A 111386-nucleotide genomic window follows, 5' to 3' on the forward strand; every position below is an offset into this window, starting at 1 on the left:
TCCAGGCGCTCCGGTGCGTGGCGTTGCAGGTAGCCGAAGGTCACTGCATCCACCGAGGTCAGCTCGACCTCACCCGCGGCCACCATCGCCAGGCTGCGCAGGTGGCCGCCGCTGATGTGCACCTCGGCGAAGAACGCCGAGTCTCGCCCCAGCGGCGCCAGCGCATGGCGCAGCAGGTTCATGCCGCTGTTGGAGTCGTGGTCGTTGAGCGCCAGGCGGGTATTGCGGAAGTCGCCGAGGCGCTGGCGCGCCTGTCCTTCGGCGGCGACGAACAGGCTGCAATGCTCGCCGGGAGCACAATCGGGCAAGTCGTAGCTGGGCACCGCGAGCACCGCCACCTGGCCGCGCAACTGGGTCATCAGCGGATAGCCGCAGGTCTGCGCGAACAACAGGTTAGGCTGTCGCCACTGCACCGCCAGATCGGTGGCGGCCGACGCGTAACGGCGCACGCCCAGGCGCCGGCAGACCTCGCCGATGAAGGTTGCGCCGGCCTGCCTGACGCAGTCCGGCTCGACATACATGTCCAGCGCCGCCACCACCGGGGTATCGATCATGCTCTCGTCCGCCTGCCTTCAATGCTCGGGATGCACCGGCGCATCCACTGGCCGCCAACCGTGGCGCCGCCATAGACGACCATAGCCGGGCAGGTGGAAATCGCCACTGCGTCGCCGGTAGGCACGGCGGCTTGCGCTATACACGCGCGGCAGCAGGTACCAGGGCAGGCCCGGCAGATCGTGGTGGACCAGATGCAAGTTGTTGTTGAGGAACAGCAGCCGCCACGGCCACCCCGCCTCGACCAGCACGCTGCGCTGCGCCGGCTCGCGGGCCGGACGGTGCTCGTAGAAAGAGCGCAGCATGCTCAGGCCGAGGGCCGGATAGGCCACCGCCGGCACATACAGCCAGGGCGGGATGCCCGCCCAGCGCCAAAGCCCGGCCAGCAACCCGCCCAGCAGCACGGCATGCAGGCCCCACAGGCGCCAGGCGGCGCCCTCTCCCCGGCGCAACCGCGAACCCTCCAGGCGCGCCATCGCCGCCAGGGCCAGCAGCGGGCCGAGGGTGGCGCGACCGAGCAGGGTCTTGTCCAGGCAGAGCCAGCGCCGCCGCCAGGAGCCCAGGCGCGGCCATTCGGACAGACTGACGTAGCGACTCTCGGGGTCCAGCCCCGGGTAGGTCAGTTGCTCGTCGAGGTGGTGCCGCAAGTGGCTGTCACGGTACAGCGGATAGGGATACCAGACGGCCAGTGGCAGGTAGCCGAGCATGGCGTTGAACCTCGGCCAGCGGGTCGGGTGGCCATGGATCAGCTCATGCTGCAACGACATGTAGAGGGAGGCGAACGGCACCAGTCCCGCCAGCACCGGCCAACCCCAGCGCTCATACTGGCTGGCGAGCAGTGCCCAACCGCCGTACAGGCAGGCGATCAGCAGCCAGGTCGGCCATTCGCTGCGCGCCTGGAAGGTATCCTGGAGCCGCCGCACCAGGGTGCGCTGACGCCCGCTCAGGTAGTGCGCCATGAAGGCTGGCGAGGCTTACTTCAGGGAGGTATCGAGGCGCGCGGCGACTTCGGCCGGCACCCAGTGGCTCCAGATTTCGCGATGCTGGCGAAGAAACTGCGCACGCACCTCGCCGACCTCGCGATGATTCTGCGCCATGTCGGCGAGCAGCTCGTTGAATAGCGGCAAGGGGATCTCGACCTTGCGGAACAGCTCGACCAACGCCGGCGCCTTGTCATGGAAATCGCGGGAAACGCCAATGGTGATCTTCGCCGGCAACGAGCGGGAACCGATGGGGTCGGGGTTCTTCGGATCGGACAGGGTGGCCCAGGCCTTCTCGCTGAACGGCGGCTCTTCCAGTTGCACCAGCTTGAAACGGCCCATCAACGGAGTCGGCGACCAATAGTAGAAAAGCACCGGCTCGCCGCGCCGGAAGGCCGCACTGATCGCCGCATCCAGCGCCGGGCCGGTGCCGGTGCGGAAGTTCGTGTAGCTGTCCTGCAACCTGTAGGCCTTGAGCTTCTGGCTGTTGACGATCTCGCAGGTCCAGCCGGTCGGGCAGTTGTAGAAACGCCCCTTGGCGGGCTCCTCGGGATCGCGGAATAGCGCCTTGTAGCGCGGCAGGTCGGCGACCGACCTCAACTCCGGCGCCTTCGCCTCGATGCCTCGTTGCGGGTCGCCCTTGACCAGGTACTCCGGCACCCACCAGCCCTCGGTGGCGCCCTTCACCGTCTCGCCGACGGAGAACACCTCGCCCGCCTCCTCCGCCGCGCGCCACACCGGGCTACGCCCGGCCCATTGCTCCCCGGTGACCTGGATATCGTTCTGGCGCAGGGCGTTTTCCATGGTCACGGTATTGCCCGGCAGCGCGTCGGTCTCGCAGCCGTAGCCTTTTTCCAGTACGTAGCGCAACAGGTCGGTGGTGAACATGCCGCTTTCCCAGTTCAGCCCGGCGAACACCACTTTGCCCGGGTACGGGCATTCCGCCGCGACGGCGGTCTGGCTGGCGAGGCTGGCGCCCAGGGCGAGGACGGCGAGGATCTGGCGAAGCGGGGGCATGCGGGTCTCCCGGTTGGAGTCGGACGGCATGCGGAACTATATAGGCATTAAAAATATTGGATTAATAACGTTTGATTCTTTGGATAGACAAAAGCGCCTACCCTTTCGGTGTAGACGCTTTTTCCTGGCGGCGCCGGCGAATCACAGCGAATCGAGTTCCACCGCACAGACCCACGCCGGCTCGTGGGCCGTCAGGCGCCAATGCTGCAAGCCCTGCAGCCCCTCGGCGCACAGGCAGTCGTGGGCAGCCAGTTGCCCGCGAGGTTGCCCTTGCAAGGAAATCGCTACCCCGTCCTGCTGGGCGAACAGCAGCAGCGTGCTCGCCGTGCCGTGCCAGTCCAGCTCGCCCTCGACCCGCAGCCATTGCAGGCGCGCGCGATGGCGCCGGGGCGCATAGATCAGGTTGAAGTCGCGGATAGCTCCATCGAGCAGGGTGCAGTGCACCTCGCTGTCGCCGGAAAAGGCGAAGGCCTGCCGGGCGCGTAGCGGCGCGGATTCCGCGCCATCCACCCGCAGGCGCATGCCGCCGCCCTCCAGCACGCTGATGATCCGCTGGTAACCGGCGAAGCGGGAGAAGCCGCCGGACTCGCCGACATCGGCGATCGACAGGCGCCAGCCGAAGCCGTCCAGGCCGTCGCCGCCGTCGCGGGCGATCTCCTCGGTGGAGCCGGCGCCGTTCTTCCACGGCATTCTCGGGTAGTCGACGGCACGCAGGATGCGGAGTTCGCTCATGAGCTGAAACGTCCTTCCAGACGGTGGCGGGAACCCGGGTGCAGCAGCCGCGCGGCGGTCACCGCGACACGCCCGGACCATGTGCGGCGGCGGATCAGCAGGCACGGCTCGCCGCGTTCGATCTGCAACAGCTTGCACTCGGCCGGCTCGGCGAGGATCGCCTCGACCACATGCTCGCCCTCGGTGAGCGGCGCCACCTGGGTCAGGTAGGCATAGGGCGTTTGCCGGGTGAAATCCTGCTTGAGGTAGTCCGGCGCCACCGCGGCGTTCACGTAGCGGTCCTCGATCTGCACCGGGATATCGTTCTCGTAGTGCACGATCAGCGAGTGGAACACCCGCTGGCCTTCGCGCACGTCCAGTGCCAGGGCGCGCTCGGGGCCGGCGACCTCCTCGCCGAGGGTGATCACCTGGCAACGATGGCGATGCCCGCGGGCCGCGATCTCGTCGGCGATGTTGTGCACCTCGAACAGCGCCGACTGGCCCTTGGGCTCGGCGACGAAGGTTCCTACCCCCTGCATGCGCACCAGCAGGCCGTCGCTGGTCAGTTCGCGCAGGGCGCGATTGATGGTCATGCGACTGAAGCCGAGCTGGCTGACCAGTTCGCTCTCGGACGGCACCCGGTGGTGCGGCGGCCAGGCGCCCGACTGGATCTGGCTGACGATCATCTGCTTGACCCGCGCGTAGAGCGGCGCCGGTACCTCGCCGAGTTGCGAGGCCAGCGGGGAACGATCAGAGGAAGAGGACGTCACGGAGAGACTCCTTGTCGAGGCGTCGATGAAGTGAGTTTACGCACCGCTTAATCGTCTGTATATGTATATACAAATAAAACAGACTGCGTGTGAGCTGATTATGTCCGCAATTTTCGCTGAACGTGCGTTGCTGCCGGAAGGCTGGGCGCGAAATGTCCGTTTCGAGATTTCCGCGGACGGAGTCCTCGCCGGGATTCGTCCCGACGCCAACGCCGACGGCGCCGAACGCCTCGGCGGCGCCGTGCTGCCGGGGATGCCCAACCTCCATTCGCACGCGTTCCAGCGCGCCATGGCCGGGCTCGCCGAAGTCGCCGGCAATCCCAACGACAGTTTCTGGACCTGGCGCGAGCTGATGTACCGGATGGTCGCTCGACTGTCGCCGGAACAGATCGAGGTCATCGCCCGCCAGCTCTACATCGAGATGCTCAAGGCCGGCTACACCGCGGTGGCGGAATTCCACTACGTCCATCACGACCTCGACGGCCGCTCCTACGCCGACCCCGCCGAACTTTCCCTGCGCATCTCCCGCGCCGCCAGCGCCGCAGGTATCGGCCTGACCCTGCTGCCCGTGCTTTACAGTCACGCAGGCTTCGGCGGCCAGCCGGCCAGCGAGGGCCAGCGGCGCTTCATCAATGGCAGCGAGGCTTACCTGGAACTGCTCCAGCGCCTGCGCGCGCCGCTGGAGGCGGCAGGCCACTCCCTGGGCCTGTGCTTCCACTCCCTGCGCGCGGTGACTCCGCAGCAGATCGCCACGGTCCTCGCCGCCGGCCACGACGACCTGCCGGTCCACATCCATATCGCCGAACAGCAGAAGGAAGTCGACGACTGCCAGGCCTGGAGCGGACGCCGGCCGTTGCAATGGCTGTACGAGAACGTCGCGGTCGACCAGCGCTGGTGCCTGGTCCATGCGACCCACGCCGACCCCGCCGAGGTGGCGGCGATGGCGCGTAGCGGCGCGGTGGCCGGCCTGTGCCTGAGCACCGAGGCCAACCTCGGCGACGGCATCTTCCCGGCGACGGACTTCCTCGCCCAGGGCGGGCGCCTGGGCATCGGCTCGGACAGCCACGTCTCGCTCAGCGTGGTCGAGGAACTCCGCTGGCTGGAATACGGCCAGCGCCTGCGTGACCGGAAACGCAACCGGCTGTACCGCGACGACCAGCCGATGATCGGCCGCACGCTCTACGACGCTGCTCTGGCTGGCGGCGCCCAGGCCCTTGGGCAGCCGATCGGTAGTCTCGCCGTGGGCCGTCGCGCCGACCTGCTGGTGCTCGACGGCAGCGACCCCTACCTGGCCAGCGCCGAGGGCGACGCCCTGCTCAACCGCTGGCTGTTCGCCGGCGGCGACCGCCAGGTGCGCGACGTGATGGTGGCCGGCAGATGGGTGGTGCGCGACGGCCGGCATGCAGGGGAAGAGCGCAGCGCACGGGCATTCGTCCAGGTGCTGGGGGAACTGCTCGACTGACCCTGCACAGCGGCGGATAACCGCGTTGCGCTTGCTTATCCGCCCCACTCGTTCGAGCCGTCGGGCGCTAAACGCCGATACTTCCCACGCCAGCCGCCAGGCGTGAACGGCGCTGGAAAGAAAAAACGCCCCGGCGGGGCGTTCCTTCACTGGCTCCGCTTCAACTGGCCGTCGGGTACCCGCCAGATCAGCTCGTCCACCGCGTAACCGCGGCTGCGCGCTTCTTCCAGCAGACGTTCGCGGGTCTGCTGCGAAACCTGCGGGGTACGCGACAGCAGCCACAGGTATTCACGGTTCGGATTGCCCACCAGCGCGGTACGGTAGTCGTCGTCCACCGCCAGCACCCAATAGTCGCCGCGCGCCACGTTGGGGAAGAGATTGGCGAACCAGTTGTCGAAGCGCACCCACAACTTGTCGGTGCGACCCGGCTGCTGGGCGACCGCCCGCCCCTCCACCTGCTCCCAGTCGCCATCCAGGGTCAGGCAGCGATTGATCACCTGGATGCTCTGGTCTTCCTGCAAGCGGTAATGCGCCTCCGATTGCGCGCAGTTGCGCTGGAAGAACATCGGCAAGCGCGCCAGTTCGTACCAGGTGCCCTGGTAGCGCTGGAGGTCGACCTGCTCGGTGGCCGGCGGATTCTTCGGCGAGCCCGCGCAACCGACCAGCAGCAAGCCCAGCCACAGGGTGCAGAGCACCCGGATCGGCAGACCGATCACTTGAGCCCCTGGCCGGAGAAGAGCAGCGCCTTGTCGGCCGCGTACTGCACGCTGATGAAAGCCTTCTCGTCGCCCCAGGTGCAACTGGACATGCCCAGCGCGCCGGAGCACTCGGTGGGCTTGCCGAGGATCGCCTCGACCTCGGCCTTGCTCATGCCGGCCTTGAGCTTGGAATAGTTTTCCTGGTTGATCTTGCTGCAGGCGGCCAGGACGACGCAGAAAGCGACCACGGCCAGGGTACGGAACGACGCCATGAGGAACTCCTTGTTCGGGGGAAGCGCTGCCCTACAGCTTGGCACACGCGGGGGAAATCCGGAGCCTTGGAGTCAGAAACGCGAACCGGGTTCCCTGAGGAACGCCGTCTCCTCCTCGCTGGAGGGGCGGCCGAGAATGGCGTTGCGATGGGGAAAGCGACCGAAGCGGGCGACTACCGCATGATGCCGCTCGGCATAGTCGTAGAAATCGTCGAAGGGCTTGCGCACGCTGCCACCGACCTGATCGCGCAGGTCGCGGAAGCAGGCTACCGCCCGCTCCTGGCTGGGCAGGTCCTCGGCGTGCTCCAGGACCAGGTAGGCGAACACCCGGCGCACCGGCGGCAACTGGCGGTCGAAGCCTTTTTCCAGGCCCTCGCGCACCACCCGTTGCGCCCGGGCGTCGCCGGCGTAGGCGCGCGGCGTGTCGCGGTAGATCATCCGCGGCAACTGGTCGAGCAACAGGATCAGCGCCAGCCAGCCATCGGCCTCGGCCGTCCACTCCTGCAAGCCGCCGTCCAGCGCCTGGTTCACCAGGTCGCCGAAACGGCCGCCGGCATCGGCGTCCTGGCAGACGTTCTTGCCGAACCACAGGCCGTTGCGCTGGGCAACCACCTCGGCGGCATCGCTGGAGGTGCCGAACCACCAGTCGAGCAAGGTCTCCCAGGGCGCGCTCATCGGCCTACTCCGCGTGGTAGCCGGTGATGCGCTCGACTTCCTGCTTCGAGCCGAGGAACACCGCGACACGCTGGTGCAGGTTCTCCGGCTTGATGTCGAGGATGCGCTGGGTGCCGTTGGTGGCGGCGCCGCCGGCCTGCTCGATGATGAACGACATCGGGTTGGCTTCGTACATCAGGCGCAGCTTGCCGGGCTTCTCCGGCTCGCGGGCGTCGCGCGGGTACATGAAGACGCCGCCACGGGTCAGGATGCGGTGGACGTCGGCGACCATCGAGGCGATCCAGCGCATGTTGTAGTTCTTGCCCAGCGGGCCTTCCTTGCCGGCCAGCAGTTCTTCCACGTAGCGTTTCACCGGCGCTTCCCAGTGGCGCTGGTTGGACATGTTGATGGCGAACTCGGCGGTGCTTTCCGGCACGCTGATGTTGTCGTGGGTGAGGACGAAGCTGCCCAGCTCGCGATCCAGGGTGAAGCCCTTGACGCCATTGCCGAGGGTCAGCATCAGCATGGTCTGCGGGCCGTAGATGGCGTAGCCGGCGGCGACCTGGGTGGTGCCCGGCTGGAGGAAGGCTTCCTCGCGCAGGGTATCGTTCTGGTTCAGGTACTCGTTGGGGCAGCGCAGCACCGAGAAGATGGTGCCGACCGAGACGTTGACGTCGATGTTGCTGGAGCCGTCCAGCGGGTCGAAGACCAACAGGTAGGCGCCTTTCGGATAGCGCCCCGGAATCTGGTAGGGGTGGTCCATCTCCTCGGAGGCCATGCCGGCCAGGTTGCCGGCCCATTCGTTGGCTTCCAGCAGGATCTCGTTGGACATCACGTCCAGCTTCTTCTGCACCTCGCCCTGCACGTTCTCGGTGCCCATGCTGCCGAGCACGCCGCCCAGCGCGCCCTTGGACACCGCATGGCTGATTTCCTTGCAGGCACGCGCCACGACCTCGATGAGGAAGCGCAGGTCGGCCGGGGTGTTGTGGCTGCGGGTCTGCTCGATCAGATAGCGGCTCAGGGTAACGCGGGACATGGATGGCTCCGGAGAGAGGAAAAAACCCGCGCAGTTTAACGCGGAATTGGCGGTCACGCTTGACTCCGCGCAACCGCCGGTTGGAGATCGGCGGCGGCGGCGCGGTTCATTTCCGCGACGCGCAACCGATCGACGGTCGTCAGCCGCGCCCCATCTCGCCGTTCAGGCTGGCCTGGACGATTTCCACCCAGTAGCCGTCGGGATCGCTGATGAAGGCCACGTTCTTCATGCCTCGGTCCAACGGCTTGACGAAGTTCACCCCGAGCGTTTCGAAACGCTCGCAAGCCGCCACCAGGTCGGGCACCGAGAAACAGATATGGCCGAACCCGCGCGGGTCCTGGTTGCCGTTGTGGTACTGGCTGTCGTCGCTCTCGCTGCCCCAGTTGTGGGTCAGCTCGAGGACCGACTGGCGCCCGAAGGTATATCGCTGGCGCTCGTCGACCGCATCAGGCACTTCTTCGCCACGGGTCATGGCGAGGAAATACAGGGAGAAGCGGCCTTCCTCGAAATCCAGGCGACGCAGCAGGCGCATGCCGAGCACCCGCGAGTAGAAGTCGAGCGAGCGCTTCGGATCCTTGACCCGCAACATGGTGTGGTTGAACACGTATTCCTGGGTGATGGCGTCCGGCTCCATGCAGATGCCGGGCTGTACTTCGGTGTTGAAACTCATCGGGCGATTCCCTCGAACGAAACGGATCGGCAGTGTATGGCGGTCGACCGGGCGGCGAGTAACAGCGGGGTACTACTCTCTTGATGCCGGCGCGCGCCGTTCGTTCCGTCGGCGAGAAACGCGACCGGCGCCGCCCGGGCGCCGGTCGCCGCTACCTCAGAAGTCCAGGCTCAGCGCCAGGCTGACGCTCTGCTGGGTATCGTCCTCGCCCTTGCGCCAGTTGTAGCCGCCGCGCAGCGACAGCTCCGGTGCCAGCTTCTGGCTGAAGCCGAGGGAGACGCGGTTGAGGTGGTCCTGCGGGGTGTAGCCTTCGAGGGTGAAGCGATTGCCCGGCAGGCTGTTGAGGGACATGGTCAGGTCCTGGGTGTCGTCCTCGTACTCGCGTTCGTGGGCGTACTCGGCGAACAGCTGGGTATCGCTGCCGAACGCGTACTTGCCTTGCAGGCCGGCGCCCAGGCGCTTCGAGCTGCGCTTCTGGTCGTCGTAGTCGAGCGCGCTGGCGCTGGCGCCCTTCTCGGAATAGCCGTCGACCTCGACCCGTGCATAGTCGGCGCTGACGAACGGCGACAGGTGCCAGGGACTGTCGGCCTGCTGGGCGATGTCGTAGCCCAGGCGCGCGCTGAACGCCCACAGGTGGCCGTTGGTGTCGCCTTTCTCGCTGCGCTCGCCGCCGCCCAGGGCGAACTTGCGCTTCAGGTCGTCGTAGTCGAGGTAGCCGCCGGTCAACGCCGCGTCGGCCCACCAGCGGTTTTCCTGGTACTGCACGAAGGCGCTGGCCATGTAGCTGTTCATCCGGTAGTCGGAATCCTTGGCGCCGGCTTCCAGCTTCTGCCGGTAGAAACCGGCGGCGACCCCGGCGCGCCAGGCCTCGTCGATGCGGTAGCTGCCGCCAAGGGTCAGGTTGTAGCCATTGCCGTCGCCGCTGGCGGCGCTGTCCTGGGAGTCGAAGTCCAGGCGCTGGCCACCGCCGCCGACGAAGCCGCGCCACTGGCCGACGTTCTGCCAGTTCTCCCAGTCCGCCTGCCACTGGCTGCGCAGTTCGTCCTGGTAGGCACGCAGGGTGCCGTGGGCCATTTCCGGCAGCAGGGTCAACTCCCAGGGCGCCGACAGCAGCGAATAGGTGTAGTCGGCGATCAGGCGCTGGCCGGTGATGGTCGGGTGCACGCTGTCATTGAACAGCAGTTTGCTCGGGTCGGGCGTGCTGCCGTTGATCCCGTAGGTCGGGTTCATGGTGCAGCCGTTGCCGCTGAAACAGGTGCCGATCAGGTTCTGGTCGGCGGCCAGGCCGAAGGAAGCCGGGTTGGCCATGCCTTCCTTGAGCAGCAGCGGGATGTTCAACGGAATGACGTTGACGCCGGCCTGGCTCAACTGGGCGGTCAGCTCGGCGTTGAACGTGCCGCTGAGTTGGCTGGCGAAAGGCTGCAAGGGACCACCGAAGGTAGCCGGGGTCAGGCCCAGGTCGGGCAACAGCCAGACCACGATGTAGCGCGCGCCGGCCTGCTGCAGGGCCTGCACGCTATCCACCAGGCGACCGGCGGCCTGTTGTGCCTGGAGGTCGTTGAGGATGCGCCCCTGGAGGAAGTCGTTGCCGCCGCCGGTGATGTAGTACAACGCGTTCGGATCGGCACCCAGGCCCTGGCGGGCACGGTCCACCAGGTAGCCATCGCGGCTGCGCAGGAGGGTATTGTCGCGCTCGATCAGCGAGCCGTTGGCCGCGGTGATCGAGTCGTAGATCTGGTCGGTCCGGTAGCCGCCCACCGCCCAGTTGTTACCGTCGGCGATGCCCTGCTGGGCGTTGACCGGCGAGGTCGAGGCAGCCAGGTCGCCCGGGGCGATGCCGAGCTGATTGCCGAGCAGCATGGGCGCGGTCGGTCCGAAGATCTCGCCGCTGCCGTTCTGGTAGGTCGGGCCGACCCGGTTGGTGAAACGCGAGGTGCTTCCGGCGGGGCCGGCAGGATCGGGGAACTGCCCGGCATCGCTGAGGCTGTCGCCGAACACCACCAGCGTCGAATAGGGCGAAGGAGCAGCCTGCGGGGCGGTGGACAGCGAAGCCAGCAGGCAGGCCGCTACCAGTGGCTTGAGCGCCATTCTGATCATTCTCTTACTCCATGATTTGTTTTTATTGTCGGGCCGCCGCGTCGTCGGCATGCGCCCCGGGGCCCGTCGTAAAGCCTCCTCAGCCGAACAGCATAGCGCGGAACCGGCTCATGGCTTGTTCGGCGAGGAACGCAGCAGGCTCATTGCCATTATTACCAGCAGAGCGACCCCCAGCAGAAGTACCGCCCACAGGCCGATCTTCTTCCAGTCGCTACCCGGTGCCGGCGCCGCGACCGCCATGGCCACCTCCAGCGGTTCGCCCAGGCTGGCGCTACCCAGGGTGGCGCGCTTGCTCTCGGTATAGCCGGGAATCAGTACGCCGAGCGGCAGCGCCGCCGACTGCGCGCCGGGCTTGCCGAACGCCAGCCGGTACGGCGGGCTGCCGCGCACCAGGAACACCAGTTCGCTGGCCGGCAGGCCGACACTCAGGGACGGGACCTCCGGGCCCAGGCCGGTACCTCGTTGGTCCACCTGCAGACGCAGCTCGCGCACCGCCCAGCCCGGCAGTTCCAGCTCGTTCTGCTGTACGTTGCGGCCGTCGATCGGCAGCCGGTAGAGGACCCCGCGTGCCAGGCTGCTCCAGGCGGCCTCCCGGCGCGGCGAAGCGTTCTCCGTACGATCACGGCCGGACAGTTCCACCGGGACGATGGTGTGGGTCAGCGCCTGCTCCAGGGACACCCGCACCCGCTGCAACGGCAACGCCAGCGGCAACTGCCAGCGGTACTCGCCGTCCCCCGCCTGGCGCCCGGCCAGCGGCTCGGACCAGATCATCGGCGCCGGCTCGGTGCTCCGCGTGCTGCCTTGCAGGCGGGCGCCATGGAGGTCTGCCGCGGTTGCCCCGGCCGGCCAGGCCAGACGCAGGTAGCGGGCCTGGCGGCCGGGAAGCTTGACCTCGCTGACGTCGATGCGTTCGCCGTTGAAGGTCAAGCGGGCGATCTGTCCGTCACCCCAGGCCTGCCAATGCTCGAGGTCGTCGCTGGCTTCCACGGAGAAGCGCTGGAAGCCCTCCTCCGGGCTGCTCCAGTCCAGCCGCAGGCGCTCCAGGGGAAACGTCACCGCGCTCGCGTCGATCAGCCAGCCGCGCAAAGTCTCGGCAGCCGGCCCGGCGTTTTCCGGCAGCACCTCGACTATGGTGCCGCTGGTGTTGCGCTGCACCCGCAGGTTCGGTTGCGTCGCGTCGGCGGCGGACGTGCCTCGCAACGGGAACAGCCGCACCTCGGCCTCATGCGGCGTGCTGGCCTGGCGCTCGCTGCCGGCCACCAGGGCGTAGGGCAAGGCCTCGCCTTCGGCATCGAAGACCCGCAGGTCGCGCAGGTCGGCATGGGCAGCCGACAACTGCACGCTCATCGGGATGCTCAGGCGATACCAGGGACCTTCGCCCTGCAGCGACAGCGCCACCTGGCGGCTGAAACCTTCGGCAGACTCCTTCGCCGACAGCGGCAGGGACAGGCAGGCGCCCAGCAGGAGCAGGCCGGCGGTTCTGAACGAAAAGGAGCGCGTCATGGCTGCTCGGCCTCCGATGCGACCTCGGCGCGACGCGGAGGCAAGGGTGAGAAGTAGCCGACGACCAGCAACAGGACGCCGACCCCGATGAAGGAGATGATTCGCTCCAGGCTGCCACTGTTGCCCAGCTCGACGAAGAACAGCTTGACCACCACGACGCCGACCAGCGCCGCGCCGACCATCCACAGGTCGCGCCGGCCGAGACGGGTACCGGCGATGGTCAGGCCCAGCGCACAGAGCGTCCAGACCAGCGACAGCCCCGCCTGCACCAGCATCGACGCGGCCAGCGCCTCGGCCTGGAACGGTACGCCGGCCAGGTGGTGCGCGGCGCGGCACACCGCCAGGGTCAGCAGGGCGAACAGCGAGGCGCCGGCCAACGCCTGGCGCCCCAGGCGCGCGCTGGCATTGCCATCGACGAGCGAGGCCAGGCTGGCGTCGCTCCAGCGGTAGAGGGCGAACAGCACGATCAGCAGCCCCAGTTCCAGCGGGTTGGCCAGCGGCAGGTAAGGCAGCGGCTCGGCAGCGCCGTCGCTGAGCAGGTTGGCGCTCCAGAACCAGCCGAGCAGCAACAGCGCCACCGGCGCAGCGGCGAGCAGCCGATACTCCCGCGGGAAGTCGCGCAGCGGCCAGGGCAGGCTCCGCCCGCCAGCCACCAGCAGCAGGTAGGCGCTCGGGACCAACGCCCAGCCCAGCCAACGCCAGGCGTTGTACTGTTCGGCGAGCAGGGCGAACAGGTAGCGCAGCTCCAGCGCCAGCACCCCTAGCAACAGCCAGCAACCGAGCACATGGGCAACGCTCAGGGCCTTCGCCGGCAGCAACGGGGCAAGGCGTCGCAGCGACAGCAGGTGCGTGGCGAACAGCAGCGGCCAGGCCAGCCAGCCGAATTCGCCGAACGGCTGGTAATCGAAACGCCAGGCACTGGCCAGGGCCAACAGCGCCACCGGGACCAGCGCCAGGCACAGCAGGGCCAGTTCGCGCCAGCGCTCGCGCAGCGCCAGCAGCATCCACGACGCCACTGTCGCCGCGGCCACCAGCAGCAACGCATGCTCGCGCAGGCCATAAGGCACGAAGCGGACGGTTTCGCACAGCGCGGTCAGCGCCCACCAGCCGGCTCCCCAGAGCAGCAGCAAGTGCGACAGCTCGGCCAGGCCGAGGGTACCGATACCCAGCGCCCGCTCGCGCTCGCCGGCGCGGCGCAGCCGCCAGGCGCCGACCAGCGCCGCCAGGGCCAGCACTGCCGGCGTCCAGAACCCGGAATGGGCCAGGGGCCGCAGGCCTTCGCCGCTCAGCGAGCCGAACAGCGACGGCCCGGCGAGGAGGAACGCCAGGCCGCCCACTACCTGCAAGGCGAGGCCGAAGTAGAAGCTCAGGCGCTGGCGCAGCACCAGGCTCAGCCAGATGATCAGCAGCCCGCTACCGGCCCATACCGCGCTGGCGCTGCGCCAAGGCAGGACGAACAGCACTGCCAGGTTGACGAACGCCAGACCGGCCAGCAGCACCAGGCTCAAGCCCATGAGCAGCCGACTGTCGTCCTTCACCAGCGGGTCGCGCGCCGCCAGCAGCATGCCGCCGATCAGCGCCAGGCCAATCAGCGAGGCGGTCATCAAGCCACGCCAGCCCGAGTCGAATACCCCACCCTGGCCATCGCCGCCCTGCAAATGCAGGAGGAACAGCGCACCGCCCAGCAGTTGCACGGCGAAGGCGCAGAACAGGAAGGTACGCGAGCCCAGGCGCAAGCCGGCGAACAAGCTCGCCAGGCCGGCCACGGCCCAGGCGATGGCGGTGCCGTCGACGGCCAGGCAGAGCGGTGCGACCAGGTAGAGGAAGGCCAGGCCGGCGGCCGCCAGCAACGGCCGGCAGGCGGGCTCCCAGTCGGCCAGCGCTTTCGCCGGCGCGCGACGCAGCTGCCAGAAGCTGAACAGCGCCGCTGCACCGAGCATCAGCGCGCCCAGTGGCGAACCCTCCAGCAACGTCGTCTCACCCGGGCGCACGCCATTCAGGTAGGCCAACGCCGCACCGCCCTGCAACAGCAGGGCGAAGAGCCGCGCCAGGCGGCGTTGCTGGTGCAGGCCGAGCCAGTAGATGCCGGCGCCCTCGACGGCCCAGGCGGCCGAGGTCCAGCGCGCGTCCAGGCCGAGCGGAATGGCCAGGGTGCCGAAGACCACCCCCAGCGCCAGGCAGATTTCCACCAGCAGGCTGGTGCGTCCGGCCGAAGCATGGCCGCGCAGCACCCGCGCCAGGACCATGTAGAAGAGCCCCAGGGCCAGGGCGCTGAAGGCCATGCCGAAGTCGATGTGGCCGATCACCGCGCATTGCAGGCCGAACCCCACCAGTGGCGGGCCGAACAGCACGGTGGCGTCGATGTAGTCGGCCTGTCGCGCCGACCAGCGCAGCAGTTCGCCGCGCTCGGCAGGCGCCTGCGCGGCCTCCAGCAGCTTGCGGCGGGCGAAGAGCAGGCCGATCCCGACGTACATCAGGAAGAACAGGGCCAGGAACGGCTCGGTGCTGGCGAACAGCTCCGGTGTATAGGAGCGCAGTCCCCAGGCGAAGCCGATGCCGAAGGTGCCGACGAAGCCGACCAGGTTGAGCGGCCGCCAGGCGCGGAACCAGGCGATGGCGAAGATGCCGGCGTTGAGCAGGGCGAAGTAGCTGAACAGCGCTACATGGTTGCCGCTGCCGGTGGAGGTCAGGATCGGCGCGGCGAAGCCGCCGAGCGCCGCCACCACCGCCAGGCCCATGGCGTTCTGCAGCACGGCGAGGATCGCCGAGCAGATCGTCACCACCACCAGCAGGGCCAGCGCCGCGCCGGGAGAGATCAGCGGATGCAGGCGCATGGCGGCGAAGATGGTCAGGTACAGCACCGCGATACCGGTGCCTTGCAGGATCAGGCCGTAGGCGGCGCGCCGCTCGCGCAGCCACCAGCCGACGCCGAGCAGCGCCATCGCTGCCAGCGCCACCCCGGCGTAGCGGTACTCCACCGGCACCGCCACCCGTTCCGAGGCATAGCGCAGGAGGAAGGCCAGGCCGATGAACAGCAGCACCACGCCGATGCGCAATACCGTGTTGCCGCCGAACAGCCAGCCCTTGGCCGCGGCGAAGCCACGCTCGACCAGCGAGGGTTCGCGTGGAGACGCTGGAGGGGCGGCACGGCGCGGCGCTGGCTGGGCGTCAGGCTGGAACGCCGGCTGACGCTCGATGGGCTGGACGGGCTCGGGGGGACGAGGCGGAGGCGGCGCAGCCTCGACGGCCGGCAGCTCGATGTCCCAGTCCAGCGGCGGGGCAACCTCGGCGGGAGGAGCGGGAGGCGTGTCTGCGAGCGGCTGGTCGATACCGGCGGCCGGCTCGGGAACGCTTTCGGGAAGGTCCTGCGCCTGGCGCTCCACGCGCAGCAAGCGCTGGTGGATGACCTCGGTGCCGCGCTCGAAGCGTTCGGCGAATTCGCTCATCTGCTTGCGCAGGCGCTCGTTCTGTTGCGCCAGGTTCTGCAGCGAGACGGCCTGTCCCAGCGCCAGGCCGGAAAGGCCGCCGAGGAGGGCGCCGACCAGCGATTCCCCGGCGAAGCCGCCGAGGATCAGGCCCACCAGCATGAAAATCCATTGCATGCGTCGAATCCTTGATCAAGAGGTACCACGATCCACTGATACCTGCCCTGGCCATCCTGCCAGAGCGGAACCCGCCCCGGGAGTATACAGCCCGCATCCCAGAGATTCGACGCATTCCGACGCCCGCCCCGTGGCGAGCTACCTCTTCCTGGCGATGAACTGGACCACGCAGGCCGCGCCGGTGTGGAAACGGCCCTCGACCACCTCGCGCTCGATTTCCCGCGCCAGCAGCACTTCGCACTCCGGCAGCTCAGCCTCCAGCGCCGCACGGCTCACCAGCATGTCGACGTCTGCCGGGCCGCCGGTGCCGCGGCCGAGCTGTTCCGGCCGATAGGCCTCCAGCAGGAAGAGACCGCCCGGTCGCAGCGAACGCTCCAGCAGGCGGTTGAGTCTGCCGCGCACGCGACTGGGCAGGTGCGCGAAGATCGACACCACCGCGCCGAACGCCGCTGCCGGCGGTTCGTAGTCCGCCAGGTCGACCACCAGGGTGTCGATCGACACGCCTTTCGCCTCGGCCAGCCGGCGCGCCTTGGCCAGGCCGACGGCGGAGCCGTCCACGCCAAGCACCTCCAGCCCCAGCGAAGCGAGGAACACCGCGTTGCGCCCCTCGCCCTCGGCGACGCTCAGCACCGGCCCGGCCAGCCGCTGCGCATGCTCCTTCAGGAAAGCGTTGGGTTCGGTTCCGTAGACATACTCTTCGGCGGCATAGCGTTCGTCCCACATGAGGTTCACCTCGTCTGTATTTCATCACGGCCCAGGTGCCGAAACGCTAGTCTTCCACTTCAAGTCGACTTGAGGTCAAGGGCATGCGGCAACTGGACATAGGCGAGGTCGCGCGACGATCCGGGGTACCGGCCTCGACCCTGCGCTACTACGAGGAAAAGGGACTGATCGCCTCCAGCGGCCGGCACGGCCTGCGCCGGCTGTTCGATGCAGGCGTGCTGGAGCGGCTGGCGCTGATCGGGCTGGGCCGCGCCGCCGGGTTGTCGCTGGACGAGATTGCCGGCATGGGCGCAGCCGACGGCGCGCTGCGGATCGACCGCGCGGCGCTGGCGGCCAAGGCCGACGAACTGGACCGGACGATCCGCCGCCTCGCCGCCATGCGCGACGGCCTGCGGCATGCCGCGGCCTGTCCGGCGCGCGAGCACATGGACTGCCCGACGTTCCGCCGCTTGCTGCGGGCCGCTGCCGCGGGGGCCATCAAGCCACGCCGGAAAGCGCCCGGCGCATAGCAAAACGGCCGGTAGGCCGGGCACCCCTGCCCTGCCTGCCGGCCGCGAGGCACGCCGTTGCGGCGCGCCGGTACGGCAACGGTTTAGACCTTGCTGCGCTCGTAGCGCTTGCGGTCGTTCTCGTTGAGCATCTTCTTGCGCAGGCGGATCGACTTCGGCGTCACTTCCACCAGCTCGTCGTCGGCGATGAACTCCAGCGCCTGCTCGAGGGTGAAGCGGATCGGCGGAACCAGGGCGATGACTTCGTCCTTGCCGGAAGCGCGCATGTTGTCGAGCTTCTTGCCCTTGGTCGGGTTGATCACCAGGTCGTTGTCACGGCTGTTGATGCCGGCCAACTGGCCTTCGTAGATTTCGTCGCCCGGGCCGAGGAACAGCTTGCCGCGGCTCTGCAGGGTCTCCAGCGAGTAGGTCAGCGCGGTGCCGGTGGCCATGGAGACCAGTACGCCGTTCTGGCGGTTGCTGACTTCGCCGGCCTTGATCGGACCGTAGTGGCTGAAGGTCGAGGTCAGGATGCCGGTGCCCGAGGTCAGGGTCAGGAAGTTGTTGCGGAAGCCGATCAGGCCGCGCGCCGGAATGGTGTACTCCAGGCGCACGCGGCCCTTGCCGTCGGGAATCATGTTGCTCAGGTCGCCCTTGCGCAGGCCCATCTGCTCCATCACCGAGCCCTGGTGCTGCTCCTCGATGTCGATGGTGACGTTCTCGTAGGGCTCCTGCTTCTCGCCGTCCTTCTCGATGATCACCACTTCCGGGCGGCCCACGGCCAGCTCGAAGCCTTCGCGGCGCATGGTCTCGATCAGTACCGACAGGTGCAGTTCGCCACGGCCGGAAACCTTGAACTTCTCCGGGCTGTCGCCCGGCTCGACGCGCAGCGCCACGTTATGCAGCAGTTCCTTCTCCAGGCGCTCCTTGATGTTGCGGCTGGTGACGAACTTGCCTTCGCGGCCGGCGAACGGCGAATCGTTGACCTGGAAGGTCATGCTCACGGTCGGCTGGTCGACGGTCAGCGGCGGCAGCGCCTCGACGTTCTGCGGGTCGCACAGGGTATCGGAGATGAACAGCTCCTCCATGCCGCTGACGCAGACGATGTCGCCGGCTTCCGCCTCGGCCACCTCGACGCGCTGCAGGCCGTGGTGGCCCATGATCTTCAGGATGCGGCCGTTGCGCTTGCTGCCGTCGTCGCTGATGGCCACCACCGGGGTGTTGGACTTGACCTTGCCGCGGGTGATGCGGCCGATACCGATCACGCCGAGGAAGCTGTTGTAGTCCAGCTGCGAGATCTGCATCTGGAACGGACCCTCAGTGTCCACCACCGGGGCCGGGACGTGGTCGATGATCGCCTGGAACAGCGCGTCCATGTTGTCGTCCATCTTCTCGTGGTCGAGGCCGGCGATGCCGTTCAGGGCGCTGGCGTAGACGATCGGGAAGTCGAGTTGCTCGTCGGTGGCGCCGAGGTTGTCGAACAGGTCGAAGATCTGGTCGATGACCCAGTCCGGACGCGCGCCCGGGCGGTCGATCTTGTTCACCACCACGATCGGACGCAGGCCGGCCTTGAAGGCCTTCTGGGTCACGAAGCGGGTCTGCGGCATGGGGCCGTCCTGGGCGTCGACCACCAGCAGCACGGAGTCGACCATCGACATCACGCGCTCCACCTCGCCGCCGAAGTCGGCGTGACCGGGGGTGTCGACGATGTTGATGTTGTAGCCGTTCCACTTAATCGCGGTGTTCTTCGCCAGGATGGTGATGCCACGCTCTTTTTCCTGGTCGTTGGAGTCCATCACCCGCTCGCTTTCCGCTTCTTTGCGGTCGAGGGTGCCGGACAGCTTCAGCAGCTTGTCCACCAGGGTGGTCTTGCCATGGTCGACGTGGGCGATGATGGCGATGTTGCGCAGATTTTCGATCACAAGTCTTGTCTCGTTTAACGCCCGAAGCGCGGCTTCGCGGCGGTGGTGGGGTCGGACAGGGCGGCGCCCGACACGACAGGCTTCTTCAATTAAGGGGCGGGCAGCAGGCGGACGCTGCCCCGGTCCGGCCGGCACGCCGAAGGGCGGGCATCGGCCTAGGCGGCGGACGTGTCGGGAGGACGGTGGCGGATGCTGCCGCCGAACAAGCCCGGCTGCTTAAGCCGGACGATAAACACGCACATTGGTGTGCCCCTCGTTGAGCAGGTGATGGGCATGCAGGCGGCTCATCACCCCTTTGTCGCAATACAGGAGGTACTGGCGGTTGGCGTCCAGTTCCTTGAAGCGGCTGTTGATCGCGTAGAACGGCAGCGCCTGGACTTCGACGCCTTCCAGGGCCAGGGGTTCGTCTTCCTGGGCATCAGGATGGCGGATATCGATGACAATCTGACCGGGCAGCACCTCGCCGACCTCTTCCACCTGCAGGTCCTGGCCGAGTTCGTCGATCACCCGGTCGACGGTGCGCTGGGTGGCGCGCTCCAGGGCGCGCTCGAGCACCGCCATGTCGAATTTCGACTCTTCGTGCTCGACGCGGTAGGGCTTGGCCTGGGTGGTCGGGTTCACCGAGATCACCCCGCAGTATTCCGGCATGTGCCGGGCGAACTCGGCGGTGCCGATCTGCCGGGCGGTGTCGATGATGTCCTGCTTGTGGCTGACGATCAGCGGGCGCAGCACCAGGGTGTCGGTAACCCGGTCGATCACCGAGAGGTTCGGCAGGGTCTGGCTGGACACCTGGGAGATCGCCTCGCCGGTCACCAGCGCGTCCAGCTCCAGGCGCTCGGCCACGCGGCTGGCGGCGCGCAGCATCATGCGCTTGAGGGTCACGCCCATATAGCTGTCGTCGACCTTGGTGAGGATCTCGCCGACCACTTCCTCGAACGGCACGCTGACGAACAGCACGCGCTGCGAGCGGCCGTACTTCTCCCACAGGTAGTGGGCGACTTCCATCACCCCCAGTTCGTGGGCGCGCCCGCCGAGGTTGAAGAACACGAAGTGGCTGATCATCCCGCGGCGCATCATCTGGTAGGCCGCCACGGTCGAGTCGAAGCCGCCGGACATCAGCACCAGCACCTGTTCCAGCGCGCCCAGCGGATAGCCGCCCAGGCCCGGATGCTGGCGATGGATGACGAACAGGCGGTCGAGGCGGATTTCCATCCGCACCTCGACTTCCGGCTGCTTCAGGTCGATCCCGGCAGCCCCGCATTCGCGGCGCAGGCCGCTGCCGACGTAACGCTCCACCTCCATCGAGGTGAACGCGTGCTTGCCGGCGCGCTTGCAGCGCACGGCGAAGGTCTTGCCGGCCAACTGGTCGCCGAAATGCGCCTTGCACTTGGCGAGGATGTCGTCGAAATCGCCCAGCGGATACTCGTGGACCTCGAGGAAATGACCGATGCCCGGGGTGCAGGTCAGGCGCTCGATCATCTCGCGCCTGGCCTTGGCGTCGACCACGGCGGTCTCTACCTCCAGGTTGTCCCACTCGCCCTCGACCTTCAGCTCCGGGTCCAGGTCGCGCAGCACCGCGCGGATGTTCTTCGCCAACTGCCGGATGAAGCGCTTGCGCACCGGCCGGCTCTTGATGGTGATTTCCTGGAAGGTCTTGACGATGAGTTTCATGCGAGGGACGCGAACGCGCGGGGCGACGGAAAAAAAGGGGCGGAATTATATCTGAAATTGCTCACGTATTGAGCAGAAATATGCACAGTTATTTTTGCTGCACCAAAATGGAATGATGCACCAACATGGAGCACCATAACGGTGCACCCGAAGGCCGCCCAGCTACCCTGAAGAAGACCTGGCCCCGCCAAACATGGGGCCCTGCCCGATTCCGGGCACTGGCACGCAACTTGCTCACTTGTGAGGCAGGTTGCCCTGGCGGTGTATTCCGGCCGGCATCACCCGATACTGGGGCACAGAAAAAGCTCCCAGCTCTAATCCCTCCTGGAGGACAGCATGTCGTACAAGTCGCACCAACTGATCAAAGACCATGACGTGAAGTGGGTAGACCTGCGCTTCACCGATACCAAGGGCAAGCAGCAACACGTCACCATGCCGGCTCGCGACGCGCTGGACGATGAGTTCTTCGAAGCCGGCAAGATGTTCGACGGCTCCTCCATCGCCGGCTGGAAAGGCATCGAAGCCTCCGACATGATCCTGATGCCGGACGACAGCACCGCCGTCCTCGATCCGTTCACCGAAGAGCCGACCCTGATCCTGGTCTGCGACATCATCGAGCCGAGCACCATGCAAGGCTACGAGCGCGACCCGCGCAACATCGCCAAGCGCGCCGAGGAGTACCTGAAGTCCACCGGCATCGGCGACACCGTGTTCGTCGGCCCGGAGCCGGAGTTCTTCATCTTCGACGAAGTGAAGTTCAAGTCCGACATCTCCGGCTCGATGTTCAAGATCTTCTCCGAGCAGGCTTCCTGGAACACCGACGCCGACATCGAGTCCGGCAACAAGGGCCATCGCCCGGGCGTGAAGGGCGGCTACTTCCCGGTACCGCCGGTCGACCACGACCATGAAATCCGCACCGCCATGTGCAACGCCCTGGAAGAAATGGGCCTGGTGGTCGAAGTCCACCACCACGAAGTGGCAACCGCCGGCCAGAACGAGATCGGCGTGAAGTTCAACACCCTGGTCGCCAAGGCCGACGAAGTGCAGACCCTGAAGTACTGCGTGCACAACGTCGCCGACGCCTACGGCAAGACCGTGACCTTCATGCCGAAGCCGCTGTACGGCGACAACGGTTCGGGCATGCACGTGCACATGTCGATCTCCAAGGACGGCAAGAACACCTTCGCCGGCGAAGGCTATGCCGGCCTGTCCGAGACCGCCCTGTACTTCATCGGCGGCATCATCAAGCACGGCAAGGCCCTGAACGGCTTCACCAACCCCTCGACCAACTCCTACAAGCGCCTGGTCCCGGGCTTCGAAGCTCCGGTGATGCTGGCCTACTCGGCGCGCAACCGTTCCGCCTCGATCCGTATCCCCTACGTATCCAGCCCGAAGGCCCGCCGTATCGAAGCGCGCTTCCCGGACCCGGCAGCCAACCCCTACCTGGCCTTCGCCGCGCTGCTGATGGCCGGCCTGGACGGCATCCAGAACAAGATCCACCCCGGCGATGCCGCCGACAAGAACCTGTACGACCTGCCGCCGGAAGAGGCGAAGGAAATCCCGCAGGTTTGCGGCAGCCTGAAAGAGGCGCTGGAAGAGCTCGACAAGGGCCGCGCGTTCCTGACCAAGGGCGGCGTGTTCACCGACGAGTTCATCGATGCCTACATCGAGCTGAAGAGCGAAGAAGAGATCAAGGTGCGCACCTTCGTGCACCCGCTGGAATACGACCTGTACTACAGCGTCTGATCCACCCTTTCCTATAACAACGAGTCACCCTCTTGAGGCCTCCTTCGGGAGGCCTTTTTTATGGGCCGGCCCATGGAGAAACGCAAAGTTCGCCGCGCCGTTCGGTTAGACTTGCCGCGCTCCCCGCCCCAAGGATAAGGACCGTCCATGCGTCACTCTCTCTGGCTCCTGCTTGCCGCCATCCTCAGCCTGCCCGCCCAGGCCGGCACCGAATGCCGCGATATCCACGACCGCGACCTGCGGCGCATGTGCAACGCACTGGAACGCGGCGACAGCGGGGATTGCGGCGACATCGACAGCCGCGACCTGCGGCGTTACTGCGGCGCGCTGCTGGCGCCGGGACAGCGCTACGACTGCGACGACATCCGCGACGGCGACACGCGCCGCCAGTGCCGCGCCATCGTCCGCGGCGACCGCAAGCGCTGCGACGACATCGACAGCCGCGACATGCGCCGCCAGTGCCGGGCCGTGGTATCGCGTGCGCCGTGGCAGTGCGACGGCATCGACGACCGCGACATGCGCCGCATCTGCCGGGTCATCCTGTCGCGCTAGATGCCGCCGTCCGCCGGCGTGCCCTGCTCGTCCGGTTCCGCGGATTTCGCCTTGGGCGCCCGGCTCAACTGTACGTTGAGACGCGGCATGGACAGTTCGAGGCCGGCCTGGTCGAGGCGCCGACGCAGGCGCAGGTTGAACGCCCGCTGGACCTCCCACTGCTTGATCGGCGCGGTCTTGAAGCGGAAGCGCAGGATCGCCTGGCCGTTGTCGAAACTCTCCACGCCCTGCAATTCCATCGGCGACCACAGGTTGCGGTAGACCGCCGGGTCGCTGCGCAGCTCCATCGCGACCTCGCGCACCAGCGCCACCGCGTCGTCGATCGGCATGCTCGCCGGCACCGGCCAGCGGAACATCGCGTAGCCGAACTGGCGCGAGTAGTTCTTGATGCTCTTGATCTCGCTGAACGGGATGGTATGCACCACGCCGTCCAGGTCGCGCAGGCGCACGGTACGGATAGTCAGGCCCTCGACCGTGCCAAGGTGGCCGCCGACGTCGACGTAGTCGTCGATCGACAGCGAGTCCTCGATGATGATGAACAGGCCGGTGATCAGGTCCGCCACCAGCGACTGCGCACCGAAGCCGATGGCCAGGCCGATCACGCCGGCACCGGCCAGCAGCGGGGTGACGTTCATGCCCATGTTGGCCAGGGCGACGATCAGGGCGATCACCGCGATGGTGGCGAACAGCACGTTGCGGATCAGCGGCAGCATGGTCAGCGCGCGGGTGTTCGGCCGGCTCTTGCCGCCCAGGCCGAGGCTGTGCTGGATCGCGGTATCGGTGAGGATCCAGATCAGCCAGGCGACCAGCAGGGTGGTGCCGAAGCTGACTACCTTCATGCTGATCTGCTCGCCCTCGCCTTCCGCATAGCGAATCAGCGACATGCCCCAGACGCGCAAGGCGACCTCGATGAAGAACAGCACCACGAAGATGTGCAGCAGGGTGTAGCCGAAGCTCTGCAACTGCTCGATGTACGGCGCGCTGCGGCGCGGGCCGGCGCCGACCCGACTGGAACGGCGGCGGATCAGCCCGATCACGGTCATCGCCACCACCGCCAGCACCGCGCAGACCAGCGCCCGGCGCAACGCCGAACTGCTGTCGCCGGCGGAAACGAAGGTGGCGAACAGGGAAATCCCCACCAGCACCAGCACCGGCACGAACCACAGCGAGCCGACCAGTTGCACCAGGTCGTGCAGGCTACGGCGCTTGAGGCGGCGCTCCAGCGGCTGGTTGCGGATCAGGTGGGCGATCGGCCGGCGGAAACGCATCACGAACAAGGCGGTGAACAGCGCGGCGCTGGCGTTGGCCAGGGTACTCAGGCAGATCGAGGTGTGCTCGCCGAGGCCGGCGATCAGCCGCGGATCGTGGGCGACCTCGCCCAGCGCGGCGAGGCTGCCGATCAGCCACAACGGGCGGAACGCCTGGCGCCGCAGGATATCCAGGGCGCGCTGGCGGTGCGGGCCGCTGAGCAGCGAGAGGGAAATCACGCACAGCGCGGAGAACAGCGTGCCGCAGACCAGCACATAGGCCATGACCATCGCCAGGGTCTTGCTCAGGGAGTCCGGCAGCACCACCGACAGGTACAGGGTGATGAGGAAGGCCACCAGCCAGGGGCCCAGCTTGCGCAGGGAGAACAGCAGCAGGTCGCGGGTCTTCGGATGCTGCGGCAACTCCGCCGACAGGCCGAAGCGCTCGCGCATGCGCCGGCTGAGCCAGAGCAGCGCGCTGGCCAGGCAGGCCCAGAGGAGGATCACCACCGAAAAATCGAAGACCATCGCCGGCAGGTCGCGCCAGCTTGGAAAGCGCTCCTCGAGTTCGGCACGCGCCAGCTGGAACTGGTTGCCCCATAACGCGACCGGGCTGTTCGCGCCCTGGAACTGCTTCTCCAGGCTGGTCAGGGTATCGCCGATCAGCCCCAGCACCCCACCCTCGCTTTCCTTGCCTTTCTTGGTCACGTCGCGCAGCTGTTTCAGCTTTTTCAGCAGGTCGGCGCGCTGCCTGTCGTTCTCCAGGGTCTGGATGACCTGGTTCAGCGATTGTTCCAACTGCGCATCGCTGACCTTCTCGCCACCGGAGGAACTCCCCGCCAACGGGTTCGGCAGCGCCGCGGCGCCCGGCGGCGAGTAGAACAGAGCGGCGCAGAGGCACAGCAGCAGGGCCGCCAGGACGCGGGAGCGAAGGGTGAAGCGGGCGATGATCGGCACGAGAAAGGCAGTCCCCAAGGTGAGAAACCGAAACAGCCGCATCATACAAGCCGGACACCCGCCGTTTCGAACGGGGCCGCCGGCCGGCGGCGCAAGCACAGACACTCTGGCGCAACGAGGGTTCGCCCCGCCAGTGCCGGCTGAGACGAACGCAGCCGCGCGGCGGGGCACAGCGACCGCCAACGTGCCCCAGCGCACACCTTCGAATACCCGCATGCCGCACAATGCACGGCTTGCCAGCGCGCCGATGCGGTGCAACGCTTGGCAGGTTCACCCGGAGACCGTCCATGCGCCTGATCACCAGCTGCCTGCTCCTGGCCGCCGCCCTGCCGGCCATGGCGCAGATCTACCAATACACCGACGCCAACGGCAACAAGGTATTCACCAACCAGCCGCCAGACGGGGTGCAGGCGCAGACCGTCGAACTGCAGCCGACCAATACCGTAGGAATCGACACGCCGGAAAAGTCCTCCGCGGGCAATGCCCCGGCCGCCGATAGCGAGGCCGCCGCCTACGAGATCCTTGCCCTCAGCGACCTCCCCACGGAAGAGGCGCTGCGCGCCAACAACGGCACCTTCAACGTCAGCGTCAGCATCCGCCCGGCCCTGCACAGCGGCCACCAGTTGCAACTGGTGCTGGACGGCAAACCCTACGGCACGCCCAGCAGCGGCACCCGCTTCACCCTGCACGAGATCGACCGCGGCGACCACAGCCTCGCGGTACAGGTACTCAACGGCGAACGGGTGCTGCAATCCAGCCCGCCGGTGACCTTCACCGTGCAGCGCGTGCACCTCGGGAAGAAGCGATGATCCCGCGCATTCTCGGCGCCCTCCTGCTGTGCCTGGCCTGCGCCGCGCAAGCGGGGGTCTACACCTACATCGACGCCGAGGGCAACCGCGTCTACACCGACCAGCCGCCCAGCGGGCGCAAGGCCCAACGCGTCGAACTGGCGCCGGGCAACAGCGTGGCGCCGCCGGGCATACGCTATCGTCCGCCCGCCGCGCCGCTGGAGGTGAAGCCGCCGGCCTACCAGCTACTGCGCATCCTCTTCCCCGAACCGGACGCAACCCTGCGCGCCAACAGCGGCGACGTCATCGTCACCGTCACCAGCGAGCCGGCGCTGCTGCCCGGCCATCGCTATCGCCTGCTGCTCGACGGCAAGCCTGCCGGAGTGCCGGGACGCAGCCCGGTGTTCCCGTTGAAGAACCTCGATCGCGGCACCCACCAGGTCGCAGTGGAAATCATCGATGGCGACGGCATGACCGTCGAAAGCACCCCGAGCCAGCCCTTCCACCTGCATCGAGTGAGCATCGCCGGGCAACCCCTGCCGGAGGTCGATACGCCGCTGGTCAGCGCGATAGAGCCAAGCGAGCGCTAGCCGAACTTCCCCTGCCCACTCCACGGTGGGCGGGATTTTCCGGTTTATTTCCCGATTCTCCTGGCGAAAACGCCGCCGGCCACGCCAACGCACCAGATTGGTGCGATTACCCGCACCACTTTCTATACTGTCCCCATTTCGGGTCACCGCTCGTCGCCGAAAACCTTCCCGGCGCACCTCTAGCCAGCGCCTCGGCAGAAAAAACGCGCCTTTTCGGCGCCTGGTTTGCTTTTTGCATTTTCCTGCCCAACCTTGGAACAGCTGCCCGCCATGCCGACCGATACCCTGCACCGACTGCTGCTCGACAACCTGACCACCGCGGTGATCCTGCTCAACGGCGAATTGCGCCTGGAGTACATGAACCCGGCGGCGGAGATGCTCCTGGCCGTGAGCGGCCAGCGCAGCCACGGGCAATTCATCAGCGAGCTGTTCACCGAATCGCCGGAAGCCTTGAACTCGCTGCGCCAGGCGGTGGAACAGGCGCATCCGTTCACCAAGCGCGAAGCGACCCTGACCTCGATCACCGGCGTCAGCATCACGGTCGACTATGCGGTGACGCCCATCCTCAACCGCAACGAGACGCTGCTGCTGCTCGAGGTCCATCCGCGCGACCGGCTGATGCGGATCACCCGCGAAGAAGCGCAGTTGTCCAAGCAGGAGACCACCAAACTGCTGGTGCGCGGGCTCGCCCACGAGATCAAGAACCCGCTCGGCGGCATCCGCGGCGCAGCGCAACTGCTGTCTCGCGAGTTGCCGGAAGAGTCGCTGAAGGACTACACCAACGTCATCATCGAAGAAGCCGACCGGTTGCGGAACCTGGTGGACCGCATGCTCGGCTCGAACAAACTGCCGAACCTGGCGCCGACCAACATCCATGAAGTGCTGGAGCGGGTCAGCAGCCTGGTGGAAGCGGAGAGCCAGGGCAGCATCACCCTGGTCCGCGACTACGACCCGAGCATCCCCGACCTGCTGCTCGACCGCGAGCAAATGATCCAGGCCGTGCTCAACATGGTACGCAACGCCATGCAGGCGATCGCCGGGCAGAACGACCTGCGCCTCGGTCGCATCACCCTGCGCAGCCGTACCCTGCGCCAGTTCACCATCGGCCACACGCGTCACCGCCTGGTGTGCAAGGTGGAGATCATCGACAACGGCCCGGGCATTCCGGCCGAGCTCCAGGAAACCATCTTCTACCCCATGGTCAGCGGCCGTCCGGACGGTACCGGACTCGGCCTGGCCATCGCCCAGAACATCATCAGCCAGCACCAGGGGCTGATTGAATGCGAGAGCCACCCCGGCCATACCGTGTTCAGTCTGTTCCTGCCCCTGGAACAAGGAGTGCATTGACCATGAGCCGATCAGAGACCGTCTGGATCGTCGACGACGACCGCTCCATCCGCTGGGTACTGGAAAAAGCCCTGCAACAGGAAGGCATGACCACGGTGAGCTTCGACAGCGCCGACAGCGTGATCGGCCGCCTCGGCCGGCAGCAGCCGGACGTGATCATCTCCGATATCCGCATGCCCGGCGCCAGCGGCCTCGACCTGCTGGCGCAGATCCGCGAACTGCATCCGCGCCTGCCGGTGATCATCATGACCGCGCATTCCGACCTCGACAGCGCGGTGGCCTCCTACCAGGGCGGCGCCTTCGAATACCTGCCCAAGCCGTTCGACGTCGACGAGGCGGTCTCCCTGGTCAAGCGCGCCAACCAGCACGCCCAGGAGCAGCAGGGCCTGGAGCTGCCGGCGAACCAGGCGCGCACGCCGGAGATCATCGGCGAGGCGCCGGCGATGCAGGAGGTATTCCGCGCCATCGGCCGCCTCAGCCATTCCAACATCACCGTGCTGATCAACGGCGAATCGGGTACCGGCAAGGAGCTGGTCGCCCATGCCCTGCATCGCCACAGCCCGCGCGCAGCCTCGCCATTCATCGCGCTGAACATGGCGGCGATCCCCAAGGACCTGATGGAATCCGAGCTGTTCGGCCATGAGAAGGGCGCCTTCACCGGGGCCGCCGCCCAGCGCCGCGGACGCTTCGAGCAAGCCGATGGCGGCACCCTGTTCCTCGACGAGATCGGCGACATGCCGGCCGACACCCAGACCCGCCTGCTGCGCGTCCTGGCCGACGGCGAGTTCTACCGGGTCGGCGGGCACACGCCGGTGAAGGTCGACGTGCGGATCATCGCCGCCACCCACCAGAACCTGGAAAGCCTGGTGCGCGACGGCAAGTTCCGCGAGGACCTGTTCCATCGCCTGAACGTGATCCGCATCCACATCCCGCGGCTGGCCGACCGCCGCGAGGACATCCCGGCGCTGGCCCGGCACTTCCTCAGCCGCGCCGCCCAGGAGCTGGCGGTGGAACCCAAGCTGCTGAAGGCGGAAACCGAGGAGTACCTGAAGAACCTCGGCTGGCCGGGCAACGTCCGCCAACTGGAGAACACCTGTCGCTGGATCACCGTGATGGCCTCCGGCCGCGAGGTGCACATCGACGACCTGCCGCCGGAGCTGCTGACCCAGCCGCAGGACAGCGCGCCGGCGGCGAACTGGGAACAGGCCCTTCGCCAGTGGGCCGACCAGGCGCTGGGCCGCGGCCAGTCGAACCTGCTGGACAGCGCCGTGCCGGCCTTCGAACGGATCATGATAGAAACCGCCCTCAAGCACACCGCCGGCCGCCGCCGCGATGCCGCCGTGCTGCTCGGCTGGGGCCGCAATACCCTGACCCGCAAGATCAAGGAGCTGGGGATGAACGTCGATGGAGCCGACGACGAAGGCGACGACTGAAGCGCCACTGCTCCCATGAGCGACCCAACGGGGCCTTCGGGCCCCGTTTTTCATGGTCCGTCGCGCGCCCCTGCCAAGCGAGACGCCGCCCCGGCCTCGGCAGGGCGCCCGCCCGGCACCACCGGTCAAATCGTAGCGTAGGGCGAATAACCGCATCGCGGTTATCCGCCGATTGTGCAGGGCCGCGGCGGATAACGCCTATGGCGTTATTCGCCCTACCGTCCGCAGCACAGCCCCAACCTCGGCGAGCGCCCGCCCGGCACCGTCGATCAAACCGTGGCGTAGGGCGAATAACCGCATCGCGGTTATCCGCCGGTTCGGCAGGGCTGCGGCCCTTGCCCGGATTTTGGGCAGCGTGCACCAGCAGGCGACAAATCGGCATCAATCGCTGGCGGAAAAGCCCGCTCCGTCATTTTTCCGCAATCGACTTCCCACAAACCCCTGGGATGCCGCCAAGCCCTTGATCCACGGGCTTCCAGAGGCATTCATCACCAGCTCGCCCACAGACTTATCCACAATCCTTCAGGAAAGCGAGCGCGCCGCCAGCGCGCTCATGAGAATTGGCACAGCCCCTGCATTGGAGCAGATAACGAAGATTTCGGGGGCCTCGGTACAGGCAGGCTGGGGAATCCCCTCTTTTACACCCGGCGGCAGACGCAGCATCCGCGCGCAACCGCCACACCCGTTTCGGGGACCTCGGTACAGGCAGGCTGAGAACTCCCCTCTTTTATGCCCGGCGGTAGCGCAGTGATCCGCGCCTCCGCCCTCCCGTTTGGGGACCTCGGTACAGGCAGGCTGAGAATTCCCCCTTTTATTCCCGGCCGTCGCGCTCCTGCAGTTCGACGACCAGGCGCCAGCCCTCGCCATCCTCCGACCACTGCCAGCGCCCCTGCAAGGGGCGGGTCGAGACCAGGCTCAACAGCAGCGCCTTTCCCTCCTCGCGGACGCGCCAGCGCAACGGCTGGCCCAGCCATCGCCCGTCTCCCTGCTGCGCCGCGCCCCGGGCGACGATGCGCAACGTCAGGGCACCCTCCACCCGTGCCGCCGTAACCGCAGCCTGACGATCGAAGCGCAGGACCAGGCCCTGCTCGCTCTCCCCGACCGCCAGCAGTTGCGGCGCAGACGTCGGCAGCGAAGCGGGACCGAACAACCTGCCGAGCATCAGCCCGAACAACAACCCGGCAAGCACCAGCGCACCCCAGACTTTCCAGCGCTGGCGCCGCAGATCGTCGATGGCGGAGGTAGAATGCCGCCCGTTATCTGCTCCGGAGCCCTGCATGTTCCACGTCATCCTGTTTCAACCGGAGATACCTCCGAATACCGGCAACATTATCAGGCTCTGCGCCAACGCCGGATGCAGTCTGCACCTGATCGAGCCGCTCGGTTTCGAACTGGACGACAAGCGCTTGCGCCGTGCCGGCCTCGACTACCACGAATACGCCAGCGTACGCCGCTACCCGGATCTGCAGAGCTGCCTCGAGGCCCTCGGCCAGCCACGCCTGTTCGCCTTCACCACCAAGGGGTCGCGGGCCTTCCACGAAGTGGCCTACCAGCGCGACGATGCCTTCCTCTTCGGCCCGGAAAGCCGCGGACTGCCGGAGGACGTGCGCAACGCCCTGCCAACCGATCGGCGCCTGCGCCTGCCGATGCGCGAAGGCTGCCGTAGCCTGAACCTGTCCAACACGGTGGCGGTGACCGTCTACGAAGCCTGGCGCCAGCTCGGCTTCGCCATGGACTGAGCCGGCCGGCAGGCATGAAAAAGCCCGCGCAAGGCGGGCTTCTTCGCAAGCGCTGGGCTTACTGGACCGACGGCGTCGGGATCTCGCCGGAGGCCTGCATGCGGGCGATTTCCTGGGCGTAGAGGGCGTCGAAGTTCACCGGCGACAGCATCAGCGCCGGGAACGAACCGCGTACCACCAGGTTGTCCAGGGCTTCGCGAGCGTACGGGAAGAGGATGTTCGGGCAGAACGCGCCAAGGGTATGGCTCATGCTCGACGGATCGAGGTTCTTGATCAGGAAGATGCCGGCCTGCTGCACTTCGGCGATGAAGGCAGTGGTGTCCTCGCCGTTCTTCACGGTCACCGATACGGTCAGGACCACTTCGTAGAAGTCGCCGTCCAGCTGCTTCTGGCGAGTGTTCAGGTCCAGGCTGATGGACGGGTTCCATTCCTGGCGGAAGATTTCCGGTGACTTCGGCGACTCGAACGACAGGTCGCGCAGGTAGATGCGCTGCAGGGAGAACTGGGGTTGCTGCTCGTCGGCAGCGCCGTTGGTAGCTTGCTCGGTCATTTTCGGGCCTTCCCTTGGGTCAATTCATGAATGGTTTCAGGCAGACAGCAGCGCGTCCAGCTTGCCGGCGCGCTCCAGTGCATGAAGGTCGTCGCAGCCGCCGACATGGGTCTCGCCGATCCAGATCTGCGGCACGGTGGTCGATCCCGCCTTGTGTGCCAGCTCGGCGCGCAGTTCGGGCTTGCCGTCGCAGGCGATCTCCTGGAAGTCCACGCCCTTGCGTTGCAGCAACTGCTTGGCGCGGATGCAGTACGGACACCAGGCGGTGGTGTAGATCACGACGGGCGGCATGTCACTTCACCAGCGGCAGGTTGTCGCCGCGCCAGCTGCCGATCCCGCCGGACAGCTTGGCGGCGTTGAAGCCGGCCTTCTTCAGGACGCCGCCCCAGGTACCGGAGTGCTGGCCCATGGCGTCGACCAGGATGACGGTCTTGCCCTTGTACTTTTCCAGTTCGGTCATGCGGCTGTTCAGCTTGTCGGCCGGGATGTTCAGCGCGTCGACGATGTGCCCGCTGGCGAACTCCTTGGCCGGACGGATATCCAGGACCACCGCCTGGTCGGCATTGACCAGCGCGGTCAGCTCGCGGGTCGACAGGCTCTTGCCACCCTTGCGCAGCTCGTGCAGCAACAGCAGGACCAGCAGGACCAGCAGCGCCGCGACCAGCAGGTAGTGGTTGGTGGCGAACTCGATCAGACGGGAAACGAATTGCATGGTGACGGATATCCAGGGCGTAAAAATGCCGGCCAGTATACAGACCGCGCCGGCCAGGGGGGAACCCGCCGGGCGGCGCCCCGCTCGGCTCCAGGAAATGGCGTCGCGGGAAACTTCACGGTTAGAATGCCGGTCCTTTTCTGTGAAGCTGGCCAGTTCCGGCCCGGGCACGGTTCGGGCGGGACAGAGGGAGCGAGGATAGCGGCATTCGGTTGCGGATCGGCGTCATCGGTTTAATCAATCAGCCTCTTCCTACGTCTTGAACGACAATGTTCCCACTAAATTTGGTCAGTTTCTGAACCCCGCGGAAATAGAGCCGGACATATGACTGCCACGCCCAAACCCCTGGTCCTGATCATCCTGGACGGCTTCGGCCACAGCGAAAGCCCTGACTACAACGCCATCTACGCCGCGAAGAAGCCGGTCTGGGATCGCCTCCTGGCAACCCAGCCGCACGGCCTGATCTCAGGCTCCGGCATGGACGTCGGCCTGCCCGACGGCCAGATGGGCAATTCCGAGGTCGGCCACATGAACCTCGGCGCAGGCCGCGTGGTGTACCAGGACTTCACCCGCGTCACCAAGGCCATCCGCGACGGCGAATTCTTCGAAAACCCGGTGATCGCCGGCGCGGTCGACAAGGCCGTCGCCGCCGACAAGGCGGTGCACATCCTCGGCCTGCTCTCCCCGGGCGGCGTACACAGCCATGAAGACCACCTGGTGGCGATGGCGCAGATGGCCGCCAGGCGCGGCGCCGGCAAGATCTACCTGCATGCCTTCCTGGATGGCCGCGATACCCCGCCGAAAAGCGCGCAGCCGTCGCTGGAGCGTCTCGACGCCACCTTCGCCGGGCTCGGCAAGGGCCGCATCGCCTCGATCATCGGCCGCTATTTCGCGATGGACCGCGACAACCGCTGGGACCGCGTCCAGGCCGCCTATGAACTGATCGTCGACGGCAAGGCCGAGTTCACCGCCGACTCCTCGGTGGCAGCCCTCGAGGCCGCCTACGCCCGCGGCGAGAGCGACGAATTCGTCAAGGCCACCGCGGTGGTCCCGGCCGGCGCCGAAGCGGTGCGGGTCGAGGATGGCGACGCGGTGATCTTCATGAACTTCCGCGCCGACCGCGCCCGCGAGCTGAGCCGCGCCTTCGTCGAGCCGGCATTCAATGAGTTCCCCCGCGAACGAGCCCCGCAGCTGGCAGGTTTCGTCATGCTGACCCAGTACGCGGCGAGCATCCCGGCGCCCTGCGCCTTCCCGCCGGAGCCGCTGACCAACGTCCTCGGCGAGTACCTGGCCAAGCATGGCAAGACCCAGCTGCGCATCGCCGAGACCGAGAAGTACGCCCATGTGACCTTCTTCTTCTCCGGCGGCCGCGAGGAACCCTACGAGGGCGAGGAGCGCATCCTGATCCCCTCGCCGAAGGTCGCCACCTACGACCTGCAACCCGAGATGAGCGCGCCGGAAGTCACCGACCGTATCGTCGAGGCCATCGAGCAACAGCGCTACGACGTGATCGTGGTCAACTACGCCAACGGCGACATGGTCGGCCACACCGGGGTGTTCGAGGCCGCGGTCAAGGCCGTGGAGTGCCTGGACACCTGCATGGGCCGTATCGTCGAGGCGCTGGACAAGGTCGGCGGCGAAGCCCTGATCACCGCCGACCACGGCAATGTCGAGCAGATGGAAGACGAGTCCACCGGCCAGGCGCACACCGCGCACACCTGCGAACCGGTGCCCTTCGTCTACGTCGGCAAGCGCAAGCTGAGCATCCGCGAAGGCGGCGTGCTGGCCGACGTGGCGCCGACCATGCTGACCCTCATGGGGCTGGAGCAGCCGGCGGAAATGACCGGTCGCAGCATCGTCACCCTCGGCTGATCCGCGAACGACGAACTCCCGCGCAGGGCGGATAACCGCGTCGCGGTTATCCGCCGCTTCTGCAGGCCATCGACGGATAACGCCTGCGACGTTATCCGCCGTAGCGGGCCGGGCGCCGCGCCCTGTTTCCTCGACGCCACCTTCCCCGCTTTAACGCTGCCGATCGGCCGACAGGCCTGGCCACGCGGCGTCGAGACGTGTGCCGCGGTTTTCATTTTCCGCGTCTTCCCCCTGCCTCCCGCTACGTCGCCGAGGCCCGTGCTAGCCTTGCCCGCGCTGTCTTTTCCATCTGCCCTACAAGGATTTCCGCCGATGTGGTTCCTCCTCGCCACCTCGCTCCTCGCCCTGTCCTTCCAGCGCCTGCTGGCCCTCGTCTTGCTGCTCGCGACCTGCTGCCTCGCCTTCTACGACGGGGTTCTCGCTCCGCCTGCGGTCGCCGCCCTGGCTGCACTGGGCGTCCTCGCCCTGTTGCGCCGGCGCCTGGCGGCACGCCGCGCCTGGGCCCTGGGCCTGGAGCTGCTGCTGGTCGCCGGCGCGGTGGGCCTGTTCCTGCACCTGCTACCCGGCTTCGCCAACCCCAGGATCCTGGACAAGGCGGTGGTCGGCCCGCAGAGCCTGCCGTTCACCATGTACTTCAACTTCGACAAGGCACTGGTGCCGTTCCTGCTACTGGCCTGCCTGCCGAGCCTGTTCCGCGACGAAGCCCGCGCTCCCGGCCGCCCCTGGCACTGGCTGCTGCTCGTGGCGGCGGTGCCGGCGCTGCTTCTGCTGGCTGTCGGCGTCGGCCTGCTGCGGCCGGAACTCCACGCGCCGGCCTGGCTCTGGCAGTTCGTCCTGGCCAACCTGTTCTTCGTTTCCCTTGCCGAGGAAGCGCTGTTCCGCGGCTACCTGCAGCAACGCCTGGGCCAATGGCTGGGCCCCTGGCCCGCCCTGGCGCTGGCCTCGGCGCTGTTCGGCCTGGCGCACTTCGCCGGCGGCCCGCTGCTGATGCTGTTCGCCGGCCTCGCCGGGCTGATCTACGGGTTGGCCTGGCTGTGGAGCGGCCGCCTGTGGGTGGCGACGCTGTTCCACTTCGGGCTGAACCTGACGCATCTGCTGCTGTTCACCTACCCGCTCTACAGACCCGCCTGATGCCCGTGGCCTTCGTCGTCGACGACATCCGCCGCTGCCATCTGGCTGAAATACGTGGAAGCGCCCCACAGCGCGCGGTGCGGGGCGTTTTTTTTAACGGCGGCCACGGGCATACTAGGCCGGTCCAATTCCCAGGTGCCCGCCACCCTATGCTCCGCCTCCTTCCTCTCCTGCTATCCCTCGCCTGTCTCGCTCCGGCCTTCGCCGACGAGCGCGCCGACACCCAACGCCAGCTGGAACAGACGCAGAAGGACATCGGCGAGCTGAAGAAGCTGCTGGACGGCATCCAGCAGGAAAAGAGCGGCGTGCAGAAGCAGCTGAAGTCCACCGAGACCGAGATGGGCGACCTGGAAAAACAGATCAAGGCCCTGCAGGACGAGCTGGACAAGAGCGAAGCCGAGCTGAAACGGCTGGATGGGGAGAAAAAAAAACTCCAGGACGCGCGCATTGAGCAGCAGCGCCTCCTCGCCATCCAGGCCCGCGCGGCCTACCAGAGTGGACGCGAGGAATACCTGAAGCTGCTGCTGAACCAGGAACACCCGGAAAAATTCAGCCGCACCCTCACCTACTACGACTACATCAACAAAGCCCGTCTCGAACAGCTCGCCAGCTTCAACGAAACCCTCCGCCAGCTGGCCAACGTCGAGCAGGACATCTCTGCGCAGAAAGCCGAACAACTGAGCAAGCAAGGCGAGCTGGACAGCCGCCGCGAGGCGCTGGCAGCGACCCGCAAGGAGCGCCAGCAAGCCCTGGCCAAGCTGAACAGCGACTACCGCGAACGCGACCAGAAGCTCAAGTCCCGCCAACAGGACCAGGCCGAGCTGGCCAAGGTACTGCGGACCATCGAGGAAACCCTGGCCCGCCAGGCCCGCGAAGCCGCCGCCGCGGCGGAGCGCGAGCGCCAGCGCGCGCTGGCCGCCGAACGCGAGCGTGCGCGCCAGCAGCAGGCCGCCCCCGGACGAGTCACCAGCCCGCCGCGCGAACCTGCGCCGGGCCCGCTGGTCTCAAGCACTGGCGCGGTCTACGGCGGCGCGTTCGGCTCGGCCCGCGGCAAGCTGCCGTGGCCGGTGAATGGCCGCGTCGTGGCGCGCTTCGGCAGCCAGCGCGGCGACGATCCGCGGGCGAAATGGGACGGCGTACTGATTTCGGCGAGCGCCGGCAGCACCGTCCGCGCGGTGCACGGCGGACGCGTGGTATTCGCCGACTGGTTGCGCGGAGCCGGCCTGTTGGTCATCCTCGACCACGGTGGCGGCTACCTCAGCCTTTATGGCCATAATCAAAGCCTGCTGAAAGACGCCGGCGACACCGTGAAGGCCGGAGACCCGATCGCCACCGTTGGAACCAGCGGCGGCCAGAGTAGCCCGGCCGTGTACTTCGCCATTCGCCATCAGGGCCGCCCGGCGGACCCTACTACCTGGTGCCGCGCACAGGGATAGGCGCCGAACTCGTGATTAGGAGCTGAACATGCTGCATTGCTTCCGTCCCACCACCCTGGCGCTGGCCCTGCTGCTCGGCGCGGGCGCGGCCCAGGCTGCCGACGCCCCGGCCGACGCCGCGCCACTGGCCAACGGTAGCAGTGCCCCGCTGCCCCTCGACGAGCTGCGTACCTTCGCCGAGGTTCTCGACCGGGTGAAGGCCGCCTATGTCGAGCCAGTGGACGACAAGACCCTGCTGGAGAACGCCATCAAGGGCATGCTCAGCAACCTCGACCCGCACTCCGCCTACCTCGGCCCGGAGGACTTCGCCGAGCTGCAGGAAAGCACCAGCGGCGAGTTCGGCGGCCTGGGCATCGAGGTCGGCAGCGAAGACGGCTTCATCAAGGTGGTCTCGCCGATCGACGACACCCCCGCGGCCCGCGCCGGCATCCAGCCCGGCGACCTGATCGTGCAGATCGACGGCAAGCCGACCAAGGGCCAGTCGATGACCGAAGCGGTCGACAGCATGCGCGGCAAGGCCGGCTCCCCGATCACCCTGACCATCGTCCGCGATGGCGGCAGACCGTTCGACGTCGAACTCAAGCGCGCCATCATCAAGGTCAAGAGTGTCAAGAGCCAGGTCCTCGAACCCGGCTACGCCTACCTGCGCATCACCCAGTTCCAGGTCAACACCGGCGAGGAAGTGGTCAAGGCGCTGAACCAGCTGCGCAAGGACAACAAGGGCCGTCTCAAGGGCCTGGTCCTGGACCTGCGCAACAACCCCGGCGGCGTGCTGCAGTCCGCCGTCGAGGTAGCCGACGCCTTCCTCACCAAGGGCCTGATCGTCTACACCAAGGGCCGCATCGCCAACTCCGAGCTGCGCTTCAGCGCCGACCCGGCCGATCCCAGCGACAAGGTTCCGCTGGTGGTGCTGATCAACGGTGGCAGCGCCTCGGCGGCGGAAATCGTCGCCGGTGCCCTGCAGGACCAGAAGCGCGCGATCCTGATGGGCACCGACAGCTTCGGCAAGGGCTCGGTGCAGACCGTGCTGCCGCTGAACAACGACCGCGCCCTGAAGCTCACCACCGCGCTCTACTACACCCCCAACGGGCGCTCCATCCAGGCCCAGGGCATCGTTCCGGACATCGAAGTCGGACGCGCCAAGGTGACCCAGGAGCGGAGCAGCTTCGAGGGCTTCAAGGAAGCCGACCTGCAGGGCCACCTGGCCAACGGCAACGGCGGCGCCGACCGCCCCACCGGCAAGCGTGCCGCGCCGAGCGAGCGCCCGCAGGATTCCGACTACCAGCTCAGCCAGGCCCTTAGCCTGCTGAAAGGCCTGAGCGTCACCCGCGGCAACTGATGTCGGCGTTCCGCGTTGCCCTGCTGGGCCTGTGCCTGCTGTTCAACCAGGCCCAGGCCCGCCAGGACCCCGTCCCCTACCAGCGCCCGCCGCTGCTGACCGTGGTCATCGATGACCTCGGGCAGAACCTGGCACGCGACCGCCGGGTTCTCGACCTGCCCCCCGGCGTAACCCTGGCGATCATCCCGGAAACCCCGCATGCCGCCGAACTGGCCCGCGAGGCGCACCAGCGCGGGCGCACGGTGATCCTGCACATGCCGATGGACCCGGCCGGCGGTCCCTACGCCTGGCGGCCGGAGCTGACCCAGGAAGAGCGTGCGCGGCGGCTGGACGCGGCGCTGGCCAAGGTGCCGTTCGTGCAAGGCCTGAACAACCACGAGGGCAGCCGCATGACCGCGGTGCGCCCGGCGATGGCCTGGCTCGCCGAGGAACTCCAGCGTCGCGGCCTGTACCTGGTCGACAGCCGCACCAGCGCCGCCACCGTGGCCGCCAGCGAGGCGCAACGGATCGGCCTGGCGAGCGTCTCGCGCGATGTGTTCCTCGACAACGAAGCCACACCGGAAGCGGTCTCCGCACAACTGCAGGCCGGCGTCGCCCTGGCCCGCAAGCAGGGTTCGGCGTTGCTCATCGGCCACCCGCACAAGGCCACCCTCGACGTGCTGGCGCGGGAGCTGCCGAAGCTGCGCGCCCAGGGCATCGAGCTGGTACCGCCGCAGATGCTCATCGGCGAGCGCGGCAACCGCAACGTCAACCCACGCCAGGCGCCGCACTGAAGCCGGGTTTACCGGCGTCGCGGCAGCGGTTAAGGTGACGTCCTCGTCATTCCTGCACGGACGCACCGATGGCCCGCCCTTCCCCTCCCATGCCCCTGCTCGCCGCCGCCCTGCTGGTCGCAGGCGCGATTCCCCTCGGTTTCATCTGGATCCTCACCAGCGCCAAGTTCGAGATAGGCGGCGCCAGCCCCGGCGAGAGCACCGTCGGCAAGGTCGAGAACATCGACCAGCGCGCCATGGAGCAATTCTGCACCGGCGTGCGGGCGACGCCCGCCGGCACCTGGCTGGTAGGCCGGCGCGAGGTCGGCCGCGACGAGCAGGCTCTGCCCGAGGGCGTCATCGACCTGGACCTGGTGGCGGCCGCCCAGCCCAGGGAAGAAGAGTCCGAACCCCACCTCTTCAACTTCCTCAACGGCATGCTGCTATCCGGCGGCGATCCGGAAACCACCTCTGTCTCGCGCCTGGGCGCGGACGGCGTGTTCCACGAAGTGGCGCGGCTCGGCGAGACCGCCTGCCTGGAAGTCACGCCGGACGGTTCCAGCGTCTTCCTGCTCACCGGCCTGCGGCGCCCGGGCAAGGACAACGGTCAGCGCGAGCAGACAGTGGTGCTGCGCAGCGACGACCAGGGCAAGAGCTGGCGGCGGCTCGAGGAAGGCTTCATGGCCGAGGCGAATCGACTGGGCTGGGCTCTCGCACCGAGCTTCCACGGCAAGGACGAAGTCTGGGTCTGGGGTGATTTCGAATACGGCGGTGCCGATGGCGGCCAGGAACCCGGCCAGCCGAGCGGGCTGTTCTATTCGCCCGACCGCGGCGCCAGTGTCGAGTCGATCGCCACCTCCGCGCCGCTGCTGGTCGACCTCGCCTACGCCCGCGAGTTGGCGCCGAACGGCGTCAGCTGGGGCGACTACAACGGCAAGCACGGGCAGATCAAGGCACACGTCGCCCAACTGGACGCGGAGCGCGCCGCGATCTGGGTAAGCCAGACCTTCCGCTATGGCCCACCCGAGGGGCGCTACCTGACCAGCTCGATATTGGTCACCACCCAGGCCGAACTGCGCCGCGAGGGCGGACGCTGGCAGATGGGCGCGATCCGGCGCACCGACGGCGTGGCCGTCGAGCGCCTGGAACAGAACATGGACGGTCGGGTGATCGCAGTGCTCGACCACCCCGACGAATCGCGCTCGCTGATCGCCGAGCTCGATCGCGACGCGCTCGAATGGAAGATCACCGGCAAGCTGCCCAGCCCGTTCTGGCCCCTGCCGTCCAGTTCCGGGCTGCGCGAGTTCTACATGGGCAGGAATGTGCTGCTGGCCAACACCATGAGCCACTACGAAGTGCCGCTGTGGCTGTATCCCGACGAAGAGCCGGCGAGCGTCTCCGCCAACGCGGTGTACTACTCGGACGACTGGGGCTCATCCTGGCGCCGCCTGGACATCGCCGGCTACCTCGGCGTGCTCGGTTTCGACGAGGCGCACGACCGGGTGTTCTGGGCCCGCGGCAACTGGTACGACAGCCGCGACCTCGGCGTCCAGGCCTACGACCTGGACTGAGCCCCCTCGCCGCGCCGGCGGAGGGGCGCCCGCCAGTCAGAGGTAGTTAGCGACGGCTTCGTCGACGAAGCCTTCCTGGCGCATCTGCTCCAGGGCCTTTTGCAGGCGCTCCACCACCTCGTCCGGAGTGTCCTTGTTCAACGCCAGGTAGAGCTTGGCCTCGTTGAAACGCAGCACCGTCTGCAGGCCGGACACGCCTTCCTGCTTGGCCAGGTAGCGGCCGACCGGATCGGTGGTGGCCCACAGGTCGATCTGCCCGCCGGTAAGCTTCTTCACGTTTTCCTGGTCGCGCAGGGCGTTGATCACCGGGATGCCCTGGGCCTCCAGGTGCTGGCTGACCGCGTCGTTCTTGTAGGCGCCGAGCTTGTAGCGGGCGGCGTCCTTGAGATTCTTCACGGCGATCTTGCTGCCGGCCGGCGCCAGCAACACCCAACTGGTGTCGGCCAGCGGGCCGACCCATTTGAACTGCGGCACCCGCTCGGGGGTGTAGGTCATGGAGAACAGCCCGTAGCCGGGCTTGTCCAGGGTCAACCGGTACAGGCGGTCCCAGGGGAAGCGCAGGCTCAGGGAATAGCCGATGCCGGCGCGCCTGAACATCTCCCGGACGATGTCGGCACTGATGCCGTCGATGCCATCGTCGCGGGCGAAGTTCTTGTCGTCCACCGCCATGTTGAAGGGCGGGAAGTTCTCGGTCAGCAGCACCACCTTGTAGTCGGCGGGCAATTCGGCACGGGCCGCGGAGGCCCCCAGCAACACCCCCAGGATCAGGGTCTGGATCAGGACTTTCAGCATGGTCACACCGCTCGCTTGGTTATCGTTATTGGCTAGCGGCATCCCTGCGTCAGGACGAAATACCTGGCTCGTCGGCCTTCCATGGCATTGCCGGCGGGGCCGGCAAAGGCGTTTCCCCGCCCGGCCCCCTGTTGGCCGGACGGAGCGAATCAGAGATAGCTGTTGAGGATGTCCTCGACGAAGCCTTCCTTGCGCATGCCGTCCAGGGCTGCCTGGAGCTTCTGCACCACTTCGTCGGGAGTCTCGCGGTTGAGCGCCAGGTACAGCTGGTCGCTGTTGAAGCGCAGCACCGTCTTCAGGCCGGTCACGCCTTCCTGCTTGGCCAGGTAGCGCCCGGCGGGATCGCCGCTGGCCCAGAGGTCGATCTGGCCCTTGACCAGCTTCTGCGCGTTTTCCTGGTCGCGTAGCGCCAGGTCGGCCTCGAAACCGTTCTTGCCGAGGAACTCGGCGATGGCATCGCCCTTGTAGGCGCCGATCCGGTATTTCTTCGCCTCGTCCAGGCTGCCCAGGGTGATCGGGCTGTCGCCCTTGGCCAGCAGCACCCAGTCGTCCGGGCCGATCGGACCAACCCACTTGAACTTGTCCTCGCGCTCGGCCAGGCGGGCGGTGACGAACACCCCGTAGCCGGGCTTCTCCAGCGCCAGCTTGTAGATGCGGTCCCAGGGGAAACGCAGGGTCAGGCTGTACTTGATGCCGGCGCGCTTGAACATCTCGCGGACGATATCCACGGCGATGCCGTCGATGTTGTCTTCCTGGGCGAAGTTCTTGCCGTTGATCGCCATGTTGTACGGCGGGAAGTTCTCCGTGAGCAGGACCATGCTGTAGTCGGGATCGGTTTCGGCGCGCGCGCCGCCGACCAGCAGCAGGGTTGCGAGCAGCGCGAAGAGCAGGCTTCTTTGCATTGTTGTCATCCTGTCAGGGGCCTGGAGCGAGGCAGAATAACCAGCGCCGCGCCGCCAGGCCAGCCTTTTGCCAGCATCGCCGGCGAGGCGTCAGTAGCGCTCGCGGATCTGCTTCAACAAGCCTTCGCTGCGCAGCGCGTCGACCGCCGTTTGCAACTTCTGCACCAGCTCGTCCGGGGTGTCCTTGTTCAGCGCCAGGAACAGCTCGGCGGTATGGAAACGCTGGACCACCTTCACCTCCTTGAGGCCCTCGCGCTGGGCGACGTAGCGCCCGCTCGGATCGGCGGTGACCCAGAGATCGATCTGCCCACTGGCCAGCTTGTCGACGTTCTCGTTGTCGCGCAGCGCCAGTTGCACCTGCAGGCCGCGGTCGACCAGGTGCTGACTGATGGCATCGTTCTTGTAGCCGCCGATCCGGTAGCGCGCGGCGTCTTCCAGGCTGTTCAGGTGGATGCTGCTGTCGCCGCGAGCCATCAGTACCCAGTCGTTGACCGCCAGCGGGCCGACCCACTTGAACTTGTCCTCGCGCTCCGGCGTACGGGCGGTGGAAAACACGCCATAGCCGGGCTCGCTCAGCGCCTGCTGGTAGACCCGGTCCCAGGGGAAGCGCAGGATCAGCTGGCACTCGATCTGCGCGCGCTCGCAGGCGGCGCGCACGGTATCGGTGCTGATGCCGCTGATGCCATCGTCCTTGGCGTAGTTGCCGCCGTTCACCGCCATGTTGAACGGCACCAGGTTCTCGGTCAGCAGGACCAGGGTTTCGGCGCGCGCCAGGGCGCTAGCGCATAGCAGGGCCAGGCTGCCGACGCAGCCGAGAGCCAGACGGAAGATGGACATGGAGGACTCCCTGTCGGTCGCAATGTTTGTCGTTATGGCAGGGCATCGGCGCTCTAGCGGCACCTGATGCGGGGGGCGTGACTGTACCTGAAAGAAAGCCGCGCGAGTGTCGACTCGCGCTCAGGAATGGCTAGCCGATCACCGGCCCTGTGCGCTGCGGCGCAACGTGCCTCAGCGCACCACGATACCGCGGCTGCCCAGGTAGGCCTTGGCTTCCGGCACGGTGTACTCGCCGAAGTGGAAGATGCTCGCCGCGAGCACCGCGTCGGCCTTGCCCTCGAGGATGCCGGCGGCCAGGTGCTCCAGGTTGCCGACGCCGCCGGAAGCGATCACCGGCACGTTCACCGCCTCGCTGATGGCGCGGGTCACGCCCAGGTCGTAACCGCTCTTCACGCCGTCCTGGTCCATGCTGGTCAGGAGAATCTCGCCGGCGCCCAGGTCTTCCATCTTCTTCGCCCAGAGCACGGCATCCAGCCCGGTGGGCTTGCGCCCGCCATGGGTGAAGATTTCCCAGCGCGGCGCCTCGCCCGGGGCGGAAACCTTCTTCGCATCGATGGCGACCACGATGCACTGCGAGCCGAAGCGGTCGGCGGCCTCACCGACGAACTCGGGGTTGAACACCGCAGCGGTGTTGATCGAGACCTTGTCCGCGCCGGCATTCAACAGGTTGCGGATGTCCTGCACGCTGCGTACGCCGCCGCCCACGGTCAGCGGAATGAACACCTGGCTAGCCATGCGCTCGACGGTATGCAGGGTGGTGTCGCGCCCGTCGACGCTGGCGGTGATGTCGAGGAAGGTGATCTCGTCGGCACCCTGCTCGTCGTAACGGCGGGCGATCTCGACCGGGTCGCCGGCGTCGCGGATGTTCTCGAACTTGACGCCCTTGACCACTCGGCCATTGTCCACGTCGAGGCAGGGGATGATGCGTTTTGCCAGTGCCATGCGGTTCGCCTCAGGCCTTGAAGTTGTCGCACAGCGCCTGGGCTTCGGCCACGTCCAGGGTGCCTTCGTAGATCGCCCGGCCGGTGATGGCGCCGATGATCCCCGGGGTGCGGGCGTCCAGCAGCTTCTGGATGTCGCCGAGATTGTGGATGCCGCCGGAGGCGATCACCGGGATCCGCGTGGCATTGGCCAGCGCGGCGGTAGCCTCGACGTTGCAGCCCTGCATCATGCCGTCCTTGGAAATATCCGTGTAGACGATGGCGGACACCCCGTCGGCCTCGAAGCGACGGGCCAGGTCGATCACCTGGACTTCGCTGACCTCGGCCCAGCCGTCGGTGGCGACGAAACCGTCCTTGGCATCCAGGCCGACGATGACCTTGCCCGGGAAGGCGCGGCAGGCCTCGCCGACGAACTCAGGCTGCTTGACCGCCTTGGTGCCGATGATGACGTAGCTGACGCCGGCGCGAACGTAATGCTCGATGGTTTCCAGCGAGCGGATGCCGCCACCGATCTGGATCGGCAGGTCCGGGTAGCGACGGGCGATGGCGGTGACCACCTCGCCGTTGACCGGCTTGCCTTCGAAAGCGCCGTTCAGGTCCACCAGGTGCAAGCGGCGGCAACCGCCATCGACCCATTTGGCGGCCATCGCCACCGGATCGTCGGAGAAGACCGTGGCGTCTTCCATCAGGCCCTGGCGCAGACGCACGCAGGCGCCGTCTTTCAAGTCGATCGCGGGAATGATCAGCATCGGTGAACCCTGTTCAAGTCTGTATTCGGTGGGCAGGCGCGCGGAAACTCAACTCTTTTCCAGCGCCCAGACATCGCTCTCGATGCTTTCGAACCGTTCCTTCAGGTACGACTGCACGTCGAGGATGGCCTTGTTGTAGAAGTACGGGGCGAACTCGCGGGCGAAGAAATCGAGCAGTTCCTCGGCTTCGAAGGAACCCAGCTCCAGTTCGAAGCGGTCCTCCATGAAGTGCTTGATCGCCAGTACCGCGTCCTGGGTCTGCGCGGCGTCCAGCTGGAGGATCGGCGTCTTGCTCTTCGCCCTGGCCATGGCCTACCAGCGCCCGTCCCAGGCCACGAAGTTCTGCAGCAGTTGCAGGCCGTGGGTATGGCTCTTTTCCGGGTGGAACTGCACGGCGAAACGCGAGCCTTCGGCCAGCGCGGCGGCGAAATCGACGCCGTAGTGCCCGTGCCCCACCACCTGGCGCGGGTTACCGGCCTCGATGTAATAGCTGTGCACGAAGTAGAAGCGCGCCTGGTCGGGAATCTCGTGCCACAGCGGGTGCTCCACCGCCTGGCTCACCTGGTTCCAGCCCATGTGCGGCACCTTCAGGTGCTCGCCGGCTTCGTGCAGGTCCTTGCCGAAGAAGCGCACCTGGCCGGGGAACAGACCGATGCAGTCGACCCCGTCGTTCTCCTCGCTGCGCTCCAGCAATGCCTGCATGCCGACGCAGATGCCGAGGAACGGGCGGTCCTGGCTGACCTCGCGGACCAGGGCGTCGAAGCCCAGGCGGCGGATCTCGGCCATGCAGTCGCGGATCGCGCCAACCCCGGGGAACACCACCCGGTCGGCCTCGCGGATCACCGCCGCGTCGCTGCTAACCAGCACCCGGCCGGCACCGACGTGCTCAAGGGCCTTGGCCACCGAGTGCAGGTTGCCCATGCCGTAGTCGATCACGGCTACCGTCTGCATCACAGGCACCCTTTGGTCGACGGCATCTGCCCGGCCATCCGCTCGTCCAGCTCGATGGCCATGCGCAGCGCGCGGCCGAAGGCCTTGAACACGGTCTCGATCTGGTGGTGGGTGTTGTGCCCGCGCAGGTTGTCGATGTGCAGGGTCACCTGGGCGTGGTTGACGAAGCCCTGGAAGAATTCCATGAACAGGTCGACGTCGAAGCCGCCGACGCTGGCACGGGTAAAGGGAACGTGCATCTGCAGGCCGGGCCGCCCGGAGAAGTCGATGACCACCCGCGACAGCGCCTCGTCGAGGGGCACGTAGGCGTGGCCGTAGCGGCGGATGCCCTTCTTGTCGCCGATGGCCTTGGCGAAGGCCTGGCCGAGGGTGATGCCGATGTCCTCGACGGTGTGGTGATCGTCGATATGCAGGTCGCCCTTGCACTCGATGTCCAGGTCGATCAGGCCGTGGCGGGCGATCTGGTCCATCATGTGGTCAAGGAAGGGAACCCCGGTATCGAACCGGGCCTTGCCGGTCCCATCCAGGTCGATGGAGACCTTGATCTGGGTCTCCAGGGTGTCGCGCGCGACGGATGCCTTGCGTTCGGCCATCACCAGCTCCACAGCTAACACTGCACGTAATTATAAGAGGGCCAGCATTATAGGCAGGCCCGGGCTGGCGCTGCCAGCCGCGACCGTCGGCGCGAATCGCCCCACGGGCGGCGGGCCAGGCCTTACACTGCGCTCCTTTCATCCCGCCGCGGAGAGCCGCATGCCCGTGATCGTCGAAACCCTCGCCCAACCCAGCGCCCAGGATCGCCTGGACCTGGCGAAGATCTACGCCGACGCGCCGGACTGGCTGTTCGCCCCGCATGCCGACGGCGCGGCGCTGGTCGCGGCCGGGCTGGCCGCCGACGAGCTGATCGCCGGGCGCTTCAACGACCGCCTGCTGGGTGCCGCCCTGCTGCGGCGCGGCGACGACGCCTGGCAGCTGTCGCACCTTTGCGTGCGCGGCATCACCCGCGGCCGCGGGGTCGGCCGACGCCTCCTCGACGAGGCCCGGCGCCTGGCTGCCGAAGCCGGCAAGCCGCTGCGCCTGGTCGCCCCGGACGGGCACCTGGAGGCCCGTGCCCTCGCGGCACGCCACGGGCTGCCGCTGGACAGCCTCTGATATGCTCGGTGGCGGTCCCCGCCACGGAGCTTCGCCATGTCCTTTTCCTCCGCCGAACGCGCCGCCCTGCTTGCCCTCAAGGGGGTCGGCCCGACCGTGCTGCAACGCCTGGAGCAGATGGGCCTTGACAGCTTCGTCCGGCTGCGCGACTGCGACGCCGCGAGTATCCTCGCCCAGGGCGCGGCCCTGACCGGCTCCAGTTGCTGGAAGAACAGCCCGCAGGCGCGGGCAGCGATCGTCGCCGTGCTGCAGCGCGCAGCCAGCGACGCATGAACGACGTCGACGTACTGGTAGTCGGCGCCGGCGCCCTCGGCCTGGCCTGCGCCGCGCGCCTGGCCGAAGCCGGCCACGGCGTACTGGTGGCGGAGCGCGAACGGCTGGTCGGTAGCCACACCTCCAGTCGCAATTCCGAAGTGATCCACGCCGGCCTCTACTACCCGCCCGGCTCGCTCAAGGCCGATCTCTGCCTGGAAGGCCGCGAACGCCTGTACGCCTGGTGCGCCCGCCACGGCGTCGGCCACCGGCGCATCGGCAAGCTGCTGGTGGCGGTGGAGGAAAACGAGCGCGAGAGGCTCCAGGCCCTGGCGGCCAACGCACGCGCCTGCGGGGTCGACGACCTGATGCCGCTGGACGGCACCACGCTGCGCGCGCTGGAGCCCCAGGTCCGCGGGGTCGCCGCCCTGCTCTCGCCGAGCACGGGAATCATCGACAGCCACGCCTACCTGCAATCGCTGCAGGCCGTCGCCGAACGCCACGGCGCACAACTGGCGCTGGACACCCGGGTCGACCGCCTGGAGCGCCACGCCGGCGGCTGGCGCGCCGAAGGACAGAGCGTCGGCGAAGCGTTCCGGTTGCGCGCGGGCTGGGTGGTCAATGCCGGCGGCCTGTTCGCCCAGGCGCTGGCGCAACGCACCGAAGGCCTCGATCCGCGCCAGGTGCCGGCGCTGCACCTGTGCCAGGGGCGCTATTTCTCCTACAGCGGCCGCTCGCCGTTCCGCCACCTGGTCTACCCGATGCCCGAGGCGCGCACCGCCGGGCTCGGCATCCACGCCACCCTCGACCTCGGCGGCCAGTTGCGCTTCGGTCCCGACGTGAATTACGTGGACAACCTCGACTACCGCGTCGACGAATCCCTCCGCCCCGCCTTCGCCCAGGCCATCTCGCGCTACTTCCCCGGCATCGATCCTCGGCGCCTGGCCGCCGGCTACGCCGGCATCCGGCCCAAGCTCGGCGGGCCGGGGGAACCCGCCGCCGACTTCATCATCCAAACCCCTACCGAACACGGCCTGCCCGGCCTGGTCAACCTGTTCGGCATCGAGTCGCCCGGCCTCACCGCCAGCCTGGCGCTCGCCGAACGGGTCGCCCGCGCACTCTGAGACGAGGTTTCGCCGCGCGCAGGGTCGGCCTGGCAAAACGGCGTTGTTATACTCGCCCGCACATTCACCGCTGCCAGCACAAAGGATTCGTCCATGAAAGCATTCGGCAAGGTCCTGGGGCTGTTCTTCCTGGGACTCTTACTGCTCGTCGTGGCCCTGGGCTTCGCCCTGACCCACCTGTTCGATCCCAATGACTACAAGGACGAAATCCGCCAGATCGCCCGCGACAAGGCCAACCTGGAGCTGGACCTGAAGGGCGACATCGGCTGGAGCCTGTTCCCCTGGCTGGGCCTGGAGCTGCACGACACCAGCATCGCCAGCGCCGCCACGCCGACCAAGCCGTTCGCCGACCTGCAGATGCTCGGCCTGTCGGTGCGGGTCCTGCCGCTGCTGCGCAAGGACGTGCAGATGAGCGCGATCCGCCTCGAAGGCCTGAGCCTGGACCTGGTCCGCGACAAGCAGGGCAAGGGCAACTGGGAAAACATCGGCAAGCCGGCCCAGCCCCAGGCCCCGGCCGCTCCTTCCGCCACCCCGCCGGCAGCGGACGGCAAGGGCGCCCAGGCGCAGGCACCGGAGCAGGCGCCGCAGAACGACAGCCCGCGTACCCCGATCAAGCTCGACATCGACAGCCTCAACGTCAACAACGCCCGCGTCACCTATACCGACGAAGCCAGCGGCAAGCAGTACAACGTCGAGGGCATCGAGCTGAGCACCGGCGCCATTCGCGAAGGCAGCAGCATTCCGCTGAAGCTCAACGCCTACCTCGGCACCAACCAGCCGGTGGTACGGGTCAAGACCGAGCTGACCGGCAACCTGCGCTTCGACACCGCGCTCAGGCGCTACCAACTGGAAGACGCCAGGCTCTCCGGCGAAGCCTCGGGCGAGCCGCTGCAAGGCAAGACCGCCACCTTCTCCGCCCAGGGCCAGTTGCTGCTCGACCAGTCGGCGCAGATCGCCGAGTGGAACGGCCTGAAGCTGAGCGTCAACCAGTTGCGCGCCCTCGGCGAACTGAAGGCCCGCGAGCTGGACAAGGACACCAAGTTCAGCGGCGGCCTGTCGATCGCGCCGATGAACCTGCGCGAGTTCCTCGCCGGCATCGGTGTGACCCTGCCGGCCATGGCCGATGCCAACACCCTCGGCAAGTTCGAGCTGAACACCCGCCTGGCCGGCAGCCGCAACAGCCTGAATCTCGAAGACCTCAAGCTGGGTCTGGACGACACTGCCTTCAGCGGCCGCTTCGGCATCGCCGATTTCGCCAGGCAATCGCTGCGCGCCCAGCTCAAGGGCGACAAGCTCGACCTCGACCGCTACCTGCCGGCCAAGGCCAAGCAAGCCCAGGATGCCGCCAGCGCCACGCGCAAGGCGGAAGTCGACGCCACCGTGGCCAGTGCCGCCCAGGGCAACACGCCGCTACCGGAAAAACCGACCAGGCAGGCCTGGAGCGACGCGCCGCTGCTGCCCATCGCGACCCTGCGCAAGCTCGACCTGGACGTGGCGCTGAACTTCGGCCGGCTGACCGTCGAGAAGCTGCCGATCGACGACGCCAGCCTGAAGCTGCGCGGCCAGGGCGGCGTGATCAGCCTCGACGACATGCGCGGCGGGCTGTACAACGGCCGCTTCAACGCCAAGGCCAACCTCGATGTACGCCAGGACAGCGCCGTGCTGACCGCCACCAAGCACATCGCCAACGTGCCGGTGGAGCGCCTGCTCGAAGCCCAGGGCAAGAAACCGCCGGTGAAGGGGCTGCTCGACCTCGATGCCGACATCCGCACCAGCGGCAACAGCGAGAAATCCTGGATCGACCATCTCAACGGCAACGCACGCTTCAGCCTGATCAACGGCGTGCTGCCCGACGCCAACCTGGAGCAACAGCTCTGCCAGGGCATCGCTACCCTCAACCGCAAGGCCCTTGCCGGTACTCACGGCGGCAAGGACACGCCTTTCCGCGAGCTCAAGGGCAGCCTGAACTTCACCAACGGCGTGGCCAGCAACCCTGACCTGAAAGTGGCCATTCCCGGCCTGGCGGTCAGCGGCCACGGCGATATCGACCTGCGCGTGCTGGGCATGGACTATCGCATCGGCGTGGAGATCCAGGGCGACAAGAGCGACATGCCGGACCCGGCCTGCCAGGTCAACCAGCGCTACGCCGGCATCGAATGGCCGCTGCTCTGCCGCGGCCCGCTGGAACTCGGCGCCAAGGCCTGCCGCCTGGACAAGGAAGGCCTGGGCAAGGTCGCCGCGAAACTGGCCGGCAATCGCCTCAACGAAAAACTCGAAGAGAAGCTCGGCGACAAGGTCAGTCCGGAGCTGAAAGACGCACTCAAAGGGCTGTTCAACCGCAAATGACACCTGAAGGCTTCAACGGCGCGGTCCTCGACTGGTACGACCGTCACGGTCGCAAGGATCTGCCCTGGCAGCAGGGCATCACCCCCTACCGGGTGTGGGTCTCGGAAATCATGCTGCAGCAGACCCAGGTCAGCACCGTGCTCGGTTACTTCGACCGTTTCATGGCAGCGTTGCCCGACGTCGAGGCACTGGCCGCGGCGGCCGAGGACGAAGTCCTGCACCTGTGGACCGGGCTCGGCTACTACAGCCGTGCGCGCAACCTGCACAAGACCGCGCAGATCGTGGTCGAGCGGCATGCGGGGGAGTTCCCCCGCGACGTCGAGCAACTCGCCGAACTGCCCGGCATCGGCCGCTCCACCGCTGGAGCCATCGCCAGCCTGTCGATGGGCCTGCGCGCACCGATCCTCGACGGCAACGTCAAGCGCGTACTGGCGCGCTACCTGGCGCAGGACGGCTATCCCGGCGAACCGAAGGTGGCCAGGGCGCTGTGGGAAGCCGCCGAACGCTTCACCCCGCACGCACGGGTCAACCACTACACCCAGGCGATGATGGACCTCGGCGCCACCCTCTGCACGCGCAGCAAGCCCAGTTGCCTGCTTTGCCCGCTGGTCTCGGGCTGCCGCGCGCACCTGCTCGGCCGCGAAGCCGATTATCCGCAGCCCAAGCCGCGCAAGGCGTTGCCGCAGAAGCGCACGCTGATGCCGATCCTGGCCAACCGCGACGGCGCCATACTGCTCTACCGGCGGCCTTCCAGCGGACTCTGGGGCGGGCTCTGGAGCCTCCCCGAACTGGACGACCTCGACGGCCTCGAACCGCTCGCCGCGCGCCATTCCCTGGCCCTCGGCGAGCGCCGCGAACTGAGCGGCCTGACCCATACCTTCAGTCATTTCCAGCTCGCCATCGAGCCCTGGCTGGTGGCGGTGGAAGGCGCTCCGCGCGCCGTGGCCGAGGGCGACTGGCTCTGGTATAACCTCGCCACCCCGCCGCGCCTGGGCCTCGCCGCTCCGGTGAAGAAGCTGCTCAAGCGCGCAGAACAGGAACTCGGACGCGGCACGACCGCGTGAATGCCGGGCCCGCGGGCCCGGCGGCAACTGCAGGAGAACGACCATGAGCCGCACCGTGATGTGCCGCAAGTACCACGAAGAGCTGCCCGGCCTCGACCGCCCGCCGTATCCTGGCGCGAAGGGCGAGGACATCTACAACAACGTGTCGCGCAAGGCCTGGGACGAGTGGCAGAAGCACCAGACCATGCTGATCAACGAGCGTCGCCTGAACATGATGAACGCCGAGGACCGCAAGTTCCTCCAGCAGGAGATGGACAAGTTCCTCTCCGGCGAGGACTACGCCAAGGCCGACGGCTACGTGCCGCCATCCGCCTGACCCCCACCCCGCCCGACGGAGGCCGCCATGACCCCATCCCTCTCTGGCCTGCCTCCGATCCGCACCGCGCTGATCGGCTACGGCTTCGCCGGCAAGACCTTCCACGCCCCGCTGATCCGCGCGGTACCGGCGTTGTGCCTGGAGCACGTGGTCTCCCGCGACCCTGGGCGGGTGCACGCCGACCTGCCCGAAGCCCGGGTCAGCGCCGATCCGGATGAGGCCATCGAGGCCGCCGACATCGACCTGGTGGTCATCGCCTCGCCCAATGCCACCCACGCCAGCCTCGCCGAACGGGCCTTGCGCGCCGGCAAGCACGTGGTGGTGGACAAGCCGTTCACCGTCACCCTGGCCGAAGCCCGGCGCCTCGCCGACCTCGCCCGTGAACGGCCTGGGCAGGTCCTCTCGGTGTTCCAGAACCGGCGCTTCGACAGCGACTTCCTCGCCGTGGAGGCCGCCCTGCAGGCCGGCAGCATCGGCCCGGTGCGCTACTTCGAGTCGGCCATCGAGCGCTTCCGTCCGCAGGTCCGCGACCGCTGGCGCGAACACGACCTGCCCGGCTCCGGGCTGTGGTTCGACCTCGGCCCGCACCTGCTCGACCAGGCACTGTGCCTGTTCGGCGTACCGCAGCGTGTGCACGGACACCTGCGCCGGCTGCGCGAGGGTGCGCAGACCGACGACTGGTTCGAGGTCCTGCTCGATTATCCGCACTGCCAGGTAGCGCTGCGCGCCAGCATGCTCGCCGCCAATCCGGCGCCACGCTTCAATGTGCACGGCGACCACGGCAGCCTGCTAAAGGCCGGCGCCGACATCCAGGAAGCGCAACTGCTCCAGGGACTGCACCCCGGTTCCGCCGGCTGGGGCCGCGATCCCGACCTGCTGCAGCACATCGATGGCCAGGGCCTGCGCCAGTCGCTGGTCACCCCGGCGGGCGACCAGAGCCGCTACTACCAGGCGCTGGCCGCCGCCATCCGCGGCCAGTCGCGCAACCCGGTGTCGGCGCAACAGGCCTGCGCGCTGATGGCCCTGCTGGAGTTGGCACGACGCTCCGCCGAGGAAGGCCGGAGCCTGCCGGTGGAGCTGCGCGACGAGGAACGCCAGGCCTGGAACTGAGGCCCGGCAGTCCGGCGGAAACCGCGAGGGGATCGTAAGGCGTTAAAAAACAAAAAAAATTTCTTCGCCGGTGTTGACACTGCCGCGCTAAACCCGTTTAATTGCGCCCCGTTGCCCAGGTAGCTCAGTTGGTAGAGCAGGGGATTGAAAATCCCCGTGTCGGCGGTTCGATTCCGTCCCTGGGCACCATGAATACGACGAAAAGGCTCACCTCCGGGTGGGCCTTTTTGCTTTCCGCCGTTCGCCTAGACGTGCTGCCCGCCGTTGACGTGGATTTCCGCGCCATTCACGTAGGATGCGCCGCTGGTGCAGAGGAAGTAGATCAGCGAAGCGATCTCCTCCGGCCGGCCGAGGCGGTGCAGCGGGATGCTGCGCTCGACGATCTCCTCGGTGCCCGGCGACAGGATCGAGGTGTCGATCTCCCCCGGCGCGATGGCGTTCACCCGCACCCCATGCGGGCCGAAGTCGTGGGCCATCTCGCGGGTCAGCGCGGACAACGCCGCCTTGGAAGTGGCGTAGGCCACCCCGGCGAACGGATGCACCTTCGAGCCGGCGATGGAGGTCACGTTTATCACCGTTCCCTGCGCCGCCTTCAGCTCGGCGAACAGGCCGCGCGCCAGCAGCGCGGTGGAGAACAGGTTGACGTTGAACACCCGCAGCCAGGTGGCGTAGTCGGTTTCCAGCACACCGAGGCGCGCGCCGTCTTCGCCCTTGGGCGAGATGCCGGCATTGTCCACCAGTGCGTGGAGCCGACCGTCGCCGAGCTTCTCGCGGATCAGTTCCAGGCTGGCCTCGACGCCGGGAATGTCCTCCAGGTCCAGATGGATGTGGTTTTCCTCGCCGTCCGCCCAGGGACATTCGCTGGCCCAGCTCTGCCGCGACGCGGTGAACACCCGCCAACCCGCGGCATTGAAGTACTTCACCGTGGCATGCCCGATACCGCGGCTCGCCCCGGTCAGCAACAGGGTCTTTCTCTCCGCCATACGCCCTCCGTGAAGGCCTGCTGGAATGAACGCGACTCGCACAGCCTACAAGGAATGACGAATCGCCGCGGCGGATCTTTCGCCCATCCCGGCGAACGGCCGAGCGTGAGCCAGGCAGTGCCGATAGACTAGGCGGACCTTGTCCGGACCCCCGATCGATGCTGAAGAAAAGCTTCAACTCCCTGCTCACCACCTGGCTCGCCGGCCTGCTGGTGATGCTGCCGCTGGTACTCACCTTGGCCTTGCTGGCCTGGGTGGTCAGCTTGCTGAACCGCTTCGTCGGTCCATCCAGCCTGATCGGTCGCGGCTTCGCCGCCATCGGCCAGCCGCTCGCCGGCGATTCGCCACTGGCCTACCTGCTCGGTACCGCGCTACTGCTGGTAGCCATCTACCTGCTTGGCCTCGGCGTACAGCTAGGCCTGAAGCGGCCGCTGGCCAACCTGTTCGACCTGACCCTGCGGCGCACCCCGCTGATCGGCAACCTGTACAACCTGGCCGACCGTTTCGTCGGCCTGCTGGACAAGAAGCAGGACGCCGACATCGCCGCAATGAGTCCGGTGTGGTGTTTCTTCGGCGGCGACGGCGCCGCCGTGCTGGCGCTGATGCCCAACCCCGAAGCGGTGGAACTGGACGGCCGCGCGCACTACGCGATCCTGGTGCCGACCGCGCCGATCCCGGTGGGCGGCGGCCTGCTCTACGTTCCGGTGGAATGGGTGAAACCGGCACAGATCGGCATGGACACCTTCACCAGCATCTATGTGTCGATGGGCATCACCCCACCGCCGCCGCTGGCCGCCGCCAAGGTGCTGGCGGAGCCGCGCGCGGAGCAGCCGCCGGCGGCTCCATAGGCGGTCCCGCATGCCCGGGAACGGGGCGCGCACCGACCTCCAGGCTCTGCTTCAGGTCAGGGTTCGCCAGGAGTTTTCTTCGAAAGCCGACAGTTTTGTTCCCACGCGACAGCGCACTGCAGCGATGCGACAAGATGCCGCCAACCCCGCTCCAGAGGCACGCCGCCTGCTTGGCTCCGGTTGAAGCGCTGTGCTAGCTTGCCTTCGCCAGGAAGGCCCTTCCAATCCGAATAACAAGAGGAAAATCCATGGCCGAGGCCACCCCCGCACTGGAAATCCGTAACCTGCACAAGCGCTACGGCGACCTCGAAGTGCTCAAGGGCATCTCCCTCACCGCCCGCGACGGCGACGTGATCTCCATCCTCGGATCGTCCGGCTCGGGCAAATCCACCTTCCTGCGCTGCATCAACCTGCTGGAGAACCCGCACCAGGGCCAGATCCTGGTCTCCGGCGAAGAGCTGCGCCTGAAGAAGAGCAAGAACGGCGACCTGGTCGCCGCCGACAGCCAGCAGATCAACCGGCTGCGCAGCGAACTCGGTTTCGTCTTCCAGAATTTCAACCTGTGGCCGCACATGAGCATCCTCGACAACGTGATCGAGGCGCCACGTCGCGTACTGGGCAAGAGCAAGGCCGAAGCGATCGAGATCGCCGAGGGCCTGCTGGCCAAGGTCGGCATCGCCGACAAGCGCCACAGCTATCCCGCGCAACTTTCCGGCGGCCAGCAGCAACGCGCGGCCATCGCCCGGACCCTGGCCATGCAACCCAAGGTGATCCTGTTCGACGAGCCCACCTCGGCGCTCGACCCGGAAATGGTACAGGAAGTGCTTAACGTGATCCGTGCGCTCGCCGAAGAGGGCCGGACCATGCTGCTGGTCACCCACGAAATGAGCTTCGCCCGCCAGGTTTCCAGCGAGGTGGTATTCCTCCACCAGGGCCTGGTAGAAGAGCAGGGAACGCCGCAACAGGTTTTCGAAAACCCCCAGTCGGCGCGCTGCAAACAGTTCATGTCCAGCCACCGCTAACGGAGCAACACCGCATGAAGAACTATAAGAAGATCCTGCTGGCCGCCGCTGCAACCCTGGCCTTCGCCCTCGACGCCAGCGCCGCCGACAAGCTGCGCATCGGCACCGAAGGCGCCTACCCGCCCTTCAACGGCATCGATGCCAGCGGCCAGGCGGTCGGCTTCGACCTCGACATCGGCAAGGCGCTGTGCGCCAAGATGAAGACCGAGTGCGAGGTGGTGACCTCCGACTGGGACGGCATCATCCCGGCGTTGAACGCCAAGAAGTTCGACTTCATCGTCGCGTCCATGTCGATCACCGACGAGCGCAAGCAGGCAGTCGACTTCACCGATCCCTACTACACCAACAAGCTGCAGTTCGTCGCGCCGAAGAGCGTCGACTTCAAGACCGACAAGGACTCCCTGAAGGGCAAGGTGATCGGCGCCCAGCGCGCCACCATCGCCGGCACCTGGCTGGAAGACAACATGGCCGACGTGGTCACCATCAAGCTCTACGACACCCAGGAGAACGCCTACCTCGACCTCTCCTCGGGGCGCCTGGACGGCGTGCTGGCCGACAAGTTCGTGCAGTACGACTGGCTGAAGAGCGACGCCGGCAAGGAGTTCGAGTTCAAGGGCGAACCGGTGTTCGACAACGACAAGATCGGTATCGCCGTGCGCAAGGGCGACCCGCTGCGCGAGAAGCTCAACGCCGCGCTGAAGGAAATCGTCGCCGACGGTACCTACAAGAAGATCAACGACAAGTACTTCCCCTTCAGCATCTATTGATGCCAAGCCAGGCCACCGCCGGGCGCGTCCCGGCGGTGGCCGCCTTCAGGCCTGACTTCTCATGATTCTCGACCTGCATGGGTTCGGCGAGCAACTGCTCGCCGGTACCTGGATGACCCTCAAGCTGTCGCTGGCGGCGGTCTGCGTGGGGCTGTTGCTCGGCCTCCTCGGCGCCATCGCGAAGACTTCGAAGTACGCGGCCCTGCGTTTCCTCGGCGGCACCTACACCACCATCGTCCGTGGCGTGCCGGAAACGCTCTGGGTACTGATGATCTATTTCGGCACGGTGAGCGGCCTGAACGCCCTCGGCGACCTTTTCGGCAAGCCGGACCTGGCGCTCTCGCCGTTCGCCGCCGGCACCCTGGCCCTCGGCCTGTGTTTCGGCGCCTACGCCACCGAGGTGTTCCGCGGCGCGCTGTTGTCCATTCCGCGCGGCCATCGCGAGGCCGGCCAGGCGCTCGGCCTGTCGCCCGGACGGATATTCTGGCGCATCGTCCTGCCGCAGATCTGGCGGGTCGCCCTGCCCGGCCTCGGCAACCTGTACCTGATCCTGCTGAAGGACACCGCGCTGGTGTCGCTGATCACCCTCGACGAGATCATGCGCAAGGCGCAGGTCGCCTCCAACGCGACCAAGGAACCCTTCACCTTCTACATGACCGCGGCCGCCATCTACCTGAGCCTCACGGTCGTCATCATGGTCGCCCTGCACTTCCTCGAACGTCGCTCCGGCCGTGGTTTCGTGAGGAACGAGCTATGAGCGAGTGGGAGCTGATCCTCAAGTGGATGCCGAAGATGCTCCAGGGCGCGGCGCTGACCCTGGAGCTGCTGGCGATCGCGGTGGTCGCCGGGCTCGCCCTGGCCCTGCCGCTGGGCATCGCCCGCGCCTCGCGGCACTGGTACGTGCGCACGGTGCCGTACGCCTACATCTTCTTCTTCCGCGGCACGCCGCTGCTGCTGCAACTGTTCATCGTCTACTACGGCCTGGCGCAGTTCGAGGAAGTGCGCAAGAGCGCCTTCTGGCCCTACCTGCGCGATCCGTACTGGTGCGCGCTGCTGACCATGACCCTGCACACCGCCGCCTATATCGCCGAGATCCTCCGCGGCGCGATCCACTCGGTGCCGGTCGGCGAGGTGGAGGCCGCCCGTGCCCTCGGCATGTCGCGGCGCCAGGCGCTCTGGCACATCATCCTTCCGCGCGCGGTGCGCATCGGCCTGCCGGCCTACAGCAACGAAGTGATCCTGATGCTCAAGGCCAGCGCGGTGGTCTACACCGTGACCCTGTTCGACATCATGGGCATGGCCCGGACCATCATCGCCCGCACCTACGAATCGATGCTGTTCTTCTGCCTGGCCGGCGCGCTGTACCTGGTGATCACCATCGTGCTGACGCGGATATTCCGCCTGATCGAACGCTGGTTGCGGGTCGACGCCACCCAGGGCCGCTGAGCGGGCGCTTTCCGATGCCTGCGGGGCGGCTATAATCGCCGCCCCGTTTTCCCGCTGCCGCTCGCATCGTGTCCGAAACCTTCCCGTTCCTCACTGGCGACGCCCTGTCGCAGCGCTTCCTCGCGCTGGACGCGTTCCTCCTCGAACACCAGCGGCTCTGGCGACCCCGCCCGTTCAGCGAACCGACCCTGGCGTGGGAAGCCGAACACACCGAGCTGGCGTCCTGGCTGCGCGGGCGCAGCCTCGAACAGGCCGACGCGGAGCACAACCAGCCCACCCGCCTGGCCGCGCCCGCGCCTTATCCGCAGCTCGCCGCCCAAGCCGCGGCGCTGGGCGCGGTCGGCGAACTGCCATTGGCGGAACGCCCGCAGGCACCGAACCGCTTCAACGTCGACGTACCGGGACGCAAGTGGCAGCAGATCGGCCTGTTCGCCGGGCGCCTGCAGTTCGCCCGGCCGGTCGTCCACTGGCTCGACTGGTGCTCCGGCAAGGGCCATCTGGGCCGCCTGCTGGCCCATGCGGGGCAACCGCTGACCTGCCTCGAACACGATCCCGCGCTGGTCGCCGACGGACAGCGCCTGAGCGACCGCCTGGGGCTCTCCGCCCACCACCTCCGCCAGGATGTGCTGGCCGCGGACTGCGCCGAGCGCCTGCTTCCCGGGCATACGCCAGTGGCCCTGCACGCTTGCGGCGAACTGCACCTGCGCCTGCTGCGCCTGGCCAGCCAGGCCGGCTGTCGCCAACTGGCGGTGGCGCCATGCTGCTACAACCGCATTCCGGGGCCTTTCTACCAGCCACTCTCGCAAGCAGCAGGCCGATCGCTGCTCGCGCTATCGCTTGACGACCTGCGCCTGCCCCTGAGCGAGACAGTCACCGCCAGCCAACGGGTCCGTCGCCAGCGCGACCAGTCGATGGCCCGGCGCCTGGGTTTCGACCTGCTGCAGCGCGAGCTACGCGGAATCGACCAGTACCTCAGCGTGCCTTCCCTTCCGGTGGCCTGGCTGGAACGTCCATACGCCGACTACTGTCGCGAACTCGCCGCCCTCAAGGGACTTCCCGAACCGGCCGCGCGCGACTGGCAGGCGCTGGAAGCGGCCGGCTGGAAGCGCCTGGCGATGGTCCGCAACCTGGAACTGGTGCGCGCCCTGTTCCGCCGCCCGCTGGAACTCTGGCTGCTGCTGGACCGCTGCCTGTATCTGGTCGAACAGGGCTATAGCGTCCGCCTGGGCGAGTTCTGTCCGACCTCCCTGTCTCCGCGAAACCTGCTGATCCTTGCGGAGCGCAGCTGATACGGGTGTTCCGGATGGTTGCCCACACAACCTGTGGATAAGTCTGGTGACAAGTTCTGGGAAACATCTGCCGAGGGGCCCGTATCCAGGGGCAGCCAATGCTGTTCAAAAAATGAACAGAAAAAATAAAATCCATATAAAACAATATCTTGATAACAACCGAAATAACCACAGCGACTCTTAGAGCGTTTCCTTCCTATCCCTTGCCCACTTGTGCATAAGCCTGGCTTTCCGGTTAATCCGAAAGTGGACTTCAGCACCGGCAATAGTTGCAGAACGGCATCGCATGACGTTCGAAGGAACGGATTGTTCTTTTATTGCAACGGTTGAGCTCTTGTTAATCGCTGCCTAGGCAGTATTATTTTGAAACACTTTCCCTGCCTAGACAGCGATCCCCTCCCCCATGGGTCACTACAGCGCCTCCGACTTTCCCTTCAAGGGCTCCATTGGCCAGCTCATCGGCGTCAGTGCCGCGACCAAGGACCGCATCCTCGAGAAGCACCTCGCCGCGCTGGACATCACCGCCGCCCAGTTCAAGGTGCTGATCTTCGTCGGTCTCAACCGCGCCAACAGTCCGGTCGAACTGTGTCGCGAGCTGTCGGTGGACAGCGGCTCGATGACGCGCATGCTGGCGCGCCTGGAGAAAAAAGGGCTGCTGCTGCGCGGCCGCTGTCCCGAAGACCGCCGTTGCCTGCGCCTGGATCTCAGCGAAGCGGGACGGAAGGTCCAGGAGCAGCTTCCGCTGATCGCCTCGGCGGCGATGAACGAGCTGGTCGCCTGCCTGAGCACGGAAGAATTGCAGACGCTGACCCATCTGCTGACCAAGGTTCTGCTACACGCCGGCTGCCCTAGGGCCAGCCTGCAGGAGTCCTGATCCATGCCGTTCCCTCTTCTCCATCCCTGGCCGCAGCGATTGGCGCTGGCCTCGGCGATACTGCTGGCCGCCGGCTGCGTCACTTCCGAAGGCCTGGAACCGAACGCCCAACTGCAACCGGCAGGCGCCCTCCAGGCGGGCAGGAGCCTGGACGGCGTAGCCCTTTCGCCAGCGGCCTGGCCGCGCCAGGACTGGTGGACCGGGCTCGGCGACCGGCAGCTCGACCAACTGATCGGCGAAGCCCTGCAAGGCACCCCCGACCTGCAGATCGCCGAGGCGCGTGCGCGCCAGGCGGCGGCAACGGCCCAGGCGCAAGATGCCGCGCGCCAGCCGACGCTGGACGCCAAGGCCAGCTACTCCGGCATCCGCGCGCCGACCAGCGTGGCCCCGGCACCGCTCGGCGGCCGCTATTCGGCGATCAAGTACCTGTCGCTCGGCTTCAACTACGACTTCGACCTCTGGGGCGGCGAGCGCGCCGCCTGGGAAGCCGCCCTCGGCCAGGCCAATGCCGCCCGGATCGACAGCCAGGCCGCGCGCATCGGCCTCTCGGCGAGCATCGCCCGCGCCTACAGCGACCTCGCCCACGCCTTTACCGTGCGCGATCTCGCCGAGGAAGAACTGAAGCGCTCGCAGCGCATGACCGAGCTGAGCCAGAAGCGCATGAGCGCCGGGCTCGACAGCAAGGTCCAGCTGCAACAGACGCAGACCCAGCTGGCCACCGCCCGCCAGCAGCTCAGCGCCGCCGAGCAGGACATCGCCAGCGCCCGCATCGCCCTCGCCGTGCTGCTGGGCAAGGGGCCCGATCGCGGTCTCGAACTGCAGCGCCCGCAACCGCTGAACCCGGCCAGCCTGAGCCTGCCCTCGGTGCTCCCGGCGGAACTGCTCGGCCGCCGCGCCGACATCGTTGCCGCGCGCTGGCGGGTCGAGGCGGCGCGCCGCAACATCGACTCGGCGAAGACCGAGTTCTATCCCAACCTCAATCTCGGCGCGATGGCCGGCCTCGCCGCCCTGCACACCAGCGACGTGTTGCAGGCGCCGAGCCGCTTCTTCCAGGTGGCGCCGGCGATCTCCCTGCCGATCTTCGACGGTGGCCGCCGCCGCGCCAACCTGGCCGAACGCGACGCCGACTACGACCTGGCCGTCGGCCAGTACAACAAGACGCTGGTCCAGGCCCTCGGCGAGGTCAGCGACGACCTCGGCAAGTTGCGCTCCCTGGAGCAGCAGGTGATCGACCAGCGCCAGGCCCGCGATATCGCCAGGTCCAACTTCGACCTGGCCATGCGTCGCTACGGCGAAGGCGTCGGCAGCTACCTCGACGCCCTCAGCGTGCAACAGCAACTGCTGGTCGCCGAACGCCAGCTGGCCAGCCTGGAGAGCCAGCAGATCGATCTTTCCGTCCAGCTGGTCCAGGCCCTGGGCGGCGGTTTCCAACCCGATTCCCGCTCCGCTGCGCTCGCTACCGCGAAAGCGCCGGCAGAATGAACGAGGCACCCACCATGACTACCGCCAACAGCGAAACCCCCGCCGGCAACCCGAAGCGCAAGCGCTGGTTGCTGATCCTGCTCGCCGTGATCGTTCTCGCCACCCTGGCCAGCGTGGCCTGGGAGTTCTTCTACGGCCGCTGGCACGAGGACACCGACGACGCCTACATCAACGGCAACGTGGTACAGATCACCCCGCAGATCGTCGGCACCGTGGTCAGCATCGGCGCCGACGACGGCGACCTGGTGCGCAAGGGCCAGGAACTGGTCAGGTTCGATCCCAGCGACGCCGACATCGCCCTCCAACGCGCCGAGGCCAACCTGGCCCACACCGTGCGCCAGGTGCGCGGGCTGTTCAGCAACGTCGACGGCTATCGCGCCGAGGTCGCCACCCGCAAGGTCGCGCTGGCCAAGGCCGAGGCCGACTACAAGCGGCGCAAGAACCTCGCCGACGACGGCGCCATTTCCCAGGAGGAACTGGCCCACGCCCGCGACGCCCTGGACAGCGCGAAAGCCTCGCTGACCAGCTCGGAACAGCAGTTGAACACCAATCGCGCGCTGGTCGACGACACCCAGATCACCTCCCATCCGGACGTCAAGGCCGCCGCCGCGCAACTGCGCCAGGCCTACCTGGACGACGCCCGCTCGACCATCGTCGCGCCGGTCACCGGCTACGTCGCCAAGCGCAGCGTACAGGTCGGCCAGCGCGTGCAACCGGGCACTGCGCTGATGGCCGTGGTCCCGCTGGACCAGATCTGGATCGACGCCAACTTCAAGGAAACCCAGCTCAAGCACATGCGTATCGGCCAGCCGGTGGAGATCCGCTCCGACCTCTACGGCAGCGACGTGCGCTACAGCGGCACCGTCGACAGCCTCGGCGTGGGAACCGGCAGCGCGTTCTCCCTGCTGCCGGCGCAGAACGCCACCGGCAACTGGATCAAGATCGTCCAGCGGGTGCCGGTGCGCATCCATATCGATCCGCAAGAATTGCAGAAGCATCCGCTGCGCATCGGCCTGTCGATGGACGTCAAGGTCGACCTGCACGACCAGAGCGGCCCGGCCCTGGCCCAGCAGCCACCGCGCGAAGCGCTGTTCTCCACCGATGTCTACCAGCAGCAACTGGCCTCGGCCGACAAGCTGATCGAACGCCTGATCGAAGCCAACCTCGCCGAAGACCACGGCAAGACCGCCCAGCGTTGAGCCCGCCAGCATGAGCGAAAGCAGCAGCTTCTCCCCGCCCAGCCTGGTGATGGCGACCATCGGCCTGTCCCTGGCGACTTTCATGCAGGTGCTCGACACCACCATCGCCAACGTCGCCCTGCCGACCATCTCCGGTAACCTCGGGGTGAGTTCGGAACAGGGCACCTGGGTGATCACCTCGTTCGCCGTGAGCAACGCCATCGCCCTGCCGCTGACCGGCTGGCTGGCCCGGCGGGTCGGCGAGGTGCGCCTGTTCATCGCCGCCGCGCTGCTGTTCGTACTCGCCTCGTTCCTCTGCGGCATCGCCCAGTCGATGCCTTCTCTGGTCGGCTTCCGCGCCTTGCAGGGCTTCGTCGCCGGGCCGCTGTATCCGATCACCCAGACCCTGCTGATCTCCATCTACCCACCGGCGAAGCGCGGCATGGCCCTGGCCCTGCTGGCGATGGTCACGGTGGTGGCGCCGATCGCCGGGCCGATCCTCGGCGGCTGGATCACCGACGACTACAGCTGGCCGTGGATTTTCTTCATCAACGTGCCGGTCGGCCTGTTCGCCGCTTTCGTCGTCTACCAGCAACTGAAGGCACGCCCGGTGGTGATCAAGAAGGCGCCGATGGACTACGTCGGCCTGACCGCCCTGGTGATCGGCGTCGGCGCCCTGCAGATCGTCCTCGACAAGGGCAACGACCTGGACTGGTTCGAGTCGAACTTCATCGTCGGCGGCGCGCTGATCGCGGCGATCGCCCTGGCCTTCTTCATCATCTGGGAATTCACCGACCGCCATCCGATCGTCAACCTGCGCCTGTTCGCCCACCGCAACTTCGCCGCCGGCACCCTGGCGCTGGTGCTGGGCTATGCCGCGTTCTTCGGCATCAACCTGCTGCTCCCGCAATGGCTACAGACCCAGATGGGCTACACCGCCACCTGGGCCGGGCTGGCCGCCGCGCCAATCGGCATCCTCCCGGTGTTCCTCTCGCCGCTGGTCGGCCGCTACGCCAACCATTTCGACCTGCGCATGCTCGCCGGCCTGTCGTTCCTGGCGATGGCCATCACCTGCTTCATGCGCGCCAACTTCACCACCGAGGTCGACTACCAGCACATCGCCATCGTGCAGTTGATCATGGGGCTCGGCGTGGCGTTCTTCTTCATGCCGATCCTGAGCATCCTGCTCTCCGACCTGCCCCCCGACCAGATCGCCGACGGCTCCGGCCTGGCCACCTTCCTGCGCACCCTCGGCGGCAGCTTCGCCGCCTCGCTGACCACCTGGATCTGGAACCGCCGCGCCACCCAACACCACGCCTACCTCAGCGAAAACATCAGCCTCTACGACCCGGCCACCCACGAAACCCTCGCCCAGCTCGGCGGCAACACCCAGGCGAACGCGGCGCTGCTCGACCGGATGGTGCAGAGCCAGGCCTACATGATGTCCACCATCGACTACTTCACCATGCTCGGCTGGCTGTTCCTCGCCCTGCTGGTGATCATCTGGCTGGCCCGCCCGCCGTTCGGCGCCAAGCCCGGCGCGGCCGCCTCCGGGCACTGAGGACGAACGGCATTCGGGCAGGAAAATCAGTGGTTTACTCCTGGCGGCGGCTGGCTATAATGTCGCCCTCTTCGCCGGTATAGCTCAGCTGGTAGAGCAACTGACTTGTAATCAGTAGGTCCCGGGTTCGACTCCTGGTGCCGGCACCACGAATCCCCGAAAAGCCCCGCCTCGCGCGGGGCTTTTTTGTTTTATCCTCCTACCTGCCGCCCGATGATGGCACTTCGCATAGAATGCCGGGTCAGATGCACCTACCAGATCTGGGGTTGGCAGGATCGCCATTTTTCCCGTACTAATCGTCGTCTTCACGATCGATTGGTACACCTTGGCGGGACGTGTCGAAGCAGCCCTACGGACAACCACTGCTTGAACAAGGTATGACTCATGACGATTCTCGTGACCGGCAGCGCCGGCTTCATCGGCGCCAATTTCGTGCTCGACTGGCTGGCCCTGCATGACGAGCCGGTGGTCAGCCTCGACAAGCTCACCTACGCCGGCAACCGGCAGAACCTCGCCAGCCTCGACGGCGACGCCCGGCACACCTTCGTCGCCGGCGATATCGGCGATAGCCAGCTGGTAGCCCGCCTGCTCGCCGAGCACCAGCCGCGGGCGATCCTCAACTTCGCCGCGGAATCTCATGTGGACCGCTCGATCCACGGCCCCGAGGACTTCATCCAGACCAACATCGTCGGCACCTTCCGCCTGCTGGAAGAAGTGCGCGCCTACTGGGGCGCGCTGGAGCCGGAAGCGAAGGCGGCATTCCGCTTCCTCCACGTCTCCACCGACGAAGTCTATGGCTCGCTGGCACCGAGCGATCCGGCCTTCACTGAGAACAACCGCTACGAGCCGAACAGTCCCTACTCGGCGTCCAAGGCGGCCTCCGACCACCTGGTGCGGGCCTATCACCACACCTACGGGCTGCCGGTGCTGACCACCAACTGCTCGAACAACTACGGCCCCTACCACTTCCCGGAAAAGCTCATCCCACTGGTGATCCACAACGCCCTGGCCGGCAAGCCGCTGCCGATCTACGGCGACGGCCAGCAGATCCGCGACTGGCTCTACGTCAAGGACCATTGCAGCGCCATCCGCCGGGTCCTCGAAGCCGGGCAACTGGGCGAGACCTACAATGTCGGCGGCTGGAACGAAAAGGCCAACCTCGACGTGGTCGAGACCCTCTGCGCCATCCTCGACCAAGAGCAGCCGCGCGCCGACGGCCGCAGCTATCGCGAGCAGATCACCTTCGTCAAGGATCGTCCGGGCCATGATCGCCGCTACGCCATCGATGCCACGCGCCTGGAGCGCGAGCTGGGCTGGAAGCCGGCGGAAACCTTCGAGACCGGCATCCGCAAGACCGTGCGCTGGTACCTGGACAACCAGGACTGGGTGGCCAACGTAACCAGCGGTGCCTACCGCGAGTGGGTGGGTAAGCAGTACGCATGAACCGGATCCTTCTCCTCGGCGCCAACGGCCAGGTCGGCTGGGAGCTGCAGCGCGCCCTGGCGCCGCTGGGCGAACTGCTGGTCTGTGACCGCCGGCGCGCCGATCTCGCCGACCCCGAAGGCCTGGCGCGACTGGTTCGCGCCGAGCGGCCGCAGTTCATCGTCAACGCCGGTGCCTACACCGCGGTGGACAAGGCCGAGAGCGATGCCGACAACGCCCGCCTGATCAATGCCCGCGCCGTCGCGGTACTGGCCGAGGAGGCCGCGGCCTGCGGCGCCTGGCTGGTGCATTACTCCACCGACTACGTGTTCGACGGCGCGGGCAGCGTGCCTTTCGCCGAGGACGCGCCGACCGGCCCGCTGAGCGTCTACGGGCAGACCAAGCTGGAAGGCGAGCAGGCCATCCGCGCCAGCGGCTGCCGCCACCTGATCTTCCGCACCAGCTGGGTCTACGCCGCGCGCGGCGGAAACTTCGCCAAGACCATGCTGCGCCTGGCCGGGCAACGCGACGAACTCAAGGTCGTGGCCGACCAGTTCGGCGCGCCCACCAGCGCCGAGCTGATCGCCGACGTCACCGCCCAGGCCCTGCAGCGCCTGCGCTGGGATGCCGAGCTGGCAGCACGGGCCAGCGGCACCTACCACCTGGTCGCCAGCGGCGAGACGTCCTGGCACCTCTATGCGCGCTTCGTCATCGAACAGGCGCTGGAGCGGGGCTGGGAGTTGCAGGCGACGCCGCAGCGGGTCCTGCCGATCGCCACCGAGGACTACCCGGTGCCGGCGAAGCGTCCGGCCAATTCGCGCCTCGACAACCGCAAGCTGCAACAGGTCTTCGGCCTGGTACTGCCAGACTGGCGCTACCATGCCGGACGCATGATCCAGGAACTGAGCGAGCAGGGACCACTATGAAACGCAAGGGCATCATCCTCGCCGGAGGCTCGGGCACCCGCCTGCACCCGGCAACGCTGGCCATCTCCAAGCAGTTGCTGCCGGTGTACGACAAGCCGATGATCTACTACCCGCTCAGTACCCTGATGCTGGCGGGCATCCGCGAGATACTGATCATCTCGACCCCACAGGACACCCCACGCTTCCAGCAGTTGCTGGGCGACGGTTCGAACTGGGGCCTGGACCTGCAATATGCCGTGCAACCGTCGCCGGACGGCCTGGCCCAGGCCTTCCTGATCGGCGAGTCGTTCATCGGCAACGACCTCAGCGCGCTGGTCCTGGGCGACAACCTCTATTACGGCCACGACTTCCACGAGTTGCTCGGCAGCGCTTCGCAGCGCCAGACCGGCGCCAGCGTCTTCGCCTACCACGTGCTGGACCCGGAGCGCTACGGCGTGGTCGAGTTCGACCAGGGCGGCAAGGCCATCAGCCTGGAAGAGAAGCCACTGGAGCCGAAGTCGAACTACGCGGTCACCGGCCTGTATTTCTACGACCAGCAGGTGGTGGACATCGCCAGGGACCTGAAGCCTTCGCCGCGCGGCGAGCTGGAGATCACCGACGTCAACCGCGCCTATCTGGAGCGCGGCCAGCTCAGCGTGGAGATCATGGGCCGCGGCTACGCCTGGCTGGATACCGGCACCCACGATTCGCTGCTCGAGGCCGGCCAGTTCATCGCCACCCTGGAGAACCGCCAGGGTCTCAAGGTGGCCTGCCCGGAAGAGATCGCCTACCGGCAGAAGTGGATCGACGCCGCGCAACTGGAAAAACTCGCCGCGCCGCTGGCCAAGAACGGCTACGGCCAATACCTCAAGCGCCTGCTGACCGAGACCGTGTACTGATGAAAGCGACCCGCCTGGCAATCCCCGACGTCATCCTCTTCGAACCCCGGGTGTTCGGCGACGATCGCGGATTCTTCTTCGAAAGCTACAACCAGCGCGCCTTCGAGGAGGCCTGCGGTCATCCGGTCAGCTTCGTCCAGGACAACCATTCGCGTTCCGCCCGTGGCGTCCTCCGCGGCCTGCACTACCAGATCCGGCAAGCCCAGGGAAAACTGGTGCGCGCCACTCTCGGCGAGGTATTCGACGTGGCCGTCGACCTGCGTCGCGGCTCGCCGACCTTCGGCCAGTGGGTAGGCGAACGCCTGAGCGCGGAGAACAAGCGCCAGATGTGGATTCCGGCCGGCTTCGCGCACGGCTTCGTGGTGCTCAGCGAATACGCCGAGTTCCTCTACAAGACCACCGACTTCTGGGCGCCGGAACACGAACGCTGCATCGTCTGGAACGATCCCGAGCTGAAGATCGACTGGCCGCTGCAGGATGCCCCCCTGCTTTCGGAGAAGGACCGCCAGGGCAAGGCATTCGCCGACGCCGACTGCTTCCCCTGAACGGCAGGGAGCGACCGGACTCGGCGCAAGGCGTGATAATTTAGGGCATCCCGTCCGGGATGCCCCGGATACTCGCAGCCACGGCAGGTTCGTTCGTCTTGAAAGCCTATTTCCATCGCTGGCGCTCGCTGGTCATCCTCGCCCTGCTTCTCGCGCCGCTGCTCTGGCCCCTGCAATATTTCGCCGAGCGCTACTACAGCGAGCAGTTGGCCGAGCAGAACCGCCAGACGCTCGACCTCTACGTCGCCAACCTGCTCGGCACGCTGCGCCGCTACGAAGAACTGCCGCAGATCCTCGGCGGCCTGCCGGTGCTGCGCCAGGCCCTGCAACAACCTGGCGACCCGCTGCTGCAGAAGATCGCCAACGAGGCGCTGGCCGACATCCGCCGACGCACCGGCGCCGACGTGATCTACCTGCTGCAACCGGACGGCACCACCCAGGTCGCCTCCAACTGGGCCCAGGCGGACAGTTTCGTCCACCGCAACTTCGCCTTCCGCCCCTATTATCGCGAGGCCATGCAGGGCCGCCTGGCGCGCTTCTTCGGCCTGGGCACCACCTCGATCAAGCGCGGCTACTACTTCGCCAGTGCGGTGAAGGAAGGCTCGCGGATCATCGGCGTGCTGGTGGTGAAGGTCGATCTCGAACACATCGAACGGCTCTGGGGCAATTCCCCGGAGCAACTGCTGGTGATAGACAACTACGGCGTGGTGATCCTCTCCTCCCGCGAGGATTGGCGCTTCCATGCCAGTCGGCCGCTGAGCGCGGCGGAGCGCGACGAGATCCACGCCAACATCCCCTACCCGGTGCAGGACCCGAAGCCCCTGCGCCTGCAACAGAGCGCCTGGCTCAGCCAGAGCCGGACGCTACCGGAAACCGGCTGGACGGTGAGCATCTACGCCCCCCGCACCCTCATCGAACGGCCGGTGCGCAGCGTCCTGCTGATCGGCGGCGCGACCCTGCTCGCCCTGCTCCTGCTGCTTACCCTGCTGACCCTCAGCCGCCGTCACTACCTGGACCGCATCGCTCTCGAGGCCGAGGCCAAGCGCCAGTTGGAAGAGCGCGTACTGGAACGCACCCGCGAGCTGGAGAACGCCAACGCGCAGTTGCAGCAGGAAGTCCACGAACGCGAGCAGGCCCAGCGCGAGCTGATGCGCGCCCAGGACGAAGTGGTCCAGGCCGGCAAGCTCACGGCCCTCGGCACCATGTCGGCGAGCATCAGCCACGAACTCAACCAGCCGCTGGCGGCGATCCGCAGCTACGCCGACAACGCCCGGGTGCTGCTCGACCACCAGCGCACCGAGGACGCCCGCGGCAATCTCGAGCAGATCAGCGACCTCACCACCCGCATGGCCTCGATCATCGCCCACCTCAAGGCCTATGCCCGCGGTGCGCGCCGGGCGCCGGAGAACGTGCAGCTGCAGCCGGCGATCGAGGACGCCCTGTCGATGCTCGCCAGTCGGCGGCGGGCGATGAACGTCGAACTGCTGCGCGACGTGCCGGACGCCCCGCTGTGGGTCCAGGCCGGCGAGACCCGCTTGCGGCAAATCCTCGGCAACCTGCTCACCAATGCCCTCGACGCGCTCGCCGAGAAAGCTCCGCCGCGGCGCCTGTGGGTAATCGCCAGCCAGGACCAGCACGGCGTGACCCTGACTCTGCGCGACAACGGCCCGGGGTTTTCCGAGGACGCCCTGGCCCACGCCCACGAACCCTTTTTCACCACCAAGACCACCGCCAAAGGGCTCGGCCTCGGCCTGGCCATCTGCGATAACCTATTGCGCGCCCTCGGCGGCCGCCTGGAAATGGGCAACCATCTCGAAGGCGGCGCCGTGGTGCGCCTGCACTTGCTGCCGGGAGTTCCCGGCGTCGCCGCCATGCCCCAGGAGGAAACCCGCGCATGAGTCCCTTCGCGCCATTCGATGCCCAGACCCAGGTCCTGCTGATCGACGACGATCCGCACCTGCGCCAGGCCCTGCGCCAGACGCTCGACCTCGCCGGGCTCAAGGTCGCGACCCTGGACGACGCGCGCCAGTTGGATACCGCGCAGTGCAAGGACTGGCCCGGGGTGGTGGTCAGCGACATCCGCATGCCCGGCATCGATGGCATGGAACTGCTCCGCCAATTGCACGAACAGGACGCCGACCTGCCGGTGATCCTGATCACCGGCCACGGCGACGTGCCGCTGGCGGTCCAGGCCATGCGCGGCGGCGCCTATGACTTCCTGGAAAAGCCCTTCCCCAGCGACGCCCTGCTCGACAGCGTGCGCCGCGCCCTGGAGGTGCGCCGGCTGGTCCTGGAGAACCGCACCCTGCGCCTGGCCCTGGCCGAACGCCACGAGCTGCATGGGCGCCTGATCGGACGCTCGGCCGGCATGCAGCGCCTGCGCGAGCAGGTCGGCTCGCTGGCGGCGATCCAGGCCGACGTGCTGGTCCTTGGCGAAACCGGCGCCGGCAAGGAGGTGGTCGCGCGGGCCCTGCATGACCTGTCGAGCCGACGCGACGGACCGTTCGTCGCGATCAACGCCGGCGCCCTCGCCGAATCGGTGGTGGAAAGCGAACTGTTCGGTCACGAGGCCGGCGCCTTCACCGGCGCGCAGAAGCGCCGCATCGGCAAGTTCGAGTACGCCAATGGCGGCACCCTGTTCCTCGACGAGATCGAGAGCATGAGCCTGGACGTGCAGGTCAAGCTGTTGCGCCTGCTGCAGGAACGGGTAGTCGAGCGGCTCGGCTCCAACCAGTTGATCCCGCTGGATATCCGCATCATCGCGGCAACCAAGGAAGACCTGCGCCAGGCCGCCGACCAGGGCCGCTTCCGCGCCGACCTCTATTACCGCCTCAACGTCGCCAGCCTGCGCATTCCACCGCTGCGCGAGCGCGGCGAAGACATCCCGCTGCTGTTCCGCCATTTCGCCGAAGCCGGCGCCATGCGTCATGGCCTGACGCCACGCGAACTGGACGCCGGCCAGTCGGCGCGGCTGCTGGCCTACGACTGGCCGGGCAACGTGCGCGAATTGCAGAACGCCGCCGAGCGCTTCGCCCTGGGTCTCGGCCTGAGCCTGGACGACGGAGTCCTGCCCGACGCCGCCGACGAGCCGCACAACCTCAGCGCCAAGGTCGAGGCCTTCGAGCGCTCGCTGATCGCTGCCGAACTGGAACGCCCGCACAATTCGCTGCGCAGCGTCGCCGAGGCCCTCGGTATCCCGCGCAAGACCCTGCACGACAAGCTGCGCAAGCACGGCCTGCCGTTCAACACGCCTGGCGAAAATCCGCCAGATGATGGCGAATGAATGGCGGATTACCGCCAACCGTTCGCCATCCGCGCCCGCAGCATCTCCCCTGCGTACCCTTGCCCGACTGGCACAGGGCTTGCTCACGGCTTCCCGAGCGTTCCAACAAGCAGAAGACCAGGCGCTTTTCCGATTCACGCAGCATCTGCCGCTGCGCTGCCTAGACTTCCCTTGTTCGGCCACGCCGAGAGGACACCCGTCCTCTTCATAAAAGACAGACAAGAACAAAGAGGAAGTCTCATGCTCAAGCACACCGCGAAGGCGCTCGTCTGCGCACTTTCCCTGACCGTCGCCGGAATCGTCCAGGCAGCCGACCCGATCGTCATCAAGTTCTCCCACGTCGTCGCCGAGCACACGCCCAAGGGCCAGGGCGCGCTGCTGTTCAAGAAACTGGTGGAGGAACGCCTGCCGGGCAAGGTCAAGGTGGAGGTCTACCCGAACTCGTCGCTGTTCGGCGACGGCAAGGAGATGGAAGCCCTGCTGCTGGGCGACGTGCAGATCATCGCGCCGTCGCTGGCCAAGTTCGAGCAGTACACCAAGAAATTGCAGATCTTCGACCTGCCGTTCCTGTTCGACAACATCCAGGCGGTCGACCGCTTCCAGCAGAGCCCGCAGGGCAAGGAGCTGCTGACCTCGATGCAGGACAAGGGCATCACTGGCCTCGGCTACTGGCACAACGGGATGAAGCAGTTGTCCGCCAACAAGCCCCTGCGCGAGCCGAAGGACGCCCGCGGCCTGAAGTTCCGCGTGCAGGCCTCCAAGGTGCTCGAGGAACAGTTCAAGGCGGTGCGCGCCAACCCGCGCAAGATGAGCTTCGCCGAGGTCTACCAGGGCCTGCAGACCGGCGTGGTCAACGGTACCGAGAACCCCTGGTCGAACATCTACTCGCAGAAGATGCACGAAGTGCAGAAGTACATCACCGAGTCCGACCACGGCGTGCTGGACTACATGGTGATCACCAACACCAAGTTCTGGAACGGCCTGCCGGAAGACGTGCGCGGCGTGCTGGCCAAGACCATGGACGAGGTCACCGTGGAGGTGAACAAGCAGGCCGAGGCGCTCAACCAGGGCGACAAGCAGCGCATCGTCGAGGCCAAGACCAGCGAGATCATCGAACTCACTCCCGAACAGCGGGCCGAATGGCGCAAGGCCATGCAGCCGGTGTGGAAGAAGTTCGAAGGCGAGATCGGCGCCGACCTGATCAAGGCCGCCGAAGCCGCCAACCAGGCCCAATAAGAAGAAGAGGGAAAGCCCATGCACGCGCTCGCGCGCGTCTGGGCGCGCCTGGAGGAAGGCCTGATCGCCTTCCTCCTCGCCGCCATGACGCTGGTTACCTTCGTTTATGTAGTCCTCAATAACCTCTATACGCTGCTCTACGATCTCGCCGATCTCTGGGAGGGCGGCAACGAGACGCTGCTCGCCATCGGCGATGGGGTCCTCACCCTGGCCCAGGAGATGACCTGGAGCAACGCCCTGACCAAGGCCCTGTTCGCCTGGCTGATCTTCCTCGGCATCGCCTACGGCGTACGCACCGCCGGGCACCTCGGTGTGGACGTGCTGGTGAAGCTGGCCTCGCGACCGGTACAGCGAGTGCTCGGCGTGATCGCCTGCCTGGCCTGCCTCGGCTACGCCGGCCTGCTCTGCGTGGCCAGCTACGACTGGGTGAAGACCCTGTTCATCGCCGGCATCGGCGCCGAGGACCTCGACCACTTCGGCATCCGCCAATGGCACATCGGCCTGATCGTGCCGGTCGGCTTCGCCCTGGTGTTCATCCGTTTCGCCGAGATCCTCGTGCGCATCCTGCGCAACCGCCAGACCGGACTGGGACTGGCCGACGAGGCTGCCGACGCGCTGAAGCTGACCGAGCACGAGGAGCCCAAGGCATGACCATTCTGTTCCTCTTCCTGCTGCTCTTCCTGCTGATGTTCATCGGCGTGCCGATCGCCGTCTCCCTGGGTCTCTCCGGCGCACTGACGATCCTCCTGTTCAGCCCGGACTCGGTACGCTCGCTGGCGATCAAGCTGTTCGAGACCTCCGAGCACTACACCCTGCTGGCGATCCCGTTCTTCCTGCTCTCCGGCGCGTTCATGACCACCGGTGGCGTGGCGCGGCGCCTGATCGACTTCGCCAACGCCTGCGTCGGACACATCCGTGGCGGCCTGGCGATCGCCGCGGTGCTCGCCTGCATGCTCTTCGCCGCGCTATCCGGCTCGTCTCCGGCAACGGTGGCGGCAGTGGGTTCGATCGCCATCGCCGGCATGGTCCGCTCGGGTTATCCACAGGCGTTCGGCGCTGGGATCGTCTGCAACGCCGGCACCCTCGGCATCCTCATCCCGCCATCGATCGTGATGGTGGTCTACGCCGCCGCCACCGAGACCTCGGTGGGCAAGCTGTTCATCGCCGGCGTGGTTCCGGGGCTGCTGCTGGGACTGATCCTGATGGTGGTGATCTACATCGTCGCCCGGGTCAAGAAGCTGCCCGCCATGCCAAGGGTCAGTCTGCGCGAATGGCTGGCCAGCGCGCGCAAGGCGCTGTGGGGGCTGCTGCTGATGGTGATCATCCTCGGCGGCATCTATTCCGGCGCCTTCACCCCCACCGAGGCCGCCGCCGTCGCCGCGGTGTACTCGGCCTTCGTCGCACTGTTCGTCTACCGCGACATGCGCCTGAGCGAATGCCCGAAGGTGCTGCTGGAGTCCGGCAAGCTGACCATCATGCTGATGTTCATCATCGCCAACGCCATGCTCTTCGCCCACGTGCTGACCACCGAGCAGATACCGCAGAGCATCGCCAGCTGGGTCACGGAACTGGGACTTTCGCCATGGATGTTCCTGCTGGTGGTGAACATCGTGCTGCTGATCGCCGGCAACTTCATGGAGCCTTCGGCGATCATCCTGATCCTGGCGCCGATCTTCTTCCCCATCGCCATGGAGCTGGGCATCGATCCGATCCACCTCGGCATCATCATGGTGGTGAACATGGAGATCGGCCTGATCACGCCGCCGGTCGGGCTCAACCTGTTCGTCACCTCGGCGGTCACCGGCATGCCGCTGGGCGCGACCATCCGCGCAGCGCTGCCGTGGCTGATGATCCTGCTGGTGTTCCTGATCATCGTGACCTACATCCCGGCGGTATCCCTGGCATTGCCGAACTGGCTGGGGATGAGCTGACGGAACGGTAACGACGGCGGAAAACCCCGCCCTGCGCTCGGGCCTTCGGCAAAAATCCGCTCATGCCGCAGGCCCGTGCCCCGCAGTTGACGGGCCGGGCCACCTGTCGATGGCTGGCACGCCGCTTGCTCAATCGCTCGCAGTGCCCCTGGCACCGGCTTTCGGTTCGCCCAGCGAACCGCGCCCTTCGGCCACGAACCGGATGGCGGCCCCTTCCCCTGTGCCGACGTGCGCCAGCACGCGCGGCGGGTGGGCGGCGATCCCGTCCCCCCAGCGGTCTTCATACCCTGAAGCCCAAATGAAGAGCCCGGCGAACGCCGGGCTTCTTCATTTCTTTCCTTGTGCTTTTTCGTTCTTTGATAAGAGCGGAAAATTATTTTTACTTATAAATAAAAAATACTCCTCTCGAAATACTGCAACACTTCCCTGGAAAGTCGCGGCGGTTTTTCGACGGACCGTCAACAAGCCGGCGACCACCCACCTGAAAGTCAGAATACCGTCTCGCGAAATTCATTGATCGGCATCAACAATCCGGCTTGATCCGAGGCTTATAGCCCGATTTCGAGCAATTTCAAGCTTTCCCCGTAGCGGATGGCAAGACTTCCCCTATCACATGAAAAAACCGCCCTATTGCGGGCAGGTCTTAGATTCCTCTTCTATCTTTGGCACTCGCAACTTACAGGAATGCGTCATCTAATTACTTTGAGTAGGAAGCTATTGACGTGGATCAGCATTCAACAATAGCCGCTGCCGCCTAATGGCTTCACTCTCAATTCCTATAGGGAGATTCCGAAAATGTCCCAAGAATCCAGCCAAAAACTCCGACTAGGAGCGCTAACGGCTCTGGTTGTCGGCTCGATGATCGGAGGGGGCATCTTCTCCCTTCCGCAAAACATGGCAGCCAGCGCCGACGTCGGCGCCGTCCTGATCGGATGGGCGATCACCGCCGTCGGCATGCTCACCCTCGCTTTCGTCTTCCAGACCCTCGCCAACCGCAAGCCCGAACTCGACGGCGGCGTGTACGCCTACGCCAAGGCCGGCTTCGGCGACTACATGGGTTTCTCCTCGGCCTGGGGCTACTGGATCAGCGCCTGGCTGGGCAACGTCGGCTACTTCGTCCTGTTGTTCAGCACCCTCGGCTACTTCTTCCCGATCTTCGGCAAGGGCGACACCGTCGCGGCGATCGTCTGCGCCTCGGTCCTGCTCTGGGCCCTGCACTTCCTGGTGCTGCGCGGGATCAAGGAGGCGGCGTTCATCAACACCGTCACCACCGTGGCCAAGGTCGTGCCGCTGTTCCTGTTCATCCTGATCTGCCTGTTCGCCTTCAAGCTGGACATCTTCACCGCCGACATCTGGGGCAAGAGCAACCCGGACCTGGGCAGCGTGATGAACCAGGTACGCAACATGATGCTGGTCACCGTCTGGGTGTTCATCGGCATCGAGGGCGCGAGCATCTTCTCCTCCCGCGCGGAAAAACGTTCCGACGTCGGCAAGGCCACCGTGATCGGCTTCATCACCGTCCTGCTCCTGCTGGTGCTGGTCAACGTGCTGTCCATGGGCGTGATGACCCAGCCGGAACTGGCCAAGCTGCAGAACCCGTCGATGGCGCTGGTACTCGAGCATGTGGTCGGCCACTGGGGCGCCGTGCTGATCAGCGTCGGCCTGCTGATCTCGCTGCTGGGCGCGCTGCTCTCCTGGGTGCTGCTGTGCGCCGAGATCATGTTCGCCGCCGCCAAGGACCACACCATGCCGGAGTTCCTGCGCCGCGAGAACGCCAACCAGGTGCCGGCCAACGCCCTGTGGCTGACCAACATCTGCGTACAGGTGTTCCTGGTGGTGGTGTTCTTCACCTCGGGCGACCCGGACGGCATGGACCCGTACACCAAGATGCTGCTCCTGGCCACCTCGATGATCCTGATCCCGTACTTCTGGTCCGCCGCCTATGGCCTGCTGCTGACCCTGAAGGGCGAGACCTACGAGAACGATGCCCGCGAACGCAGCAAGGACCTGGTCATCGCCGGCATCGCCGTGGCCTACGCGGTCTGGCTGCTCTACGCCGGGGGCCTGAAGTACCTGCTGCTGTCCGCCCTGCTGTATGCGCCCGGCGCGATCCTTTTCGCCAAGGCCAAGCACGAGGTCGGCCAGCCGATCTTCACCGGAATCGAAAAACTGATCTTCGCCGCAGTCGTCATTGGCGCCCTGGTGGCTGCCTACGGCCTCTACGACGGTTTCCTCACCCTCTGATTACTCCACTGGAGACGTGAAATGAGCACGGAAAAAACCAAACTTGGCGTCCACTCCGAAGCCGGCAAACTGCGCAAAGTGATGGTCTGCTCGCCCGGACTCGCCCACCAGCGCCTGACCCCGAGCAACTGCGACGAGTTGCTGTTCGACGACGTGATCTGGGTGAACCAGGCCAAGCGCGACCACTTCGACTTCGTCACCAAGATGCGCGAGCGCGGCATCGACGTCCTCGAGATGCACAATCTGCTGACCGAGACCATCCAGAACCCGGAAGCGCTGAAGTGGATCCTCGATCGCAAGATCACCGCCGACAGCGTCGGCCTGGGCCTGACCAGCGAGCTGCGCTCCTGGCTGGAGAGCCTGGAGCCGCGCAAGCTGGCCGAGTACCTGATCGGCGGCGTCGCCGCTGACGACCTGCCCGCCAGCGAAGGCGCCGACATCCTCAAGATGTACCGCGAGTACCTGGGCCATTCCAGCTTCCTGCTGCCGCCGTTGCCGAACACCCAGTTCACCCGCGACACCACTTGCTGGATCTACGGCGGCGTGACCCTGAACCCGATGTACTGGCCGGCGCGACGACAGGAAACCCTGCTGACCACCGCCATCTACAAGTTCCACCCCGAGTTCGCCAACGCCGAGTTCGAGATCTGGTACGGCGACCCGGACAAGGACCACGGCTCCTCGACCCTGGAAGGCGGCGACGTGATGCCGATCGGCAACGGCGTGGTCCTGATCGGCATGGGCGAGCGCTCCTCGCGCCAGGCCATCGGTCAGGTCGCCCAGTCGCTGTTCGCCAAGGGCGCCGCCGAGCGGGTGATCGTCGCCGGCCTGCCGAAGTCCCGCGCCGCGATGCACCTGGACACCGTGTTCAGCTTCTGCGACCGCGACCTGGTCACGGTCTTCCCGGAAGTGGTCAAGGAAATCGTGCCCTTCAGCCTGCGCCCCGATCCGAGCAGCCCCTACGGCATGAACATCCGCCGCGAGGAGAAAACCTTCCTCGAAGTGGTCGCCGAATCCCTCGGCCTGAAGAAACTGCGCGTGGTCGAGACCGGCGGCAACAGCTTCGCCGCCGAGCGCGAGCAATGGGACGACGGTAACAACGTGGTCTGCCTGGAGCCGGGCGTGGTGGTCGGCTACGACCGCAACACCTACACCAACACCCTGCTGCGCAAGGCCGGCGTCGAGGTCATCACCATCAGCGCCAGCGAACTGGGTCGCGGTCGCGGCGGCGGCCACTGCATGACCTGCCCGATCGTCCGCGACCCGATCGACTACTGACAGACAACCCTCTCTCGAGCTGAACGGCGGCGTCCCCAGGAGGGGCGCCGCCCACCGACTTCCCACAAGGAGATCAATCATGGCTTTCAACATGCACAACCGTAACCTACTCAGCCTGATGCACCACAGCACCCGCGAGCTGCGTTACCTGCTCGACCTGTCCCGCGACCTCAAGCGCGCCAAGTACACCGGCACCGAGCAGCAGCACCTGCAACGCAAGAACATCGCCCTGATCTTCGAGAAGACCTCCACCCGCACCCGCTGCGCCTTCGAGGTGGCCGCCTACGACCAGGGCGCCAACGTCACCTACATCGACCCGAACTCCTCGCAGATCGGCCACAAGGAGAGCATGAAGGACACCGCGCGGGTCCTCGGCCGGATGTACGACGCCATCGAGTACCGCGGCTTCAAGCAGGAAATCGTCGAGGAACTCGCGAAGTTCGCCGGCGTTCCGGTGTTCAACGGCCTGACCGACGAATACCACCCGACCCAGATGCTCGCCGACGTGCTGACCATGCGCGAGCACAGCGACAAGCCGCTGCACGACATCAGCTACGCCTACCTGGGCGACGCGCGCAACAACATGGGCAACTCCCTGCTGCTGATCGGCGCCAAGCTCGGCATGGACGTACGCATCGCCGCACCGAAGGCGCTCTGGCCGCACGACGAGTTCGTCGCCCAGTGCAAGAAGTTCGCCGAGGAAAGCGGCGCCAAGCTGACCCTCACCGAGGATCCGAAGGAAGCCGTGAAGGGCGTGGACTTCGTCCACACCGACGTCTGGGTGTCGATGGGCGAGCCGGTGGAAGCCTGGGGCGAGCGGATCAAGGAACTGCTGCCCTACCAGGTCAACATGGAGATCATGAAGGCCACCGGCAACCCGCGGGCCAAGTTCATGCACTGCCTGCCGGCGTTCCACAACAGCGAGACCAAGGTCGGCAAGCAGATCGCCGAGCAGTATCCGAACCTGGCCAACGGCATCGAGGTGACCGAGGACGTCTTCGAGTCGCCCTACAACATCGCCTTCGAGCAGGCCGAGAACCGCATGCACACCATCAAGGCGATCCTCGTCTCGACCCTCGCCGACATCTGACCGCGCTCCTGCGCCCCGGCCCACGCGGCCGGGCGCAGCCGCCTTCCGGAGGTAACCTATATGCGTATCGTCGTCGCATTGGGCGGTAATGCCCTGCTACGCCGTGGCGAACCCATGACCGCGGACAACCAGCGGGAAAACGTGCGGATCGCCGCCGAACAGATCGCCAAGGTGGCGCCCGGCAACGAGCTGGTGATCGCCCACGGCAACGGCCCCCAGGTCGGCCTGCTGGCCCTCCAGGGTGCCGCCTACGACAAGGTCTCGCCCTACCCGCTGGACGTCCTCGGCGCGGAAACCGAGGGCATGATCGGCTACATGATCGAACAGGAAATGGGCAACCTGCTGCCGTTCGAAGTGCCGTTCGCCACCATCCTCACCCAGGTCGAGGTGGACGGTAAGGATCCGGCGTTCCAGAACCCGACCAAGCCGATCGGCCCGGTCTACTCCAGGGAAGAAGCCGAGCGCCTGGCCGCCGAGAAGGGCTGGAGCATCGCCCCGGACGGCGACAAGTTCCGCCGCGTGGTGCCCAGCCCGCGGCCGAAGCGGATCTTCGAGATCCGCCCGGTGAAGTGGCTGCTGGAGAAAGGCACCATCGTCATCTGCGCTGGCGGCGGCGGTATCCCGACCATGTACGACGAGGCCGGGAAGAAGCTCAGCGGCGTCGAGGCGGTGATCGACAAGGACCTCTGCTCCTCGCTGCTGGCCCAGGAGCTGGTGGCCGACATCCTGATCATCGCCACCGACGTCGACGCGGCCTACGTCGACTGGGGCAAGCCGACCCAGAAGGCCATCGCCCAGGCCCACCCGGACGAACTGGAGCGCCTCGGCTTCGCCGCCGGCTCCATGGGTCCGAAGGTCCAGGCCGCCATCGAGTTCGCCCGCGCCACCGGCAAGGACGCGGTGATCGGTTCGCTCGCGGACATCGTCGCAATCACCGAGGGCAAGGCGGGAACACGGGTCAGCACGCGCAAGGCGGGCATCGAGTACCGCTGATACACCACCCCCAGGGCCGCTTCGCGGCCCTTCTTCATTCTCCTCTGCCGGCATCGGGCGAAAGGTGGATAGCGCCACGCCTCTGCGCGCGGACTTTCAAGCAAGTCCCGCAACACTCGCCCACGCCCCACCTCTGCCAACAGCCCGGCCATGGGCGTCAATCCCCCCACGGCAGACCGCCAGCACTTGTGGAAAGCCCACGCAACGCGGTATTCAGTAGGAAAATACGTGACTCGATAGTCATGATTCACGTCAGCATAGTCACCCTGATCATTTCAACGGCCACTGGCTCGTGCCCGGGTCCGTGAAGCTCGCCTCGCCGACGGGAAAGGCCGCCATCGCCGCCACGCGCTTCCCGCTCCGGACCAGGCAGCAGCCCGGCACGCGAACGACTATTCGAAGGAGTTTCTGAGTGATGTCTCGACTACCGGTCATTGTTGGTTTCGGTGGCTACAACGCAGCAGGCCGTAGTTCCTTCCACCACGGCTTCCGCCGCATGGTCATCGAATCGATGGACCCGCAGGCGCGCCAGGAAACCCTAGCCGGCCTGGCGGTCATGATGAAACTGGTCAAGGCCGAAGGCGGCCGCTACCTGGCCGAAGACGGCACGCCGCTGTCCCCGGAGGACATCGAGCGGCGCTACGCCGAACGCATCTTCGCCTCTACCCTGGTGCGACGCATCGAACCGCAGTACCTCGACCCGGATGCAGTCCACTGGCACAAGGTCCTCGAGCTGTCCCCTGCCGAAGGCCAGGCGCTGACCTTCAAGGCCTCGCCCAAGCAACTGCCCGAGCCGCTGCCGGCCAACTGGTCGATCGCTCCCGCGGAGGACGGCGAGGTGCTGGTGAGCATCCACGAGCGCTGCGAGTTCAAGGTGGACAGCTACCGTGCGCTGACGGTGAAGTCCGCCGGCCAGTTGCCCACCGGTTTCGAACCGGGCGAGCTGTACAACTCGCGCTTCCACCCGCGCGGCCTGCAGATGTCGGTGGTCGCCGCGACCGACGCGATCCGCTCCACCGGCATCGACTGGAAGACCATCGTCGACAACGTCCAGCCCGACGAGATCGCGGTATTCTCCGGCAGCATCATGAGCCAGCTCGACGACAACGGTTTCGGCGGCCTGATGCAATCCCGCCTGAAGGGCCACCGGGTCTCGGCCAAGCAACTGCCGCTGGGCTTCAACAGCATGCCCACCGATTTCATCAATGCCTACGTGCTCGGCAGCGTCGGCATGACCGGCAGCATCACAGGCGCCTGCGCCACCTTCCTCTACAACCTGCAGAAGGGTATCGACGTCATCACCAGCGGCCAGGCCCGGGTGGTCATCGTCGGCAACAGCGAGGCGCCGATCCTGCCGGAGTGCATCGAGGGCTACAGTGCCATGGGCGCACTGGCCACCGAAGAAGGCCTGCGCCTGATCGAAGGCCGCGACGACGTGGACTTCCGCCGCGCCAGCCGGCCTTTCGGCGAGAACTGCGGCTTCACCCTGGCCGAGTCCAGCCAATACGTAGTGCTGATGGACGACGAACTGGCCCTGCGCCTGGGCGCGGATATCCACGGCGCGGTAACCGACGTGTTCATCAACGCCGACGGTTTCAAGAAGTCCATCTCCGCCCCCGGCCCGGGCAACTACCTGACGGTAGCCAAGGCGGTGGCCAGCGCGGTGCAGATCGTCGGCCTGGACACCGTGCGCCACGCCAGCTTCGTCCACGCCCACGGCTCCAGCACGCCGGCCAACCGGGTCACCGAATCGGAAATCCTCGACCGCGTGGCCAGCGCCTTCGGCATCGACGGCTGGCCGGTCACCGCGGTGAAGGCCTACGTCGGCCACTCCCTGGCCACCGCCAGCGCCGATCAACTGATTTCCGCCCTGGGCACCTTCAAGTACGGCATCCTCCCTGGGATCAAGACCATCGACAAGGTCGCCGACGACGTCCACCAGCAGCGCCTGAGCATCTCCAATCGCGACATGCGCCAGGACAAGCCGCTGGAGGTGTGCTTCATCAACTCCAAGGGCTTCGGCGGCAACAACGCCAGCGGCGTGGTGCTGTCGCCGCGAATCGCCGAGAAGATGCTGCGCAAGCGCCATGGCCAAGCGGCCTTCGCCGCCTACGTCGAGAAGCGCGAGCAGACCCGCGCCGCCGCCCGCGCCTACGACCAGCGCGCGCTGCAGGGCGACCTGGAGATCATCTACAACTTCGGCCAGGACCTGATCGACGAACACGCCATCGAGGTCAGCGCCGAACAGGTGACGGTGCCCGGCTTCAGCCAGCCGCTGGTATACAAGAAGGACGCGCGTTTCAGCGACATGCTCGACTGAGCGCCGCCACAACGGAAAAGGCCCGGCTAGACCGGGCCTTTTCGTTTCAGTGCAGCGCGCGCGCCAGTTGGATCAGCTCGCTGCGCCACTCGGCGAGCCTATCTGGATGCGCTGGATCAGGTGATGGCCAGTTCCAGCGTTTCACCGACAGCCGCTGGAAGTTCACGGGTACGATGCCGATCTGGACTTCCAGCGTCTCATGGATGAACAAACAGCGACGAAGTTCCTGGCGGAGCTGAAAAAGCACCGATCGGCCAATTTTGACATCAAGCTCCACGGTGAAGCTCCCATTGAGTTATCAGGCACTGGATATCCGTTCTGATAGCCCCTCGAAACACCTATTTATTGACAGGTGTTTTCTCATCGCTGGAGGAAAGCACATAGTAAAAAAATACGAACCCCAGCCATAGGGGAAGCATTGCCTCATAATCCCCACTGAAAAAAGAGCAGGCAAACCCTACCAGCCAAACCGCAAGAAGAATTCCACTCAACACCTGTGTGGTCTTACTGCGAAATATCAGTCCTCCAGAGGTACTACGCCAACCTATATTCAGCAACGGCAGGAGCATAAAACAGACGGCAAAAGCGACCGCGCAAGAGACAAACCAGGCAACTACTATATTGTCCCTCCACGTTGGATACAGCATTCTATCCAGACTTAAAGAGGTTGCTAAAACTTCTGAAAGCACAATGGAAACTGGAGTCGCCAAATAGAGAAAAACCAAAAGCACACGATTTCTCCTCACGACTACCGGAGATGGCAGAAAGAATATAGCGAGCGCCAAAATAAGCGCACAAATCGAATACCGCTCCAGATAGATCTTATCGGTAAGCTGCCGGAACAACTCGTCTTGAAATTTCTCTTCAGCGGTCAGTCTTGAAGCATAGTCATTCATATTCTCAGGATAGATATCTGCCAACACCTCAGAGCTTTTCAAAACATCCATACCCAGCGAAGCTGAGAATAGATAAATCGATACGCTCGCCATCACAGCCGCAGCTAAAACACGAAAACGATAGATCGATGGATATGTTGGCATAGTGCCCTCCCGCAAACGCGAGAACTCTACGCTCTACATGCTCTCCCCGTGTGCGATTACGATGGAGTTTTCATGGAGCCCATGATCCTCCCCAGGCTTCGGAAAAAATCACACAGGAACTTACTCAGGCGCCACCCCTATCGGCACCGGCCGACAGCTCAACGAAAAGCCCCGCTCATACGGTCATGCCGTTCACCAAAGTGAATATTTGGTGAGCCACTACCGAATCCCGCTGTCAGTCATCTGCTGCGGGCTATTTGCATGTTTTCTGTCAGCCCGAGCGGGCAAAACATCGTAATCTCCCATAGAGACCAGAAAACAGATCAGAAAAACGCCGCGCCCCCATTGGGGTGCGGCGTTTTTCTTAAGTAAACAGCATTAGGGTTCGACCAGCTCTTTCGTTTCAGTGCAGCGCGCGCGCCAGTTGGATCAGCTCGCTGCGCCACTCGGCGGCGCGCGGCAGGGCCAGGAAGGAGCCGTTGAGGTAGTCCTCGCGCGGCTCGTAGGTGAATGGCGCACCATGCAGGTCGAGCACCTCGCCGCCGGCGCCTTCCAGCACACCCTGGGCGGCGGCCGTGTCCCATTGCGAGGTTGGCGTCAGGCGCGGATAGCAGTCGGCAGCGCCCTCGGCCAGCAGGCAGAACTTCAGCGAACTGCCGATGCTGGCTCGCCGCAGGTCGCCGAAGCGCTCGCTCAAGCCATCCAGCAGGCGCTCCTGGGCCGGGCTGCCATGGCGCTTGCTGGCCACCACGGTGAAGGCCTCCTCGGGCTCCAGGCGCACACTGATCGGTTGCGCGCGGCCATCGGCCTCCTCGCGCCAGGCACCGAGACCGGCGCCACCGTAGTAGCAGCGGCCGCTCACCGGCACGCCGACCAGACCGAACAGCACCCGGCCATCCTCGACCAGGGCCACGTTGACGGTGAACTCCTCGCTACCGGAGATGAACTCCTTGGTGCCGTCCAGCGGGTCCACCAGCCACCAGCGCCGCCAGTGGCCGCGCTCGCTCAGCGGTATCTCGCAATCCTCTTCGGAAAGCACCGGAATGTCCGGCGCCAGCGCCCGCAACCCCGCCTCCAATATATGGTGCGCGGACAGGTCGGCGGCGGTAACCGGCGATTCGTCGGCCTTCGAGCGCACCGCCACGTCGGCGCGCCAGTGCGGCAGGATCGCCTCGCCGGCGCGCCGCACCAGCGCCACCAATTCGCCCCAAGGCACCGGCCTCATGCCTGGTACTCGCCGCGCTGGGTGAGCAGGTCGCGCACCAGGTACAGCGCGGCCAGGGCGCGGCCTTCGCTGAACTGGGCGTGCTGGGCCAGGCTCGACAGTTCGCGCAGGCTGATGCGATCGACGCCCATCGGCTCCGGCTCGTCGCCCGGCAGGCGCTCCTCGTAGAGGTCGCGCGCCAGCACCACCTGGATGCGCTGGCTCATGTAGCCCGGCGACAGCGACAGTTCGGTGATGTGCTCCAGTTGCCGGGCACCGTAGCCCGCTTCCTCCTTGAGCTCGCGGTTGGCCGCCGCGAGGATGTCCTCGCCCGGCTCGACCAGGCCCTTGGGCAGCGACAACTGGTATTCGTCGACCCCGGCGCAATATTCCTCCACCAGCACCGCGTGCTCGGCATCGAGCATGGCCACCACCATCACCGCACCGTAGCCCTGGCCCTTGCCGACCAGACGCTCGTAGGTGCGCTCGACGCCATTGCTGAAGCGCAGTTGCAACTCCTCGACAGCGAACAGTCGGCTCTTCGCGACGATCTCGCTGGCGAGTACGGTGGGTTTCTGACGCATGTGGATAACTCCTTGGCGAAGCCGGCGGGTTATCATACCCCGGCTTTTCCGATTATCCCTGTCGGAGATTGATGGGAAGCGACAGATTTCCGCATCGATCGCGACGAACCGCGACAAGAGCCGCCATGCCCACCCTGCCCTGGTCCGCCATCGACACCGTGCTGCTCGACATGGACGGCACCCTGCTCGACCTGCACTTCGACAACCACTTCTGGCTGGAACACCTGCCCCAGCGCTATGCCGAACGCAATGGCCTCAGTCGCACCGAAGCCGACGCCGTGCTCGAGCCGCTGTTCCGCGAACACGCCGGCCAGCTCAACTGGTACTGCCTGGATTTCTGGAGCCGGGAACTGGACCTGTCGATCCGCGAACTCAAGCACGAGGTGGCGCACCTGATCTCGCTGCGTCCGCACGCCGATACCTTCCTCGCCGCCCTGCGCCGGGCCGGCAAGCGCGTGGCGCTGATCACCAACGCGCACCGCGACTCGCTGTCGCTGAAGCTGGAACGGATCGAACTGGCGCCCTATTTCGACCGACTGATCAGCTCCCACGACTACGGCTACCCGAAGGAGGACGCGCGCTTCTGGAGCGCCCTGCAAGCCGATTTCGGCTTCGACCCGCAGCGCAGCCTGTTCATCGACGACAGCCTGCCGATCCTGCGCAGCGCCCGCGCCTATGGTGTCGCCCACCTGTTGGCGGTACGCCACCCGGACAGCCGTGGCCAGGTCCGGGACACCGAGGAGTTCGCTGCCCAGGAGGACTACCGGCGGCTGCTCGAAGGACTGCCGTAGCCGCGGTTGTCCGCCTGCCCGCCATAACGATGGTGGCTAGTGCCCGAAAAGCGGTTCGCCGTGGGGAGCGAAGCCGGGCAGCAATGCCCAACGGACCCTCGCGCCACGGAAACGAAAACCCCGCCACGCGGGCGGGGTTGGCGAAACGCCGGGATCACTCGGGAATGCGCAGGACCTGGCCGGGGTAGATCTTGTCCGGATGGCTGAGCATCGGCTTGTTGGCCTCGAAGATCTTCATGTAGGCGTTGGCATTGCCGTATTCGGCCTTGGCGATGGCGCTCAGGGTGTCGCCTTTCTTCACGGTGACGAAGCGCGCCTCCGGAGCGGCCTGGGCCACGGTGATCTTGTCTTCCACCGAGGAGACGCCGGCGACGTTGCCCAGCGCCAGCAGGATCTTCTCTTTCTCCTCCTGGCTGGCCACCTCGCCCGAGGCGATGACCTTGTCGCCTTCCACCGAAACCTGGATGTTCGGGTTGCCCAGGCCGGCCTTGGCGACGTGCTCCTTCAGCGACTCGGCCGCCTGTGCCTCATGCCCCGTCAGCGTATCCCACAGCTTTTCACCGGCTTCCTTCACGAACGCGAAAATACCCATCTTTGGTTCTCCCTTTACGGTTACGGTTGCAAGCGGCCGGCGCAATCCCGATCCGCGACTAGCCAAGTCTAGACTGCAAAAACCGGCGAAATATCCCCAGGCTCCTTCGTCACCCCATAACACTGCGCCCATTCGCGTTAAGATTCGGCGACACCCCCGCCACGGAAGCGCCGATGGACATCAAGCAACTGAAATTCCTCTGCGCCCTCGACGAAACCCGCCACTTCGGCCAGGCCGCCGCGCGCTGCCACGTCACCCAGCCGACCCTGTCCATGCGCCTGCGCAGCCTGGAGGAAGAACTCGGCCTGGAACTGGTGCGACGCAGCCAGCGCTTCGAAGGCTTCACCGAGGCCGGCGAGCGCGTACTGGCCTGGGCACGCAGCCTGCTGGCGGCCCAGGAAGGGCTGTACGCGGAAGCCGCCGCCTGCCGCGGGCAACTGGTCGGGACCCTGCGCCTGGGCGTGGTGCCGCTGGCCAGCTTCGACCCGATGCGCCTGGTCCAGCACATGGCCGGGCGCCACCCGGAGTTGCGTTTCCAGCTCTATTCCCTGAGTTCGGAACAGGTACTCGAAGGCCTGGCGCGCAACCAGTTCGATCTCGGCGTCTCTTATCTGGACCGTCTGGACCGCAGCCATTTCGAGGGCATCGAACTGGCGGAGACCCGCATGGGCCTGCTCCATCACCCCAGCCATTTCCCGCTCGACGCCGCGCTGCTGAACTGGGAAGCGCTGGCTGGCCTGCCGCTAGGCCTGCTCTCGGCGGGCATGCACTTCCGCCAATCCATCGACCACAACTTCCGCAGCCGCGGGTTGAGCCCCATCGCGCGCCTGGAAACCGACTCGGTACAGCAACTGCTGCAGGCGGTGCAGCGCGGCTTGTGCTGCGCGATCATGCCGCTGGGCAGCGAAGTCGACGGCGAGTTGCGCCTGATCCCCATCGAGGACGCCCATACCCTGGCAGCGCTCGGTCTGATCATCCGCAGCGGACAGCCGCGCTCGGCGCTGGCCGAAGCCTGTTTCGAGGAAGCCCGGAACTGGTTGGCGCCGCAGTCTTGATAGATCACCTCGATCAGCGCATCGGCACAACCGATTAGACGCTGCCCCGCGTCAGGCCTAGGCTGGTGCCACACCTAGAACGATAGGGCCCAGCCCATGCCTTGCCAGCCTGCATGCCCGGTATCCGCGGATACCTGGGCGCCTTCCGCCGTTCCCGACGATTACCGCTACGCCGACCTGCACCTGCCGCAGCAGGTCGGCCAGGCCTCCCTTGCCGCCGAGTGTGCCGTGGCGATCAGCTACAACGGACTGAACCAGGCGGTGATGATGGCCTCGCCCGAGGACATCGAGGATTTCGTCCGCGGTTTCAGCCTCAGCAGCGGCTTCGTGGAGTCCATCGACGACATCTATGAAATCCGCGTCAGCGGCCAGGGCGAATCCCTCCACGCCGAGGTCGAAATCAGCAGCCGCGCGTTCTGGAACCTCAAGCGCCAACGCCGGCAACTGGCCGGCACTTCCGGCTGCGGCCTGTGCGGCGTCGAAGCCCTGGAGCAGGCCCTGCCGCAACTGCCGGAACGGTCGCCGCAGGCGCTGCCTCCCGCCGCCCATCTCGGCGCCCTGCGCCAGCGTATCGAGCAGGCCCAGCGACTGGCGCGCCATAGCGGCGCCCTGCATGCCGCGCTGTATTTCGACGGGCATGGCGAGCTGCGCCTGTGTCGCGAGGACATCGGCCGCCACAACGCCCTCGACAAGCTGATCGGCGCCCTGCACCGCCAAGGCCTCGACGCCGCGCGCGGTTTCGCCGTGGTCACCAGCCGCTGCAGCCTGGAGCTTATCCACAAGGCCGTACGTGCCGGGATCGGCACCCTGGTCAGCCTCTCCGCCCCCACCGCCCTGACCGTGCAATGGGCGCGCCGCCACCAACTGAACCTGATCCACCAGCCCCATCACAACGCCCCGCGGGTCTACAGCCCGGCGCCGGCCGCAACCGAGTGAGTCCGCCATGAGCCTGCAACCTCTCCAACCCCGCTACAAGCCCTATGCCGGCGCCGCCGCCGGCTGGGGCGCGCTGCGCAGCGTGGCGCACTTCTGGCTGGACAGCAAACAGCCGTTCAAGAACCTCCGCGCCCTGCTCAAGACCAACCAGAACGGCGGTTTCGACTGCCCCGGCTGCGCCTGGGGCGACTCGCCGGAAGACGGCCGGGTGAAGTTCTGCGAGAACGGTGCCAAGGCAGTCAACTGGGAAGCCACCAAGCGCCGCGTCGACGCGGCGTTCTTCGCCCGCTACAGCGTCAGCGCCCTGCGCGAACAGAGCGACTACTGGCTGGAATACCAGGGCCGCCTCACCGGACCGATGCGCTACGACCCGCTCAGCGACCACTACCAGCCGATCACCTGGGACGCCGCCTTCGCCCTGGTCGCCGAGCACCTGCGCCGCCTGGATAGCCCCGACCAGGCGGAGTTCTATACCTCCGGGCGGGCCAGCAACGAGGCGGCCTACCTCTACCAGTTGTTCGTCCGCGCGTTCGGCACCAACAACTTCCCCGACTGCTCGAACATGTGCCACGAGGCCAGCGGCGTGGCACTGGGCCGCAGCGTCGGGGTCGGCAAGGGCAGCGTGACCTTCGACGACTTCGAACACGCCGACGCGATCTTCATCCTTGGGCAGAACCCCGGCACCAACCACCCGCGCATGCTCGAGCCGCTGCGCGAAGCAGTGAAGCGCGGCGCCCAGGTGGTCTGCTTCAACCCTCTCAAGGAGCGCGGCCTGGAGCGCTTCCAGCATCCGCAGAATGCGCTGGAAATGCTGACCAACGGGTCCTCGCCGCTGAACACCGCGTTCTTCCGTCCGGCACTGGGCGGCGACATGGCGGCGATCCGCGGGATCGCCAAGTTCCTCCTCGCCTGGGAGCGCGACGCCCAGGCCGAGGGCGGCGAGCCGGTATTCGACCACGCCTTCATCGCCGAGCACACCGACGGCCTCGAGGCCTACCTGGCCGAACTGGATGCCACCCCCTGGGAACACCTGGAGCGCCAGTCCGGGCTGAGCCTGGCGGAAATCGAACAGGCTGCGCGGATGTACCGGCGGGCGAACAGGGTCATCGTCTGCTGGGCGATGGGCATCACCCAACACCATCATTCGGTGGCGATCATCCAGGAAATCGTCAACCTGCAACTCCTGCGCGGCAACCTGGGCCGCCCGGGCGCCGGTCTCTGCCCGGTCCGCGGCCACAGCAACGTGCAGGGCGACCGCACCATGGGCATCAACGAGCGGCCGCCGGCGGCGCTGCTCGACGCACTGGAACGGCGCTTCGGCTTCGAAGTGCCACGCCACAACGGGCACAACGCCGTCGAGGCGATCGCCGCGATGCTCGCCGGCAAGTCGAAGGTCTTCATCGGCCTGGGCGGCAATTTCGCCCAGGCCACCCCGGACAGTCCGCGCACCCACGCCGCCCTGGCGTCATGCGACCTGACCGTGCACATCAGCACCAAGCTCAACCGCAGCCACCTGACCACCGGCCGCGACGCACTGATCCTGCCCTGCCTGGGGCGCACCGACATCGACCGCCAGGCCGAAGGCCCGCAGGCGGTCACGGTGGAAGACTCGTTCAGCATGATCCACGCATCCTACGGGCAACTGGAGCCGCTCTCGCAGCAGATGCGTTCGGAGCCGGCGATCATCGCCGGCATCGCCAAGGCAACCCTGGGCAACCATCCGGTGGACTGGGACGCGCTGATCGCCAACTACGAGCGCATCCGCGAGCTGATCGCCGACACCATCCCCGGTTTCGCCGACTTCAACCGCCGCGTCCGCCATCCCGGTGGCTTCTACCTCGGCAACTCCGCCGGCGAACGACGCTGGAACACCGCCAGCGGCAAGGCCAACTTCGTCGCCAACCCGCTGCCCCGCGACCTGTTGCCGGCACAGGTGCGCGACAGCGGCCTCGAACCCGACCTGATCCTGCAGACCCTGCGCTCCCATGACCAGTACAACACCACCATCTACGGCCTGGACGATCGCTATCGCGGAGTGAAGGGTCAGCGCGAAGTGGTATTCGCCAACGAGGCGGATATCCGCCGCCTGGGCTACCAGCCGGGCGACAAGGTCGACCTGGTCTCGCTGTGGAGCGATGGCATCGAACGCCGGGTACGCCGCTTCACCCTGCTCGCCTTCGACATCCCGGCCGGCCAGGCAGCCGCCTACTACCCGGAAACCAATCCCCTGGTGCCGCTGGAGAGCGTCGGCGTCGGCAGCCATACGCCGACTTCGAAGTTCATCGCGGTACGCCTGGAAAAGGCCACGGGCGACGGGCGCATTATCTGAAGCCCATGAAAAACGCCGCCTCCTGCAACAGGAGGCGGCGTCTTAAGGAAAAAGTCGATGAAAGGCCTTGAAGGCAGGCCGCTCGTCGGCGTTAGAATGGCCAGCATCCCGCCAGCAAAAATACCGATTTCGACCCTGAAATCGCGCTTCACATTCGGTCTACGACCGCCTCTACTTAAGAAAGTTCCCCATACAAAACAAGTACTTGGAATATTTCGAATTTGCTCTACCAATCGTCGGCTGGCGCTTGTCAGCGGTTTGGGCCAACCCCAGCATCGCAGCCGTCATCCCCACAGAGAGAAACTCTCTATGAAGTATTCCTCGATACTCCTGTTGTCCCTGAGTCTGGTCGGTAGTACCGCCTTCGCAGGCGACGACACCCGCGCGGCCATCGGCGGCGCCTTGGGCGGGGTGTTGGGTTCGGTCGTCGGCGATGCGGTCGGCGGCAGCACTGGCGCCGCGATCGGTAGTGGCATCGGTGGCGCTGCGGGCGGTGCAGTCGGCGCCGGACGCGGCAACAAGACCGAAGCCGCGATCGGCGGCGGCCTCGGTGCCGCAGGCGGCAACGTCATCGGCCGGCAGATCGGTGGCAGCACCGGTGGCCTGATCGGCGCGGCCCTCGGCGGCGCCGGCGGCGGCGCGCTGGGCAACCATTATGGCGACGGCAACCGCCGCTACGACGACGATGACGACTACCGCGACCGTCGCTACTACCGCCGCGCCGGCTATCGCGATGGCTATTACCGGCATGACAACGGCCATCACTATGGCCAGTACAAGAAGTGGAAGCGCCACAAGCATCATCGTCGCTACTACGACGACTGAACCCGCCGCTCCCTACGACGCAAAGGCCGGGCCGGATGGTCCGGCCTTTGTGCGAACGACCGTATTTCCCTCCCGATTGAAACGATGAGGCACGCACGATGCGTAAATCTCTCCTGGTAATCGCGTTCGGCCTGCTGAGCGCACAAGCCGCGCTCGCCGGCGATTCCACCAAGACCGCGGTGGGCGGCGGCGTAGGCGGTGCCCTGGGCAACGTCGTGGGCGGCGCCATCGGCGGTAGCACCGGTGCCGCCATAGGCGCCGGCCTGGGTGGCGCGGCCGGCGGCGCGATGACCGCCAAGGACGGGCGCAAGACCGAAGCCGCCCTGGGTGGCGGGCTAGGCGCGGCCGGCGGTTCGGTGATCGGCAACAAGCTGGGCGGCAGCACCGGCGCGACCATAGGTGCAGGCCTCGGCGGCGCAGCGGGTGGCGCGGTCGGTAACAACCTGGGCAAGGACAACGACAGCGGTCACCGCGGCAAGAAACACCGCAAGCACAAGCATCGTTGATCGGCATGCTTGCCGAAGCTGATGTGTAAAAGCCCCGCGAACGCGGGGCTTTTACTTTCTACCGTTCGTCAGCCTTTCGGTGCCGTTTTCAACTCGTCGCGAACGATCAGGACGCCACGCGGCGCCTCGATCCCGACCCGGGCCTGGTTGCCGATGATATCGGTGACCAGGATCCGGATGCCGCCTTCGCGCAATTGCCGAATCAGTTCCTCCGCCGGGTAGTCGGCCTTGAGGGACAGGGTGATGCCTTCGCCTTCTCGGCGGGAGAGTATCAGGAAACCCATGTTCCGCGTCCTTGCCAGTCATAGCAGGGGCAAACCGGCCCCTTTGGTGAATGAAATGGTGTGGAGGGATGGTCACAGAACATTGCTCCAGCGTCGAGACTGCAAACGTTCAATCAGAAATGTCCCATCCAGCGCTTCCTGTTCGCCTCACGCCATGTCATGGATTGTCGCACCGGGCTCGCTTTGCTAGCGTGCCGGACATCAATTCCATCCGAGATTTCCAGATGCGCCCGTCGTTCGCCAGTTGGGGCCTGCTTGCCCTCCTGCTCCTGCAAGGCCCGTTGCTCCAGGCCCAGCCGCTGTCACCGGCTCTCCAGCAACTGTTGAGCCTGAGCAGCCAGCGTTTGCAACTAGCCGATCAGGTAGCCCAGAGCAAGGCCCAGTCGGGCAAGGCGGTACAGGACAGCCCGCGGGAAGAACAACAGTTGCAGATGCTCGCCGGACAAGCCGGGAGCCACGGGGTCGGCGCCGAGCAGGTGCGCCTGCTGTTCGCCGCGCAGATCGAGGCGAACAAGCTGGTCCAGTACCGCCTGCTCAGCCGGCCGCTACCGGACGCTGGCCAGGCGGTCGACCTGGAGCGCATCCGCAGCCGCCTCAATCAGCTCAACCTGGAGCTGCTGCGCGGCTACGCCCCGGCGCTCGCCGAACTGCGCGTCGACGACTGCCGGCCGAGGCTCAACCAGGCGCTGCAACGGCAGGTACGCGACGATCGCCTGGACGAGCTGCACGCCATCGCCCTGTCACGGGCGGCGGGCGATCTCTGTCACTGGGCCGCGCTCTGAAGCGCGGCCAGCGCATCGCGTAGTTCCTGCGGAATGGCCACCGGGCGGCTGCTTCGGCGCTCCACGAAGACATGCACGAAACGCCCGGCCGCGCAGGCCTCCCGCTGCCCTTCGAGGAACAAGGCCAGTTCGTACTGCACCGAGCTGTTGCCCAGGCGCGCCACCCGCAGGCCCATCTCGATCCGCTGGGGGAAGGCCACCGGCGCGAAATAGTCGCAGCTGGAACTGACCACCAGGCCGATCACTTCGCCGCCCTGGATATCCAGGCCGCCGCGCTCGATCAGGTAGGTATTCACCGCCGTGTCGAAGAACGCATAGTAGGTCACGTTGTTCACGTGTCCGTAGATGTCGTTGTCGTGCCAGCGCGTGGTGATCGGCTGGAAATGAAGGTACTGCTCGCGCAGCGGTCGCAGGGCGGTCGCCATGCCCGGTCCTCGTAGAAGGGATTCAGTATGCCGCGCGATAGATCGCCAGGGCATCCGCCTCGCCGACCTCGCGCGGGTTGTTGACCAGCAGACGCTGCTGGAGCATCGCGTCGGCGGCCAGGCGCGGCAGCATCGCCTCGTCCACCCCGGCGTCGCGCAAGCGGCTCGGCAGGCCGTTGCGCGGACTGAGCTGGGCCAGTTCGTCGATCAGCTGCACGGTAAGCGCGTCGCGATCGCCCGGACGCAAGCGGTCGCCCAGCAGCAGCGGCGCCAGCTCGGCATAGAGTCCAGCGGCAGCGGGAGCGTTGAAACGGATCACCTCCGGTAGCACCAGCGCATTGCTCAGGCCGTGGGGAATGTGGAAATGCCCTCCCAGCGGATAGGCCAGGGCATGCACCGCCGCCACCGGCGCATTGGCGAAGGCCTGCCCGGCCAGGCAGGCGCCCAGCAGCATGGCCTGGCGCGCCTCGCGGTCGCCGCCGTCGCCTACCGCGCGTTCCAGGTTGGCCGCCAGCAGGCGCAACGCCTCCCGCGCCAGCAGGTCGGACAGCGGGTTCTTCTTCAGTTTGCTGGTATAGCTCTCGATCGCATGCACCATCGCGTCGATACCGGTCGCCGCGGTGACCGCCGGCGGCAAGCCGAGGGTCAGGTCGGCGTCGAGCAGCGCCAGGTCGGGCAGCAAGTGGGGCGAGACCACGCCCATCTTGGTGGTCTCGCCGGTGGTGACGATGGCGATCGGCGTCACCTCGGAGCCGGTCCCGGCGGTGGTCGGCACCTGGATCAGCGGCAGGCGCGGCCCGCGTGCGTTGCCGACCCCGAAGACCTCGCCGAGCCCCTGCCCTGCTTCTGGGTGGGCGAGCAGCGCGACCAGCTTGGCTACGTCCATGGAGCTGCCGCCGCCGAAACCGACCACCAGCTCGGCAGCCATGCCCCGCGCCCGCCCGAGCGCGGCCTCGACCACCGCCTCGGGCGGATCGGCGAGCACCTGGTCGTACACCTCGACGGCCAGGCCCAGGCGCGGGAAGCCGGGCAGGATCGCATCCAGCAAGCCGAGCCGGGTGATCCCCGGGTCGGTCACGATCAACACGCGGCGCGCCCTTCGCTCGCGGCAGAGTTCCGCCAGGCGGATGGCGGAGCCGGCCTCGCAGAGGATCTGCGCGGTAGTGGCGAAACTGAAAGCTTGCATATCGGTCTCCTTGGGCGAGACGCCCGTCAGAACGAGAAATGCTCCTCGGGCAGGGCCATCAGGCAGTCGGCGCCACCGAGCAAGGCTTCGCGGTGCATGCTCGCCCGCGGCAGGATGCGCCGCAGGTAGAAATCGGCGCTGCGCAGCTTGGCCCGATAGAAATCGCCCTCGCCGGAGCCGCCGTCCAGCGCTTCCTGGGCTCGTGCCGCGGCTTGCAACCAGAGGGCCGCGAGCAATACGTAGGCGCTGTACTGGAGGAAGTCCACCGAAGTGGCGCCGATCTCCTGGGGATCGCGGGCGCAGGCCTCGAGTACCTGGCCGGTGAGCTGCCGCCACTCCTCCAGGCGTTGCAGCACCGGCTCAGCCAGTGGCGCCAGCGCAGCACGCCCTTGCAGCGCCTCGCTGGCCACCGCCAGTTCGCCTTGCAGCGCCAGCAGTTCGCCGCCCTGGTCGCCGAGCAGCTTGCGGCGGACCAGATCGAGCGCCTGGATGCCATTGGTGCCTTCGTATATCTGGGTGATGCGACTGTCGCGCATCAACTGCTCCATGCCCCATTCGCGGATGAAACCGTGACCGCCATAGACCTGTACGCCGAGGCTGGCGACTTCCTGGCCGACATCGGTAAGGAAGGCCTTGACGATGGGGATCAGCAGCGCTGCACGGCGCGTCGCCGCGCGCCGGCCGTCGGCATCCGGATGGCCGTGTTCCAGGTCGAGCTGGCGTGCGCAGCAGGCCGCCAGCATGCGGCAGCCTTCGACCAGGGTCTTCTGGGTCAGCAGCATGCGCCGCACGTCGGGGTGCACGATGATCGGGTCGGCGACCTTGTCCGGTGCCTGCGGGCCGACCAGGGCGCGCGACTGCAGGCGTTCGCGGGCGTAGCCGAGGGCGCCCTGGAAGGCCCGTTCGGCGATACCCAGGCCCTGCAGGCCGACCTGGAAGCGCGCGTCGTTCATCATCGTGAACATGCAGGCCAGGCCCTGGTTCGCCTGGCCCAGCAGCCAGCCCCTGGCGCCGTCGAAGTTCATCACGCAGGTGGAGGCGCCCTTGATCCCCATCTTGTGCTCGATGGCGCCGCACCCTAGGCTGTTGCGCTCGCCCAGGGAGCCATCGGGATTGGCGACGAACTTCGGCACCAGGAACAGACTGATGCCCTTCACCCCGGCCGGCGCGTCCGCCAGGCGCGCCAGCACCAGGTGGACGATGTTCTCGGTGAGGTCCTGCTCGCCACCGCTGATGAAGATCTTGCTGCCGCTGATCGCGTAGCTGCCGTCGGCCTGCGCCTCGGCGCGGGTGCGCAGGAGGGCGAGGTCGGTGCCGGCCTGGGGTTCGGTCAGGCACATGGTGCCGGCCCATTCGCCGCTCACCAGCTTGCCCAGGTAGTCGCGCCGCAACGCCTCGTCGCCATGCTTGTACAGGGCCAGCACGGCGCCCTCGGTCAGCCCCGAATAGACGCGGAAGGACAGGCTGGCGGCCATCAGCATCTCGTGGAAGCACGCGGAGACCATCTGCGGGAAGCCCTGGCCGCCGTACTCGGTGGGTCCGGTCATGCTCGCCCAGCCGTTCTCGCTGTACTGCCGGTAGGCTTCGCGAAAGCCGGTGGGGGTGGTCACCACGCCGTCCTTCAGCTTCGCGCCTTCCTCGTCGCTGTTGCGATTGAGCGGCGCCACCACCTGGCCGGTGTAGCGCGCGCCTTCCTCGAGCACGCCGTCGATCAGTTCGCGATCGATGCCGTTGCCCAGCAGTTCGCAATGCGCGCCGACATCGAACAGTTCATGGAGAACGAAGCGCATGTCGCGCAAGGGGGCCTGGTAATCCATCTCAGCGCACCTCCTGCAGGTCGGCGAAGGCTCCGCCCTCGGCGGCCAGGCGCTCGACCAGGGACGCCGGCTTCCAGCGCGCGCCGTGGCGCTGTTCGAGGAAACGCAAGCGTTGCAGCAGCTCGGCCGCGCCGAGGCGATCGGCCCAGGCCATGGGACCGCCCTCCGCGGCGGGGAAGCCGTAGCCGTTCAGGTAGACAGTGTCGATGTCGGCACTACGGGCGGCGATACCCTCGTCGAGGATCTTCGCGCCCTCGTTGACCAGCGCCAGCAGGCAACGCTCGAGGATTTCCTCGTCGGCGAAATCGCGCCGCGGGTAGCCCAGCGTCTCGGCAACCCGGAGCACCAGGGCATCCACCTCGGTATCGTGCTCCGCCTGGCGGCTGCCCGGCGCGTAGCGGTAGTAGCCGGCACCGCTCTTCTGGCCGAAGCGGCCCATCTCGCAAAGGCGGTTGTCCACCTGCACGGCCGGCTGGTCCTGGCCGACCCCGGCCAACTCGCGGGCGCGCCACTCCAGGTCGATACCGACCACGTCGTACATGCGGAACGGCCCCATGGCGAAACCGAACGCCTGGAGAGCCCGGTCCACCTGGTACGGCAGGGCGCCTTCCAGCAGCATCAGGCGGGCCTCGGTGGCGTAGGGTTCGAGCATGCGGTTGCCGATGAAGCCGTGGCAGTTGCCGGCCACCACGCTGACCTTGCCCATCCGCTCGCCCAGCGCCAGGGCCGCCTCCAGCACCGCCGGCGCGGTCTGCGCGCCGCGCACGATCTCCAGCAGCCGCATGATGTGCGCCGGGCTGAAGAAGTGCAGGCCGAGCACCTGACGCGGACGCGCGGTGACCGCGGCGATGGCGTCGATGTCCAGGTAGGAGGTATTGCTGGCCAGCACCGCGGAGGGCTTCAGCGCCGCGTCCAGCTCGCGGAAGATCGATTGCTTGAGTTCCAGGTTCTCGTAGACCGCCTCGATCACCAGGTCCGCCTCGCGCATCGCGGCGAGGTGCTGGACCGGCGTGATGCGGGCGCGGCGCGCGGCCGCTTCCTCTTCGCCGATGCGCCCCTGGCGCACGTTGTGCGCGTAGGTGTCGGCCACGGCGCCGAGCGCCTGGTTGAGCATCTGCGGGTTGCTGTCCAGCCACTGCACGTCGAGACCGGCGTTGGCCAGGCACATGACGATACCGCGACCCATGGTGCCGGCGCCGATCACCGCGGCCTGGCGGAAGGAAAAGTTCTGGCTCATGGTCTTGTCCTCGTTGTAGCGAGCGCAGGAGGAACGGTGGACGAAACCTGGGGCAGTCCGACCGCACAAAAAGCGACCACTACCTTAGGGGAAGGTCGTACTATTTTTGAAATTTAGTCTTGTGATAGCTGGAATTCAGGCAGTGAATATCCAAACCTTCGACCTCAACCTGCTACGCGTCCTTGACGCGCTGCTGCGCGAACGCAACGTCTCGCGCGCGGCGGAGCGCCTGGCGCTGAGCCAGCCGGCAGTGAGCAATGCGCTGAACCGCCTGCGCGAGCTGCTCGACGACCCGCTGCTGGTCCGCGCCGGTCGTGCGATGCAGCCGACGCCCCGGGCGCTGGCGCTGGAAGCGCCGATCCGCGCGGCGCTGCGGCAGATCGAACAGAGCCTGGGCGACGGCGAGGGCTTCGATCCGGGGCGCAGCCGGCAGCGCTTCACCGTAGCGGTGACCGACTACGTCGAACTGATCTGCATGCCCGCCCTGATGCGCCGCCTGAGTGAGCGGGCGCCGGGAATCTCCATCGCCATCCAGCACCTGACCCCGACCTTGCCGGCCGAGGCGCTGGACAAAGGCGAACTGGACCTGGTGCTAGGCCGCTTCGAAAACGTCCCGGCGCGCTTCCAGCGCCGCCATTGGGCCAGCGAGACCCTGCAACTGGTCGCCCGGCGTCAGCACCCGCTGCTGGCGCAGGCTCCCGACCTGGCCACCTTCCTGGAGCTGCAGCACCTGTGGGTGCACGGCGGGCAGACCAAGGGGATGGTCGACCAGTGGCTGGGCAGCCAGGGGCTCAAGCGGCAAGTGGCCTACACCACGCCGAACTACCTGCAGGCAGCGCACATCGCCGCGTACAGCGACCTGGTCGGCGTCCTGCCGCGACAACTGGCGCACTACTTCGAACGATTGCTGCCCCTGCAATCGTTCGACCTGCCGTTCGACCTCGGCCCGTTCCACCTGGAACTGGTGTTTCTGGCCCAGCGCGAACGCGACATCGCCCTGCAATGGCTGGTCGAACAGATCCGCCAGGTCGGGGCCGCCGGACCGGACTAGGGGAATCCGGGCAGTCAGAAGCGGTCGCGAATGACCAGTTCTTCCCGCGGCAGCTTGCCGCTGCGCGGCCAGGGTTCAACGGCCTTTTTCCCGACCGCGACCATCAGGCCGATCACATGGTTGTCCGGCAGGTTGATCAGCCGGGCCACGGCATCGAAGTCGAAACCATCCATCGGACACGAATCCAGGCCCTGGCCGCGGGCGACCAGCATCAGGGTCTGCGCCAGCAGGCCGCAGCTGCGCATGGCTTCGTCGCGCTGTACCTGGGGCTTGCCGCGGTAGTAGGTGTCGATGGCGCCTGCCATGAACGCCTGTACCGCCTCGGGAGCACCGTCCCAGACCCGCTGCGCGTTGCGCTCCCAACTGTCGAGCTGGGCGCACACCACCACCAGCATCGCCGCGTCGGTGACCTGCGCCTGGTCCCAGGCCACTTCACGCAACTGCACGCGCAATTGCGGATCGCTGACCTCGACCAGCCGCACGTGTTGCAGGTTGAAGGCGGAAGGCGCATGCAGCGCCAGGTCCAGGAGATGGTCCTTCTCTTCGCGAGTCAGGCTGAAGGATGAGTCGTAGCCCTTGATGGCACGGCGACTACGAACGGCGTCTTCGATATGCATGGGGGAAATCCACTGCGAGGGAACAAAGGGGCGCCCACTCTAGGGCATTGGCGAGAAGATAAACCAGACTTCAATAAATCCGACGCAGCCCCACAGCAGCTACTTACAGAATTAGGACTAGGACTATTCCTAGGAAGGAATTTTCCTAAGGAATTGTCCTATATTCCACTCCAATGCCAGCGCCTGGGAGAGGGCCCCTCCCGGGACGCACGAACGCAGAAAAATAAGGATGAACTCACGTAGGAGTAAGCTCATGAACAGGATGGGCCAACTGGCTTTGTTCGGTCTTCTTGTAGGAACTTCCAGCAACCTGTTCGCCGCCCCCGGCAGCATCAGCGGCGTCATCCGCTTCACCGGCGCCATTGTCGAGCCACCATGCTCGATGAGCGCTCCCCGCCAAGACGAAAGCAAGGGCAGTTTCCACCTCAGTGGCTGTCCCATGCAGGCGCGCACCGCGGATGTCAGCATCCGTTCGATGAAGACCGGCGAGGTGCGCCACTTGCAACCCAGCGATACGGTCATCGGTGAACGGGATTTCTCGGCGCGCTATGAGCTGGCCGGAAGCGGTCGCCGCTCCGGCAACTACCTGATCACCGTCACCTACCCCTGACGTTCGCCCATGAAAAAACCGCCCGAAGGCGGTTTTTTCATGGTGCCGAAACGTGGCTTACAGCTGCGGGCCGGCGGCCTTGATCGCATCGGAAACCTCGAATTTCTTGAAGTTTTCGATGAACTGCTTGGCCAGGCCCTTCGCCGCCTCGTCGTAGGCAGCCTTGTCAGCCCAGGTGTTGCGCGGGTTGAGCAGATTGGTCTCGACGCCCGGAACGGCCTTCGGCACGTCCAGGTTGATGATGTCCAGGTGCTCGGTTTCCGCGCCGATCAGCGCGCCGCTCTGGATCGCCGCGATCACGCCACGGGTGGTCGGGATGTTGAAGCGCTTGCCGACGCCGTAGCCACCGCCGGTCCAGCCAGTGTTGACCAGGTAGACCTTGGAGCCGAAGGCCTTGATGCGCTTGATCAGCAGCTCGGCATAAACGCCGGCCGGACGCGGGAAGAAAGGAGCACCGAAGCAGGTGGAGAAGGTCGACTTGATACCGCCGCCGGAACCCATCTCGGTGGAGCCGACCAGCGCGGTGTAGCCGGACAGGAAGTGGTAGGCCGCCTGCTCATTGTTCAGGATCGATACCGGCGGCAGTACGCCGGTCAGGTCGCAGGTCAGGAAGATCACCGCGTTGGGCTCGCCGCCGAGGTTCTTCTCCGAACGCTTCTCGACGTGCTCCAGCGGGTAGGCGGCGCGGCTGTTCTGGGTCAGGCTGTCATCGGCGTAGTTGGGCACGCGCTCTTCGTCGAGAACCACGTTCTCCAGCACGGCGCCGAACTTGATGGCTTTCCAGATGACCGGCTCGTTCTTCTCGGACAGGTCGATGCACTTGGCATAGCAACCGCCTTCGACGTTGAACACCACGCCCTCGCCCCAGCCGTGCTCGTCGTCACCGATCAGGTAACGGCTTTCATCGGCGGACAGGGTGGTCTTGCCGGTGCCGGACAGGCCGAAGAACAGGGTCACATCGCCCGCTTCGCCGATGTTGGCAGCGCAGTGCATCGGCAGCACGTCGCGCTCGGGCAGCAGGAAGTTCTGCACGGAGAACATGGCTTTCTTCATCTCGCCGGCATAGCGCATGCCTGCGATCAGCACTTTCTTCTGGGCGAAATTGAGGATCACGCAACCGTCGGAGTTGGTGCCGTCGCGCTCGGGCACGCATTCGAAGTTGGCGACATTGAGGACCTGCCACTCGTCCTTGCCGGCCGGGTTGTACTGCTCCGGCTCGATGAACAGGCAACGGCCGAACAGATTCTGCCAGGCGGTAGCGGTGGTCATCTTCACCGGCAGGTAGTAAGCCTCGGCGGAACCTACATGAACATGGGAAACGAAATGGTCCTGGGCGTTGTTGAACGCTTCCACGCGGGCCCACAGCGCATCGAACTTGTCGGCCGGGAACGGACGGTTGATGTTGCCCCAGGCGATCGCGTCCTTGGTGCTCGGCTCTTCGACGATGAAACGGTCGACCGGCGAACGGCCGGTGCGATGGCCGGTACGTACGACCAGCGAGCCGTTGGCGGCCAGTTCGCCCTCACCGCGGCGAATGGCTTCTTCTACCAGTTGGGCGGCGCTGATATCGGTGTACACGGCGTTGTTGGCTTGCGTCATGTGGTTCCCCGTCGGCCAGAGGCCGAGTCCTCCAAACTTCGTAGCGCTTCAAAAAACTCACTACAGGAAAAAAGTGGCGGGATTATGCCAGAAAAGCCCGCTGGATGAAAAATCGTCAGTGGCGGGTCTCGGAAGGCCCCTGGCTGCCAGCGCCAGCGAACAACTGGGCGACGTCGGAGGCGTCGAACAGGTAGCGCTGGTTGCAGAACTGGCAGTCGATGGTGATCGAGCCTTCTTCCTCCTCGAGCAGCCGCTCGCAGTCGGCCTGCCCGAGACTGACCAGGGCGTTGGCCGAACGTTCCCGCGAGCAACTGCAATGGAAGACCAGCGGTTGCGGCTCGAACAGGCGCACGGTTTCCTCGTGGTAGAGGCGGTGCAGGACGGTCTCGTTGTCCAGCGCCAGCAGCTCTTCGGCGGTCAGCGTGTCGGCCAGGGTGGTCAGGTGCTGCCAACTGGCCTCGCGGGCCTCGGGGTCCTTCAGGCGGTCGGCGGGAAGCTGCTGCAGCAGCAGGCCGCGGGCGCGGCGGCCGTTGGCGTTGAGCCAGAAACGGGTCGGCAGCTGTTCCGAGCTGGCGAAGTAGTTAGACAGGCATTCCGCCAGGTTCACCCCCTCCAGGGCGACGATCCCCTGGTAGCGCTGACCCTTGACCGGGTCCACGGTGAGGGTCAGCACGCCTTCGGGCATCAGTTCCTGCATGCCGGCGTCGGCGCCGATGGACTCCGCCGAATAGCGGGCCAGGCCACGCACCTGGCGGTCGCTGGAACACTCCACCATCAACAGCGGAACCGCGCCGCTGGAGCGCGCCTGCAATACCAGCAGGCCGTCGAACTTGAGCGTGCCGCAGAGCAGCGAGGCCGCCGCGAGCATCTCCCCGAGCAGCTGCGCGACCGGTTCCGGATAGGGATGTTTGGCCAGCACTTCGCTGTAGCTGCGCTCGAGATCGACCATCTCGCCGCGCACGTCGGTATCGTCGAAAAGGAAACGCTGGCTCTGATCTGAATGGGACATGCGGGACACAACGCTACGAATGAGGGAATGACAAGTGAGTGACAAAGGCCTATAAAAGCGCGCTTCGTGACAGTCGTACGCCGACCCGGCGCCGATAGGGGGAAACGATTTTATGGATAATGCCTCTCCGTTCCAAGCGGCCTGGCAATGGCGCAAGTTCGCCACCTGTCATCTTCTGGCGCTCCTGCTGCTGATCCTGTGGCTCTGGGGCCCCACCCGCGAGCTGATGAACGGCTTCGACTTCTGGCTCTTCGACAAGCTCAACGGCTCCCTCGCCCTCAACGAAACCTGGCTGAAACTCTGGGGCCTGCTCAGTACCCGACCGTTCGACGCGGTGGTCGGGGTGATCCTGCTCTGCCTGCTGATTCGCGGCGACTGGCTGCTGCCGGCGAACCAGGTACGGCGGCTGACCTTCGGCTTCATCGTGACCCTGCTGATCCTGGTGGTGATCCGCGTGCTCTACGCGAAGATCGCCCACCATCTGCACTGGCAGCACGCCAGCCTGTCGATGCTGATGGACAAGGCCATCCACCTCAGCGACCACTTCCCGGACTGGGAACGCGTGTGGGAAATCAAGGACCGCTCCAAGCGCAGCTTCCCCGGCGACCACGCCTCGGTGCTGCTGGTCTGGGCGCTGTTCATGTCGCTGTTCGCTCGCCGCGCCGGGCAGTTCCTGCTGATCTGGACCCTGGCCGTGCTGTTCATGATGCCGCGCCTGGTAGCCGGCGCGCACTGGGGCCAGGACGACTACATCGGCGGCCTGCAGATGGCCCTGCTGGCCCTCGCCTGGGGCTGCTACACACCGCTGGCGGCGAAGGCCAGCGGCTGGCTGGTGCAGGTGACCGAACCGCTGTTCCGCCTGCTGGCGAAATTGCCGCTGATCGGCCGCCTCGGCGTGGTCCGCGACTCGGCCTGAGGCCATCCCGGTCTCCCCTGCGGGAGACCGGCGCTTCTCAGTCCTGGCCGCCGCGCAACTGGTGGATCTGCCGCCGCTGCTTCTTGCTCGGCCGCCCCTCTGTCTGTACGCCCAGCGCCCCGGCCTTGCGCATGGCCGCCGCGCGCTCGCGGCTTGCCACGCTGTCCGCGGTTTCCTCGTAGAGAGCCTGGGCCTCCGGCGCGCCACGCCGGACTACGGAAAGCGCGCGAATGGTCACGGTTCGCTCGTCGAAGCCCGTACGAATGGTCAACTCCTCCCCTACCCTGGGTTCCTTGCTCGGCTTGCACCGCTCGCCCCGGCAATGCACCTTGCCGCCCTCTATCGCGGCCTTGGCCAGCGCCCGGGTCTTGAAGAAGCGCGCCGCCCAGAGCCACTTGTCCAGGCGCACCTTGTCGTCGTCTTTCTCGCTCACTGGCATTTCCCGTATTCGTTCCGCCGCTGTCTCGCGACTGTCATCGACAGCCGCTAGGTTCGTCTTCGGCATCCTCGGGCAGCCGTCTGGCGGCCGCCCATAGCCCTGCTAGAATGCCGGCAAAACGCCTGGAATGCCTACCCGTGAAGACATTCGACCAGCTTTCCGTCATCGGTCTGCGCGAGTGGATCGCCTTTCCCGAACTGGGCATGGTCGGGCTGCGCGCGAAGATCGACACCGGCGCCAGCACCTCCAGCCTGCATGCATCGGACATCGTTCCCTTCGAGCGCGACGGCGAGAAGTGGGTGCGCTTCACCGCCCACCTCGGCACGCTGGTGCAGCGCCGGCACCGTTGCGAAGCGCCGATGGTCGCGCGCAAGACCATTCGCAGCTCCAACGGCCAGGCCCAGACCCGCTACGTGATCCGCACCACCCTGGCGCTGGGCGATCGCATGTGGCCGGTAGAGTTCACCCTGGCCTGCCGCAAGTCCATGCGCTATCGCGTGCTGCTCGGCTCCAAGGCGCTGATCGCCGGGCAACTGGTGGTCAACCCGGCCCTGGCCTACGTCCAGGATCGTCCCGAGTCGCCGGCCGCCCTGCCCGCGGCGACGAGCATCGACCTGCTCGACGGGAGCCCGGTTTGAGCCATTCGCCGGCAGCACCTGTCCAACCTCCATCCATTCCCGAAACGGCCGGTCCGATGCCTGCCGCGACGACAACCTACAGCCTCGCCGCCGCTGCCCGCCAGCCGGTCCAACCCATCCACAGGTGCTGAATGAAAATCGCCGTGCTGTCGCGCAATCCCCGGCTCTACTCGACCCGTCGCCTGGTGGAGGCCGGGCGGGAGCGCGGCCATGAAATGGTGGTCATCGATACGCTGCGCGCCTACATGAACATCGCCAGCCACAAGCCGCAGATCCACTACCGGGGACAACCGCTGGAGGGCTTCGACGCGGTGATCCCGCGCATCGGCGCCTCGGTGACCTTCTACGGCTGCGCGGTATTGCGCCAGTTCGAGATGATGGGCGTGTTCCCGCTCAACGAGTCGGTCGCCATCGCTCGCTCGCGGGACAAGCTGCGCTCGCTGCAACTGCTCTCGCGCAAGGGCATCGGCCTGCCGGTGACCGGCTTCGCTCATTCCCCGGACGATGTCCCGGACCTGATCGAGATGGTCGGAGGCGCACCGCTGGTGATCAAGCTGCTGGAGGGCACCCAGGGCATCGGCGTGGTCCTCTGCGAAACCGAGAAGGCCGCCGAATCGGTGCTCGAGGCTTTCATGGGGCTCAAGCACAACATCATGGTCCAGGAGTACATAAAGGAAGCCGGCGGCGCCGACATCCGCTGCTTCGTGGTCGGCGACAAGGTGATCGCCTCGATGAAGCGCCAGGCAGCGCCCGGCGAGTTCCGCTCCAACCTGCACCGAGGCGGCAGCGCCAGCCTGATCAAGATCACCCCGGAAGAACGCATGACCGCCATCCGCGCCGCCCGCGTGATGGGCCTGAACGTCGCCGGGGTGGACATCCTGCGCTCCAACCATGGTCCGCTGGTAATGGAGGTGAACTCCTCGCCGGGCCTGGAAGGTATCGAATCCACCACCGGCAAGGACATCGCCGGAATCATCATCCAGTACCTGGAAAAGAACGGCGGCCCCCACCTGGCCAGGACGAAGGGAAAGGGGTGAGCCGGACCAGACAACGCATGCGTTGTCCCAGCGCATCGGACGCACCGCATTACGCTGGCGATCCCGGCCTCGACAGAAGGTCCATGCCACGCTTGAATGAAGCACCGCCGCAACCGATGCCGGAAACCCCGCCGAACCCCGGGCTCTTCCGGCACTCGAATCCTTTCCTGACGCTTCACGGAATCGCCGCATGACCTCTCGTCCTTCCTCCGACCAGACCTGGCAGCCCATCGACGGCCGGGTGGCGCTGATCGCGCCAGCCTCGGCCATCGCCACCGACGTGCTGGAGGCGACCCTGCGGCAACTGGAAGTGCACGGCGTGGACTACCATCTCGGCCGCCACGTCGAAGCCCGCTACCGCTACCTCGCCGGGACGGTCGAGCAGCGCCTGGAAGACCTGCACAACGCCTTCGACATGCCGGACATCACCGCGGTCTGGTGCCTGCGCGGCGGCTACGGCTGCGGCCAGTTGCTGCCGGGCCTGGACTGGGGGCGCCTGCAGGCGGCCTCTCCGCGGCCACTGATCGGTTTCTCCGACATCTCGGTGTTGCTCAGCGCTTTCCACCGCCACGGCCTGCCTGCGATCCACGGCCCGGTGGCCACCGGACTCGGTCTGTCGCCGCTGAGCGCCCCCCGCGAGCAGCAGGAGCGGCTAGCCTCTCTGGCCTCGGTCAGCCGCTTGCTGGCCGGAATCGACCATGAACTCCCGGTGCAGCACCTCGGCGGACACAAGCAACGCGTCGAAGGCGCGCTGATCGGCGGCAACCTCACCGCCCTGGCCTGCATGGCCGGCACACTCGGCGGCCTGCACGCCCCGGCGGGGTCGATCCTGGTCCTGGAGGACGTCGGCGAACCCTACTACCGCCTGGAGCGCAGCCTCTGGCAATTGCTCGAAAGCATCGACGCGCGCCAGCTCGGCGCGATCTGCCTGGGCTCGTTCACCGATTGCCCGCGCAAGGAAGTCGCCCACAGCCTGGAGCGGATCTTCGGCGAATACGCCGCCGCCATCGAGGTGCCGCTCTACCACCACCTGCCCAGCGGGCATGGTGCGCAGAACCGAGCCTGGCCTTACGGGAAGACCGCGGTGCTCGAGGGAAACCGGTTGCGCTGGTAGGGACGGGGCGCGCCCTTCTCCGTAAGCGCGAGAGGGGGCGGGAAGTGCCGCTGGAACGGCACAAACCCGTCGGGTATCAGGCCGCGCCGCGCGGCAGCAGCAACCCCAGCGGCAGGCAGACCCGCGCTTCCAGGCCGCCGCCATCGCGGTTGCGCAGTTCGACGCTGCCGCCGTGCTGGGCGGCGATGCGCTTGACGATCGCCAGGCCGAGGCCGGTGCCCTTGCCGCCACGCGCCTTGTCGCCACGGATGAAGGGATTGAAGATGCTGTCCACTTCCGCGGGATCGATGCCCTGGCCGCGATCGAGCACGCTCAGCACCACGTAGGGCGCCGCGCTTTCGCCGGCCACGTAGCTGGCCACCTCCACCGAACCGCCGCCGTGGTTCAGGGCATTGTCGATCAGGTTGCCCAACAGACGCTTCATCGACACACGCCGCAACGGCATCGCCGGTACCGGTTGCAAGGCCATGCGCACCTGCTCGCGAGTCTGGTTGAACGGCGCCACGACCTCGCGCACCAGGTCGGTCAGGTCGCCCTCCTCCACCGGCTCGTCGCGGCCGTCGCGGATGAAGGCGAGGAACTGGTCGAGGATCGCGTCCATGTCCTCGATGTCGCGGATCATGTCCTCGACCATCTCCCGTTCGCTCTCCGGCAGCAACTCCAGCGACAGGCGCAGGCGCGTCAGCGGGGTGCGCAGGTCGTGGGAGACACCGGCCAACATCAATTCGCGTTCGCGCCCGCCCTGCTCGATGTCCTCGGCCATCTGGTTGAAGGCGCGATACACCTCGGCCATTTCACTCGGCGTCTCCGGTCCCAGCGGCAGGCGCACGCTGCGCCCCTGGCCGAACTGGCGGGCGGCGACCACCAGGCGCTTGAGCGGCTGGCTGAGCTGGCGGACGAAGATCCAGGCGGCGGCGGTGGAGAGCAGGCCGATGCCGAGGAACCAGCCGAGCACGCTCCAGATCCGTTGGCCACGCAAGGGATGCGGATACAGCGGCACCGCCAGCCAGCCTTCGCCGAGGCTCGGTGCGCGCACCCAGAGCTGCGACGGCTGGTGGATACGCAGGCGGGTCTCGGTGTCCGGCCCCAGCTCCATCTGCATCTGCCGCTGGAAGATTTCCGTGTACGGCCAGTGCTGCTCGCCGGGCTGGTCGGCGCTGCTCGGCACCCAGCGCAGGCCGGAAGCCTTGGCGATGGCCGCGCGCGACTCCTCGTCGGCAGCCCAGAACGCGCGGATGGTCAGCGCCGCGCCGTGGCTGTACTGGCGGTCGACGATCACGTCCTCGTTCATCAGCAGGTAGACCAGGGTCAGCGCCTTGGAGAACAGCACGACGATCAGCACCAGCCAGAGGGTGCGGGCGAAGAAGCTTTGCGGGAACCAGAGCGGCGTTTTCATCGATCGGACCGGTTGCGCGCCGGCGGACGGGGCCGACGCCTGTTGCGGGTAAGACGACGCGGCCGGTGCATCGCTGCACCGGCCGCGCGGAGACTCAGGCCTTGCGCGCGTTGCCGTCCGGCACGAACACGTAGCCGACGCCCCAGACCGTCTGGATATAGCGCGGCTTGGACGGATCCGGCTCGATCAGCCGGCGCAGGCGCGAGATCTGCACGTCGATGGAACGCTCCAGGGCATCCCACTCGCGGCCACGGGCGAGGTTCATCAGCTTGTCCCGGGTCAGCGGTTCGCGGGCGTGCTGCACCAGGGCCTTGAGCACGGCGAACTCGCCGGTGGTCAGCATGTGTACCTCGTCGCCCTTCTTCAGTTCGCGGGTGGCGAGGAACAGCTGGTAGTCGCCGAAGGTCACCACCTCGTCGGCACCGGCAGGCGCGCCGGGCACCAGCGGCGCCTGGCGGCGCAGCACGGCCTTGATCCGCGCCAGCAGTTCGCGCGGGTTGAACGGCTTGGCCAGGTAGTCGTCGGCGCCCAGTTCCAGGCCCTGGATGCGGCTGCCCTCGTCGCCCTTGGCGGTGAGCATGATGATCGGCACCTGGTTGTTCTGTTCGCGCAGGCGGCGGCAGGCAGTGAGGCCGTCCTCGCCGGGAAGCATCAGGTCGAGCACAACCAGCTGGAACAGTTCGCGGGATAGAAGGCGATCCATCTGCTCGGTGTTCTCCACCGCGCGGACGCGGTAGCCCTGCTCGTCGAGGAAACGTTCGAGCAGGCGGCGCAGGCGGGCGTCGTCGTCGACGACGAGGATCTTTTCACCTTCGGCCAGGGCGGCAGGGTTCGACATAGAAACTCCCAGAATGAGTCAGGCGGGCATTATCGCCCAGGTAGCGGCTGGGCCGGACTGTCCATTGTTAGCAGATTTTTCCCCGACCAGCCGCCCTCCAAGGCGAAACTTGGCAGGTATAATGCGGCGCTTTTGCGGCGGGGCGTTGTCTACACGGCCCGTTTTCGTTCGTTTTACCAGGTGGATCAATGGACAGCATCAACACCCGTATCGCCGAAGAGCTCTCCGCACTGCCCTCCGGCCGCGTTCAACCGCAGCAAGTCGCCGCTGCCGTCGCCCTGCTCGACGAAGGCTCCACCGTTCCCTTCATCGCCCGTTACCGCAAAGAGGTCACCGGCAGCCTCGACGATACCCAGTTGCGCATGCTGGAAGAGCGCCTGCGCTACCTGCGCGAACTGGAAGAACGCCGCGGCGCGATCCTCGCCAGCATCGAGGAACAGGGCAAGCTGACCCCCGAACTGGCCCGCGACATCAAGCTCGCCGACACCAAGACCCGTCTCGAAGACCTCTACCTGCCTTATAAGCAGAAGCGCCGCACCAAGGGCCAGATCGCCCTGGAAGCCGGCCTCGGCGCGCTGGCCGACGCACTGTTCGACGACCCGACCCTGGTCCCGGAAAGCGAGGCCGCGCGTTTCGTCGACGCCGAGAAAGGCTTCGCCGACGTCAAGGCGGTGCTGGAAGGCACCAAGTACATCCTCATGGAGCGCTTCGCCGAAGACGCCACGCTGCTCGACAAGCTGCGCGTGTTCATGAAGAACGAAGCGACCCTGACCGCCCGCGTGGTCCCCGGCAAGGAACAGGAAGGCGCCAAGTTCAGCGACTACTTCGAACACGATGAGCCGCTGAAAAGCGCCCCGTCGCACCGCGCCCTGGCGATCTTCCGCGGACGCAACGAAGGCGTCCTCAGCGCCTCGCTGAAGGTCGGCGAGGAAGCGCCGGGCACCCTGCACCCATGCGAGGTCATGATCGCCGAGCGCTTCGGCCTGTCCAACCAGGGCCGCGCCGCCGACAAGTGGCTGGCCGAGGTGGTGCGCTGGACCTGGAAGGTCAAGCTCTATACCCACCTGGAAACCGACCTGTTCGGCGAGCTCCGCGACGGCGCCGAGGACGAGGCGATCAGCGTGTTCGCGCGCAACCTGCACGACCTGCTGCTGGCCGCCCCGGCCGGCCCGCGCGCCACCCTCGGCCTCGACCCGGGCCTGCGCACCGGGGTCAAGGTCGCGGTGGTCGACGCCACCGGCAAGCTGCTGGACACCGCCACCGTCTACCCACATGCGCCGAAGAACCAGTGGGACCAGACCCTCGCCGTGCTCGCCGCGCTGTGCGCCAAGCACCAGGTCGAGCTGATCGCCATCGGCAACGGCACCGCCAGCCGCGAGACCGACAAGCTGGCCGGCGAACTGATCAAGAAGTATCCGGGCATGAAGCTGACCAAGATCATGGTCAGCGAAGCCGGCGCATCGGTGTATTCCGCCTCCGAACTGGCGGCGAAGGAGTTCCCCGAGCTGGACGTGTCCCTGCGCGGCGCCGTATCCATCGCCCGTCGCCTGCAGGACCCGCTGGCGGAGCTGGTGAAGATCGAGCCCAAGTCGATCGGCGTCGGCCAGTACCAGCACGACGTGTCCCAGCTGAAGCTGGCGCGTAGCCTGGACGCGGTGGTCGAGGATTGCGTGAACGCCGTCGGCGTCGACGTCAACACCGCCTCCGCCGCCCTGCTGGCACGCATCTCCGGCCTCAACTCGACGCTGGCGCAGAACATCGTCGCGCACCGCGACGCCAACGGAGCGTTCCGCACCCGCGACGAGCT

106 protein-coding genes and 2 tRNA genes (2 of these 108 only partly in view) are annotated in these 111386 nt (G+C 66.6%); 62 read left to right on the top strand and 46 right to left on the bottom strand.

Annotated elements, in window-relative coordinates:
* From ACM0M4_RS28535 to hutC, 5 genes are all read right to left on the bottom strand, one after another.
* Positions 1-554, bottom strand: partial view of a phosphate/phosphite/phosphonate ABC transporter substrate-binding protein gene (locus ACM0M4_RS28535; RefSeq protein ID WP_003114463.1) — the 5' portion only. 244 nt of this gene lie to the left of the window's left edge; the window shows 554 of its 798 coding nt (coding positions 1-554); its start codon is at positions 552-554; its stop codon lies off the left edge, out of view.
* A gap of 18 nt (positions 555-572) precedes the next feature.
* Positions 573-1511: a fatty acid desaturase gene (locus ACM0M4_RS28540; RefSeq protein WP_010793681.1), complete on the bottom strand. Its 939-nt coding sequence runs from the start codon at positions 1509-1511 to the stop codon at positions 573-575.
* Between the two features lie 15 nt (positions 1512-1526).
* Positions 1527-2549: an ABC transporter substrate-binding protein gene (locus ACM0M4_RS28545; RefSeq protein WP_003101766.1), complete on the bottom strand. Its 1023-nt coding sequence runs from the start codon at positions 2547-2549 to the stop codon at positions 1527-1529.
* A 141-nt stretch (positions 2550-2690) separates the two neighbouring features.
* On the bottom strand, positions 2691-3281 hold the full coding sequence (locus ACM0M4_RS28550; protein ID WP_003118004.1) for a HutD/Ves family protein: 591 nt from the start codon (positions 3279-3281) through the stop codon (positions 2691-2693).
* On the bottom strand, positions 3278-4030 hold the full coding sequence (hutC, locus tag ACM0M4_RS28555; protein WP_003095970.1) for a histidine utilization repressor: 753 nt from the start codon (positions 4028-4030) through the stop codon (positions 3278-3280). Before hutC ends, ACM0M4_RS28550 begins: the two co-directional genes overlap by 4 nt.
* A gap of 100 nt (positions 4031-4130) precedes the next feature.
* Between hutC and ACM0M4_RS28560 the strand changes: the two genes are divergently transcribed.
* On the top strand, positions 4131-5492 hold the full coding sequence (locus ACM0M4_RS28560) for a formimidoylglutamate deiminase (protein WP_023086722.1): 1362 nt from the start codon (positions 4131-4133) through the stop codon (positions 5490-5492).
* A 146-nt stretch (positions 5493-5638) separates the two neighbouring features.
* Here ACM0M4_RS28560 and ACM0M4_RS28565 read toward each other — a convergent pair whose 3' ends face one another.
* The 9 genes from ACM0M4_RS28565 to ACM0M4_RS28605 form a co-directional block, all read right to left on the bottom strand.
* Positions 5639-6208 carry a lipocalin family protein gene (locus tag ACM0M4_RS28565; RefSeq protein WP_003095980.1) on the bottom strand — a complete coding sequence of 190 codons (570 nt, stop codon included), beginning with the start codon at positions 6206-6208 and terminating at the stop codon, positions 5639-5641.
* A complete protein-coding gene (bamE, locus tag ACM0M4_RS28570; protein ID WP_003095983.1) occupies positions 6205-6462 on the bottom strand; it encodes an outer membrane protein assembly factor BamE domain-containing protein in 258 nt (85 codons plus the stop codon). Before bamE ends, ACM0M4_RS28565 begins: the two co-directional genes overlap by 4 nt.
* Positions 6463-6534: 72 nt before the next feature.
* Positions 6535-7137, bottom strand: coding sequence for a DUF924 family protein (locus tag ACM0M4_RS28575; RefSeq protein WP_003101790.1), 603 nt, complete (start codon positions 7135-7137; stop codon positions 6535-6537).
* Positions 7138-7141: 4 nt separating this feature from the next.
* Entirely contained in the window at positions 7142-8152 is a 1011-nt protein-coding gene (locus ACM0M4_RS28580) for a class 1 fructose-bisphosphatase (protein WP_003095990.1), read from the bottom strand.
* A 139-nt stretch (positions 8153-8291) separates the two neighbouring features.
* The gene (gene gloA / locus ACM0M4_RS28585; RefSeq protein ID WP_003101793.1) at positions 8292-8822 is read right to left on the bottom strand and encodes a lactoylglutathione lyase; all 531 of its coding nucleotides are present in this window, start codon (positions 8820-8822) and stop codon (positions 8292-8294) included.
* Between the two features lie 156 nt (positions 8823-8978).
* A complete protein-coding gene (gene estA, locus ACM0M4_RS28590) occupies positions 8979-10919 on the bottom strand; it encodes an esterase EstA (protein ID WP_054376176.1) in 1941 nt (646 codons plus the stop codon).
* Between the two features lie 108 nt (positions 10920-11027).
* Positions 11028-12422, bottom strand: a complete 1395-nt coding sequence (locus ACM0M4_RS28595; RefSeq protein ID WP_003114469.1) for a DUF3999 domain-containing protein — start codon at positions 12420-12422, stop codon at positions 11028-11030.
* The gene (locus tag ACM0M4_RS28600; RefSeq protein WP_031688769.1) at positions 12419-16024 is read right to left on the bottom strand and encodes a DUF2339 domain-containing protein; all 3606 of its coding nucleotides are present in this window, start codon (positions 16022-16024) and stop codon (positions 12419-12421) included. The genes ACM0M4_RS28595 and ACM0M4_RS28600 overlap by 4 nt, the downstream gene beginning before the upstream one ends.
* 138 nt (positions 16025-16162) lie before the next feature.
* On the bottom strand, positions 16163-16747 hold the full coding sequence (locus tag ACM0M4_RS28605; protein ID WP_003110179.1) for an SAM-dependent methyltransferase: 585 nt from the start codon (positions 16745-16747) through the stop codon (positions 16163-16165).
* Positions 16748-16830: 83 nt separating this feature from the next.
* On the opposite strand from ACM0M4_RS28605, the gene ACM0M4_RS28610 reads away from it, so the two are divergent.
* Positions 16831-17256, top strand: coding sequence for a helix-turn-helix domain-containing protein (locus tag ACM0M4_RS28610; protein ID WP_003114472.1), 426 nt, complete (start codon positions 16831-16833; stop codon positions 17254-17256).
* Between the two features lie 83 nt (positions 17257-17339).
* Here the strand turns inward: ACM0M4_RS28610 and typA are convergent, their stop codons facing one another.
* Positions 17340-19157: a translational GTPase TypA gene (gene typA / locus ACM0M4_RS28615; protein WP_003096009.1), complete on the bottom strand. Its 1818-nt coding sequence runs from the start codon at positions 19155-19157 to the stop codon at positions 17340-17342.
* A 216-nt stretch (positions 19158-19373) separates the two neighbouring features.
* Positions 19374-20828, bottom strand: a complete 1455-nt coding sequence (thiI, locus tag ACM0M4_RS28620) for a tRNA uracil 4-sulfurtransferase ThiI (protein WP_003096011.1) — start codon at positions 20826-20828, stop codon at positions 19374-19376.
* A 336-nt stretch (positions 20829-21164) separates the two neighbouring features.
* Here thiI and glnA point away from each other — a divergent pair, with 336 nt between their 5' ends.
* Complete coding sequence (gene glnA, locus ACM0M4_RS28625; protein WP_003096016.1) at positions 21165-22574, top strand: glutamate--ammonia ligase; 1410 nt, start codon at positions 21165-21167, stop codon at positions 22572-22574.
* A 147-nt stretch (positions 22575-22721) separates the two neighbouring features.
* Complete coding sequence (locus tag ACM0M4_RS28630) at positions 22722-23126, top strand: hypothetical protein (protein ID WP_003104642.1); 405 nt, start codon at positions 22722-22724, stop codon at positions 23124-23126.
* Here ACM0M4_RS28630 and ACM0M4_RS28635 read toward each other — a convergent pair.
* Entirely contained in the window at positions 23123-25330 is a 2208-nt protein-coding gene (locus ACM0M4_RS28635; protein ID WP_003111156.1) for a mechanosensitive ion channel family protein, read from the bottom strand. The two genes, ACM0M4_RS28630 and ACM0M4_RS28635, sit on opposite strands and share 4 nt — an antisense overlap.
* A 287-nt stretch (positions 25331-25617) precedes the next feature.
* On the opposite strand from ACM0M4_RS28635, the gene ACM0M4_RS28640 reads away from it, so the two are divergent.
* The 4 genes from ACM0M4_RS28640 (at position 25618) to ntrC (ending at position 29488) form a co-directional block, all read left to right on the top strand.
* Positions 25618-26139, top strand: coding sequence for a DUF4124 domain-containing protein (locus ACM0M4_RS28640; RefSeq protein ID WP_003104660.1), 522 nt, complete (start codon positions 25618-25620; stop codon positions 26137-26139).
* Positions 26136-26708: a DUF4124 domain-containing protein gene (locus tag ACM0M4_RS28645; RefSeq protein WP_003114474.1), complete on the top strand. Its 573-nt coding sequence runs from the start codon at positions 26136-26138 to the stop codon at positions 26706-26708. The genes ACM0M4_RS28640 and ACM0M4_RS28645 overlap by 4 nt, the downstream gene beginning before the upstream one ends.
* A 270-nt stretch (positions 26709-26978) precedes the next feature.
* On the top strand, positions 26979-28055 hold the full coding sequence (gene ntrB / locus ACM0M4_RS28650; protein ID WP_003096033.1) for a two-component system sensor histidine kinase NtrB: 1077 nt from the start codon (positions 26979-26981) through the stop codon (positions 28053-28055).
* Positions 28056-28057: 2 nt separating this feature from the next.
* The gene (gene ntrC, locus ACM0M4_RS28655; protein WP_003104661.1) at positions 28058-29488 is read left to right on the top strand and encodes a two-component system response regulator NtrC; all 1431 of its coding nucleotides are present in this window, start codon (positions 28058-28060) and stop codon (positions 29486-29488) included.
* An 811-nt stretch (positions 29489-30299) separates the two neighbouring features.
* Here the strand turns inward: ntrC and ACM0M4_RS28660 are convergent.
* Positions 30300-30767, bottom strand: coding sequence for a hypothetical protein (locus tag ACM0M4_RS28660; RefSeq protein WP_003096038.1), 468 nt, complete (start codon positions 30765-30767; stop codon positions 30300-30302).
* Here ACM0M4_RS28660 and trmL point away from each other — a divergent pair.
* Positions 30766-31227, top strand: a complete 462-nt coding sequence (gene trmL, locus ACM0M4_RS28665) for a tRNA (uridine(34)/cytosine(34)/5-carboxymethylaminomethyluridine(34)-2'-O)-methyltransferase TrmL (RefSeq protein ID WP_003104666.1) — start codon at positions 30766-30768, stop codon at positions 31225-31227. The two genes, ACM0M4_RS28660 and trmL, sit on opposite strands and share 2 nt — an antisense overlap.
* 58 nt (positions 31228-31285) lie before the next feature.
* Here trmL and secB read toward each other — a convergent pair whose 3' ends face one another.
* The 3 genes from secB to ACM0M4_RS28680 are packed head-to-tail and all read right to left on the bottom strand — an operon-like array spanning position 31286 to position 32489.
* Positions 31286-31777, bottom strand: a complete 492-nt coding sequence (gene secB, locus ACM0M4_RS28670) for a protein-export chaperone SecB (protein ID WP_003096050.1) — start codon at positions 31775-31777, stop codon at positions 31286-31288.
* Between the two features lie 36 nt (positions 31778-31813).
* Positions 31814-32068, bottom strand: a complete 255-nt coding sequence (grxC, locus tag ACM0M4_RS28675; protein WP_019396204.1) for a glutaredoxin 3 — start codon at positions 32066-32068, stop codon at positions 31814-31816.
* Position 32069: 1 nt separating this feature from the next.
* Positions 32070-32489 carry a rhodanese-like domain-containing protein gene (locus ACM0M4_RS28680; RefSeq protein ID WP_034017179.1) on the bottom strand — a complete coding sequence of 140 codons (420 nt, stop codon included), beginning with the start codon at positions 32487-32489 and terminating at the stop codon, positions 32070-32072.
* Between the two features lie 324 nt (positions 32490-32813).
* Here ACM0M4_RS28680 and gpmI point away from each other — a divergent pair, with 324 nt between their 5' ends.
* From gpmI to ACM0M4_RS28710, 6 genes are all read left to right on the top strand, one after another.
* Entirely contained in the window at positions 32814-34361 is a 1548-nt protein-coding gene (gene gpmI, locus ACM0M4_RS28685) for a 2,3-bisphosphoglycerate-independent phosphoglycerate mutase (protein WP_003114478.1), read from the top strand.
* Between the two features lie 312 nt (positions 34362-34673).
* Entirely contained in the window at positions 34674-35492 is an 819-nt protein-coding gene (locus ACM0M4_RS28690) for a CPBP family intramembrane glutamic endopeptidase (protein WP_019396205.1), read from the top strand.
* 149 nt (positions 35493-35641) lie between these two features.
* Complete coding sequence (locus ACM0M4_RS28695; protein ID WP_003123645.1) at positions 35642-36928, top strand: murein hydrolase activator EnvC family protein; 1287 nt, start codon at positions 35642-35644, stop codon at positions 36926-36928.
* A 28-nt stretch (positions 36929-36956) separates the two neighbouring features.
* On the top strand, positions 36957-38267 hold the full coding sequence (gene cptA / locus ACM0M4_RS28700; protein ID WP_003096067.1) for a proteolytic complex protein CptA: 1311 nt from the start codon (positions 36957-36959) through the stop codon (positions 38265-38267).
* Positions 38267-39040, top strand: coding sequence for a divergent polysaccharide deacetylase family protein (locus ACM0M4_RS28705; protein ID WP_003096069.1), 774 nt, complete (start codon positions 38267-38269; stop codon positions 39038-39040). Before cptA ends, ACM0M4_RS28705 begins: the two co-directional genes overlap by 1 nt.
* A gap of 68 nt (positions 39041-39108) precedes the next feature.
* Complete coding sequence (locus tag ACM0M4_RS28710) at positions 39109-40590, top strand: hypothetical protein (protein WP_434323750.1); 1482 nt, start codon at positions 39109-39111, stop codon at positions 40588-40590.
* A gap of 36 nt (positions 40591-40626) precedes the next feature.
* On the opposite strand, the gene ACM0M4_RS28715 is transcribed toward ACM0M4_RS28710, so the two are convergent.
* The 8 genes from ACM0M4_RS28715 to hisB all read right to left on the bottom strand — a co-directional run bounded on the left by ACM0M4_RS28715 (position 40627) and on the right by hisB (position 46355).
* Positions 40627-41382 carry a substrate-binding periplasmic protein gene (locus ACM0M4_RS28715; RefSeq protein ID WP_003096075.1) on the bottom strand — a complete coding sequence of 252 codons (756 nt, stop codon included), beginning with the start codon at positions 41380-41382 and terminating at the stop codon, positions 40627-40629.
* A 149-nt stretch (positions 41383-41531) separates the two neighbouring features.
* A complete protein-coding gene (locus ACM0M4_RS28720) occupies positions 41532-42284 on the bottom strand; it encodes a substrate-binding periplasmic protein (RefSeq protein WP_003106330.1) in 753 nt (250 codons plus the stop codon).
* Between the two features lie 90 nt (positions 42285-42374).
* Positions 42375-43121 (bottom strand): substrate-binding periplasmic protein, encoded by a 747-nt coding sequence (locus ACM0M4_RS28725; RefSeq protein WP_003106332.1) that lies wholly within the window; start codon positions 43119-43121, stop codon positions 42375-42377.
* Positions 43122-43292: 171 nt separating this feature from the next.
* The gene (gene hisF, locus ACM0M4_RS28730; RefSeq protein ID WP_023108851.1) at positions 43293-44063 is read right to left on the bottom strand and encodes an imidazole glycerol phosphate synthase subunit HisF; all 771 of its coding nucleotides are present in this window, start codon (positions 44061-44063) and stop codon (positions 43293-43295) included.
* A 10-nt stretch (positions 44064-44073) separates the two neighbouring features.
* Positions 44074-44811 (bottom strand): 1-(5-phosphoribosyl)-5-[(5-phosphoribosylamino)methylideneamino]imidazole-4-carboxamide isomerase, encoded by a 738-nt coding sequence (gene hisA / locus ACM0M4_RS28735; RefSeq protein ID WP_003106336.1) that lies wholly within the window; start codon positions 44809-44811, stop codon positions 44074-44076.
* 48 nt (positions 44812-44859) lie between these two features.
* Positions 44860-45120 carry a DUF2164 domain-containing protein gene (locus ACM0M4_RS28740; RefSeq protein ID WP_023108852.1) on the bottom strand — a complete coding sequence of 87 codons (261 nt, stop codon included), beginning with the start codon at positions 45118-45120 and terminating at the stop codon, positions 44860-44862.
* A gap of 3 nt (positions 45121-45123) precedes the next feature.
* The gene (gene hisH, locus ACM0M4_RS28745) at positions 45124-45762 is read right to left on the bottom strand and encodes an imidazole glycerol phosphate synthase subunit HisH (protein WP_003096087.1); all 639 of its coding nucleotides are present in this window, start codon (positions 45760-45762) and stop codon (positions 45124-45126) included.
* A complete protein-coding gene (hisB, locus tag ACM0M4_RS28750; RefSeq protein ID WP_003096088.1) occupies positions 45762-46355 on the bottom strand; it encodes an imidazoleglycerol-phosphate dehydratase HisB in 594 nt (197 codons plus the stop codon). Before hisB ends, hisH begins: the two co-directional genes overlap by 1 nt.
* A gap of 160 nt (positions 46356-46515) precedes the next feature.
* On the opposite strand from hisB, the gene ACM0M4_RS28755 reads away from it, so the two are divergent.
* From ACM0M4_RS28755 to ACM0M4_RS28790, 8 genes are all read left to right on the top strand, one after another.
* Positions 46516-46914 (top strand): acetyl-CoA sensor PanZ family protein, encoded by a 399-nt coding sequence (locus ACM0M4_RS28755; RefSeq protein WP_003457678.1) that lies wholly within the window; start codon positions 46516-46518, stop codon positions 46912-46914.
* A 36-nt stretch (positions 46915-46950) separates the two neighbouring features.
* Positions 46951-47187, top strand: a complete 237-nt coding sequence (locus ACM0M4_RS28760; protein WP_003112622.1) for a hypothetical protein — start codon at positions 46951-46953, stop codon at positions 47185-47187.
* Positions 47184-48290: an NAD(P)/FAD-dependent oxidoreductase gene (locus tag ACM0M4_RS28765; protein ID WP_115288899.1), complete on the top strand. Its 1107-nt coding sequence runs from the start codon at positions 47184-47186 to the stop codon at positions 48288-48290. Before ACM0M4_RS28760 ends, ACM0M4_RS28765 begins: the two co-directional genes overlap by 4 nt.
* Before the next feature lie 93 nt (positions 48291-48383).
* Positions 48384-50636, top strand: coding sequence for an AsmA family protein (locus tag ACM0M4_RS28770; RefSeq protein ID WP_115288900.1), 2253 nt, complete (start codon positions 48384-48386; stop codon positions 50634-50636).
* On the top strand, positions 50633-51700 hold the full coding sequence (gene mutY, locus ACM0M4_RS28775; RefSeq protein ID WP_003096098.1) for an A/G-specific adenine glycosylase: 1068 nt from the start codon (positions 50633-50635) through the stop codon (positions 51698-51700). Before ACM0M4_RS28770 ends, mutY begins: the two co-directional genes overlap by 4 nt.
* Before the next feature lie 43 nt (positions 51701-51743).
* Positions 51744-52016: an oxidative damage protection protein gene (locus ACM0M4_RS28780; RefSeq protein WP_003096100.1), complete on the top strand. Its 273-nt coding sequence runs from the start codon at positions 51744-51746 to the stop codon at positions 52014-52016.
* Positions 52017-52043: 27 nt separating this feature from the next.
* Entirely contained in the window at positions 52044-53126 is a 1083-nt protein-coding gene (locus tag ACM0M4_RS28785; RefSeq protein WP_003123651.1) for an oxidoreductase, read from the top strand.
* Between the two features lie 113 nt (positions 53127-53239).
* A tRNA-Phe gene (locus ACM0M4_RS28790) sits at positions 53240-53315 on the top strand.
* 56 nt (positions 53316-53371) lie between these two features.
* Here the strand turns inward: ACM0M4_RS28790 and ACM0M4_RS28795 are convergent.
* The gene (locus ACM0M4_RS28795; protein WP_010793676.1) at positions 53372-54109 is read right to left on the bottom strand and encodes an SDR family NAD(P)-dependent oxidoreductase; all 738 of its coding nucleotides are present in this window, start codon (positions 54107-54109) and stop codon (positions 53372-53374) included.
* A 158-nt stretch (positions 54110-54267) separates the two neighbouring features.
* Here ACM0M4_RS28795 and ACM0M4_RS28800 point away from each other — a divergent pair, with 158 nt between their 5' ends.
* From ACM0M4_RS28800 to fabY, 25 genes are all read left to right on the top strand, one after another.
* Positions 54268-54957, top strand: coding sequence for a DUF502 domain-containing protein (locus ACM0M4_RS28800; RefSeq protein WP_003105540.1), 690 nt, complete (start codon positions 54268-54270; stop codon positions 54955-54957).
* 248 nt (positions 54958-55205) lie between these two features.
* Positions 55206-55979 carry an ABC transporter ATP-binding protein gene (locus ACM0M4_RS28805; protein ID WP_003096153.1) on the top strand — a complete coding sequence of 258 codons (774 nt, stop codon included), beginning with the start codon at positions 55206-55208 and terminating at the stop codon, positions 55977-55979.
* Between the two features lie 14 nt (positions 55980-55993).
* A complete protein-coding gene (locus ACM0M4_RS28810; protein ID WP_003096156.1) occupies positions 55994-56746 on the top strand; it encodes an ABC transporter substrate-binding protein in 753 nt (250 codons plus the stop codon).
* 61 nt (positions 56747-56807) lie between these two features.
* Positions 56808-57503 (top strand): ABC transporter permease, encoded by a 696-nt coding sequence (locus tag ACM0M4_RS28815; RefSeq protein ID WP_054376180.1) that lies wholly within the window; start codon positions 56808-56810, stop codon positions 57501-57503.
* Positions 57500-58192, top strand: coding sequence for an ABC transporter permease (locus ACM0M4_RS28820; RefSeq protein ID WP_023100031.1), 693 nt, complete (start codon positions 57500-57502; stop codon positions 58190-58192). The genes ACM0M4_RS28815 and ACM0M4_RS28820 overlap by 4 nt, the downstream gene beginning before the upstream one ends.
* Before the next feature lie 68 nt (positions 58193-58260).
* Positions 58261-59481: a methyltransferase gene (locus ACM0M4_RS28825; RefSeq protein ID WP_016264063.1), complete on the top strand. Its 1221-nt coding sequence runs from the start codon at positions 58261-58263 to the stop codon at positions 59479-59481.
* Between the two features lie 403 nt (positions 59482-59884).
* Entirely contained in the window at positions 59885-60355 is a 471-nt protein-coding gene (locus tag ACM0M4_RS28830) for a MarR family winged helix-turn-helix transcriptional regulator (protein WP_003110596.1), read from the top strand.
* A gap of 3 nt (positions 60356-60358) precedes the next feature.
* Positions 60359-61837, top strand: a complete 1479-nt coding sequence (locus ACM0M4_RS28835; RefSeq protein WP_010793674.1) for an efflux transporter outer membrane subunit — start codon at positions 60359-60361, stop codon at positions 61835-61837.
* A gap of 14 nt (positions 61838-61851) precedes the next feature.
* Complete coding sequence (locus ACM0M4_RS28840; protein WP_003105511.1) at positions 61852-63036, top strand: efflux RND transporter periplasmic adaptor subunit; 1185 nt, start codon at positions 61852-61854, stop codon at positions 63034-63036.
* Between the two features lie 10 nt (positions 63037-63046).
* Complete coding sequence (locus tag ACM0M4_RS28845) at positions 63047-64576, top strand: DHA2 family efflux MFS transporter permease subunit (RefSeq protein WP_003161208.1); 1530 nt, start codon at positions 63047-63049, stop codon at positions 64574-64576.
* A 73-nt stretch (positions 64577-64649) separates the two neighbouring features.
* Positions 64650-64725 (top strand) — tRNA-Thr (locus tag ACM0M4_RS28850).
* Positions 64726-64960: 235 nt separating this feature from the next.
* Positions 64961-66019 carry a dTDP-glucose 4,6-dehydratase gene (gene rfbB, locus ACM0M4_RS28855; RefSeq protein ID WP_003096179.1) on the top strand — a complete coding sequence of 353 codons (1059 nt, stop codon included), beginning with the start codon at positions 64961-64963 and terminating at the stop codon, positions 66017-66019.
* The gene (rfbD, locus tag ACM0M4_RS28860; RefSeq protein ID WP_003118020.1) at positions 66016-66924 is read left to right on the top strand and encodes a dTDP-4-dehydrorhamnose reductase; all 909 of its coding nucleotides are present in this window, start codon (positions 66016-66018) and stop codon (positions 66922-66924) included. The genes rfbB and rfbD overlap by 4 nt, the downstream gene beginning before the upstream one ends.
* Positions 66921-67802 carry a glucose-1-phosphate thymidylyltransferase RfbA gene (rfbA, locus tag ACM0M4_RS28865; protein ID WP_003105518.1) on the top strand — a complete coding sequence of 294 codons (882 nt, stop codon included), beginning with the start codon at positions 66921-66923 and terminating at the stop codon, positions 67800-67802. The genes rfbD and rfbA overlap by 4 nt, the downstream gene beginning before the upstream one ends.
* On the top strand, positions 67802-68347 hold the full coding sequence (gene rfbC / locus ACM0M4_RS28870; RefSeq protein ID WP_003096184.1) for a dTDP-4-dehydrorhamnose 3,5-epimerase: 546 nt from the start codon (positions 67802-67804) through the stop codon (positions 68345-68347). The genes rfbA and rfbC overlap by 1 nt, the downstream gene beginning before the upstream one ends.
* 59 nt (positions 68348-68406) lie before the next feature.
* Positions 68407-70245, top strand: a complete 1839-nt coding sequence (dctB, locus tag ACM0M4_RS28875) for a two-component system sensor histidine kinase DctB (RefSeq protein ID WP_023436471.1) — start codon at positions 68407-68409, stop codon at positions 70243-70245.
* Entirely contained in the window at positions 70242-71630 is a 1389-nt protein-coding gene (gene dctD / locus ACM0M4_RS28880; RefSeq protein WP_003096187.1) for a two-component system response regulator DctD, read from the top strand. The genes dctB and dctD overlap by 4 nt, the downstream gene beginning before the upstream one ends.
* A gap of 240 nt (positions 71631-71870) precedes the next feature.
* Entirely contained in the window at positions 71871-72866 is a 996-nt protein-coding gene (gene dctP / locus ACM0M4_RS28885; protein WP_003105525.1) for a C4-dicarboxylate TRAP substrate-binding protein DctP, read from the top strand.
* 18 nt (positions 72867-72884) lie between these two features.
* Positions 72885-73517: a C4-dicarboxylate TRAP transporter small permease protein DctQ gene (gene dctQ / locus ACM0M4_RS28890; RefSeq protein WP_003105527.1), complete on the top strand. Its 633-nt coding sequence runs from the start codon at positions 72885-72887 to the stop codon at positions 73515-73517.
* Positions 73514-74797: a C4-dicarboxylate TRAP transporter large permease protein DctM gene (dctM, locus tag ACM0M4_RS28895; RefSeq protein WP_003105529.1), complete on the top strand. Its 1284-nt coding sequence runs from the start codon at positions 73514-73516 to the stop codon at positions 74795-74797. Before dctQ ends, dctM begins: the two co-directional genes overlap by 4 nt.
* 795 nt (positions 74798-75592) lie before the next feature.
* Positions 75593-77041, top strand: coding sequence for an arginine-ornithine antiporter (gene arcD, locus ACM0M4_RS28900; protein WP_003123669.1), 1449 nt, complete (start codon positions 75593-75595; stop codon positions 77039-77041).
* Positions 77042-77062: 21 nt separating this feature from the next.
* Positions 77063-78319, top strand: coding sequence for an arginine deiminase (arcA, locus tag ACM0M4_RS28905; RefSeq protein ID WP_023108863.1), 1257 nt, complete (start codon positions 77063-77065; stop codon positions 78317-78319).
* A gap of 79 nt (positions 78320-78398) precedes the next feature.
* Positions 78399-79409: an ornithine carbamoyltransferase gene (locus ACM0M4_RS28910; protein ID WP_003096197.1), complete on the top strand. Its 1011-nt coding sequence runs from the start codon at positions 78399-78401 to the stop codon at positions 79407-79409.
* Between the two features lie 60 nt (positions 79410-79469).
* On the top strand, positions 79470-80402 hold the full coding sequence (arcC, locus tag ACM0M4_RS28915; RefSeq protein ID WP_003100033.1) for a carbamate kinase: 933 nt from the start codon (positions 79470-79472) through the stop codon (positions 80400-80402).
* Positions 80403-80817: 415 nt separating this feature from the next.
* Positions 80818-82722, top strand: coding sequence for a beta-ketoacyl-ACP synthase FabY (gene fabY, locus ACM0M4_RS28920; RefSeq protein ID WP_003114068.1), 1905 nt, complete (start codon positions 80818-80820; stop codon positions 82720-82722).
* A 46-nt stretch (positions 82723-82768) separates the two neighbouring features.
* Here fabY and ACM0M4_RS28925 read toward each other — a convergent pair whose 3' ends face one another.
* From ACM0M4_RS28925 to nudE, 4 genes are all read right to left on the bottom strand, one after another.
* On the bottom strand, positions 82769-82999 hold the full coding sequence (locus ACM0M4_RS28925) for a hypothetical protein (RefSeq protein WP_124014481.1): 231 nt from the start codon (positions 82997-82999) through the stop codon (positions 82769-82771).
* Between the two features lie 61 nt (positions 83000-83060).
* Positions 83061-83762 (bottom strand): hypothetical protein, encoded by a 702-nt coding sequence (locus ACM0M4_RS28930; RefSeq protein ID WP_108202004.1) that lies wholly within the window; start codon positions 83760-83762, stop codon positions 83061-83063.
* Positions 83763-84165: 403 nt separating this feature from the next.
* Complete coding sequence (gene cysQ, locus ACM0M4_RS28935) at positions 84166-84987, bottom strand: 3'(2'),5'-bisphosphate nucleotidase CysQ (RefSeq protein ID WP_012614652.1); 822 nt, start codon at positions 84985-84987, stop codon at positions 84166-84168.
* A complete protein-coding gene (gene nudE / locus ACM0M4_RS28940) occupies positions 84984-85550 on the bottom strand; it encodes an ADP compounds hydrolase NudE (RefSeq protein WP_003096206.1) in 567 nt (188 codons plus the stop codon). The genes cysQ and nudE overlap by 4 nt, the downstream gene beginning before the upstream one ends.
* A gap of 125 nt (positions 85551-85675) precedes the next feature.
* Between nudE and yrfG the strand changes: the two genes are divergently transcribed.
* The gene (yrfG, locus tag ACM0M4_RS28945; protein ID WP_003114065.1) at positions 85676-86341 is read left to right on the top strand and encodes a GMP/IMP nucleotidase; all 666 of its coding nucleotides are present in this window, start codon (positions 85676-85678) and stop codon (positions 86339-86341) included.
* Between the two features lie 154 nt (positions 86342-86495).
* Here the strand turns inward: yrfG and lysM are convergent, their stop codons facing one another.
* Positions 86496-86933 carry a peptidoglycan-binding protein LysM gene (lysM, locus tag ACM0M4_RS28950; RefSeq protein ID WP_115288907.1) on the bottom strand — a complete coding sequence of 146 codons (438 nt, stop codon included), beginning with the start codon at positions 86931-86933 and terminating at the stop codon, positions 86496-86498.
* 173 nt (positions 86934-87106) lie between these two features.
* Between lysM and ACM0M4_RS28955 the strand changes: the two genes are divergently transcribed.
* From ACM0M4_RS28955 to ACM0M4_RS28975, 5 genes are all read left to right on the top strand, one after another.
* Positions 87107-87988, top strand: coding sequence for a LysR family transcriptional regulator (locus ACM0M4_RS28955; protein WP_003100042.1), 882 nt, complete (start codon positions 87107-87109; stop codon positions 87986-87988).
* Between the two features lie 96 nt (positions 87989-88084).
* Entirely contained in the window at positions 88085-88924 is an 840-nt protein-coding gene (gene fdhD / locus ACM0M4_RS28960; RefSeq protein ID WP_003100044.1) for a formate dehydrogenase accessory sulfurtransferase FdhD, read from the top strand.
* Positions 88925-88931: 7 nt separating this feature from the next.
* Positions 88932-91253, top strand: a complete 2322-nt coding sequence (locus ACM0M4_RS28965) for an FdhF/YdeP family oxidoreductase (RefSeq protein ID WP_023090179.1) — start codon at positions 88932-88934, stop codon at positions 91251-91253.
* A 309-nt stretch (positions 91254-91562) separates the two neighbouring features.
* Positions 91563-92078, top strand: coding sequence for a hypothetical protein (locus ACM0M4_RS28970; protein WP_003100049.1), 516 nt, complete (start codon positions 91563-91565; stop codon positions 92076-92078).
* A 98-nt stretch (positions 92079-92176) separates the two neighbouring features.
* On the top strand, positions 92177-92584 hold the full coding sequence (locus tag ACM0M4_RS28975) for a glycine zipper domain-containing protein (RefSeq protein ID WP_003100051.1): 408 nt from the start codon (positions 92177-92179) through the stop codon (positions 92582-92584).
* Positions 92585-92652: 68 nt separating this feature from the next.
* Here ACM0M4_RS28975 and ACM0M4_RS28980 read toward each other — a convergent pair whose 3' ends face one another.
* Positions 92653-92868: a carbon storage regulator gene (locus ACM0M4_RS28980; RefSeq protein WP_003096222.1), complete on the bottom strand. Its 216-nt coding sequence runs from the start codon at positions 92866-92868 to the stop codon at positions 92653-92655.
* Between the two features lie 224 nt (positions 92869-93092).
* Between ACM0M4_RS28980 and ACM0M4_RS28985 the strand changes: the two genes are divergently transcribed.
* On the top strand, positions 93093-93650 hold the full coding sequence (locus tag ACM0M4_RS28985; RefSeq protein WP_003118024.1) for a chorismate mutase: 558 nt from the start codon (positions 93093-93095) through the stop codon (positions 93648-93650).
* Here the strand turns inward: ACM0M4_RS28985 and ACM0M4_RS28990 are convergent.
* Genes ACM0M4_RS28990 through ACM0M4_RS29005 form a run of 4 tightly spaced genes read right to left on the bottom strand, consistent with a single transcriptional unit; the run spans position 93632 to position 98315 of the window.
* Positions 93632-94075, bottom strand: coding sequence for an acyl-CoA thioesterase (locus ACM0M4_RS28990; protein ID WP_016254019.1), 444 nt, complete (start codon positions 94073-94075; stop codon positions 93632-93634). The two genes, ACM0M4_RS28985 and ACM0M4_RS28990, sit on opposite strands and share 19 nt — an antisense overlap.
* 22 nt (positions 94076-94097) lie before the next feature.
* Positions 94098-95261, bottom strand: coding sequence for an iron-containing alcohol dehydrogenase (locus ACM0M4_RS28995; RefSeq protein ID WP_003123674.1), 1164 nt, complete (start codon positions 95259-95261; stop codon positions 94098-94100).
* Positions 95262-95287: 26 nt separating this feature from the next.
* On the bottom strand, positions 95288-97078 hold the full coding sequence (locus tag ACM0M4_RS29000; protein ID WP_003118026.1) for an acyl-CoA dehydrogenase C-terminal domain-containing protein: 1791 nt from the start codon (positions 97076-97078) through the stop codon (positions 95288-95290).
* Position 97079: 1 nt separating this feature from the next.
* Positions 97080-98315 carry a 3-hydroxyacyl-CoA dehydrogenase gene (locus ACM0M4_RS29005; protein ID WP_009877227.1) on the bottom strand — a complete coding sequence of 412 codons (1236 nt, stop codon included), beginning with the start codon at positions 98313-98315 and terminating at the stop codon, positions 97080-97082.
* A 142-nt stretch (positions 98316-98457) separates the two neighbouring features.
* On the opposite strand from ACM0M4_RS29005, the gene ACM0M4_RS29010 reads away from it, so the two are divergent.
* Positions 98458-99366, top strand: a complete 909-nt coding sequence (locus tag ACM0M4_RS29010; RefSeq protein WP_003096239.1) for a LysR family transcriptional regulator — start codon at positions 98458-98460, stop codon at positions 99364-99366.
* A gap of 14 nt (positions 99367-99380) precedes the next feature.
* On the opposite strand, the gene ACM0M4_RS29015 is transcribed toward ACM0M4_RS29010, so the two are convergent.
* Positions 99381-99983 carry a nitroreductase family protein gene (locus ACM0M4_RS29015; protein WP_003100063.1) on the bottom strand — a complete coding sequence of 201 codons (603 nt, stop codon included), beginning with the start codon at positions 99981-99983 and terminating at the stop codon, positions 99381-99383.
* A gap of 253 nt (positions 99984-100236) precedes the next feature.
* Here ACM0M4_RS29015 and ACM0M4_RS29020 point away from each other — a divergent pair, with 253 nt between their 5' ends.
* Positions 100237-100593, top strand: a complete 357-nt coding sequence (locus ACM0M4_RS29020; RefSeq protein ID WP_003109981.1) for a hypothetical protein — start codon at positions 100237-100239, stop codon at positions 100591-100593.
* A 57-nt stretch (positions 100594-100650) separates the two neighbouring features.
* Here the strand turns inward: ACM0M4_RS29020 and ACM0M4_RS29025 are convergent, their stop codons facing one another.
* Both ACM0M4_RS29025 and hslO read right to left on the bottom strand, forming a co-directional pair.
* The gene (locus tag ACM0M4_RS29025; protein ID WP_003109982.1) at positions 100651-102192 is read right to left on the bottom strand and encodes a phosphoenolpyruvate carboxykinase; all 1542 of its coding nucleotides are present in this window, start codon (positions 102190-102192) and stop codon (positions 100651-100653) included.
* A gap of 115 nt (positions 102193-102307) precedes the next feature.
* Positions 102308-103201, bottom strand: a complete 894-nt coding sequence (gene hslO, locus ACM0M4_RS29030; protein ID WP_003109983.1) for an Hsp33 family molecular chaperone HslO — start codon at positions 103199-103201, stop codon at positions 102308-102310.
* 112 nt (positions 103202-103313) lie between these two features.
* Between hslO and ACM0M4_RS29035 the strand changes: the two genes are divergently transcribed.
* Positions 103314-104117 carry a phosphatase PAP2 family protein gene (locus ACM0M4_RS29035; RefSeq protein ID WP_003096247.1) on the top strand — a complete coding sequence of 268 codons (804 nt, stop codon included), beginning with the start codon at positions 103314-103316 and terminating at the stop codon, positions 104115-104117.
* Between the two features lie 37 nt (positions 104118-104154).
* Here ACM0M4_RS29035 and ACM0M4_RS29040 read toward each other — a convergent pair whose 3' ends face one another.
* A complete protein-coding gene (locus ACM0M4_RS29040) occupies positions 104155-104550 on the bottom strand; it encodes an RNA-binding S4 domain-containing protein (RefSeq protein WP_003120401.1) in 396 nt (131 codons plus the stop codon).
* Between the two features lie 209 nt (positions 104551-104759).
* Here ACM0M4_RS29040 and ACM0M4_RS29045 point away from each other — a divergent pair, with 209 nt between their 5' ends.
* The 3 genes from ACM0M4_RS29045 to ACM0M4_RS29055 all read left to right on the top strand — a co-directional run bounded on the left by ACM0M4_RS29045 (position 104760) and on the right by ACM0M4_RS29055 (position 107345).
* A complete protein-coding gene (locus ACM0M4_RS29045) occupies positions 104760-105194 on the top strand; it encodes an ATP-dependent zinc protease family protein (protein ID WP_003120400.1) in 435 nt (144 codons plus the stop codon).
* Positions 105195-105325: 131 nt separating this feature from the next.
* Positions 105326-106231 carry a 30S ribosomal protein S6--L-glutamate ligase gene (gene rimK / locus ACM0M4_RS29050; protein ID WP_003096254.1) on the top strand — a complete coding sequence of 302 codons (906 nt, stop codon included), beginning with the start codon at positions 105326-105328 and terminating at the stop codon, positions 106229-106231.
* Between the two features lie 190 nt (positions 106232-106421).
* Positions 106422-107345, top strand: coding sequence for an LD-carboxypeptidase (locus ACM0M4_RS29055; RefSeq protein ID WP_003100070.1), 924 nt, complete (start codon positions 106422-106424; stop codon positions 107343-107345).
* A gap of 76 nt (positions 107346-107421) precedes the next feature.
* Here the strand turns inward: ACM0M4_RS29055 and amgS are convergent, their stop codons facing one another.
* On the bottom strand, positions 107422-108741 hold the full coding sequence (gene amgS, locus ACM0M4_RS29060) for a two-component system sensor histidine kinase AmgS (RefSeq protein ID WP_003096258.1): 1320 nt from the start codon (positions 108739-108741) through the stop codon (positions 107422-107424).
* A gap of 94 nt (positions 108742-108835) precedes the next feature.
* Positions 108836-109579, bottom strand: a complete 744-nt coding sequence (gene amgR / locus ACM0M4_RS29065; protein ID WP_003096259.1) for a two-component system response regulator AmgR — start codon at positions 109577-109579, stop codon at positions 108836-108838.
* Between the two features lie 188 nt (positions 109580-109767).
* Between amgR and ACM0M4_RS29070 the strand changes: the two genes are divergently transcribed.
* Positions 109768-111386, top strand: the 5' portion of a protein-coding gene (locus ACM0M4_RS29070) for a Tex family protein (protein WP_095558080.1). It continues 721 nt past the right edge of the window; 1619 of the gene's 2340 nt are visible here — the first part of the coding sequence; its start codon is at positions 109768-109770; its stop codon lies beyond the right edge, outside the window.

It is taken from the genome of Pseudomonas sp. 18-147 (assembly GCF_051048045.1).
Lineage (GTDB): Bacteria > Pseudomonadota > Gammaproteobacteria > Pseudomonadales > Pseudomonadaceae > Pseudomonas > Pseudomonas aeruginosa.

What these genes read in the sequence shown, in the direction of transcription:
- ACM0M4_RS28540 (WP_010793681.1), bottom strand. Translation starts at nt 1,511, where the DNA reads ATGGCGCACTACCTGAGCGGGCGTCAGCGCACCCTGGTGCGGCGGCTC.
- ACM0M4_RS28545 (WP_003101766.1), bottom strand. Translation starts at nt 2,549, where the DNA reads ATGCCCCCGCTTCGCCAGATCCTCGCCGTCCTCGCCCTGGGCGCCAGC.
- ACM0M4_RS28550 (WP_003118004.1), bottom strand. Translation starts at nt 3,281, where the DNA reads ATGAGCGAACTCCGCATCCTGCGTGCCGTCGACTACCCGAGAATGCCG.
- ACM0M4_RS28560 (WP_023086722.1), top strand. Translation starts at nt 4,131, where the DNA reads ATGTCCGCAATTTTCGCTGAACGTGCGTTGCTGCCGGAAGGCTGGGCG.
- bamE (WP_003095983.1), bottom strand. Translation starts at nt 6,462, where the DNA reads ATGGCGTCGTTCCGTACCCTGGCCGTGGTCGCTTTCTGCGTCGTCCTG.
- ACM0M4_RS28575 (WP_003101790.1), bottom strand. Translation starts at nt 7,137, where the DNA reads ATGAGCGCGCCCTGGGAGACCTTGCTCGACTGGTGGTTCGGCACCTCC.
- ACM0M4_RS28580 (WP_003095990.1), bottom strand. Translation starts at nt 8,152, where the DNA reads ATGTCCCGCGTTACCCTGAGCCGCTATCTGATCGAGCAGACCCGCAGC.
- gloA (WP_003101793.1), bottom strand. Translation starts at nt 8,822, where the DNA reads ATGAGTTTCAACACCGAAGTACAGCCCGGCATCTGCATGGAGCCGGAC.
- estA (WP_054376176.1), bottom strand. Translation starts at nt 10,919, where the DNA reads ATGATCAGAATGGCGCTCAAGCCACTGGTAGCGGCCTGCCTGCTGGCT.
- ACM0M4_RS28595 (WP_003114469.1), bottom strand. Translation starts at nt 12,422, where the DNA reads ATGACGCGCTCCTTTTCGTTCAGAACCGCCGGCCTGCTCCTGCTGGGC.
- ACM0M4_RS28600 (WP_031688769.1), bottom strand. Translation starts at nt 16,024, where the DNA reads ATGCAATGGATTTTCATGCTGGTGGGCCTGATCCTCGGCGGCTTCGCC.
- ACM0M4_RS28605 (WP_003110179.1), bottom strand. Translation starts at nt 16,747, where the DNA reads ATGTGGGACGAACGCTATGCCGCCGAAGAGTATGTCTACGGAACCGAA.
- ACM0M4_RS28610 (WP_003114472.1), top strand. Translation starts at nt 16,831, where the DNA reads ATGCGGCAACTGGACATAGGCGAGGTCGCGCGACGATCCGGGGTACCG.
- thiI (WP_003096011.1), bottom strand. Translation starts at nt 20,828, where the DNA reads ATGAAACTCATCGTCAAGACCTTCCAGGAAATCACCATCAAGAGCCGG.
- glnA (WP_003096016.1), top strand. Translation starts at nt 21,165, where the DNA reads ATGTCGTACAAGTCGCACCAACTGATCAAAGACCATGACGTGAAGTGG.
- ACM0M4_RS28630 (WP_003104642.1), top strand. Translation starts at nt 22,722, where the DNA reads ATGCGTCACTCTCTCTGGCTCCTGCTTGCCGCCATCCTCAGCCTGCCC.
- ACM0M4_RS28640 (WP_003104660.1), top strand. Translation starts at nt 25,618, where the DNA reads ATGCGCCTGATCACCAGCTGCCTGCTCCTGGCCGCCGCCCTGCCGGCC.
- ACM0M4_RS28645 (WP_003114474.1), top strand. Translation starts at nt 26,136, where the DNA reads ATGATCCCGCGCATTCTCGGCGCCCTCCTGCTGTGCCTGGCCTGCGCC.
- ntrB (WP_003096033.1), top strand. Translation starts at nt 26,979, where the DNA reads ATGCCGACCGATACCCTGCACCGACTGCTGCTCGACAACCTGACCACC.
- ntrC (WP_003104661.1), top strand. Translation starts at nt 28,058, where the DNA reads ATGAGCCGATCAGAGACCGTCTGGATCGTCGACGACGACCGCTCCATC.
- trmL (WP_003104666.1), top strand. Translation starts at nt 30,766, where the DNA reads ATGTTCCACGTCATCCTGTTTCAACCGGAGATACCTCCGAATACCGGC.
- ACM0M4_RS28660 (WP_003096038.1), bottom strand. Translation starts at nt 30,767, where the DNA reads ATGCAGGGCTCCGGAGCAGATAACGGGCGGCATTCTACCTCCGCCATC.
- secB (WP_003096050.1), bottom strand. Translation starts at nt 31,777, where the DNA reads ATGACCGAGCAAGCTACCAACGGCGCTGCCGACGAGCAGCAACCCCAG.
- grxC (WP_019396204.1), bottom strand. Translation starts at nt 32,068, where the DNA reads ATGCCGCCCGTCGTGATCTACACCACCGCCTGGTGTCCGTACTGCATC.
- ACM0M4_RS28680 (WP_034017179.1), bottom strand. Translation starts at nt 32,489, where the DNA reads ATGCAATTCGTTTCCCGTCTGATCGAGTTCGCCACCAACCACTACCTG.
- gpmI (WP_003114478.1), top strand. Translation starts at nt 32,814, where the DNA reads ATGACTGCCACGCCCAAACCCCTGGTCCTGATCATCCTGGACGGCTTC.
- ACM0M4_RS28690 (WP_019396205.1), top strand. Translation starts at nt 34,674, where the DNA reads ATGTGGTTCCTCCTCGCCACCTCGCTCCTCGCCCTGTCCTTCCAGCGC.
- ACM0M4_RS28695 (WP_003123645.1), top strand. Translation starts at nt 35,642, where the DNA reads ATGCTCCGCCTCCTTCCTCTCCTGCTATCCCTCGCCTGTCTCGCTCCG.
- cptA (WP_003096067.1), top strand. Translation starts at nt 36,957, where the DNA reads ATGCTGCATTGCTTCCGTCCCACCACCCTGGCGCTGGCCCTGCTGCTC.
- ACM0M4_RS28705 (WP_003096069.1), top strand. Translation starts at nt 38,267, where the DNA reads ATGTCGGCGTTCCGCGTTGCCCTGCTGGGCCTGTGCCTGCTGTTCAAC.
- ACM0M4_RS28710 (WP_434323750.1), top strand. Translation starts at nt 39,109, where the DNA reads ATGGCCCGCCCTTCCCCTCCCATGCCCCTGCTCGCCGCCGCCCTGCTG.
- ACM0M4_RS28715 (WP_003096075.1), bottom strand. Translation starts at nt 41,382, where the DNA reads ATGCTGAAAGTCCTGATCCAGACCCTGATCCTGGGGGTGTTGCTGGGG.
- ACM0M4_RS28720 (WP_003106330.1), bottom strand. Translation starts at nt 42,284, where the DNA reads ATGCAAAGAAGCCTGCTCTTCGCGCTGCTCGCAACCCTGCTGCTGGTC.
- ACM0M4_RS28725 (WP_003106332.1), bottom strand. Translation starts at nt 43,121, where the DNA reads ATGTCCATCTTCCGTCTGGCTCTCGGCTGCGTCGGCAGCCTGGCCCTG.
- hisF (WP_023108851.1), bottom strand. Translation starts at nt 44,063, where the DNA reads ATGGCACTGGCAAAACGCATCATCCCCTGCCTCGACGTGGACAATGGC.
- hisA (WP_003106336.1), bottom strand. Translation starts at nt 44,811, where the DNA reads ATGCTGATCATTCCCGCGATCGACTTGAAAGACGGCGCCTGCGTGCGT.
- ACM0M4_RS28740 (WP_023108852.1), bottom strand. Translation starts at nt 45,120, where the DNA reads ATGGCCAGGGCGAAGAGCAAGACGCCGATCCTCCAGCTGGACGCCGCG.
- hisH (WP_003096087.1), bottom strand. Translation starts at nt 45,762, where the DNA reads ATGCAGACGGTAGCCGTGATCGACTACGGCATGGGCAACCTGCACTCG.
- hisB (WP_003096088.1), bottom strand. Translation starts at nt 46,355, where the DNA reads ATGGCCGAACGCAAGGCATCCGTCGCGCGCGACACCCTGGAGACCCAG.
- ACM0M4_RS28755 (WP_003457678.1), top strand. Translation starts at nt 46,516, where the DNA reads ATGCCCGTGATCGTCGAAACCCTCGCCCAACCCAGCGCCCAGGATCGC.
- ACM0M4_RS28760 (WP_003112622.1), top strand. Translation starts at nt 46,951, where the DNA reads ATGTCCTTTTCCTCCGCCGAACGCGCCGCCCTGCTTGCCCTCAAGGGG.
- ACM0M4_RS28765 (WP_115288899.1), top strand. Translation starts at nt 47,184, where the DNA reads ATGAACGACGTCGACGTACTGGTAGTCGGCGCCGGCGCCCTCGGCCTG.
- ACM0M4_RS28770 (WP_115288900.1), top strand. Translation starts at nt 48,384, where the DNA reads ATGAAAGCATTCGGCAAGGTCCTGGGGCTGTTCTTCCTGGGACTCTTA.
- mutY (WP_003096098.1), top strand. Translation starts at nt 50,633, where the DNA reads ATGACACCTGAAGGCTTCAACGGCGCGGTCCTCGACTGGTACGACCGT.
- ACM0M4_RS28780 (WP_003096100.1), top strand. Translation starts at nt 51,744, where the DNA reads ATGAGCCGCACCGTGATGTGCCGCAAGTACCACGAAGAGCTGCCCGGC.
- ACM0M4_RS28785 (WP_003123651.1), top strand. Translation starts at nt 52,044, where the DNA reads ATGACCCCATCCCTCTCTGGCCTGCCTCCGATCCGCACCGCGCTGATC.
- ACM0M4_RS28795 (WP_010793676.1), bottom strand. Translation starts at nt 54,109, where the DNA reads ATGGCGGAGAGAAAGACCCTGTTGCTGACCGGGGCGAGCCGCGGTATC.
- ACM0M4_RS28800 (WP_003105540.1), top strand. Translation starts at nt 54,268, where the DNA reads ATGCTGAAGAAAAGCTTCAACTCCCTGCTCACCACCTGGCTCGCCGGC.
- ACM0M4_RS28805 (WP_003096153.1), top strand. Translation starts at nt 55,206, where the DNA reads ATGGCCGAGGCCACCCCCGCACTGGAAATCCGTAACCTGCACAAGCGC.
- ACM0M4_RS28810 (WP_003096156.1), top strand. Translation starts at nt 55,994, where the DNA reads ATGAAGAACTATAAGAAGATCCTGCTGGCCGCCGCTGCAACCCTGGCC.
- ACM0M4_RS28815 (WP_054376180.1), top strand. Translation starts at nt 56,808, where the DNA reads ATGATTCTCGACCTGCATGGGTTCGGCGAGCAACTGCTCGCCGGTACC.
- ACM0M4_RS28820 (WP_023100031.1), top strand. Translation starts at nt 57,500, where the DNA reads ATGAGCGAGTGGGAGCTGATCCTCAAGTGGATGCCGAAGATGCTCCAG.
- ACM0M4_RS28830 (WP_003110596.1), top strand. Translation starts at nt 59,885, where the DNA reads ATGGGTCACTACAGCGCCTCCGACTTTCCCTTCAAGGGCTCCATTGGC.
- ACM0M4_RS28835 (WP_010793674.1), top strand. Translation starts at nt 60,359, where the DNA reads ATGCCGTTCCCTCTTCTCCATCCCTGGCCGCAGCGATTGGCGCTGGCC.
- ACM0M4_RS28840 (WP_003105511.1), top strand. Translation starts at nt 61,852, where the DNA reads ATGACTACCGCCAACAGCGAAACCCCCGCCGGCAACCCGAAGCGCAAG.
- ACM0M4_RS28845 (WP_003161208.1), top strand. Translation starts at nt 63,047, where the DNA reads ATGAGCGAAAGCAGCAGCTTCTCCCCGCCCAGCCTGGTGATGGCGACC.
- rfbB (WP_003096179.1), top strand. Translation starts at nt 64,961, where the DNA reads ATGACGATTCTCGTGACCGGCAGCGCCGGCTTCATCGGCGCCAATTTC.
- rfbD (WP_003118020.1), top strand. Translation starts at nt 66,016, where the DNA reads ATGAACCGGATCCTTCTCCTCGGCGCCAACGGCCAGGTCGGCTGGGAG.
- rfbA (WP_003105518.1), top strand. Translation starts at nt 66,921, where the DNA reads ATGAAACGCAAGGGCATCATCCTCGCCGGAGGCTCGGGCACCCGCCTG.
- rfbC (WP_003096184.1), top strand. Translation starts at nt 67,802, where the DNA reads ATGAAAGCGACCCGCCTGGCAATCCCCGACGTCATCCTCTTCGAACCC.
- dctB (WP_023436471.1), top strand. Translation starts at nt 68,407, where the DNA reads ATGCCCCGGATACTCGCAGCCACGGCAGGTTCGTTCGTCTTGAAAGCC.
- dctD (WP_003096187.1), top strand. Translation starts at nt 70,242, where the DNA reads ATGAGTCCCTTCGCGCCATTCGATGCCCAGACCCAGGTCCTGCTGATC.
- dctP (WP_003105525.1), top strand. Translation starts at nt 71,871, where the DNA reads ATGCTCAAGCACACCGCGAAGGCGCTCGTCTGCGCACTTTCCCTGACC.
- dctQ (WP_003105527.1), top strand. Translation starts at nt 72,885, where the DNA reads ATGCACGCGCTCGCGCGCGTCTGGGCGCGCCTGGAGGAAGGCCTGATC.
- dctM (WP_003105529.1), top strand. Translation starts at nt 73,514, where the DNA reads ATGACCATTCTGTTCCTCTTCCTGCTGCTCTTCCTGCTGATGTTCATC.
- arcD (WP_003123669.1), top strand. Translation starts at nt 75,593, where the DNA reads ATGTCCCAAGAATCCAGCCAAAAACTCCGACTAGGAGCGCTAACGGCT.
- arcA (WP_023108863.1), top strand. Translation starts at nt 77,063, where the DNA reads ATGAGCACGGAAAAAACCAAACTTGGCGTCCACTCCGAAGCCGGCAAA.
- ACM0M4_RS28910 (WP_003096197.1), top strand. Translation starts at nt 78,399, where the DNA reads ATGGCTTTCAACATGCACAACCGTAACCTACTCAGCCTGATGCACCAC.
- arcC (WP_003100033.1), top strand. Translation starts at nt 79,470, where the DNA reads ATGCGTATCGTCGTCGCATTGGGCGGTAATGCCCTGCTACGCCGTGGC.
- fabY (WP_003114068.1), top strand. Translation starts at nt 80,818, where the DNA reads ATGTCTCGACTACCGGTCATTGTTGGTTTCGGTGGCTACAACGCAGCA.
- ACM0M4_RS28930 (WP_108202004.1), bottom strand. Translation starts at nt 83,762, where the DNA reads ATGCCAACATATCCATCGATCTATCGTTTTCGTGTTTTAGCTGCGGCT.
- cysQ (WP_012614652.1), bottom strand. Translation starts at nt 84,987, where the DNA reads ATGAGGCCGGTGCCTTGGGGCGAATTGGTGGCGCTGGTGCGGCGCGCC.
- nudE (WP_003096206.1), bottom strand. Translation starts at nt 85,550, where the DNA reads ATGCGTCAGAAACCCACCGTACTCGCCAGCGAGATCGTCGCGAAGAGC.
- yrfG (WP_003114065.1), top strand. Translation starts at nt 85,676, where the DNA reads ATGCCCACCCTGCCCTGGTCCGCCATCGACACCGTGCTGCTCGACATG.
- lysM (WP_115288907.1), bottom strand. Translation starts at nt 86,933, where the DNA reads ATGGGTATTTTCGCGTTCGTGAAGGAAGCCGGTGAAAAGCTGTGGGAT.
- ACM0M4_RS28955 (WP_003100042.1), top strand. Translation starts at nt 87,107, where the DNA reads ATGGACATCAAGCAACTGAAATTCCTCTGCGCCCTCGACGAAACCCGC.
- fdhD (WP_003100044.1), top strand. Translation starts at nt 88,085, where the DNA reads ATGCCTTGCCAGCCTGCATGCCCGGTATCCGCGGATACCTGGGCGCCT.
- ACM0M4_RS28965 (WP_023090179.1), top strand. Translation starts at nt 88,932, where the DNA reads ATGAGCCTGCAACCTCTCCAACCCCGCTACAAGCCCTATGCCGGCGCC.
- ACM0M4_RS28970 (WP_003100049.1), top strand. Translation starts at nt 91,563, where the DNA reads ATGAAGTATTCCTCGATACTCCTGTTGTCCCTGAGTCTGGTCGGTAGT.
- ACM0M4_RS28975 (WP_003100051.1), top strand. Translation starts at nt 92,177, where the DNA reads ATGCGTAAATCTCTCCTGGTAATCGCGTTCGGCCTGCTGAGCGCACAA.
- ACM0M4_RS28980 (WP_003096222.1), bottom strand. Translation starts at nt 92,868, where the DNA reads ATGGGTTTCCTGATACTCTCCCGCCGAGAAGGCGAAGGCATCACCCTG.
- ACM0M4_RS28985 (WP_003118024.1), top strand. Translation starts at nt 93,093, where the DNA reads ATGCGCCCGTCGTTCGCCAGTTGGGGCCTGCTTGCCCTCCTGCTCCTG.
- ACM0M4_RS28990 (WP_016254019.1), bottom strand. Translation starts at nt 94,075, where the DNA reads ATGGCGACCGCCCTGCGACCGCTGCGCGAGCAGTACCTTCATTTCCAG.
- ACM0M4_RS28995 (WP_003123674.1), bottom strand. Translation starts at nt 95,261, where the DNA reads ATGCAAGCTTTCAGTTTCGCCACTACCGCGCAGATCCTCTGCGAGGCC.
- ACM0M4_RS29000 (WP_003118026.1), bottom strand. Translation starts at nt 97,078, where the DNA reads ATGGATTACCAGGCCCCCTTGCGCGACATGCGCTTCGTTCTCCATGAA.
- ACM0M4_RS29005 (WP_009877227.1), bottom strand. Translation starts at nt 98,315, where the DNA reads ATGAGCCAGAACTTTTCCTTCCGCCAGGCCGCGGTGATCGGCGCCGGC.
- ACM0M4_RS29015 (WP_003100063.1), bottom strand. Translation starts at nt 99,983, where the DNA reads ATGCATATCGAAGACGCCGTTCGTAGTCGCCGTGCCATCAAGGGCTAC.
- ACM0M4_RS29020 (WP_003109981.1), top strand. Translation starts at nt 100,237, where the DNA reads ATGAACAGGATGGGCCAACTGGCTTTGTTCGGTCTTCTTGTAGGAACT.
- ACM0M4_RS29025 (WP_003109982.1), bottom strand. Translation starts at nt 102,192, where the DNA reads ATGACGCAAGCCAACAACGCCGTGTACACCGATATCAGCGCCGCCCAA.
- hslO (WP_003109983.1), bottom strand. Translation starts at nt 103,201, where the DNA reads ATGTCCCATTCAGATCAGAGCCAGCGTTTCCTTTTCGACGATACCGAC.
- ACM0M4_RS29035 (WP_003096247.1), top strand. Translation starts at nt 103,314, where the DNA reads ATGGATAATGCCTCTCCGTTCCAAGCGGCCTGGCAATGGCGCAAGTTC.
- ACM0M4_RS29045 (WP_003120400.1), top strand. Translation starts at nt 104,760, where the DNA reads ATGGTCGGGCTGCGCGCGAAGATCGACACCGGCGCCAGCACCTCCAGC.
- rimK (WP_003096254.1), top strand. Translation starts at nt 105,326, where the DNA reads ATGAAAATCGCCGTGCTGTCGCGCAATCCCCGGCTCTACTCGACCCGT.
- ACM0M4_RS29055 (WP_003100070.1), top strand. Translation starts at nt 106,422, where the DNA reads ATGACCTCTCGTCCTTCCTCCGACCAGACCTGGCAGCCCATCGACGGC.
- amgS (WP_003096258.1), bottom strand. Translation starts at nt 108,741, where the DNA reads ATGAAAACGCCGCTCTGGTTCCCGCAAAGCTTCTTCGCCCGCACCCTC.
- amgR (WP_003096259.1), bottom strand. Translation starts at nt 109,579, where the DNA reads ATGTCGAACCCTGCCGCCCTGGCCGAAGGTGAAAAGATCCTCGTCGTC.